Genomic DNA, 115,343 nt, shown 5'->3' with positions numbered 1-115,343 from the left:
TTTTAGCACCTAATGACTTGGCCATAGTGAGGTCCGCGCAAGCACGGCTGGTCTGCTTCAAATGTATTCGCAGCAGAGCCCTTGAAAGATAGGCATCCGCATACTCTTTATCTACACTTATAGCAGCATTGTAAGCTGCCAGGGCTTCGTTAAGTTTTCCCAGTTTTTGATATGCTTTACCCTTGAGGGTATGGGCTACGGGATTGTTCTCATTTAACTTCAACGTCTTATCAGCATAGAAGACAGTGTTCTCATAGTCCTGCTGCCTGTAGTAATAGTCGCTGGTTATGCTTAGGTAAGCATTTACATTGAGGGGGTCTTCCTTTATTATTTTATGAAAATCAGCCAGAGCCTTATCATGCTGCCCTAATTCTTCGTAGGCACGGCCTCTGTTATAAAGAGATTTGATATGGGTAGGTTCCAGAGTTAAGTATTCCGTATAAGCTGCTACGGCCTCTTTATATTGGCCGTTCCTGAAATACTGGTCTCCTAAATCCGAGCTCTCATCTTTGCATGCACCGGCTACCAATAAAAATAAAAACATCACTATGAATGTATTTCGCATAGTTCTAATGTGGGTTTTAAATAAAAAAATAGTGGCCAACCCGATATGATTGCCACTCAAGAGTGCAAAGTTAACAATATTCTATCAAATAGAGGTTAAAAAATCATTTACGGCCTTCCAGTAACTGTCAGCATCCGCGTATTTGCTCCATAAGGCCTTTGACCCGTGGTTTCCAACACTTTGCGGCAGAAAGTATGTCTTTTTACCGGAAGGAATGGCGACATAAATACCCCACCAGTTATTTTTCTCATCGCGAGCCGAGGATATAAATGCAGGCTGAGTAACATTAATTGCACTTGATGTAATATAATCCCGGGCCTTACCCTGAGAGGTAAAATATTCTCCCGGGGAGAAGGCCAGAACAGCGTCTATTTTGTCCTTATGGTCACCACACAGCTTAAGTGCCAGTGATGCAGAATATGAGCTTCCCCATATGATGAGTTTACCCTGAGCATAGTTCTTTCGAGCATAATCCACCGCCGCCAGCATATCGGGAATAGCATCGACATACTGGGTTTCTTTCATAGCTTTCAGGGCATTTTGCTTTGTAATGTTGGAGACATCATTAACACTGTTCCCTGACCGAAGGTCTACAGCCATACAATTATAGCCCATACTATTTAACTTAGGAGCTATCTCGGAGTACTCACCCCTGCTCCAGTTGGCCTGATGAAAAAGTACAATAAAAGGAGCAGATTTCGGATGATTAAAGTAAAGGTCAGCTGCCATCTCCAAACCATCCACTGATTTAAAACGGATAGTCTCACTTTGCGCCAGTGATGCGCCATATGTAAAGCCAAACAGACATAAGACAACGATCAGTAGATAACGCTTCATAGGTTTTAGGTCGGTAAGAAGGCAATCTACAACATTATTATTTTCCTAGGAAATATTATTGGATTATACTCACTTCGTTTCTTAGATTTTTATAACCGGAAAGCTCTACACCGGTACTGCCAATAAACATTTTAGCCTCCACTTTTAGAGGTATTTTGTTTTTATCATCCGATATCCAGGCAAATATGGAATCTTCACCGTCAAACAGCTTGTTTTCAGGCATAATAGGAGCCAGTTTAATGGCATTGAACTTACCGGCTTTAGTCTTAATTACCTCTTTACCTTTGTACCTCACATCCAGTTCGTAGAATGTATCTTCAAAAAAGCCTTTAACTGTAAATAAATCCCCCTCATTCATTTCAGCAAAGTCAATGGTTCGCAAATAAAGGTATCCGGCCAGCATATCCCTGATATTCTCAGGTGCAGAGTAGTAGTTGGGCTCTTTATATTCGCCGGTTTTCTTGTCTTTAACCTTAGCTTCAATGAGGTTAGTACGATGGTCAAAACGTACAATTTCATTTTTGCGATAGTTACCCTCCTTGATATTTCGATAAGAGATATGGGGAACTAAGGCGGCCGTATCCACATAAGCGCCCCAATGGTCGTCAACCTTGGCTACCCAGTCTACCATACCCGTGGTTTTGCCATAAATATCCACCTTATAGCAATCCCGATGATTGATTCGGTAATAGTTATCGCGGATGAGCATTTTAGCACTGCCAATGCTGAATATTCCAAAAGAAACTTTGTAGTCGAGTACCTCTCCTTTTTGGAAGCTCTCATGAGGTACTGCCTCATAAACTTCCTCATCTCCTGTGGAGAAAGAGCTTAGAATGATAGTGATAAGAAAAAGAGTAACAAAGTTTTTCATGTCTGTAGCAGTTTTATTAACGGCACCCTATCGGTGCCATTTTAGTTACTTTATACCTGTTACCCCTACAAAGTAAATGCCAGATCAGACGGCTACGTCATTTTCCCGGAGAGCCTGATTAAGGGAAGTTTTCTTATCAGTACTCTCTTTACGCTTGCCAATGATCAGGGCGCAGGGCACCTGGTATTCACCTGCAGGGAACTTTTTCGTATATGAACCCGGAATAACCACAGATCGTTCCGGCACGTATCCCTTTGTTTCCACCGGTTCATCACCGGTTACATCTATGATCTTTGAGCTGCCCGTTAACACAACGTTAGCACCAAGCACTGCCTCCTTACCCACTCTTACGCCTTCTACGATGATACAACGGGAACCTATAAAAGCATTGTCTTCAATAATAACAGGTGCGGCCTGAACGGGTTCTAACACGCCCCCTATACCTACACCACCACTCAGGTGAACATTTTTCCCTATCTGGGCGCAGCTTCCCACTGTGGCCCAGGTATCTACCATGGTACCTTCATCTACATATGCTCCGATATTCACATAGGAAGGCATCATCACCACTCCTTTGTTTACAAAAGACCCATAGCGTGCAATTGCATGGGGCACCACTCTTACTCCAAGCTTTTCGTAGTTATTTTTGAGTTTAATCTTATCATGAAACTCGAAAGGTCCGACTTCAATGGTTTGCATTTTCATTAAAGGAAAATAGAGGATTACGGCCTTCTTGATCCACTCGTTGACTAACCAATCTTTGCCATTTGGTTCGGCCACTCTCCTTACCCCCTGATCCAGATCGCCAACTATTGTTTTAACGGCAATTTGTACATCTTTTTCTTTTAGTAAGGAGCGATCCTCCCATGCATTTTCTACAATTTCTCTTAAATCCATCAGCTATTATTGATTAATCTTTTATTATTACTGTTAATGAAAAAACACAAACTTGTCATAGCATCGGTACTTAAACCGGTTGACGATACCAGGATGTATGAAAAACTTGGGCTTTCGTTGGGCCAAACAAATAAATATGAAATTAATATCATAGGGTTTTATGTAAAAAAACTTCCTGAAGCTGAGAACATAAAATTTCATCCTCTTTTCAAATTCAAAAGACTTAACATCTCCCGCCTGGCAGCACCCTTAAAATGCTTCAAAAAATACCTTCAATTAAAGCCGGAACTCATCATTATCAATACTCATGAATTACTGATAGTTACGATCCTATACAAAATTTTATTTGGTTCCAGGATCATCTACGACATCCGTGAAAACTACTTTAGGAACATACGTTACACCAACAGTTTTCCGTATATACTGCGCCCACTGATCGCCGGTTATGTCAGGAGTAAAGAGTACATTAGCCGACTATTTTTTGACCATTACTTTCTCGCCGAAAGACAGTACGAAAAAGAGTTCAGTTTTTCACGTGGAAGGAGCACAATAATTGAGAATAAATACCGGCCCGTTTATCTTAAAACCGGTGAGAGGAAAGAGGTTAAAGATACCGCAAAAATCAACCTGGTATTTACCGGTACAATAGCTGACAGCACCGGTGTTTTTCAGTGTATAAATTTTGCAAAAAAACTCCATGAAAAAGACCCTGCTGTCAGGCTAAAAATTGTAGGGTACTGTTCCATTCCCACCACACTTAACCGGTTAAAAAAGGTCATTGAAAATACCGACTTCATAAGGCTGGAGGGCGGAGATAAACTAGTCTCTCACAGCAAAGTACTGAAGGCAATTCGAGAGGCTGATTTCGGTGTTATTTATTACCCCTGGAACAGGAGCACCATGAATACCATGCCCACCAAACTTTTTGAATATTTAGGCAATCAACTTCCAATACTATTACAAAACCACCAGCCCTGGACGGCGCTATGCAGCCACTATAATGCATCGGTCACCCTCACTGCCGACGGCTTCGAAGCAGAAGATACTCTTAGAAAAATGAAGACAACGAAGTTTTACACTAGCACGCCAAAAGAGGAGATTTTGTGGATTTCAGAAGAGAAAAAACTATTAGAAATCATTTCTAAATACACAAGTTAATTATTTAAAAATCAAATACTTAAATAACATTAACTGAAGTAAACTCTTAACATAAATTTTCTGGATCATCTTACGGAAAAAGCCCCTAGCAAGGCCTTTAGCGGCTTACTTCATTTAAAATTCACCTTTTAGTCTTGTCTAAAAATTAGGTTTTAGATTACAATTTCAAGGCCTAAACTCAAACAGGCAGGTTTTGGTAATATTTTTAAACAAAATTTAAAAAATTTTTTAGATACAACTAAATTAGTATATTTGCTGATAATGAAAGAAATAACACTAAGTTTTGCAGAGGAGAATTATCTCAAAGCCATCTACCATCTATCAGGTGATGACGGGCAGGCTGTTTCAACAAATGCAATTGCCGACACCTTAAACACCAAGGCCGCTTCGGTCACGGACATGATCAAGAAACTATCAAACAAAGGTGTGATCTCATATCAGAAATACCGGGGTGTGAAGGTTTCAGAGCTGGGTCAAAAGGCGGCACTCCAGGTGGTAAGAAAGCACCGGCTTTGGGAGACATTTCTCGTTGAAAAATTGAAGTTCAATTGGGACGAAGTACATGAGGTTGCGGAGCAGTTGGAGCACATCAAATCCCCCCTACTCATCAAGCAGCTCGACGAGTTTTTGGGCTACCCGAAATACGACCCTCATGGCGACCCGATTCCGGACGAATTCGGGGAGTTTAAGTCGAAACCTCAGGTAGCTCTCGGCGACTGCAAAATCGGGCACGAAGGAGTGGTCGTTGCAGTTAAAGATGCCAGTGCTCCTTTCCTCCAATATGTCGACAAAATCGGGGCCTATATCGGAGCAAAAATCAGGGTGATCGACAAGGTAGAATTTGACAGTTCACTGGAGATTTTGATCGACAATAAAAAGACAGTTTTCATATCAAAAGAAGTATCAGAAAATATATGGATTACAGAATAATGAAGTGGCTGATTTTCGGCCTGATTGCAATAGCGGGATGTGGCAAAGTTGCCAAAGAAAATTCTGAAAACAAACGACTGAACATTGTGACCACCACTGGCATGATCGGCGATGCCGTTGCCCATATTGCGGGTGACTCGGCTGATGTAACTTCCCTTATGGGGCCAGGCGTAGACCCTCATCTTTACAAGGCTACCCAGGGCGACCTGCAGAAGTTAACCGGCGCTGACATTATCTTTTATAATGGCCTTCACCTTGAAGGAAAAATGGGCGAGGTACTTGAAAAGCTGAGCAAGCTAAAACCTGTTGTGGCTGTTGCCCAAAATATAGAGGAAAGCAAACTCAGAAAGGTACCTGAGTTTAACAACAATTATGATCCGCATATCTGGTTTGACGTATCGCTGTGGGTCGAGGCTGTAAGGCAAATTGACCACACACTACAGGAGCTGGACAAAGCCAATGCTGCTTACTATCATAACAATGCCCTCAAATATATCAGGCAACTCGAAGAGCTGGATGTTTGGGTCAGGGAACAAATAGCTACCATACCTGAAGGGCAAAGGACACTGATCACTGCCCACGATGCATTCGGCTACTTTGGTGACGCCTACGGCATCGAGGTTAAGGGTCTGCAAGGCATATCCACGCTTTCCGAATATGGGCTAAGGGATGTCTCCGAACTTGCGAGGTTCATTGTAGACCATAAAATAAAAGCTGTATTTGTTGAGACTTCTGTTTCTCAAAAATCAATCAACGCAGTAGTGCAGGGAGCGCAAGAGCGGGGCTTTGAAGTAACCATCGGAGGAAACCTCTTCTCTGATGCCATGGGGGAAGCGGGTACGCCTGAAGGGACTTATGTGGGAATGGTAAGAGCTAATGTGAATACTATTGTTGAGGCACTTAAGTGAGGGGGATCGGTGGATTTGTGGATTGGTTAGGCAGGAAGACGGGGGACCGGAGTCGGAAGATTGGGTGACTGGTGTCCGGTGATCGGTGGATTTGTGGGTCGGTTAAGGTTAGATGACGGGAGACCAGAGTTGGTTGATTGGGTAATCAGTAATAAGGTAAGCTGAGTTTGTTAAAGAATCGGAGTTTAAGTATTTCTACGGCGCTTACAATCCCCTTGAAGGGGTTATAGCCGATAATCGGAAAACTGTAAACTATGAACGGTAAAAAGTAAAAAATGATTAAACATGTAGATAATCCGGTTTTGGAAGTGCATGACCTCACGGTGTCGTATGACCGGAAGCCGGTGCTTTGGGATATTGACCTTACGCTTCCCGCGGGGAAGCTGATTGGTATTGTAGGGCCGAATGGGGCGGGTAAATCGACGCTGATCAAATCGGTGATGGGGCTTACACCGAATAGTAGTGGTTATGTAAAGCTTTTTGACAAGGATCTGAAAGTGGTAAGGGACAGGATCAGCTATGTACCACAGCGGGAGTCGGTGGACTGGGACTTCCCGGCGTCGGCTTTAGATGTGGTACTTATGGGTAGATATGGCAAACTGGGGCTATTCAACCGGCCCAGGAAGGCCGATCGTGACATTGCCATAGATAGCCTTAGAAAAGTAGGCATGGAGGCTTACGCGGGGCGCCAGATATCCCAACTCTCTGGCGGGCAGCAGCAGCGGGTATTCCTGGCTCGTGCCCTGGCCCAGCAAGCTGACCTGTACTTTATGGATGAACCGTTTGCCGGCGTGGATGCTGCAACTGAGAAAGCCATCATCGAAATACTCAGGGAAATGTCTGCCAAGGGTAATACGGTCATTGTGGTCCATCATGACCTGCAGTCCGTGACCCAATATTTCGATTGGGTGATCCTGCTTAATATGAGGCTGGTAGCCTCCGGCCCTACTCAGGAGGTTTTTACTACAGAGCTCTTACAGGAAACCTACGGTGGCAAGTTGACGCTGCTAAGTGATGTAGGCGACCTGATCAGAAGAGAGAGATTCCCTAACCGGGAGCAGTTCGAAAAGACACCAAAAGCTAAATGACATGGATACTTTCTTTGAGTTCTTTTCATTTGCTGATCCCAATATCCGGTATGTGGTCATAGGCTCTCTCCTGCTTACAGGCAGTTCAGCTATTGTAGGTTCATTTACCTTCCTCAAAAAGAAAGCCCTGGTCGGCGATGCGGTTGCACACTCAGTGCTGCCGGGTGTGTGTCTTTCATTTATCCTTTATGGGGAGAAGAATCCTATTATTCTTATTCTCGGAGCGTTTGCTACCGGATGGTTGTCATTGATTCTGATCGATATCATTTCCTCAAGCTCCAAGATCAAGGAGGATACCGCAATCGGGCTCATTCTGTCGGTTTTTTTTGGGATAGGCATATTTATGCTCACCATCATTCAAAAATCAGGCAATGCTGCACAAACAGGTCTTGACCAGATCCTCTTTGGCAAGGCGGCGTCCCTTGTAGGCAACGATCTTATTGCATTTGCAGTAATCGCTGCCATATTGATCGTGAGTGTATGGTTTTTCTTTAAGGAGTTTACTCTGCTGGCATTCGATGAGGATTTTGCCTCCACTATCGGCCTGCCCGTAAGAGGCATTGAGCTTTTGCTCACCACACTTACAGTACTTGCGGTGGTCATAGGTATACAGGCTGTAGGTGTTGTGCTGATGGCTGCCATGCTCATTACTCCTGCCGCCGCCGCTCGCTTCTGGACAGAAAAAATCACCACAATGGTATGGCTTGCAGCAATTTTCGGAGCTTTTAGCGGCTTAGCGGGGGCATATATTTCATATGTTGCCCCTTCCATGCCTACGGGCCCGTGGATAGTTGTGGTAATTTCTACCATAGCCTTTGTTTCTTTCTTTATGGCACCTAAAAGAGGGATACTGTACCGGCTAAACAATCAACGAAGGATCAAAAAGCAGATCAATGACGAAAATATCCTGAAGGCGCTTTACCAACTTGGAGAGGAGGAAAAAAACTTCTTCGAAAAGAGGACTATGGCAGAGATATTGACTAAAAGGAAATTTGTTCCTGCCGCATTAAAAACCGGGTTAAGAAGGCTTAAACGAGAGGGATATCTAAAAAATCAAAATGGCTACTGGTCATTCACCAAGGCAGGTAAGCATAAAGGTCAGCGAACGGTTAAGCTGCATAGATTATGGGAGCTTTACCTGACCCAATACCTGCACATAGCCCCTGATCATGTGCATGATGATGCTGATACTATTGAGCATATTCTGACACCGGAGCTTGAAGCAAGACTGGAAAAATTACTTAACTATCCTACACTTGACCCGCATCAGTCTGAGATTCCTTACAGGTAGTTCTGATGGCTGATTTTTATTTGTCAATGAGGTTTTTGATAAGAGAAATTTTGAGAATTATGAGTTATAGGAATTTGAGAATATGTTATCGATGTGATTCAAAAAATCATCCCGGCACCCCGGAAACTAACTGCACCAGTAACCAAAAACCAGCAAGAAAATGGAAGCATTACAGATAATATTAGCGGGATCATTAGTGGCCATAGCGTGTGGGCTGTTGGGTTGCTTTTTGGTGCTGAGGAAGATGGCAATGGTCGGAGATGCAATTTCCCATGCAGTGTTGCCGGGTATAGTACTGGCCTTTCTGTTTACAGGATCAAGAGACTCTGTCACTATGCTTATAGGTGCTGGTGCCATAGGTATACTGACCACTTTTCTCATTGAATTTTTTCATAAAAAAGGCAAACTACAGACCGATGCCTCTATCGGAGTAACTTTCACCTGGCTATTTGCAGTGGGTGTAATCCTGGTTTCAGCCTTTGCCGGTAAGGTGGATCTTGATCAGGACTGTGTACTTTACGGTGAAATTGCTTACGTGCCACTAGATCTGTGGATCACCGACTCGGGTCTTGTTATGGGGCCAAGGGTACTTTACATTACAGGAACAGTATTGATCATTTTGATCGCATTTATTGTCTTGGGCTACAAGGAGTTGTTTCTCACCACTTTTGACCCGGGTTATGCTTCCGCTATTGGTATATCAACAGCTGTATGGCATTATCTGCTTATGGGTGCGGTATCTTTAACTACCGTGGCTTCCTTCGAATCGGTAGGTGCCATACTGGTAGTGGCCCTGCTTATCGCGCCTCCGGCTACGGCTTATATGCTTACAGAGAATTTAAAGAAAATGCTTATTCTAACTTCGGTTCTCGGGGTATTTATCTCTGCCGGTGGATATTATCTGGCCGCCTGGCTTGATGGCTCAATTGCCGGAGCTATGGCTTCAGTGGCAGGATTGCTATTTATGCTGGCCTTTCTATTCAGCCCGGGCAATGGCGTGATTTATAAATCTATAAGCAGAAGAAGCAAACCTGCAACCGACCCTTCATAAGTCTGAGGCAAAACAGGTTATTTGCCATTCAAAGCAGGCCTGTTTAAGATTCACCTCAAATAAACTTACCTTTTGGTTAACCAATTGACGTGCTATATGTTATGTGGTTATTGGCATTAAAGATTAATCAAATGGAAAATGATTAGATTTCTATATTTCTCATTTGTTGTCCTGGCTTTATTTTTTTGGAGGTGTTCGGAAGACGATGGTAATATTATACCTGGAGAGCCTGATGGCAAATGTGCGGAAGCAGGCCCTCCTGCTTTTTTAAAACAGCCATTGGGAGTATATGATGGAAACCGTTTTAAAATTCGCTTACAGACCGATATCCCCTCAGTGCTTTATTACTTTATATCAGATTTTGAAATAACAGAAAAAGATGCTGAAAATATTAAAGCCCGGGCGCTTTCAGGAAATGGCCTGGTAACTGCCAATACCTCGCAGATAACTTGTGAGGAAGCAGGTAAAGATTTTGATATAGCAATTGGTCAGCTTCCGAAAAACACAAAGCTTTTCGCCTATGTGACAGCCGAAAGCTTTGTGTCCGACACCTTGTTGCAGGAGGAAGTGGGCACTTTCACTTTTAGTATTAATGAAGATTCTGATTCTGTAGTCACCTGCGAATTGCACGGCCCCCCTGCCTTTACTTTTGAGCCTAAAGGTTTGTACGGTACTACAAGTTTTGATTTTCAGGTAAAAACAGATATCCCTTCGTCTCTTTATTATATTGTTTCTAAAAATGAACTCTCCGACAAAAGCCCTGCTAATATCAAGCAAAAGGTTCTGGAGGGTGCCGGTTTTCTGATGGCGGATTCTGCCCGCATATCCTGCGACAGCCTTTCAAAAACCTTAACTATAACTGTAAATGACCTACCAAAAGAAACACAGCTATATGCTTATTTAGTTGCGGAAAGCTATGCTTCTGACACTCTATTGCAGGACAAGGCTGTAGAATTTGTATTTACAACACATACAAGCCAGACCACGGAAACTTTCTTTTCCAACATTAAAGGCAGAGATGCTTTATATGTCCGGTATTTACCGGATGAGGCTGCGTTTAAGTACCCTGAAAACAAAATACACCCACTCATTATTTTTCTGGGTGGCAATGGCGAGGTGGCACCTCCCGGCGAAATCAAAGTAATTCAAAACGGCTCAATACCCAAGTATATCGATTCAGGGCATGATGTGCCGTTTATAGTGATAGCACCAGAGCATAACGAAGAGGACTGGGATGTAGCGTTTATTCATGAAGTTGTAGAGTTTGCTATGGAAAATTACTCCACTGATCCGTCAAGGGTGATCATCACCGGGATGAGTGGTGGTGGCATTGGCACATTCAATTACGCCATAAGCCACCCGGAAATACCGGCCGCCATAGTACCAATATCAGGTGAAGGTGATGTAGACGCTGTCTGCGTACTTTCTGACATGGCAGTTTGGGCTTTCCATAATACCAACGACCCTAAAGTGCCTACTTCGGGATCTATTGATATGATCACTGCACTACAGGGTTGTAGCCCTGTACCTGACAAAGAGGTAAACCTCACCATTTTCGCCGATGAAGGGCACAATTGCTGGATCAGGGTGTATAACCCTGAGAGTGTTACCTGGGAATATGATCCTTCTGTTGAACCAATCAATATATATGAATGGATGTATCAGCAGTCAAAGTAAATCATCAAGGTGATTTACCGTGGGTTCCTTTCATTACCACACGGACATCTGCCCGCCTCTGTTGATCAGGAGTAGTATCTTCGTCAATTGCACCATACCCTCTGGCCACAATACGCTCTTCTCTTATACCCTTGCCTACAAGGTAATTAAGCACTATTAGCGCCCGCTTGTGAGACAACTCCAGGTTGTAACGTGGATTACCGTCAGAGCTGGCAAATCCAGCTATATCAATATTAAGCACATCATGCTTCTTTACCAGCCGTATTATGCTATCCAGTTCGGCCTGATGCTCATCTTTTATTGCCGACTGGTCTGTATTAAAAAATATCTTATGGGTATGATCCATCAGCTTCAATTCATGCTCCTCAAATTTATTAGACTGTGCCAGCTGCTCTGCTTCAAGGGTCTTGAAAAGTTGTTCCTGTTCTTTGGTAAGAAATACGGCAGGCGTATGATCCTTATCGCCATGATACTTGATCATAAAGATATCGGTAAAGCCAATACCCCCCTCTCTCACGGAAGCAAAATACCCCCTTCTGCCATCCGCTGTCATTTGAAAGAATATTTCATCATCCGGTGTATTTATAGGATAACCCAGATTTTCAGGAGCAGACCACTCACCCGATGCACTGTCATATACTGACCGGAAAATATCATAGCCACCATAGCCTTTGTGACCGGAACTGCTGAAGTAGAGTGTTTTACCATCATGTGCTAAAAAAGGACTGTCCTCATCATACTTTGTATTGATGACAGCCCCCAGGCTCTTGGACTTATACCAGTTTCCCTTTTCATCTTTTATACAATAGTAGATATCAATCCCCCCTTCGCCACCCGGCCTGTTGCTGGTATAAAGTATGACGTCAGACGAGGACGTTTCGGATACAGCATTCTCGGAGTAAATGGAGGAGTTAATTTTATCGGTCAGAAATTTCGGCTCAGACCATTGTCCGTTTTCATAGTCAGAGTAATAGATGTCTCCCATTTGCTCATCTTTATACAAGTACAGTCTGTTGCCATCTGCCGACAAGGCTATATTGGCATCGTGGTATTCGGTATTGATAGGTGGGCCAATATTCTTTGCTGCTCCCCATGAATCACCTGACTTCCGGGATATAAACACATCCTCAAAATAGAAATTATCTTTATCTACATTGGCCGTGGTGTTATCTTCCTGCCTCCTTGAAGTAAAGATCATTACTGTCTCATCCTTATTGATCACGGGTGCATAATCCGGCCAGATAGAATTGATATTTTCACCCAGTGGGATGACTGAATATTGAGCGGGTTTACCAATAATATCTTTGGCATTAGAGCATTCCAGAATACTTCTGTTGACCTTCTCCAACGGCACACGGTCTTTGCCTCTGTAATTTCTATTGCCCAGTAATTTACGTTTATAACGTTCATAGTATTCCAATGCTTTGTCAAAATCGAGTCCGTAATGATACGCGCGACCAATAAAATAAGGCAAGTCAAAGCGGTATGACGGCTTAAGTGCTTCAATACGTAGCAGGTATTTCACTGCCTCATCTTTGTTGATGGTTTCAAGGTACAGGCTGCCGGCCATCCAATTAGCTTCCAGATTAGCAGGGTCAAGGTTGGCAGCCTGTACATACAGCTCCTTAGCTATTTCTATTGCCTCCTTTTGCTGGCTATAGATCTGGTTGGCCTGCTGAAGATAAAGCTGTGCCTGCTGAACTGAATCTTCCTGGGAGAATAGCGGGACGCTTATGGAATAAAAAAGTAGAATTGTAAAAAACCTCATAGCCTGTATATAGATCTTAAATCTTAATATATAGAAAATATGGCTTTTCTGCTATACCAAAGTTCATGCTTTTCTAAAAATATTACAGCAGTGGTATACCCATTATGCTCTCCAAAAAGTACTGTCAGCTAGTGAAAAATGACTACGCCCCTTAAAGGAGTTTCCGAATTTCCCTGTAATAAAACTGTATATATACCTGGTGGCAAAGCTCCTCTGTCAATGATGATATCATCCTGCACACCGTCCATCTTCCTCACCACTCTACCTCTATTATCAATCATGGTGAGCTGGTAATGGTCTGCCGACTGATTAAATTTCAAGCTCACGCGGTCGGTTCCCGGGTTGGGGTAAAACAAAATATCGTTTTTGTCATCATTATGTTTCCTGTAAACCACTGCTAAATTGGAATTTATATATCGCTGATCATCAGAAACTCCAGCGAATTCATCTGCCTGTATATGACAGCTGACCGGGCTTATAATTGATACTCTGTAATAGAGCGTATCCTCATCCAGACCGGCATCGATATAATTAACTGTATTGACAGGCACTTCGGCCAGCAGCTCCATTTCAGATATAGTCGTGCCCCGTAGTATACGGTATCCGCTGTAACCTATTCCCTCATATGGCTCCCATGAAAGATGCACCCGATCTATTGGTTTGGAAACTGTTTTCAAATATATGGTTTTATGTACGTCACTTAGCGACTCAACGCCGCATTTATTCATCGCCCCAACTTTATAGGAATATCCATGTTTATCAGTATTTACCTGATTATCCACAAATGTATTTTCCAAAGCCGATGTTGTCCATATTTGCTCAAAATTATCAGAACCTCGCGGTGCCCTGTATATAGCATATGAATTCGAAGATTCTTTTGCCGGATCACTCCAAAATATCTGGTTGCCACTGCCTTTAGCATCAGCCGTTACAGAGCAGACCTCAGGGCGAGAGACTGCACCCTGTACGAGGTTATTAATAATAAAAATACAGTTATTGGCATCTTTTACCTCTACGAACTGATTTATTTCCGGATCAATCTGTATTTCTCTCTGCATAGATGGCCCATACTTCACTAATGAGAGGCCGGAATTGTATTCAGAATGCACCAGGTGATTATCAGAGGTGGCAGCTAAAGGACTAAAAACTTCACCATAGGTATATTCTCCCAGGGTTTTTCTTTGCAACATTGTACCATCCGTATCAAATTTCAGCAGATAACTGCCAGTGTAAAACTCATACCCGCTCCCATTACTAATCTTACTCCAGGCCATTTCCCCTGTTACATGCAACTCTCCGTTAAAACCTGCTTCAATATCATAAGCTTTATCAAAAGTCGGGTATCCTTCAATTAGCACATATGGCTTCGCCCAATTTATGGATCCGTCCGAGCTATTAATACTGGCCAATACCAAAACCGGCTGCTCAAAAGAAGCATTACCAAAACTGGATGAGCTACTCAAAAAATGTGCAACTACATACACTTTACCCCCAGGACTAATAGTAATGTTTCTCCCAAAATCATCATGATTGGCACCCCCTCCTCGGATGGCCCATACTGCCTGCCCCTTTGAATTATATTTGACTACATATATATCCATATGATGTGTACTTTGCAACCTCAGATCATCAAAGTGAATATCGGTCTCATACCCCCCGGTAAGGTAAACTTCTCCAGTATTACTTATATGCATTCCGTGATTAATCTCCCCATTCCTTCCCCATATATTTCTGGCCCACACCAATTGCCCTTGTGGAGAATACTTGGCCAGGTAGAGGTCTGATGGCCCTTTGATGTTGTTGAAAACATTGCCATTGAAAAAGGGTGTTGTCCTTTTTCCTACCGCATAAATATTGTTCATACCGTCGACACCTACGTTTGAAATATCCCTTGGCATGACCTTAATCCAGTCCAGATAACCTTTCTTATTAAACCGGACCAGATAGCCATTTTTCTTTAGAGTTACTTTCTGATTATGCGTTATCATGGTTCCTTCTCCATACAAAATGTTAAATGCAAGCACTGTGTTTCCATCTTTATCTACAACCATCTCTGCTATCTTTCCTCCTATGAAAGTTACTCCCCATGCAAAATCACCTTTTGCACTAAACCCTGCCAGATAGATACCTTCAGCACCATCAACACCTACACTATGGTTTCCGAAATATATAGCTCCACTATAATTACCTGCTATATATACATTATCTTCACCATCAACGTCCGTCTCCTCCAGCCCTTTATACCATACATTCTCTCTGCCGGTAACCCGCCAGACTTCCTTATCGGAGGTACCGACAGGCTGAAACGAACTATTATCTATACTATAGGTGTAGGGTGCCTTACCTCCTGTAATGCTAAGACTGCGTGTATCGTTTGTGCAATCCTCCTGCTGCAGACTAGCTTCGAGAGTATTAGGTTGTTCGACAATGGTATTTGCAAAGGCCTTCTTTCCTTCACTATCTGTTACCTCCAGGTGGTAAAAGCCGGCTGATAATCCTGAAATATCTTCGGAGGAGGCTCCGTTGCTCCACTGAAAAGTATAGGGAGGGACTCCTCCGGACATGGTTAGATCGATACTACCATCAGAGCTTCCACTACAGCTTATATTAACCACCTCAAGCACAGGACCTGGTGCAACTGTATAGCTGACAGTATCAGAATAGTAAACAGTACCATTAGTATCGGTCATCATCGCATAGAGCAAATTCTCCCCTGGCACCAGAGTCATATTAATGGGAGAATACGGCATTGAAGCCCTCTCTAGAAGATTGTTTTCGTTGATTACATTTATATGCACTTCTTCTATTAATATACCTGCCGACTTAAATATCAATCTGGCTTGCCCTTCTACATTTTCTTTAATAGCATTGTCATATTTTTTGTTTCCAAACCATTGCAGAGAGGCCTCGTTGCCAACAATAAGCACTTCTCTGAGTGCGAAATCACCACCAAAAGTATTCGGAAATGAAATGAACTGAACGTTTTGCTGCTCCATAAAGGCATTCAATGGAATTTTTACTTTAAACCAACCGTCACCAAGACTATCAACGTTATTCAAGTAGTTTCCTATTACGGCACCTCCTTTATCGTTTAGGCGAAATTCTATATGGTTCCAATCTGCAACGGAAAAATTCTTCAGAGTTAAATGAAGGTACTGGTATCCTGAGCCGGACAGCAGGAGCGGGTTGGCCGTGTATACTGCGTACTCATCATAACCAAGTTTGACAGCACCATATTTATCACCACCGCTGACCAGCATGTAATCCAGCTCCGGCACTCCTGAAATGTCCAGAATACCCCTAAGTTTGCGTGTTGCAATCTTTTGTTTATCATCCAACCTCAGTTTTATGGAGGGAGGCCCTTCTATTAACTTACTGTATGGAGACTCTTCCGTAGCGCTGTAAACTTTTACTCTGTATTGATAGCTTACTCCATTCTCAATATTATTGTCTGTATAACTATATATTTCTGCCGCAAGGTCTGCTATAACCTGGAAATCACTATGCTGTGCCTGCCTGCGCTCAACAATAAAGCCTTGATGTCCACCTGCCGGATATTCCCATGAAAATGAGATAATTGCCGGAGATATTTGAACAGGTTTAACGTTTGCCGGAGGAATTAAATTCTGTGCCTTGACGGGTGTATTACACAACCACGTCAATAGTATTAATAAGGGTACCAGCGCTTTCATATCTTTTGTATTTATTGGTTCATAGAAAAGGGTTAAAAATTTACTTTGAGAAAGCAGTGTGCAACTACAGGCAAGTATTTTTACGCTTCGCTTATTTCTACATATCAAGCACTTACAGAACTTAGAAAATTTTCTATCTCTGGCAAAATCACCTCAGTTTGCCGCAGAAAATCCACATCACGTTTTTTCTACCTGATACTATTTTAATGTAGGTTTTGGACTATATATTAAATTTAAGAAGAAAAATATCGAGAACGCGACTCGCGTTGTATTTATCACTTTTTCTCTGTGGTTGAATTGCAAATTATATGCCCTTGCTGTATGTTTTAACAGATATTAAAGTTGTGCCAAACTTTATAAAAAAAGAGAGTTTCAAAAACGAAACTCTCTTTAGCAGCAGGTTTTAAAAATAAAATATTGTACCGCTACATTTTAACGACAATCTTCCCGGTAGTATGCCCTGTTTCTATTTGTTTAAAGGCATCATTGATATTGTCCAAGTTATACTCTTTAGTAATATTAACTTTTAATGTACCGGCTTCAACCATTTCTCTGATATGATCCAACTGGCGTGCATTGGGTTCTGTAAATACAAAATGGAATCTGATATGATCAGGAAGTCCGTCCCCCTGATTAGTGATGGATATGAGTCGGCCGCCTTCTTTTAAGCTTCGGGCACCTTGCAGTGTGGCACCTCCACCTACCGCATCAAATACCAGATCAACTCCATCCGGCACTATGTCCCATATTACCTCTTCTATTTTCTGGGATTTATAATCCAGGCAATGGTCAGCACCAAGTTCTCTGAGGTAATCATGATTTTCCTTGCTTGCAACAGCCACCACCTGGGCTCCTTCATACTTGGCCATCTGCACAGCAAACGAACCTACGCCTCCTGATGCTCCCAAAATCATTACCGTATCATCAAGCTTGACCTTTCCTACTTCAAAAAGACACTGGTAAGCAGTGAGACCAGCCAAAGGTATGGCCCCAGCCTCCTCAAAGCTAATATTTATCGGTTTTTTGGCCAGATAGCTTTCGGGAACAGATATATAATCTGCAAATGTACCATGATTATTTAGCTCCGGCCTGCGGGCATATGCAAATACTTCATCTCCAACACTGAACCTCCTGGCTCCATGGCCTCTTTTTTCTACTATGCCGGCCATATCCCACCCTAGAATCATGGGAAATTCATGAGGTAGCCTATCTTTCATATACCCCTGAGCCAGTTTGGCATCTACGGGATTTACTCCGGAGGCCTTAATTTTCACGAGCACCTCCCCTTCTTTCGGTTCAGGCGTAGGTTGCTCTTTTACAGACAATTTGCTTCCAAACTCTTCTAATATTGCAGCTTCCATAGAATAATTGTTTAATGGTTAGTTGTAACAAGAAGGCGCGAACAGATATCTCGCACCTGAATACTAACAGGCTCATGTTTGGTATGGTTATGATTAATCTGTAATTATTCGGTTTAAACTCACAGTTTACTGTTCGTAGTACACTTTTTACAGCTCACTCTCTACATTTTTACTGATCACCGAAATGCCACTCTTCCATGTAATCGTTTTCCAGAACTCTTACTCAGCACCACATTATAGATACCCGCCGGCAAGTTCCCGCGTTCTATAACGGCTCTGTCAAATATTCCGTCTATTTGCTTTACTACGCGGCCACTGAGATCGATCACTTGCATCTGGTACTGGTCTCCATCGGGGCTGAACGTGACGCTGATGCGGTCATGTGCGGGATTGGGGTAAAACGTTAGGTTACCGGCTTCTTTAAAGCTGGCTGCTACATTTGAAGTAACTTCCATGGCAGTACCTTCCTCAGCGTGCCGACCTGCCATATTTAATGACTGACCTGCGGAGCAACTGCCGTCATTTTCGACCCTTATCTGATAATACAGTGTAAATGGAGAAGGATCCAGATCTGTAAAGGTATGGAGATAGTCGGGTACGCTGGTCAGTAACTCCATGTTGGCAGGTGACGAACCGCGATAAATCTTAAAGCTGTTGTAATCAAAACCCTCATAACCATCCCAAATTAGATTGATTTGCCCCAGGTTGCCTTCATTTACCGTAAGGTGCATGGTGCGGTGGGGATTACCGAAAGCTGATTCGTTTCCACAGCCGTCGATACCGGTTACTACATATTGGTAGCCCCTTTCGAGGGTAATGGCCGTAGAGTCTAAAAACTCAAATACATCCTCTCCTGTCGAACCGACCAGTTCGTATTCACCAGTTGCGAATGTTTCCTTGTAGATATTGTAGGCAACTACAGGCTCATTTTGCTCACCCGACGTAAAGTACAAGTTGTTGCCGTTGTGTCCAGATGTGATATAGCAGATGGAAGGTGGAGCGGGTGGTAAATCTTCAAAGGTAAGGTCATAGAGGGTAAAGGAACAGACATTGTCATCCTTGACTGTAATGTACTGGTTTTCGGGAGCAATGGGTATAGATTGTTTCATGGGAGCTCCATATTTTATAATAGATGCTCCTCCCAAAGCGTTTTTCATAAGCAGATGGTTATCCCGTGTAGTCGCAATGGGCGTATTATTGTTATTCTCATAATCATACTCATCCAGCTCCCTTAACGAATGCAGGTCTCCTGAATAATCGAATTCGAATAAAACGTTATCATAATAGCGAAAACGGTCAAAATCCTCTCCTTCTCTCAGGATTAAAGTAAAGCCTTGCGCTGACAAATAAATCCTGTCCCACAGCGTAACCAGGCCATAGGCGTTATCCACATCCAGGAATCCCGCTTCAAAATATGGCCTTGCCCAAAGAAAGGTGCCATCCTTACTGTCGAGCATCAATAGTACCTGCTCAGCCTGGGATGAAATGTATTCTCCAAATTTACCGTGGTTGCCATTAAAAGTAATTGTGGCAAACACGTGCCCCTTACCATCTTCTGTAATAGTATATCCGGTATCATCATTATTCGAGTCACCTCCCGATTGGGCCCATAATACTTGCCCATCATTATTAAGCTTAGCTATGTAGGCATCGTCAAGGCCTGATGCCTGCAATTTCAGACCTCCAAAATCTATGTCACCTGAAAAACCTCCTACGATAAAAATGTTTCCTCCCAGGTCAATAAAAATATCGTTGTTCCTTTCCCCTAACTTTCCTGAAATGTCTTTCTTCCATTGCAATTCTCCGGCCCGGTTAAGCTTTGCCATATACAGATCAGAAACACCATTTCCTGTAGTGGTAGAATAAAACTGTCGCCCGACAGCATATATATTACCCGATGCATCGGTTATTATATGGCTAAGGCCAACGCCAAACTCCTTTATCCATTGCAAGTTACCTTTCTGATCATGATGGACTAAATATGAACCTTTGGCTAATCTTATGCCGGATGGGATCAGGGAAATATAATTACTATTTACTTCAATAATAAAGGTACTATTGCCTTCCTGGTCTACAGTAATATCCGGGGATAAACTGCGGCGATATTCATTGGGTTCATTATCTTCCGAATAAACTGCCCATGCAAACCCTCCAACAGAGTCTATTTTAATTAAATAATTACCTTTTTTGTCTATTCCTCCTACCGAGTGACTACCGAATTTAAGCAGCCCATTGTATTCTCCTGCAAAATACACGTTGTTGTGTCCATCCTCCGCTATGCCTGTTGTGCGCCAGATATAGCCTTCCCTACTGCTAATATTGCTGTTTTGAAAGTTCCAAACCTCCTCTTTGTCAACAGTTCCCAATTTTTCGAAAGCAGCTCCGTCTACACTATAGTGGTAAGAGCCGCTGCCTCCATAGACATTTAGAAAAGCCTGATCATCGTAACAATGATCCCTGGAGAGTCCTGCACTCATGCTATTTGGCTGCTGCACCTCAATGGTTGCTTCAATAGTTTTATGAAGTGAATCAGTCACTTGTATGCTATATAGGTCTGCCGCCAAACCTGTTACATCCTCAGTAGTTGCGCCATTGCTCCATGCATAGGTAAATGGAGGTGTACCTCCTTCTACAGTGATATCGATGCTTCCATCAACGCCTCCATAACAGCTAACAGGCTGAACGGCATACGTCAGCCCATTGGGCAAATCAAAATTTACAGTGTCAGAGTAATACGTATTGCCGGATTTGTCAGTAACTACACCCAACATTTTGTTTTCGCCCTGCAATAAAGCAGGATTAAAGTAATGATAAAGCATTGAGCTTTGTATCAGGTCATTTCCCTGGGTCAACATTTTAAGCCTTATTTCATCGACAAATACTCCATCGTTGGCAAATATCAGTTCACTTTGAGCTGGCTGGTTATCTTTTCGGGCATTGTCAAATTTTTCGCTGCCAAACCATTGCAGAGGCTCTTTATCTCCTGTAAAGGTGATATCCCTTATGCCTATGTTGGCGTTGAAAGCATGTGGAAGTACCATGTGGCTGATAGGCGCCACAGGTTGCAAGTCTTTAAGAGGTATATTAATCCGGAACCAGCCGTCTCCCAGGTCTTCCGCACCTGCAATGTAGTTGCCAATAATAACCTTACGGTTGGGGTACTCTTCATTCAGGCTGAGCATCATTTGGTTCCAATTGGTTGACCCGAGATCCTTCAAAGTCATTTTCAAAAACTGAAAGCCTCCTGCTTTCAAGTCTGCAACTTCTTTAAAAACAGCATTTTCATCATAGCCGAGTTTAGTAGCAGCATACTTACCTGCACTGTTGATTTTTAAATAATCAATTTGAGCTTTCCCTTCAACCTCAAACTGAACCCGCACATTTGTGGGCCGAATTTTGCCCCCATCGTCAATACTTAAACTTACTGCCACAGGATCCTGGGCATAAACTGACAGGCACGCGCAAACACTGCACACACCGCATGCGATAATTAAAGCCAATTTTTTCATTTTGTTGGTTTTTTAGTTAGATATCATTCTCGGAAAGGTTAGATAATAATATGATTTTAAATAAAATTAAAAAAATATAATCATATTATACAATTTTTAAACAAATAAATAATAAATTTATATATCCGAAATTAGCTCAAGAAATATTTATTGTGATATTTAAACGATAGAATATCAATACTTTAACTACTTCGTAACGCAGTCCGACTTCTTCAGTTTTTACTGTAACTTTGTTCTGAAAATTTAAAAAAAGAAAGACTTGAGCACACCACATATCGGATCGACAGAGGATACTATTGTAGCATTGGCAACAGCCCCTGGTGTAGGCGCCATTGCAGTGATCAGGCTATCAGGAAACGACGCTATAAAGATCTGCAACAAAGTTTTCAAAGGTAAAGACCTCGAAAAACAGGAATCTCACACCTTACATTACGGTACTATCCGGGATAATGATAAAATCATAGATGAAGTGGTGGTATCCTTGTTTGTAGCCCCAAAATCATTCACTAAAGAAAATGTGGTAGAAATCTCGTGCCATGGCTCTCCATTCATTGTAAAGCAGGTGATTAAGGTACTGCTTGCCAACGGAGCGCGTCTGGCACTGCCCGGTGAGTTTACCAAAAGAGCATTCCTCAACGGACAGTTTGACCTGGCCCAGGCCGAAGCTGTCGCTGACTTGATCAATTCAGATTCTGCCGCCTCCCACGAAGCAGCACTAAACCAAATGCGTGGTGGTTTTTCTGAGCAGATCCGCCAATTGCGTGAAGAGCTGATCCACTTCGCTTCTATGATAGAACTTGAACTGGACTTTGGCGAGGAAGACGTAGAATTTGCTGACCGCGATGATCTCAAGCAACTGATTAATAACCTTCTGAAAGTGATCAATGTACTGATCGATAGCTTCGACCTAGGCAATGTGATCAAAAACGGCGTACCTACGGTTATTGCTGGCAAGCCCAATGCGGGCAAGTCCACCCTGCTCAATGCCCTGCTTAATGAGGAGAAGGCTATTGTCTCAGACATTGCCGGCACTACCCGTGATTTTATTGAAGATGAGATTAACCTTGGAGGTATTGCTTTCCGCTTTATAGATACAGCGGGTCTTCGCGAAACTACAGATACTATTGAAAAAATTGGCGTCGAACGTACTCAGCAACAGATGAAAAAAGCTTCACTGATCATTTATATGATTGATATGGCCAATGACAACCTGGTGGATGTAAACCGTGACATCAATAAGCTCGAAAACCTCGGCATACCTTTTATAGTAGTGGGCAACAAAGAAGACAGAGCTCAGCCTGACTTAAAAGCCGCCATTAAGAAAATCAACGGCTCCGTACTGATATCCGCAGCAACCAAAGAAAACCTGGATGCACTCAAAGACCGTATCCTGGAAGTGGTAAACCTCGACAACTTCAAAACCGGTGATACTATTGTGACCAATATCCGCCATTACGACAACCTGCTCAAAACCCGTAATGCGCTCATGGATGTATTAAACGGTCTGGACAGTAATATTACAGGAGACTTTCTGGCAATGGATATCCGCCAGTCATTACACTATCTTGGTGAGATTACCGGTGAGATTACCACTGACGATCTTCTGGCAAATATATTTTCGAAGTTTTGTATCGGAAAGTAATTACTTTTCAGATAGTACGCTAAACCCTTCTTTTACTTGCTTTTATAGGGTTTTTACTTCTTTTTCTTGTTGCTAATTTGCCCTTATTTTCGTATCTTTCGTTACTAATTTGTTGCTAATAGCTCTGATTTTGTTGTTAGCAACAAATATTTGAAGGACTGGGGAGATTATGTTACATACAGATACATCCTGATACAAAGGGATACACTCTGATACATAATCAAGCCTCCAACGGAAACATCATGAGCAGCAACATTCGAGTTCCTAAAATCTGTCAGCACTGCGGTAACGAGTTTATCGCTAAGACTACTGTTACTAAATTCTGCAGTGACACCTGTGCTAAGCGTGCCTACAAAAAACGCAAGAGAGATGAGAAAGTACAGGAAGTAGCCCCTACCGTAATTCAGAAAAAGGAATACAATCAGGAACAAGTCAAAGACAAAGAGTTTCTCAGCATTGCAGAAACCTGCAAACTACTTGGAGCCAGCCGAATGACCCTTTACCGTCAGATCAAAGACGGCAAAATCAATGCAGCTAAAATTGGTAGCCGTACCATCATCAAGAGAGAAGAAATCGAAAAACTGTTTCAGGCATGAAAGTAACACTCAGAAAACGCAATCAGGGAGGCAAAACAAGTTTATACCTTGATTACTACCACAAAGGGAAACGTAAAACCGAATACCTCAAGCTCTACCTTGATCCCAAAGCCAAGACCAGGGAAGAAAAGGAAGTCAATAAAAAGACGCTACAACTGGCAGAGACTATCCGAGCACAGCGACAAATCGAAATCCAAAACGGAGTGTATGGATTCCGTGACAATGAGAAAATGAAAGGCAGCTTTCTGGCTTACATTGAAATGCTGGCAAACCAAAGACAAGACAGCCCAGGCAATTACGGCAATTGGACAAGCATGCTCAAACACCTAAAGGCGTTTTGCACCTATGAGGTTACTTTCTCTGATGTAGACAGGCAGTTTATTCAGGATTTCAAATACTTCCTTGACAAGAAAGCCATAGCACACGGCAATCAGAAACTATCTCAAAACTCCAAGTACTCCTACTTCAATAAACTGCGGGCAGCATTGAAGCAAGCAGTAAAAGACGGAATACTACCTACCAATCCGAGTGAAGGAGTTGACGCTTTTAAGCAAGGCGAACCAGAAAGAGAGTTTTTGACAATGGAAGAGCTGCAAGCTGCAGCCAATACAGAATGTGAAATTCCACAACTCAAAACCGCATTCATATTCTCATGCCTTACTGGCCTTCGTTGGTCAGATATAAACAAGCTCGTTTGGTCAGAAGTACAGCACTCTAAGGAAAACGGCTATTATATCCGATTCAGGCAGAAAAAAACCAAGGGAGCAGAAACCCTCCCTATCTCAGAACAAGCCTTCGGACTTTTAGGAGATAGAACCGAACCAGAGGACAGGGTATTTGTAGGGTTGAAGTATTCAGCCTGGCACAACCTGAAACTACAACAATGGATGATGAAAGCCGGAATCTCCAAGACGATCACTTTCCATTGTGCCAGACACACCTACGCTACCTTGCAGCTTTCAGCAGGTACGGATATTTATACAGTTTCCAAACTCTTAGGACACAAAGAACTGAAAACAACACAGGTCTATGCAAAAATCATAGATGAGAAAAAGAAAGAAGCAGCCAATAAAATCCAACTCGACTTATGAGCAACCAAACCAAAATACTTGATGACATTCTCTACCAGAAGCTACGCCCCTGGTTAGATCAAAACAGCTTGGATCAAAAGTTTGCCTCTAAGATTTCCACCGTCAGGTCCGTGAGTACGGACTATCCTTTCAAATATGAAATAGACTTTCTCCGACCTACCGACAACAAAACCAAGTATTACAACAAACTCATCCTGAACAATACCAAAGAGGAATGCACCAAAATCGTTAATCTGATTCAGGAGGATGATAACGAGAAATTGATCAAGTATTGGTTGGAAGACACACTCAACAAACGCATTAAGACCCGATTAAAAGACATTGGAAAGCTCATTAAAGAAAAGGACTATGCCCTTTCCTACATAGATCCGAAGAAAGCCAGTTTCGAATTGGATCAAACTCACAAGGCAAACACATTCATTATCCAACTATTGAAGCTCGCATACATGCAGCTATACTTGGAGATTCAAGCAGCCTTCGGTAGCTATATTGAAGACAAACTCATTGTTCAGGATTTCTACACACAATTACTATTTGAACCCGTACCGGATGAAACCTTCATCAAAGAGATTCAGGTAATTGAAATAGAAGCCAAACCAGAACCCAAGACAAAACGACTACAGTCCAAAACTCCAAGTTCTTTTTATTCCTTTACTTATAAACAATTCAATACCAACCCCGACAAACTCGCTGATCTTTGGGACAGTTTGAAACTCAACAACCTAATCAGTAAGCACACCACACTGGTAAATTTCAAAAAAGTATTCTCAGGCAGTGAGGTTAAAACCCCTGTGCAATGGACAGGTAATATCAGTGAGCTATTCTATTTCATCAAATTGATCTACTCAGACCATAAGCTGGTGGAAGACCTCAGACAAAAGCAATGGGAAGTGACTTGCCAATGCTTTGTTGATGCGGACGGCAACCCGTTCGAAAGGTCAAAGTTTAGGTCACTAAAGCGACCTAACCTAACAGGTGACACGATTGAAAAGGTAGTAGCCCACCTTATTTGATTCACTCTGCACTATACTCCTGTTATCTTTTTTCTGTTTTTCTTTAGTCCTCTTTTTCCCAAAAAGTGGACTTTCTCTTTTTGTCTCCCACTCTGCACTCTGCACTCTACACTACACCACGCTTTAAAGCCTCCAAACGCTCTTTTTGAGCTTCTACTTTAGCATCGTATTCGACAATCGGATATGACTTTTGGCCAAGAGTCCATTCATTAATTCTTAACAGAATAAATCATGGACGAAATATTAGAACGTCTTGATAATCTCCAACGCATGATTGAAAGCCAGGGGATTTACACGAAAGAAGTTTTGAACTTCAATGAGGCTTGCCAGTATCTGGAGCTTTCACAATCTCACTTGTACAAATTGACAAGTGCAGGGAATATTCCACACTACAAGCCCAACGGGAAAAAGCTCTATTTCAAGAGAACAGAGTTAGAAAGCTGGTTGCTTCGCAACCGCAATTCCACTCAGGAAGAAATAGACCGAAGAGCAGCAGACTACCTAATCAAGAAAGGGAGGGTAAAGCTATGATTGAGGTATTAGATATGCTCCTGAAACTATCTCAGGACGTAAAGACGATCAAGGCTTACCTCCTCAATTCTCATCGCTCCAGATTGGAGCAATTCAATGATGAGTGGATTGATGGACAGGATGTAATGCAAACGCTGCATATCAGCAAACGCACATTGCAATCCCTTCGGGATAGCGGCACACTCCCTTATAGCCGAATCAATGGAAAGTTCTATTACAAGGTTTCCGATATGGAAGCTCTGTTGGATTCTAACTACTCACCTTCAAAATCAAAGCATTATGGAGATCAGTAGAGAGGCCATATTGAGTAAGACACACTACGGGCTGAACATATGTGCCTATGTGCTACGCCAGTACTATCAAGGTGAAACAGTCCTTTCCCTTTCGGGAAGGGTCTGTAATCCTACCAAGAACCCATTCAATGAGGACAAGCCTACATTGATGGTCCAGGTAGTTGACAATGTGGCAAGCCACACAGACGAAGAAGATGCAATCCATGATGGCAATGTCTTCGATTTTGCTTCATTGCATTTCAAACTCGAAGGGCAAGCCCTTCTCGATAAGATCAATGAAGAGCTTTATTTGAGAATTGGTAAAGAGAGAGGTTTTTATAATCAGGTAGAGTCACAACCTACGGTTGTTGTTCAGGAGATCAAGAAGCCCACACCACCAGTATTCAGCTATTTTCAAAAGCCTGTTACCAATATCAAACCCACTCGCCAAGTCTCCTTAATTGAGGTGTACCGCCTCATTAAAGGCAATGACTTTGCTACGTGTACAAGTACACTTCGCAACATGAGTGAAATCAAGGAAGCAAGGAAATACAAGGCTTTCAATTTCGATTACGTGACCTTTTCAGGCACTTTCTCTAAGAGGAATGACGCAAACCTCCAGAAGCATTCTGGTTTGCTCACAATCGATTTTGACCACATTCAGGACATTGCTACACTCAAGGCATCATTGCTCAATGACCATTACTTTGAAACGGAGCTGTTGTTTATCTCTCCTTCAGGTGATGGGTTGAAATGGGTGATACCAATTGACTTGACTCAGGCAAAACACCAGGACTATTTCAAGGCAGTGGCAAACTACGTTTCCCACACCTACCAAATCGAAATAGACCAATCGGGCAAGGACATTTCCAGAGCATGTTTCCTACCCCACGACAAAGACATATTCATCAACCCAAAATACATATAGGTTATGGAGCGAAAAACATTCAATCCGCTGGAATGGCTGGATAAGCCAGAGCAGCAAACAAAAGTTATAGAGCAAACACATATCGAGAATACTACTTCAATGGAGGAAGTAGAAAGAATCATTCAATACATAGAATCCAATAGCACAGATATTACCTCCGCTTATAGCGATTGGGTAAACATCGGCTTTGCCTTTGCAGATGAGTTTGGTGAGTCAGGCAGAAACCTATTCCACCGAATCAGTCAGTTCTATCCTGATTATTCCTCACAGGAATGCGATAAGCAGTTTGACAACTGCCTAAAAGCAAATGGTCAGGGCGTTTCATTGAAAACCTTCTTTTATCATGCCAAGCAAGCTGGCATTCCTTTGGCTTCTCCAAAAGCAGAGCCACAGATCAGGAAGCACACCAATAGCTCTGTAGGTCGAGAACCATCCATCGACCAAATAACAGAGGTTAAAAACGAACCTGAGCAAATGCCCACCTTTCCTAAATCCCTATTTCCTGAACTTCCTGAGTTTCTGCAAAAGGTGGTACAGGTTGCCAGTTCTGATGAGGAAAGAGATATACTACTGCTTGGATCACTTGCAGCGATCAGTGCATGTTTACCCAAAGTATCAGGCATCTATGATGGCAAAAGAGTTTACGCCAATCTCTTTCTATTCATTACCGCCCAGGCATCCGCAGGGAAAGGTCGTTTGGTACATTGTAGGCAATTGGTCAATCCTGTTCACAAAGAGTTTCGGGAACAAGCCAAAGCACACAAACAACATTATGAATTAGAGTTAGCAGAGTACAATGCCAATAAAGGTAAAATTGAAGGAATTGAGAAACCAGCCAAGCCACCTGAAAAAATGCTCTTTATCCCTGCAAACAATAGTTCTACTGGAGCTTATCAATTATTGGGTGATAGTGATGGCAAAGGACTCATCTTTGAAACTGAGGGCGACACATTAGCCCATGCCTTCAAGAGTGATTATGGCAATTACAGTGACGGCTTTAGAAAAGCCTTTCACCACGAAACCATCTCCTACTACCGTAGGACTGATCGTGAATATGTAGACATAGAAAGCCCTTGCCTTTCTACGGTTTTGTCTGGTACGCCCAAGCAGGTATCAGCACTCATCCCGAATGCTGAAAACGGGCTATTCAGCCGTTTCATCTTCTATTACATGAATGTTCGCCCTGTGTGGAAGAACGTGTTTGCTTCGCAAACTACGAACGGATTGGATGACTATTTTGATGCTCTGGGAAATGACTTCTTTACCCTTTACAGTTCATTGAAGATGAGCCAAGACATTCAGTTCTTTCTTTCAGCCGATCAACAGGATCAATTCAATACGTTCTTTGGTGAGGTACAGGAAAAATACATGAGCATTCAGGGCATTGACTACATGGCGACCATCCGAAGATTGGGACTAATTGCCTATCGTTTCTGTATGATATTCTCCGCTTTGCGGATCATGGAGACGGGCGAAACATCATCTAAGATGATTTGTGAAGAAAGAGACTTTCAAACTGCACTGGCCATGATTCGGGTATTGATCAAACATTCCAGCAAAGTGTTTAGTGAACTCCCGGAGGACACACCCAAACCAAAACGGCTAAACAGGAAAGAGAAGTTTCTATCTCAGCTACCCAAACGCTTCAATAGGCAAAAGTATTTAGAGACAGCTACCAAGCTCAATATTCCTCACAAAACTGCCGAAGGGTACATTACCGATTTCTGCAAGTCTGGTCTCGTACATCGTGAATCTCAGGACAACTATATCAACACCTCCATTGAGGATGTTGAGGATATTCAGGATGCTAAGGACTGATGGTCCTTGGTATCCTCAGTTTCCTGAGAATCCTTATTTGTATTTAATGGTTTTATTTTCTTTTTCTAACCTTTTGATTTCTTATATTTGACAAAAAGTGACAAGTCAATAAAAAGATAATGAACTATCTCGGTACTAGACTTAGAGAGCTACGAGAATCACAAGGCTTATTACTCAGACAAGTAGCAGCCCAGATTGATGTAGATACAGCTCTCATGAGCAAATTGGAACGTGGGGAGAGAAGAGCACAACGAGAGCATATTATAAAGATTGCCACTGCTCTTCATGCCAATGAAAAGGATCTCACAATTCTTTGGTTGGCAGACAGAATTAAAGATGTGATACAAGACGAGCCTCAGGCAAATGAGGCTTTAGAAATAATAAGAAAAGAGATTAAAAAAAATGAGCATTAACATCCTCAAATACGAATCAGATGTTTGGCGTACAGCCGACTTACTCATAGGTGCAGGAATCAAGCAGAGTGATTTCCCTAAATACATGATGCCCTATTTCGCTTTGCTCATGGTAGAGAGCCGATTGATCAGGGAAGCCCAGAGACTTGAAGAAGAAATTGGAAAGGATAACATTGATGATTTTGTAGAAGAGTTTCAGCTTGCTGGACTTGGCTATAATGATTACATCATTCGCCAGGGCAAATCCCTCAAAGACATTTGCAAGAATGACAAAGCCTTTGATTCTGATTTTCACCTATACCTGAAATCATTCGATCCGGAAACCAAATACTTATTGGGTGTGGATAAAGGAACGGAAGAAGAAAAGTTCCTGGACATATCGGGCATTAGCGGACAGCTTAAAAAGAAACGAATCTTATTCGAGACGGTACAGGCATGGAGTGAAGTTGATTTGACGCCTTTCAACAACTCAGAAATCACTACGCTTGAAGAACACATCAAACGTAGATGGGCAGATATATCAGCAGAAACCGCAGGGGAGCAATATACCCCTGATGATATTATCTCTTTGATTTCTGAATTGATCGCCTCCAAGATTGAAGACAATGGCAAGTTCCTTACCATTTATGACCCGACTTGTGGGGGTGGAAACCTCCTTTTTGGTGTAGAGGATAAAATACAGGAAATGTTCAATCGCCCTACAGCTACCTACGGGCAAGAATGGAGTGATGCACTTTTTGCACTGGCAAAGATTGAAAGCCGTTTTAGGAAGGACACACTAATTGAGTACGGAAACACCCTCACAGAAATAGGTAAGTTCTTTGACAAGCAATTTCACATTGCAGTAGCCAATCCTCCGTATGGAGTGGACTGGAAAGGATATGCCAAAGACATCAAGAATGATACGACAGATCGTTTCGTTTCACTTCCCTCTATCTCTGACGGACAATTCCTATTTACCCAACACATTCTTTGGAAACTGAATAGCGAAGGAATGGCCGTAGTTGTTCATAATGGCTCTACGCTATTTAGTGGTGATGCAGGTAGCGGTGAAAGCAATATACGTAAGCACTTCTTTGACAATGATTGGGTAGAAGGTATCATTCAAATGCCAACGGATGAGTTCTTCAACACAGGCATTTATACCTATCTATGGATTTTCAATAAGAACAAACCTGCCGACAGAAAGGACAAAGTAATACTCGTCAATGCAAGTGAGCTGTATGAACCTCTAAAGAAAAGTAAGGGTAAGAAGCGAAAGCAAATGAATCCTGACAACAGAGCAGAGATCATCAAGGCTTTCACGGAGTTTAAGGATAACCATTTTACCAGGGTATTTGACAAGTGGCATTTCTACTACAACCGCCAGAGTATCATGCTCACTAATGTGGATGAAAATGGAAAGCACATTGAAATGCCGGTGAAAGAAAACAAAGAAGGTGGAAAAGTTGAAGCCAAATCAATCAAGCTATCTCCTACTCAGATTACTGTTGAGAGTGAGGAGAACATTACGATCACTGAGTTTACGATCACTGATTTTGACAAAGCCACATACAAAAACCTACAGCAGCGTTTTGACGAGGAAGTAAAACCAATGATTGCATCATTGGATTACAAGGAACAAACCTTGAAAGTGCAGACTGAAAAATCCACTTATTGGTATGATAGCGACAAGGATACACTCATAGAAGAAACGGACGGCAAGCAAACAGAAATAGGTTGTGGTAAAATAGTTATCAAATCCAGTTACAAGAAAGCCACCAAGACCAAAGAAGCCAGTATTGTCATAACAGCAGAACTCACCAAAGACCTGCAAAAAGACTATGAGATTATTCCTTACTCTCCTGATGAAGCAGAGAACCTTCAATGGATTGCTGACTTTATGGCTAAATACATCACCAAGCCTTTCGAGTACCTGGACAATGTGATCGGTGTGGAAGTAAACTTTAATAAGGTTTTCTATCAGCCTGAAATACTGAGAGAAGTTCCTCAGATAAGTTCAGACCTGGAAACCTTAGAAGGTGAGTTGGCAAATCTTGAAAATGACTTGGCTTTATGAAAAATTCAATCCAACAAAAGTTCATTGATCAAGAATATAGATGGTTAGGTTCACTGCCATCTCATTGGAAACCGAAGAGAATTAAGGATGTGTTTGGAGACTTTGGCAGTGGAACTACTCCTAAATCATCAAATCCAAATTACTACGATAATGGAAAAATACCTTGGTTAAATACTTCAGATTTAAATAATGACATTGTACTTGATACCAAGGTTAAAATAACAGATCAGGCATTAGCAGAATCTGGCTTAAAAATATATCCAGAAGGTAGTTTAGCAATCGCAATGTATGGTCAGGGTAAAACCAGAGGAACTGTTGGGCTGATTGATATTCCTTTTACTACCAACCAAGCATCATGTGTAATGCTTAAACCAAAAGGTATTTATCCGAAATATCTGCTGTATTGGTTCAATTACAAATATGACAGCATACGTGCTATCAACGTAGGTGCATCTCAGCCTAATATGAATCAAGACTTTATCAAGTTCTTGCAGATTCATTTTCCTCCATTGAGGGAACAAACAGCGATAGCAAATTACCTTGATACCAAAACCCGAGCCATTGATAAGAAAGTAGAACTTTTAGAAAAGAAGATCACCTACTATCAGGAACTGAGCAATAGCTTAATCAATGACACGGTAACGAAGGGTTTAAAAAAATCTGTTGTACTGGAGGAAAACGAACTGGGGTTTAAGACCCCTGCTTCTTGGCATAATTACAGATTAAAGGACTTGGGTAAGCTATACAGTGGACTATCAGGAAAGAGTGGTGATGACTTCAACCAGGACAATAACCCTGACAATAAAGGCTTCATTCCATTTACCAACATTGCCAGCAATACCTACCTGAAAAAAGATCATTTAGGCACTGTTGTAATTGGCGAAAACGAAAAACAGAATAAAGTCAGAAAAGGAGACCTTTTCTTTTTAATGAGTTCTGAGGGATATGAAGACATAGGTAAAACAGCAGCATTAGCAGAGGACATAGAAGAAACTTACCTAAATAGTTTTTGTAAGGGTTACAGATTGAATCATCGCAAGTGCAATCCTTTCTTTTTGAATTATTTACTGCTCTCAGATTATTACCGTCAACTCCTAATCATAGAAGGTAAAGGATTCACGAGAATTAATTTGAAAATGGAGAAGGTCAATGACTTTACAGTCATTATCCCAGACACCAAAGAAGAGCAAGAAGAAATAGTCGAGTTTCTGGATTCTAAACTCGATACAATCACCAAGATTATAAAAAATATACAGACCCAAATCATCACACTTAAAGAGCTGAGAAAAACGCTTATCAATGATGTGGTGACAGGCAAAATAAAAGTAACACAGGACTGAGATGAATGAATTAGACCTACAAGATAAATACCTCGTCAACTTCCTTTGCGAAAGACCTGACGGCCTTCGCTACAAGGAAGCAAAGGCAAATACCGTTTCGCCTTTGTTCTTCATCACAGAAGACCTAAAGCATTTCATTTCGGAAACAGACCTGAATAAAAGCAATTACCGCAAGCTCCTAAAGAAGTTCCCAAGTGAAAAAGACCTGCTAAACGCCTTTTGCCAATTCTTGGATGAAAAAATAAAGTCATCCATGAACATGGCTATTTTCATCAATACCAATAAATCCGTCACATTTGAAGGAATCAAGCTGCATCTCTTTTACCCGAGCGGTAGTGAGTTTGAAGAAGACAAGTTATTTGACCAAAACATATTCTCGGTAGTCCAGGAGTTGCCCTATATCTTTCGCTATGAGGGCAAGCAGCATTTTTCATTTCGCCCTGATTTGTCCTTTTTCCTGAACGGTATCTTTTTAGGATACAGTGAGTTAAAAAGCAACTGGACAAACCAAACGGCTCAGAAAAACGGCAGAAAGAAAGTAAGCAAAGACTACTTGAATGCAGTACAGGAATACCTGACCATTGCGGATAAAAATGACTTCTCACAAACCATCCGAAAGGACTTCCTGAAAGTATTTGAGAAAGCCATACACATTACCTCTACAGATATTTCAGAGACTTATGTCATCCGAAATATTTCCAATCACTTTGATGAAATCAAAAACACGGTTGCCAGTGGTAGCTATGATTTTGAAAACTATGAAAAGAAGGTTTTAAAGGACTTCAAGCCCTACCCACTTCGTAACAGAGAAGCCACAAAAACCGAGCGATTTGAGGAGGTGTTCAAGGCACTCTACGATAAGAAGATGATAGAGAAAGAAATTCTCTACTACAATTTCATAGAACGTGAACTCATCAAAAAGGAAGGCAGCAAAACCAAAGAATACAAGCACAATGATGGTAGACTTATAGCACCACGCCCAAAGCAAAAGTTTGGAACAGACAAAGTACTTTCTAAGATCAATGAGTTTCTGGAGCATGAAGATGAACCAGACTACTTCATCAATAAATTAGAGGCTGAGTTAAAAGCAAAGGGCATTGGTGAGAACCAAACCAAAGAACTCATTGCCAAACGCCAGAAGTACCAAAACAATAAAACAGTTTATTCCCTCCTGCTACAATATGCAGCAGGGTTTGGTAAGAGTAATATTATCGGCTGGACAGCCTTGCAACTCAAAGACCTTCGAAGAGAGGGGCTCTATGTGTATGACAAAGTGATGTTAGTGGTTGACCGTTTGCAGCTTAGAGATCAATTAGATTCTAAACTGCACAACATGAACATCCAAAAAGGAATGTTCATAGAAGCAACCGATAAGAAATCATTTATATCTGCTCTGAGTAGCGATAAACGATTGGTAGTTGTTAACCTACAAAAGTTCACCTCTGTAGATAATATCCTGGATGAATCAGTAGTAAAGAAGCTCTCCAAGCTACGTATTGCATTCCTGATTGATGAGATCCACAGAAGCAATAGTGGTGTTCAGCATGAAGAGATGATTAGTGTCTTTGATGAGCTGCAAAGCAGCTTTGATCAAAGTGAAGCGTACAAAAAACAGCACACTAAAAAGAACCTCATTGTCGGTTTCACCGCCACACCAAGCGATCATACATTAGCCCGATTTGGTGAGTTCAACAAATATGCAGAATCAGAAAAAATCTGGATACCCTTCGATAGCTATACCATGCGTGAAGCAATTGAAGATGGTTACATCTTAAACCCCATTAAAGGGATTGTTCCAGTTTCAGCTAAGATGTATTTTGAAATTCCAGATAATGAATTGGAAGGCTTTGAACGTGACCTTGGATATGGCTTTGACGAAATACCGGACAATACGGATACTGGCATAGATGAGTTTGGAAAGAAATATGCCATAAGAAAGAAGAAAATATACCTCAATACTCAAAGGATTGAAGCCATTTCGAAATTCGTTGTTGAAAGACTCCTTTCATCCGTCTATCACAACATCAGAGGTTCAGCCAAAGGTATGTTGGCGGTTTCTTCTATCCCTGCTGCCAAAAAGTATGCAGGTTTTATCAAGAAATACTATGCTGAACTCACCCAGCAAAAGAAGTATGAGCGTTTTGCTGATGCTCCGATATACATTGTATTCTCGGACAGCCAGGAACACGGAAGCTCCAATAGTCTAAATGGTGGGCTAAGTGAGGAAAAGGTATTACAGAACTTTGCGATCAAGAAGAATGGGTTAATCATAGTCGTAGATAAACTACAGACAGGTTTTGATGAACCCAAGTTGCATACTTTATTCTTAGACAAGGAGATCAGAGGCATCAACGCCATTCAGACCATCTCAAGGGTAAACAGGACTACCAAATACAAAAACGATTGTAAGATTGTTGATTTCTCCTACAAGAATGTCAATGTTAAGAATATCAAGGCAGCTTTTGAGCATTTCAGTAATGTAGTAGTATCGGATTTTGACCCATTGGGTGATGAAGATAAGCTGGCAGAGTTATATGCAGAGCTAAACACTCATTCCATTTTCACAAAGCATTTCCCTCAATTCAAAGAGTACCAGACTGACAACCCCGACATTACATTGATTCGGGCAATTGAAGATGGATTAGACAACTATATAAGAAATTCCAAAGAGGAAGCAAAAAAGCTAAAAGAGAAGGTTCTGAAGTACTTCAAAATCCTAAATCTGATAGAGTTCGTTATTGACTTAGACCCGAAATACAGTGAGTATTTACGACTAAAGTTTTGGCAGAAATACAATATGCTTTACAATCAGATCAATAAGCAAGATGAGATTATTGATGATGTAGAGATATACTTTGACAACAGGATTGGAATAGTAGCCCCAGCAGAACCAAAAGACAAACCAAATAAACCCAAGAACCCAAACCCAACAAGTTCAGACCAACCGAATAAGTACAAATACAACATTCTAAAGGTCATTGAAAAACGGAATCAGGAAGAAGAGGCTATTGCCGAATTGATTGCAGATTTCGAAAGTAAAATCAGTGGGTTATTTGAGTTCATCAAAGCAGATGAAACGGGTCAGCGTTTGATCGCTAAAATCAATGATGATGGTTCAGCCTTTTCACAAGAAGAGATTTACTCAGATTTTTCCAGACTTTACAGGAAATACACCATCAGGAACAAAGACTTAGGCGACTTCTTTCTACGAGAAACCAAGGACAACCTAAATCAATTATGTGATGACTTTGAAAGAACATTAAACATAAAAATCAATATGGAAGCAAACACAATTATTGCGAGCATTTCAGCCACTATGCAAGCGATTGACCTTTGGTTCAAATTTAAGGACAGAGCAAGGGCAAAAGAGGCATTTAACCAAGTGGAGGCACTTAAATCATCTCCTGCAATTCAGGAAGAGGCTTCACGTTTACAAACACTTATTCCAGTAGATATACTCGACACGTTTGAGTCAAGGGTTGATAAGTGTTTAAATAGGTACAGAGAAGTCATTAATTCAGATGGCGAATACTTGCCAGATGAGATAGATGAGGCTACAGAAGCAGTAAAAAAGTGTATCTGTCGTGAATTAAGAAGAGTACATAGCTTAAACGGTAGTATACCTGATGGAACACTAAATGATTACTGGAATCAATATCAATGCGAAAATTAAAATGGCAACAACAATTCACAATATTGAGATTCTAAGAGCCTATATATCAGGAGTTCTTGACAGAGCAAATCACCATGCTCACAATGTAAATGAAATAGCATTGGCTATTGCTGGAGGTATAATCTGGAGAACAACAGACAACATTCGTGTGATGTCACGAGAAGGAGAAATGAAGAATGTATTGTGGCTGCAGGTTGATAACAGGACATTGTGTTTTGCCTATAATCATGATACTGGAAATATAGAGGTACGAGAGGGTTCCATTCAAGGCAATGTGATCACCACGTTCAATAATGCTACTCCTCTGTCAGATGTAAAGACATTTTTCGAAAACCTTTAGAGACTATGGGAATATACGCCAACAAGAACGGAACAATCACACAGATCAAAGAGAAGCCTTTCAAACTCGAAAAGGAAATACAACAACTCTTTGAATCCAACCTCAATACCATCATGGGATTGGAGTTGGTAAAGTCTGAGTTCTCTATCAAAAACAAAAGGATTGATTCTTTGGCGTATGATGCTCAAAACAATGCTTTCATCATCATTGAATACAAAAGAGATAAGAACATAAGCGTAGTGGATCAGGGCTTTACTTACCTGAGTTTAATGTTGGAGAACAAAGCAGATTTCATCGTAGAATACAATGAATCGCTAAAGAAGCAACTAAAAAGAGATGAAGTAGACTGGTCTCAGACCAGAGTAGTTTTTGTATCTACCAGCTTCACGGAAAACCAAAAGTTGGCGACCAATTTCAAAGATATTGCCATTGAGCTATGGGAGGTTAAGCGATTTGAAAATGATACGGTTTCTATTACCCCAATAAAGAAGTCCAAATCAGCAGAAAGCATCAAACCACTAACACAGCAAAACAAAGAACTAAAGGCAGTACAGGACGAAATAAAGGTCTATACAGAAGAAGACCACCTCATTAAGCCTACAGAGGAAATTAAAGAACTCTACGAGTTAGTAAGAAATAGAATCATCACCCTTGCGGATGACATAGAGGTGATACCTCAGAAAATGTATATCGCATTCAGAAAGGACAAAAAGAACTTCTGCTACCTGCACTTACAAAAGAAGAATATCAAGATTTGGCTCAATGCCAAATGGGGTGAAATCAATGAACCCAAAGGCATTGCCTATGATGTATCAAACAAAGGTCACTACGGATATGGAGACTATGAAATTGATATGAAAGACGACAGCCAGTTGGAATACATTCTTAGTTTAATGAAAGAAACGTTATCAAATAATGGCTAAACTCTTATTCAACATACTCACCTTCAATCACCCACAAGAAGAACAAGTCTTCTTCTTTACGGATCAGGAACAAGAGAACCTCACAAGGATTCACAAAACCTTAGTTCCTACTGAGGTGATTGAAAAGTATGGAGAGCAGGAACATTATTACACTTCATTTACAGAGGAAAGACCTGATTTTTTAGCAGTACTCAAACCCACATCACCAGAATATCAAACCATAGTTACTGAAGATGGAGAAGAAAAAAGCGTACCAGTAGACAACTCTACTTTTTCATCATCAGTACTAAAACGCTATTACAACTCTCTAATTCACAATCATTTCAAATCAAAAGGGTTTCTGGTAAAACCCAACTTCATAAGTGATACAGAAATTTGGCTGGCAAGTGACAAACAAGACACAACCGGAGTTTACAAAATCTTTGATCGCTTCTCTCTCAAAGTACAGTTTAAGACGGCCACAAGAAGTTTAGAACTATTAGTAACATTTGAAGGAAAATCTAAAATCTTTAAGACTCCTATATCAGGTCTGTTAGAAGATGTCCCCATTGAGGCATTCAATTGGGTAGTTCACAATAAAGGGCTATATCGATATGAAGAGTTACCAGATGATGGAAGAAGAGAATACGACAAGGTTTATCCTGTTTGGAATTTTGACATAAGAGATGCCCTACTCCAGGAAACAGAAGCACCCGACAAGTCAAACCGATACAAGAAGTTCAAAACAGCCATTGACAAGTTTTACAGGAACTACCTGAATACGAATGAGTTCAAAAGCATTATTCCAATTGATGCTAAGGGGTTCATTTATGTAGATTCCAAGAGAGTTGGAGAAGTCTATAAGAGCAGCAATCAACTCGTATTTGGCAAAAAGCAGACAGGTAAAATCCCAATGTATGGCATTCGGGACAATGGGCCATTTGATTTAAGTCCAATTGTCAAAATCAACTTCTTCTTCATTTTGCATGAAGATGATCAGAATGTTGGTGCCATTATGCATAAATATTTTAATGGTACTCAACCCGGGTTTAAAGGACTCACTCAGTTTGTCCACGTACCATACCAACCCAATAAAGAACACGCAGTAGTATTTAAAGACCGTGAGAATCCTTGGCCAGAAATATACCAGGCCATCACTGATAAAGACTTTGATTCAGATATTCAATATTTGGCCATTTATATTACGCCAGTATCCAAACACATATCGGATAGATCAAGAAGACAGGTCTACTACAAGCTGAAAGAGTTATTGTTACAGAAAGGTGTCTCCTCTCAGGTGATTGACCCTGAAAAGGTACTCTCCAATGAAAAATACCATTTTAGTTTACCCAATATCGCTATTGCCATTCTGGCAAAGCTCAAAGGCACACCTTGGAGGTTAGGCACAAAGCTGAAGAATGAATTGATAGTAGGTGTTGGTGCATTTAAGCATACGGATGTAGATGTACAGTACATAGGAAGTGCATTTAGTTTCTCAAATACTGGCAAATTCAATCGGTTTGAGTGTTTCCAAAAAGATCAGACAGATGAATTAGCAGGTTCGATCCTTCGGGCAGTTAAAGATTATGTCAATATCAATTCCAATATCAGACGGCTGGTAATTCACTTCTTTAAGAGCATGAGCAGAGAAGAAATTGAGCCTATAGAAAACGGATTGAAGGAGCTTGATTTAGACATTCCGGTATTCATAGTTACAATTAACAAAACGGAATCATCTGATATAGTGGCATTTGATTTGGGATGGAAAGAACTCATGCCAATTAGTGGCACATTCATTAAGTTAGGTAAGAATCGATTTTTACTGTTCAACAATACCAGATACTCAGCAACAGAGTTCAATTTCAATGATGGTTTCTCATTCCCGATCAAGCTAAAAATTGAATGCACCGTACCTGAATTAGTGAATGACTACAGAACCGTCAAAGACTTGATTGATCAGGTCTATCAGTTCAGTAGAATGTACTGGAAATCAGTAAGACAACAGAACCTACCTGTTACCATCAAATACCCTGAAATGGTGGCAGAAATGCTACCCTATTTTGAAGGGAATGAAATCCCCGATTATGGAAAAGACAATCTTTGGTTTTTATAGGTAGTCCAAGAAAGCCCACGCACATTTGCCCTCCCTGACCTATGTGCTTACAGTCGGTTCTTTTCATTCGTTCGTACCTCTCTCTTTTCATTCACCCACTTACAGCACCCCACAGCAAGAGTATTCCCTCATTCCTTTTCGTTGCACTTCAATCCATTCAGTCACACACTTGCTTTTTCCCACCCTATCCCCAACGCAGGTAAAGCGGTGTTCGTCAGTCTTTCCGTTTTGTTCCGCAAAAACATATCTGCAAGGGTAAAATACACTCCCTACGGTCGCCCTTGCATATAGCGTTCACTTACCAGGTGGTTTGTGCTCCGGTAGGTGCTCACCACCTGCCGTTCACTTGTTTTGCTACACACACTTCTCTCCATCCTCACTTGCAGCTACTTCATCCCCCCAACCCCAATAAGGTGTTCGCTGTACTCACTTCAATGTTAAATTGGGGGTCTGTCGCTGCATGTGTTTTTGCTCGCCTGCGGGTCGCTGCGGGCTGATCGGGCTGTCATGCTTTTTGCATTTGATCCAGTGCCTACAGTAGCTTCATTTCAGTCTATCGTTCCTCTTTCCCTGCATTCAGCCACTTTCAGCACCCCACACAAGAGTAGCTCATTCATTACACTCCACATTTCATCACTACAATTCGATTGCTATTGATGCTCAAACTGAAAACCCACATTTGGTTGAAATTGGAAAATACCAAATGCTGCACCTCCACTTCAATATCATTATCCTTTAAAATACCGTTCTTCAATATTCCGTTTCATTCAATCGCTACACTTGCCTTTCCCGACCCCAAAGCAAAAAATCACGCCAGCCCTGTGTAGTTCCTACATAGCTGTAGTCGCCTTATCAGGCTTTACCTACAGCACCCTTGCTCCACTCGCAGACGGCTCGCATTGCAGTAGCTACGCCTTTGGTTTACCTGCGTTTCGCTCAACATCCCAACACACAGATCCCGACCAATTAATGATTGATAGACAGTTAATGAAATAAGTACCAATAAATCCAGACCAATAAAAAAAACGAGACAAGCAAAGTTAGGTGGGGCCGCTCAAGCCCAACCCTCAATCGGCTTATCAAGGTCAAGCCCTACGGGTTTTGAAAAAAATCTCCACCCTTTGGGTAGTATTTTCCTCAAAAACCTTGACAACCCGGCCATCCCCACCATATCAAGAGCTTTCTCTTTTCTTTTTTTCCCTTTTTTCTTTTCTCTTTTGAAAATGTCTGTGCGGAGCAGAGCGAGCATAATTCAAATGGCTTGCTATATGAAAACCTTTCGCTTGAAAACCCACAGACCAGAAACCCAATACGAAGAACCTCACTTCTTTATCCTGAATAAAGGATTGAACAGTGGAAAACCACTGAATGACCCTTGTCCAAATTGTTTTGTTTGCCTTACACTCAATGATGAGGATAGGGAATTTATGTACTGGCTATGCTTTGGATTGTGGAGGTCAAAATCATTCCATTGCTATCTGAAAGGTTCTGTTATACCATTTGTCACCATTGATGAAACTCGCAAGCTGATCCGACAAAGTGAGTCAGAAGCCAGCACCAAACAACAAGCATATGAAAAGGCGATTGAAGCACTCAGGCTATTGGAAATACAAGAGGAAAAAATCAAGGTCTCTATTAAGATGATCGATACCGCAAGGCAAGCAATCTTTCACAAGTTGATGAAAAGAACTGACTCAGGATAGAGCAGTAACCTGACAAAAGAACAGGGCAACAAAAGCAAAATAAAGCACAGTCAAGCAACAACACCGTTGCATGAATCTTCGCTCATTTCTTGTAGTATTTTAGATGGTATAGGGCAAGTCCATGGAAAGTCCGTGTCAAGTCCAAGTATTTGTTTAACCCCGTAAAATTTAAAAAGCAATGGGAAAAATTTCACAAGGTGTATTAGGCGGCTTCTCCGGCAAGGTCGGAAATGTCGTAGGTGGTACATGGAAAGGCATTGACTACATGAGAATCAAGCCTGCCAATGTTTCCAACCCAAGAACAGAAGGTCAGGTAGACCAACGTTCCAAATTCTCAACAGTTCTAAGGTTCTTGCAACCAATGACTGACTTCCTGAGAGTAGGCTTCAAATTGTATGCAAACAAGATGACACAGTTCAACGCTGCTATGTCATATAACCTGAATAATGCAATTACAGGAGCTTATCCAAGTTTCACGATTGACTATGCCAACGCATTGGTAACTCGTGGAAACCTCACGGTAGCAGCAGGTGGTGCAGCTTCATCCCCAGGTGCAGGAGATGTGCAAGTAACCTGGACAGACAATTCAGGCAGTGGATCAGCACTTGCCACTGACAAAGCCCTGGTTGTTCTGATCAACACTTCGAGAGATGAGGCAGTATTTACTACTGCAGGTGCAGATAGGTCAGCCGGTACAGAAACGATTTCAGTGCCTTCTGAGTACTCTGGAGAAGATGTTGAAGCCTTCCTTGGTTTTATCTCAGAAGATGGCTCTAAGGTTGCCAACAGCGTTTATTTAGGCTCTGTAACAGTTGCGTAAAGCGATTGATGTTTTCGATAAAAACCGCTTCCTTTGTGAGGCGGTTTTTTTATGCCCATACCCTTCATTTTTCCTTTACTTATCCCTTATTTAGCTGATAGTCAATGATATTTGTTGCTAATTCGTTTCTAACACTCAAGCAACAAACTGATTAACAGTGAGTTATATTTATCTCAAATATTTTGTATCGGGAAGTAATATATGCAGGCTGTCTGTCAGAAGTCAAACCTGGGTAGGACTAATCCATAAATACTGTAGCATAATTTTTTCATTTCAAAGGATGTTTTGAGGTTTTATTAAGAACTTAGTTATATGAACATAACGATTGAAAATATTATTCTTATAGGCTCAATACTGTTATTAATTAGTATAATAGCAGGGAAAACCAGTTACCGTTTTGGCATACCTACATTGTTACTATTCCTTTCGATAGGCATGCTTGCCGGGTCGGATGGAATCGGAGGCATCTATTTTGATAATCCTCAAATAGCTCAGTTTATAGGTGTAGTGTCTCTAAACTTCATTTTGTTTTCCGGCGGTTTAGACACCAGTTGGCAATCAGTTAAACCGGTTTTGAAAGAAGGAATAGCATTATCTACCGCAGGCGTATTGCTTACGGCAGTAGGATTAGGTTATTTTGTTTATCTCATCACAGACTTCAGCCTTTATGAAAGCTTACTTTTAGGCGCAATCGTCTCTTCCACAGATGCAGCAGCGGTATTTTCTATCCTAAGAGGTAAGAACCTGGCTCTTAAGAAAAATCTCAGACCTACATTAGAACTTGAAAGCGGAAGTAATGACCCTATGGCTTATGTATTAACTATTGCTTTCCTGTCATTAGTACAGCAACCTGAGAAGAGTGTTTTTTCTATTATTCCATTATTTTTACTGCAAATGGTTATAGGGGGAATAGCAGGCTTTCTTTTTGGCCGGCTAAGTAAAACTGTAATCAACAAAATCAAACTTGATTTTGAAGGGCTATATCCGGTGCTGACAATAGCCCTAATGTTTATAACGTTTTCTGCGACCGATGCCCTGGGAGGTAATGGTTTTCTTGCTATTTATATCAGCTCAGTTTATTTAGGGAATCAGAATCTGATACACAAAAAGACTATTATGAAAATGTTTGATGGTCTGGCCTGGTTGATGCAGATTGTTTTATTTCTTACTCTGGGTTTATTGGTTTTCCCTTCGCAGATTGTACCGTTTATCGGGGTAGGACTGTTAATCTCCATATTTCTTATCCTAATAGCACGACCGCTGGCGGTGTTTATTTCACTGGTGCCATTCAAAATGAAATTAAGACGAAGGTTCTACATTTCATGGGTAGGTCTAAGAGGTGCTGTACCGATTGTTTTTGCTACTTATCCTCTTTTAGCTGGAATAGAGAAAGCCAACATTATATTTAATATTGTCTTTTTTGTGTCATTGACCTCAGTACTTATCCAAGGCTCTACATTATCATTGGTGGCCAGATGGCTGAATGTGGGTTTACCTGAAAAGATAAAGCCTATGTCTCCTACAGACGAGTTGTTGGAGGAACATCCAAAAACTATAATGAAGGAAGTAGTGGTAAAAGAGAACTCAGCAGTAGCAGGAATGAAAATAGTTGATTTGAATTTTCCGAAAAATGCAATTATTGCTATGATTGAACGAGAAGGAAATTATCTGACGCCTAACGGATCTACTGAACTTCAAACCAATGATAAGTTGGTAGTCCTCACCGATAAAGCCACAGTATTAAATGAGGTATATACCTCTCTTAAAATAGATTAGTGGATATTTTTTTAATTAAAATGCTAAGACAGCATCAATACAATAATCTCCAGACAGAATATTTTATTAAAGTTGCTATCCCTACTAACGCAAAACACACATGAGAAAAATAATCCTTAACCTGGCCGTGACACTGGACGGATACATTGAAGGACCCAATGGAGAAATCGACTGGCTTGAAACAGGCGGTGGCTCTCCGGAAGACACAGCAGTGGAATCTCATTTTGACAAGTTTCTCGCAACCATTGACACCATATTTTATGGCCGTGTAAGCTATGAAAAATGGGGAGAGTTCCAACCTCCCGAAGGCGCATCAGCAGCCGAAACAAAGTTGTGGAATGGGATACATAGCAAGAAGAAATATGTGTTTTCAAACAGCCTCCAAAGATTAATAAAAAAGCAGAAGTAATAAATACTGACATATTTACTCAGGTACAGGACATAAAAAATCAACCCGGTAAAGATATTTGGTTATATGGTGGGGCAAGCCTCATTACTACATTCATGAACCTGGGACTGGTGGATAAATACCTGCTGGCTGTATTTCCGGTAATTTTAGGCGAGGGAAAGCCTTTGTTTTCAGAGATCAGAAATAGAGTCGACCTTATGCTAAAGAGCACTACTCCCAGTTCAGGAGTGATTCTCCTTGAGTATGATACCAAAAGATAATTTATAATGAAAGAGAAGTAAGACATGCGTGTTTGTTCATGTCTTATTTCAAAAGATCTAACGGCTACTTCAAATCCAAACTCCCTTGCTTCTCCTGTGGCATTGAAGGTATCTTAATATTTGTACCAATGGCCTCATTGAGCTTTTTAATGAAGGTAGCTGCCAGTAACGGTGACTCTTTCTCTACGTTTTGGTGAATAAAGAAGTAAAGGTTTTGCAGCCCTTGTTCTTTCCACATTTTGATCCGCTCTATCCACTGGTCAAGGCGGCTGTAGTCGCTCTCGTGGTTGGCGCCTACATAGCGGACAAACGCAGTAGGTGTGGTAAGGCGCATGTGCATGATGTCCCTCCTACCCGCTGAGTCAACCAGTATGTTACTGATATTATTTTTAACCAATAAATCATGTAATTCATCTGCAACTTCCTGATTCCCAAACCAGTCTGTATGCCTTAGCTCAATCGCCAGTGGCAGGTCATGAGGAAACTTATCAATAAAATTCTTCAAACGGTTGAAGTTCTCTTCTTTAGGCCCGAAATTATCGTGTAGTTGTAAAAACAGCATTCCTAACTGGTCTCCAAAGGCCTGAACACCTACCAGATAGTCATCCAGGTAATCTTCATACCCCTCGCCAAGTCTTTTCAAGTGGCTTACATAGCGAGGCAGTTTCGGGAAAAACTTAAAATCTGCGGGAGTCCGCTCCTTCCATTTAAGGATCTGGTCTTCCTTATACAGGTTGTAAAAAGTGGCATTCAGCTCGATCGAGTTGAACTCATTGGCGTAATACTCCAATTCGTCCTTTGTACCTCGGGGGTAAAACCCTTTCAGGTCTGACTTGTTCCATTTGGCACAACCCACGCTCACAGTTTGCAGTGGTTTGTCATTGGCTTCCAGGGTTTTCTTTGTATCGGGATGATCTGCCGGAAGCGTAAAATCTATTTTTTCAGGGTTATCTACTTTTCCGAATTTCATAGTTTTTAGTGTTGGTTAGTATTGCGTATTGAAACCTAAGTATTCGTATACTTTTGGTTTCCTGGTGGTTGTTTCTTTTAGGTTTAAAAGATAACGTACTCTAAAATACACTTTATCAGGGACATCTTTAAACGGGCTATGTATTAATTTCGGCCATTTATGTAAATGGCATTCTTCCGGTATTAACTTTATAGAACGATACAAATTATAAGTAGTTTAGCACTCTTTGATAATCATCAAACACAATTCACCGGACACTAACCAACAAGTAAAACATATGATCCAACGCCAGGTATATCGCACTGAAAAGGCAGGCTCGATTAAAAGCCTAAAACTCCGAACTGAAGAACTTCCTGAGCCAAAAGCCGATGAGGTATGTGTAAATGTGAAAGCTGTAGGCCTAAACTTTGCCGATATTTTTGCCATTCAGGGGCTTTATAGCGCCACCCCGGAAGGTTCTTTTATCCCCGGACTGGAATACTCTGGGGAAATAATTGCTATTGGCAAAGACGTCACAGGGTGGAATATTGGTGACCGGGTAATGGGTGCGACCAAATTTGGCGGCTACGTATCCCATATCAACTCGCATCACCGGTACGTGATCCCGCTTCCGGACGACTGGAGCTTTGAAGAGGGCGCGGGCTTTTTAGTTCAAGGCCTTACCGCTTATTACGGCCTTACCAAGCTCGGTGATCTGCGAAAAGATATGACGGTATTGATCCATAGTGCAGCAGGAGGTGTTGGCATTTTGGCCAACCGTATTTGCAAAAAGTATGGTGCCTATACCATCGGTACTGTGGGCAATGGTAAAAAGGTGGACTTCCTAAAAAGCCAGGAAGCCTATGACGAAGTGATTGTCAGGGACAAGTATTTTGCTGATAAACTGCAGGCAGCACTTAACAGCAGGCAGCTGAACCTGGTGATGGAATGTATAGGAGGCAGAATACTTAAACAAAGTTGGGAAGCGATGGCTCCAATGGGTCGAATGGTGGCTTACGGTTCAGCCAGCTTTACAAGCCATGGCTCAAGGCCCAACTACCCAAGGCTGATCTGGAAGTTTCTCAAAAGACCTAAGATCGATCCCCTGCGGTTGCCCTCTCAGAACAAATCCCTCATGGGCTTTAACCTGATCTATCTGTATGAACAGACTGATATGATGCTTGAAATACTTAGTGAATTGCAGGCCTTGCAATTAAGACCTCAGCATGTCGGCCATACGTTTGATTTTAATCAAATGCATGAGGCAATCCATCTTTTCCAGCAGGGTAAGTCGGTTGGAAAGGTTGCGGTCAAGATTAACTGATAATTGATATTCCCCATAATTTACCTACTTATATAATGATTTTTAGTGAGAAAGAAACATACCGAACCTATTCAGCCGGATACCTATTATCATGTGTACAACAGGGGAATTAATGGAGAATCTATTTTTAAAGAAGCTCGCAATTACAACTATTTTCTGGAAAAGTATGCACAACATATCAATCCTGTGGCAGATACTTATGCCTACTGCCTTCTGAACAACCATTTCCACTTTCTGATCAGAACCTGTTCTGCTGAAGTTATCTCTGACAGGGTTCAGAACCCTGTCAGAGATAAAGGTAATAACTTCAGTGCCGAGGTAGACTTCAGCAAAACCATTGGCAAACAGTTCGCCAAACTATTTAACAGCTACTCTCAGTCCATCAACAAGGCTTATGGCCGTACAGGAAGCCTGTTCGACAGGCCATTCAGAAGAATTCCTGTACAAAATGATTATTACTTTTCCCGCCTGGTAAGCTACATTCACAAGAACCCAGAAAAACATGGGTTCACTGACGATTTCAAGGACTACCCCTACTCCTCTTACTGGAGCCACCTTGATACCAGAAAAACCCGCCTAAAAAGGGAAGAAGTAATCAACTGGTTTGGTGACCAAAGCAGTTATCAGGAATTTCATATTTTAAGCAGTGAGGATGGCCTGAATGACTTCATTATTGAGGTTTAAATTATATGTTTTTTTTAACTCTGACAGGGTTTTGAACCCTGTCAGAGTTAAAAAAAACCATATCATGGAAAACTGATCACCACACTCCCCTCCGAAGTCACCGGCTCCATGCCATGCAGGTAAGCCGGTATCCATTCGGGGCCTGCTTTAAGTAGTCGCTCTGCTTCTTCTTCGCAGCCATAGCCCAGGTGGTTCATAAAGCGCACATCACTGATGGAGCCATCGGTATGGACTGTAAAAACCACCTCCAGGTCTCCCGATACATTGTTCAGGCGAGCTTGGAGTGGGTAGATTTTATGAGAGGCAATATATTGCTGAAAGGCATCAGCACCACCTACGGGATGTGGTATGAAGGTGCTGATGTCATAATCGAACCGCTCCCCTTCCAGGGAGACAGACCTTCCATAGACCAGTCGCCCTTCATTGTAAAACTCCTTATAATAAGGCCTACCATTTTCATGGTACCCATAAGCTTCACCTTCTATCCTGCCCTCAGTATATTTGGCGTAGGAAGCAATGACACCATTCGGGTTTTTATGAATGTCTTCTCCATTGCCTTGTACTACCATAGGGTTGCCTACTGAGTCCCACGTGTTGATAGTATAGGCCCTGTCTTGGTAACGAACTTCCGATGACATGACTCCCGATTCATAAAAATACTGCCACTTGCCAACCTTGTATTCCTCCTCATACCTTCCTGCTGCCGAGTATGTATTATTCTCATTGTAATACAAGAAAACACCATCCTTCAGGTCTTTGCTGTATTTGCCCTTCATTTGTATTTTACCACTTTTAAAATAGTCCCTGACCAAACCATCCCACCTACCTATACTATCCTGGTAGCCTCTTCGGTAATAATGATGTTCCCAGATCGGGCACTCCTTCCATAAGCTGTCATAATAAACCTCTACAATTTCCCGGGCGGGAGGCTTTTGCGCCTCTGTAGTATCAGGCGCAGACGGTGAAGGGCGGTTGTAATTGAGTACATATTGCAAAGGAGGCATGGTATCCATTTTATACCGTACAATTTCAAGGCTATCCAGGTAAATATACGACTCCTCTTTTATGGAGGTCACAATATACCCAATCTCCTCTGATCTCCACTTTACATAATTTTCAAGGATCTGTCTGTCACCCTCCAATGCGGGCGGAAGTTCAGGCAAACTATCTATTTCCTGCCTTACTGTATCCCATTCAAGCAGCAGTTCGGAGAAATCCGTAGCCATAGCAGAATCCGAGGAATAACTTTTATTCATTCTGTTTACAGACATTTCATCTGATTGCAGGAATACCTGGAACATATCAAAATACTGCACCTTATGGCGAGGTATATTGAGGTAAGTAAAGAACACCAAGCCCAGCGAAACCGCCAATATCAACGGATAAATGCGGTGCGTTCTTTGACTGTTAAAAGCAACATCACCCATACCAATAACCAGCCCCGCCCCAAGGCCTCCGAAATGGGCCGCATTGTCAAAATTGGCCTGGGTACCAATGATGGTCATAACAGCTATATAAATAGCAAATCCGACAAACGACTTAATCACTACGTTTTTATCCTGCCACTCGTGAGCAATTACCTGTACGATATGGAATCCGTAGATACCGAAGATCGCACCGCTGGCACCTGCACTGATTACGTACAAATTATAGTAGCCACTAACCAGTCCGGCTGACAAGCCGGAGACCAGGTAAGTAATGATAAAAGCCCTATGCCCGAAAACAGACTCGATATCAGACCCTAGGCTAAACAGGGCAAACATATTTACCAAAAGATGGATAAAGCCGATATGAAGGAACATACTGGTAATCAGCCTCCACCACTCATCTTTAAAAGTATAAGGATAGAAATTGGCGCCCCAATCCAACAGGTCGAAAACATTTTGAGAACTATAGCCCGAAAGCTCCATGGCTCCAAAAACCACTATATTGACGGCTAGAAGCAAATAAGTTGCCCAAGGGTATCTCTTTAGAAAAGCTATATATTCATGCATTTGTAAGTCGCTATCGGGTACAAAGCTAGAAAATATGTTTATTCTTTATCTGTCCATGCAAAACCACCTCATAAAAAAGCCCCACACCGGGGCGAAATAACTCACATCAGTGTGGGGACTCCATCAGAATGATAAAGTACCATTCCTGATCCATATCTATTCATTTCATAAATTCCCGTGGGTCTACAGGTTTGCTATTTTCGTGGATTTCATAATGCAGGTGTGCACCTCTCGACTGTCCCGTATTCCCTACATAACCTATTATCTCACCTCTTTTCACTTTATCCCCGGCCTTCACATCCCTTTTGCTCATGTGGGCATATTGGGTCTGGTAAACTTCCGAATGCTTGATTCGAATGAAATGGCCTCTCACGTCCCCTTCTGCTGACTCTGTGACCTCTCCATCAGCCGTGGCATAAACAGGTGTACCTTCCTTTGCCACCAGGTCGATACCCTGGTGCATCTTTTCTACTTTCAATATAGGGTGCATAGCCGGGCCATATTCTGATGATACTTTGACCAATTCATTTGCTGCCAGAGGAAACCCGGAGGGCTTATTATCATTCTCTACTACATCGAGAATAGTTGCAATGGATTTCTCCAAAGGCTGCTTCACCTCATTGCGGGTGTTCATAGCCACCAGGCCGGCGGCCAAAGGAATAGCGCCTATTAAGGCCACCCTCATCCAATTTTGAGTTTTTCGCTTTTTCATCATAGTTATTCTGTTTTTAAGTGGTGTAGCAAAATGTGTTGTTATTGGAGACTTGATGCTACTTTCAAGTGCGTTTGAAATAAGTAATGATTGATATTTGAGCGGGTTACCACATTGAAAAAGTACAGCCCTGTCTGCCAGATACTCTAGGTTGAGCCGGACTGACTTTTTATAAAAATAAATAACCGGGTTGAACCAAAACAATATGGCAACAAGCTCAATAAGTACAACATCTATAAAATGTCGCTTTTTAACATGTTCAAGCTCATGGCATAGGATTTCGCCGGGCACATCATCCCACTTCCCTGGAATAAACACACGACCAAATAGAGAAAAAGGCTGGGTGATCCGATGGTTTCTATAGACTTTTGCCCCTGTTGATGACATCGCCTCAGAACCCTTTACCAGTCGGTTTATGCTGATTAAAGACCAGATGAACCTGAGCAGAAAGAAGGCGCAAATAATAAAATAAAGTGTCGAAAGCCATGATATATGGGTTGCAGCCTTCTGAACAATCACAACTCTGTCCTGGATAGCCTCTACCGTACTCAGCATTTCAGAAGCATAAGTTAATGCGACACTGTTACTTTCAGGCTCAATGCCCCGACTGACATCAACAAAATGATGGGTAAACGGCACAAGCAGGCAAAAAATAAGTGCCCCAAACAGATACCATCTGTTCAGGTTGAAAAAAGTGGTTCTTCGGAGTACTACAAAGTAGTAAAGCCAAAAACCCAACATGCCTGTACTCGCCAATATCAGATAAAATACCATAACTTATGGGTTTTGCTTTTTGATCTCTTTATCAATTTCCGCCTTTATGGCCTCCAGTTCTTCCACGGACATATCAGTATTGGAAAAGAAAGTAGCAAAACCCTGCCAGGAGTTTTCAAAGAAGCTGGTCAGCATTCCTTTGAGCTTTGCTTTGAAGTAATCTTCTTTTTTGATTAGCGGATAATATTCATGAACCTTTCCATAGGTGTTGTAACCAATGAATTTCTTCTTCACCATCACCCGAAGTACGGTTGATACTGTAGGATACGCCGGTTTAGGTTCCGGCAATGCATCAACAATGTCCTTTAAATAACCTTTCCCCAGGCTCCAAAGTACCTGCATAATAGGCTCTTCCGCTTTAGTTAATTCGTTCATACCTCAAATTTATAACTATATTTATAATTATCAAATTATATTTATAGTTATAAACAGTATCTAAGCCAGAGATTACCCCTTCAACAAATTCATATTATAAAATTAACCAGTATAATAATTTTTACCAGTTAATAAATTTACTTAAATTTAACCATCAAAATAATTTTAACAGGTTAATTATGCTCAACCCCGGAGATTATAAAGGAAATTATAAATTGATTGGAGGCCTGATATGCTTCGATTTTACCAACACCGTAAGCTGGCGAGAAACAGAGCATCCTCACGAATGGCTTGATTCTTTCGAAAATTTCACCAAATGGGCAGAGATCACTGATATTTTAGAAAAAGAACAAGCGAAAGAGCTACTTAAAACATTGCAAGGGTCGAGGGAAGATGGAGAAAGGCATTTGAACAAAATGATAGAAACACGGGAGTTTTTATTTAATCTCTTCAACCATCTGGTTCAGGAAGGCTCTGTACGGCCAGATGACCTTCAAAGGCTGGGCGTGTCGGGCCAATCCATTTACAACTATCAGATACTTGCACCTTCAGGTTCCTCCTATCAATGGGCATGGCGAAACGATATTTCACCTCTGGATAAAATACACCATACCGTGATTGGGTCTGCTTTGGAGGTTATTACCCGGCATGACCTGAGCAGAATAAAAAAGTGCCCATCCTGCCAATGGCTCTATATGGATATGAGCAAAAACAAAAGCAGAAGATGGTGTACCATGGAAGATTGTGGCAACAGGCATAAAGTAAATGCCTTTAACCGAAGCAAAAAGAGACAATCAAAAAAAAGCTAAATGAAAGTACTCAAATCAATTGCATTCAGATCAAGAGGTATTACAGGGGCAAACTTAAGTGACCGCATTCCTCCTCAGCTATATTTTGTAGCTTCTGCAATTTTCCATTACCTGGGCCCCTCCTTTGCGGTTTTGCTCTTTTCCAGAGTATCAGTCGATGGAGTGGCCTGGCTAAGGATTGCCTCTGCGGCGCTTGTCTTTGCTATCTGGAGAAGACCATGGAGGGTATTCAGAAAGAATAGCAGGCATGTAAATCACTTAATTATTACGCTAGGCATCACCTTTGCCTTAATGAACTATTCCTTCTATTATGCTATTCACAGCCTGCCATTAGGCACTGTAGCTGCCATTGAATTCTTAGGCCCGGTGATCCTTGCTTTAATTGGCACAAAGACTTTGAGAAATTTTATTGCACTTATTTTTACTGTTACCGGAGTTTGGTTTCTAACAGATGTTCGCATACATGGTGAACCTGAAGGTTTTTTATGGGCCTTTGCAAGTGCCATGTTTTTTACCGTTTACATAATTATTGCCCATCGGCTGGCCGTGGCCGATTCTGAAACCAAACCCGTTGACCGTTTAGGAGCTGCAATGCTCGTTGCCGCCGTCATAATTACTCCACTGGGAATCAGAGGAGCTATACCCGCATTTACCGATACTGTTGCCTTATTGGCAGGTATCGGAGTTGGGTTATCTTCTTCCGTTATTCCATATGTGCTGGACCAACTGGCTATGACGAAGCTATCGAGAGCTACTTACGCTCTATTTGTAGCTCTACTTCCGGCAACTGCTGTTATTATTGGTATTGTGGTTCTGGGACAGATTCCCACCTGGATTGAGGCCGTTGCAGTAGTGGTGATTATCGGCGGAGTGCTTATTGTTCAGGACAAAAAAGCAGTCAAGTAAATTAATCTCCGGCAAACAAATTGGTCCGGGCCGGAGAAATAAGCATTAAATGGACTAAACCAGATACCGCTCCAATGACTCATGCAATACTTCCCGGGCACCCACCGTCAGGTTCTGGTAACCATAAACACCATACAGTGCATCGAACTGAATATTTTCGAAACGCTTTTTGATCCTCTTCATTTCTGTACGAGGCAGTGGTATTTGGTTAGGATAGCTATACATAACTGATAAGTGCCTCATACTCGGTGAAAGATGTATGGTATCACCACTGAATATAGTACCCAATGCAGACAAATTCGGCACATGGAGGATACTGCTTCCTGGAAAATGCCCTCCAATATTGATGATCCTGATGCCTTCCCATAGATGTTCTTCTTCCCCACTCCATAGCCGGATATTCGGTCCATGGTTCACTATCCATTGCTGATCGCTTCTATGGATATAAACGGGGCAATCAAAAGCGGCTGCCCAGTCATTCATGTTGCTGTAGTAATGCGGATGAGAAAAAGCAATTGCTTTTAATCCTCCCTTTGAGCGGATGAACTCAATCGCAGGTTCGTTGAGCAATGGAACACAGTCCCAGAGTATATTGCCCTCAGCCGAAAGCACCAGCAATGCACGTTGGCTTATGGCAAATTTAGGTATCACCACCAACTCGTATATGTTCTCACCTACCTTTGATATCCTGACACCATGATGTTTGTCAAGTTCAGCAGGTGTTGTCCATTTTTGTCCGCCTTCAGGCAGATACTGCCGGTCGTCTTTACAGATTGTACAGATGCCATCGGCCGGTATCTCTGTATAGTGCGTACCGCAGGTGGAGCATATTTTGTTGTGTTGCATATGTTTAAATTTCTTTTTTTTAATTCTGAACTCTGACAGGGCTTTGAGCCCTGTCAGAGTTCAGAATTAAAAAGTAATCAATGATTAAGTACCGCTACCTTCAAAGCATTTTCCCTGATCATGGTTAAAGCTCCGTCAATTTCCCGGAGGTGTGTCCTGAAGCTTACTACCGCACAGCGCAACCATAATTTTCCACCTATTGTTGTCGAGGAAAAGAACACTCTGCCATCTCTATGCAGTTCTTTAAGAAGCTGCTCATTCAATGTATTGCTGCTGTCTTCAGGAATCCTGAAAATAGCCACAGTTAGCTCCGGAAACGCCCCGGTTTCAAAACCCATAGTGCCTATTTCTTCATAAAAATACCTGCAAAGTAAAAGCTTCTCCTCCAGGGCTGCTTTAAATGGAGCCAATCCATGTAAGTGCAATGGCAACCACATTCTTAATCCCCGGAAATGCCTGCTTAGCTCCGGGCCGGCATCGGCAGGATCAATGTCATCCAGGCCATAAGCATCTTTCATATAAGCTGCCGTATGAGCGTTTGAAGCCAAAAGTGCCTCACGATCCCTTAACAGTACTACACCTGAACCATAGGGAACAAATAAAGTTTTATGCGGATCCATCACTACAGAATGAGAGCGCTCAATGCCCTTTAACGTGGTTTTCATATCATCTAACAGAATGAAGAAGCCTCCGTAGGCCGCATCAACGTGAAACCACATGTTGTTTGCTTCAGCAATGTTCGCCACCTCGTCCAGCGGGTCAACAGCTCCGGTATCGGTTGTACCTGCGGTAGCTACCACCAAAAAGGGTTTCAGACCGTGCTCTATATCATGTTGTACCTGCTCTCTTAATGCACAGACATCCATTTGATAATTTTCATTTAATGGAACAGCCCTGAGTACTGCTTCATGAAGTCCGGTAGTATTGAGGGCTTTGTGAATGCAATGGTGCACCTGTTCGGTAAAATAGATGACCGACTTTTTCACATTGTCCGAATTAACCTGATGGAAATCCCTGGCAGCCTTGATAGCTACAAGATTGGCAATAGAGCCTCCGGAAGTCAGGTTGCCATGGGCAGCCTCCGGGTACCCGATAATAGAAGCCATCCACCGGATCATTTGATTTTCTATTTCCACCGCTCCCGGGCTGGAATAGGCAATGCCAGCGTACCGGTTAGTGGAAGCCACAAGCATATCTGCCACGGCACTAGTCCAGAGTCCACCTCCGGGTATATAGCCCATATGGTTTCCCGAAGCCGAATTGATACCCACTTTATCCACTTCGTTTTTTAAAATACCAATCAGCTCAGCAAAAGGCCTTCCTTTTTCCCCAATCTCCATAGATTTCAATCCGTTCAGCTCTCCTGTCTGATAACCGGGCATTTGCGGCAGGTTTTCAAGGAACTGATGCATATACGCATCAGCTTCTTTGGATATGGACTGCCGTTGTTCTGAATCCGGCTCCAGATACCGCGCCATTTTTTCCAGCTCTTTTATTCTGGTCATGATACTTGGGATTAGATATTATTATTCAGCCACCATATGCATGGAGATGGCGAGTCTGTTCCAACTGTTCGTCACCGTTGCTGCGAATATCAGTTGTGCCACACCCGTTTCACCAAAATGGCCTAGTGCTGTCTGGAAAGTTTCATCAGATACTCCCCCATCTGATATTTGTGTAACCTCCTCAGCCAGTTTAAGTGCCGCCCGCTCTGCCTCGCTAAAGAAAGGCGTTTCCCACCAAGCGCTTACTGCAAATAATCGCTGCTCTGTTTCCCCTTTCTTTCTGGTATCCATTGCATGGAGGTTAACACAATAACCGCAGCCATTGATCTGGGAAACCCTTAGCTTGACCAGGTGGACCAGTTTCGTGTCCAAACCGAAGGCTGAAAGCTGCTTTTCGGCTTCGTTCATAGCTTTGTAAATGCGGGGTTCAGCTTTGTCAAGATCCATTCTCTCTTTCATAATTTGCTTAGTTTATTGATTTTATAGATTTATAATGCATGTATTCGTCGATACTCCATGGGTATGCGGCACAACTGGCCAGTAAAAATGCTGCCGCTGAATCCACAAAAACGCTGTAGTCCAGCGGATCCTTTATGCCAAAAGAGTATGCCATTGCCAGCGCGAACATCAGGGTAAGTATGCCGGCAGCAGATGCGGCAACCCTGGTTTTATAGCCAACAAGAAGCAATAGGGCAATGGATATCTCCATACAGGTAGCTGTAATGGCCAATACGGGAACCAAACCTTCCGGGGCAAAGGAATTAACCTGGGCGGTATATTTTAAAAACCCCTGCCAGCCGGAAGATGCCGCTCCCCATAGCCCCAGTCGTGATGCAACCGCGGACAGAAAAGTGGCCACCAGGGCCAGCCGTAGTAGTATTGATGCTATGGATAATTGATTCTTCATGGTATTAATTTTTATCAAAATTATATCTTTACTGGATGAGTCAAATAATCCAGATTTAACAAATAAACTAATCCAGAAATGAAACTTATCCAGGAGCTGATCCAAATAGACCCGCATTCTGATTTGCCGGTTTATATTCAGATTACCAATGGTTTTATCCGTGGCATCAGAAACGGCCAGCTTAGAAAAGGGCTGAAACTACCCGGTTCGCGTGAGGTAGCAGGCCTGCTTCATGTCAACCGAATGACGATGGTGGCTGCCTACGATGAACTACAGGCTCAGGGCTGGATAGAAATGGTCTCCAGGAAGGGAAGTTTTGTCAAAAATATCCTACCGGTGATGTCGCCAGGAAAAATAATCAAGGAGCAGGAAGTGTTCACCCTTCCCGATGATAGTGCTTTCCCTTTTAGCAGGGAAAAGATCGTACCCTATCCTCTTTCTGATTTTCCTGACACAGGTAAGTTGGTTTTTAATGATGGCTTTCCCGATCCACGCCTGGTACCTGCGGAAGCCCTGATAAAGGCTATGAGGAGCCTCAGCAGACTTGGATCTTATAAAAAATACCTCATGTATGGAGGCACCCAGGGCACACCCGCCTTAAGGAAAATACTGGCTGATTACCTTCGTGACTCCCGTGGCTTACCTATTACCCCTGACAACATTCTCATTACCCGAGGCGCCCAAATGGGCATTTACCTTGCCTCAAATGTGCTCATTGAGCCTGGAGATCAGGTTATTGTAGGTGAGCCCAATTATTTCGGGGCCAATCTTACCTTTCAGCAACTGGGAGCGGATATTAACCGGGTACCGGTAGATGAAGAAGGGCTGGATATTGACGCCATTGAACAGTTATGCAAAATAAAAAAGATCAGGCTGGTCTATGTAATCCCTCACCATCACAACCCGACCACGGTAACCCTTACACCTGAGAGAAGGGTGCGTCTGCTTGAGCTTTCTTTCAAATATCGGTTTGCCATTATAGAAGATGACTACGACTATGACTTTCACTACGCCAGCAAACCCATGATGCCAATGGCTAGTCTGGACAGGCACGGCAACGTTATTTATATTGGCACACTCACTAAAACTCTGGCTCCAGCCATCCGGTTTGGATTCGTTGTTGCCCCAAAGCACTTTATACAGACCACCACACGCCTCAGAAAAACCGTAGATACGCAGGGTGATGCACTTATGGAAAATGCACTGGCCGAGCTATATAAGGATGGTACCATTTCCCGGCACATCAAGAAATCTGTAAAGCTGTATAAAGAGCGGCGCGACCACTTCTGCAAATTACTGGAGTCAGAAATTGGAAAGCACATTTCATTTAAAATCCCCGATGGCGGCATGTCAGTCTGGGTCAGGTTCCTGCATGCGGACGTTAAGCAAATTGCCCAAAAGGCATTTAAAAAGGGAGTCGTGATGAATAATGGAAGTGACTACGACACCCCGGAAAGATCATTTAACAGCGCCAGGCTTGGTTTTGCCTCGCTCAACTTTGAAGAACAAAAGCAGGCTGTCTCTATTCTGAAGCAATGCCTTGAATCATAAACCCGCTGTCGGTTTTATTCTATTTATGAACAATACAACCTGATAGCTTTGGTACATGAATCAGCATCTAGCAAAAATCAGTGTCGCGCTTTTCTTTATGATAACGATTGCCGGCAGCTCATTGGCCCAATCTCCTGAACCGGCAACCGCAAAAGACCAGGTACTTCGGGTATTAAAAGCCAAGTGCAACTTCTGCCACCGCGTACAAAACCCGGACAAGGTTTTCAATGCGCACAATATGGAAGAATACCAGGCAAAAATATACCAGCAGGTGTTTATATTCAGACGAATGCCAAAAGGTAAGACCGAGCTAACTGAAACCGAGCGACAGGCCTTACTAAGTTGGGTCAAGCTTAAATAATTTAATCTCTTTCAAAAATCAAATCTCATGGCATATGTTTAAAATATTGATCATCACTTCCGTACTATTGCTGGGTTTAATTGCAGGGCTTTTTTATTCTTATTCCTGCTCAGTAAACCCCGGGCTTGGGCGATTATCCGATTCAGAGTACTTGAGGGCTATGCAGTCTATCAATAAAGCGATTTTAAATCCCTGGTTCTTTGTGATCTTCATGGGTACCTTGCTGCTCTTACCTCTGTGTACATGGCTGGCTTATGAAAAATATGACACCGATCAGACATTCTATCTGCTGTTAGCTGCTACGGGCATTTATGCTTTTGGCGTATTCGGTGTAACAGGTTTAGGAAATGTACCGCTTAATGAAGCTCTGGCTAAGTTTAGCATTGAAGGCTCAACGCTCGAGGATATCCGGCTTCAAAGAAATGCTTTTGAAGTTCCATGGAACAGACTGAACCTTATTCGTACATGCGCCAACCTGTTTTCACTGTTATTGGCCCTTATAGCTGTGGTCAAAAATTAGCAAATGATCAAACTGCCGGATTCAACCCTGACAACAGCCGTTATTACACCCCAGGTGCTAGCCAAAAGATTACCAACTTTGTATTGTAACAAAACCACACAACTATGAAACGAATATTAACAACACTCATCCTGCTGATAGCCATGACGACGGCTTCTATTTCACAAACCTCCCCGAAGCCTGCCAAAAAAGGGTATGCTCCGGTTAACGGTTTAAAAATGTACTACGAAATATATGGAAAAGGAGAGCCTATACTATTGCTGCACGGTGCGTATATGAACATCAATTTGAACTGGGCTCCGATGATCCCTGAGCTTGCCAAATCAAGGCAGGTGATAGCCGTTGAAATGCAGGGCCATGGTCATACCGCAGATATTGACCGACCATTTGACTACAAGTCATTCGCCAGCGATGTGGCAGGCCTGCTAAAGCACCTTGACATTAAACGTACCGATGTAATAGGCTATAGCTTCGGAGGCACCATAGCACTCCAGTTTGGCATTGATTACCCTGAACTTGTCAATAAAATGGTCATCATCTCGACCGCCTACAAGAGCAGTGGCTGGGCTGAGGAAGCCCAAAAGGCTTTCGCTTCTATGCAGCCCGACTTTCTGGACAATACTCCCCTGAAAACCACCTACGACACTATTGCCCCTGATCCGGGTCATTGGAGGGAATTTGTAACCAAATTCATAGATTTTGACCAGAAAAGCTATGATCTGGGCAGTGAAAACATCAAAAACATCAGTGCTCCTATCCTGTTCATCATGGGAGATAATGATGGTGTAGAGCTCAGCCACGTAACTGAAATGTATAAACTCTGTGGCGGAGGTGTATTTGCTGATTTTGTAGGCGTACCTCAATCACAACTAGCCATAATCCCCGGAAAAGGTCACGTATCACTAATGATGGATACTTCAAATATACTATCATATGTCAACCCGTTTCTCAAGGGTAACGGCTCGACTCAATACTGAATTGAAATTATTTATTTCTCCTAAACATTTAGTACCATGAATAACAAAGAAGTAGTTAAAAAAGTAGTCGAGGCTTTTCTTTCCGCAGATATTGAAACAGCCCTCACTTATATGACAGACGACGTAAAAATGGGCTGGCCGGGATTCTTCGACCTTAAGCCAGGAAAAGAAGAGGTAAGAAACTTCTTCAAAACCGTGCCTGAAATGACCTCAAGCGGCATCGGAGACATCATAGAAGATGGCAACAAAGTAGCTGCTACCGGTTCTGTAACCACTAAAGAGAAAGATGGCTCACTCAAAAACAGCTTTTTCTGCGACATATACTCCTTCGAAAACGGAAAGATCAATGGCATAAAAAGCTATATGGTGTTTGAGCAAAACGAAGTGCCCAGCACTTAAGCCGTATTTATTAAGATAAAAGACAAGTATAATCTACGGCCGGTGTCCTCACCGGCCATTTTATTTACACCTCAGCGTGACAAATAACCTTTTTATTAAGATTTAATAATTGATCCCTTTATATTGCGAGCTTAATTCTTTTTTCAGATCAGCTCTACTATCCCCATTAAGTTAGTGCAGATATTTTGCAGTATGCTTATTGTTTTTTTATGGATAGCCATCAATCTCAACAACAACAGTCAAATACAACCACCTCTGGCAGCAAGCCAGATAATTTGCAGAGAGACAATTTATCACCAAGTTCGAAAACCCCTAATCTGACAGGCAGGGCTGGGTTTGTGCCGCGGTCTTTATCAGGCGCTGCGTCCGAGGGGGCAGAAACACTCTCTGCAAGTGAAATTCTGCAAATGATAAAGATTGATTATTCTTCTTCGAAAGAAGCTCAAGAAAGAACAGCTTTTGATAATGAAGCGGAAGTATCCATGGAAACCACGAAGGATGAAAAAGAAGCTAATGAGGTAAGAACAGACCCTGAAATAAAAGCTCTGATCCGATCCATTAAGGAAAGCATCTTTAAGTTGAGGTACAATGGGGATTATGCCAACCGACATTTAAATTTTGAACAAAACTGGAAGGAAGATGCTAAAGAACTACAAAAAGAATTAGATAAAATCGAAAATACTTCCGTGACTTCTTGTGATGCTCTATCAAATTTGAAAGAAAGGGCTGAGTATTCTGCTTCAGAATCCACAAAGAATATCAAAGCAATGATATTGGCTAAGGAATTATTGATTGACTTAAAAAGTATAAAAGCTGAATTGTTTAGCATAAATGCCTGGCAGATGGCTAACAAGGAGTTAAGCAAGAGGTTGAAGGGAAAAGACTTATTAGGATTTGATAAAAAAATGGTAGAGGCAAGGAGCAATCTTCAAATTTTACTTAACAAAATTGATCATAACGAGCAATTAAAGACTGGTCTAAGTAAATTTAAACTTGGGGATTACCTTTCAGGAATAAAAAAACATGCTAATGCTATCATTATGTGGACATCCAATGGTTCGGCTTTAAATATTGAAGCGGAAAAAATCATAAAATTACTTAAAGCGTATAGATTCTAATGAAAGGAGTGGTCATAAGTGTAGTATGTCTGTTAGTGCTCATCTCATGTAATGCTCAAAACGAGGGAGCGGTTATATCGAATAAATGCCTTGAAATTAGGGTTCCTCAAGATTGGCAAGTCGATGTTTTTGATAAAAATTCAGAAGAATTTGATCTCGTGATCTCAGAAAAAGGGATGGAAGTTGATAGGATCTCAAGTATGGAAATTTATAGGATTAAATTGAATAAAGGAGAAGATCTTAAATTTGCTTTTAATCGCTTCGTGTCCCTGGATTTTGCAATAGATACCCTTCTGGAAAAGTCCAGTATTGTTACAGGTAATTTAGGAAGCGGATTTTACTATACCGGAGAAGTTTTTTACCAGGCAAATCGAATACAAAAAGTGTTCTATTTTTTACACAATAATTATATCGTAATTATTCACTGCGAGTATGTTCGGGAAGGTTCATCTGAACAAGAAGATGTTTTTGAAGAAATAATAAGCAGTTTGGTGATCAAATGCTAACAATACCTTAAATGTATTGAGAATTTACCCTCAGTCAGTGTCGTTGAACAATTAAGCTTTACCAGACTTTCGGAAGTTTAGTAAAGCCGCTGTTTAGTTCTGTAGACAGTACTTCTTCCCATAGTTTATCTCTCCCTGCTTTGTCCCCATGGTATTATTAATTTAAGGTTTTGCCTTGATGTTGGTTCAACCCAAGGCAAGCAATGTTATAATGGTCGATGTTTAGTAAAACAATCATTCAATTTAAGTTACTTAAAATCAATACATTGAATCATACACCTCATAAGCAAGCACAAAGGACCTAACTAGTTTGAAGCAAACGGGAAGTACAAAGCAATTAACCTCACATCCTGTTTAAAATAATTCCCTAAAACCACTCATTGATCAATAACTTTACTGATCTTAGACTGTTAGCTTTTAGCATTAAAACCTTCTCTCTCATTTGTGAATAAAGCCAAAAACAAAAAGTACACCGAAGGGAAAATCCTCAACTCTCTTACCACACTTGCTCTACCTATAATTCTGGCTAACATTCTCCACACAGCATACCAGCTTATTGATACCTTTTGGCTTGGCCGTTTGGGAGCCAATGCTGTAGCGGCAGTCAGTCTCAGTTTTCCAATCCTCTTCCTGGTACTGTCATTGGGCGCGGGACTAACCCTTGCCGGTACCGTGATCGTTTCGCATCATAAGGGCGCAGAAGACCAGCGGCAGGTCAATTATAGCTCATCCCAAACCGTGCTGGTGATCTTTTTTATTTCTATTTTACTGGCTATTCTCGGATATTTCTCTGCTCCACCCCTTATGAAGCTTGTAGGCGCCGGCCCGGAGATTCTCGCTGATTCTATCTCTTACTTCCAGGTTTCCTCTCTTGGCTTTGTCTTTCTTTTCATGTTTTTCGTATTTCAGTCGCTCATGCGGGGAATCGGTAATGTTGTGCTTCCCATGTACGTGATCCTTGTCACGGTGTTTCTAAACCTCATACTAGACCCATTGTTCATTTTTGGGTACGGCCCTATCCCCGCCTATGGTGTTGCAGGCGCAGCGGTAGCCAGTATTATCACCCAGGGACTGTCTGCCGCCACGGGCATTTTCATTCTTTGGCGTGGTAAGAAGGGCATCAAAATCAACTGGCCGGATATGAAATTTGATCTATCCTGGACTAAAAAGCTTTTCGCCATGGGCATCCCCGCCAGCCTGGAGCAGTCTTCCCGGGCAGCGGGTATGACGGTGATGGTTATGCTGGTGACCAGCTTTGGCAGCGATGTGGTGGCAGCATACGGTATCGGTGCAAGAATATTGAGCCTGGTGATCGTCCCCGCCCTTGGACTGGCCATAGCCACCACCACCCTTGTAGGGCAAAATATAGGCGCTTCAAAAATAAAAAGAGCAGAAAAAATCAGCGACCTCAGCAGCAAGGTGGCATTCTTCGGGCTTACCGGTATCGGGATGTTGTTGTTTGTATTTGCCGAGAATCTTACCGCATTTTTTGTACCTAATGATCCGAAAGTTATAAAAGACGGCGCACTATTTATTAAAGTAATGGCACCAAGCTTTGGCCTTTTAGGTGTACAGCAGGTGCTGAACGGCACCTTCAATGGCGTAGGTTTTACGCAAGCCTCCATGCTCATCTCTATATTCAGCCTGTGGATCATACGCTTTCCCCTGGCTTTTATACTCTCCTATAAAACAGGTCTTGAATTTGAAGGAATATGGTGGTCTTTTCCAGTATCCAACCTGATTGCAGCAGCAGTGGCGTTTATTTACTATAAAATGGGTTACTGGAAAGTGAGAACAATCAGGAACCGGCACCAAAAGACCATTGGTTAATTACCAGTTTATCAATTCAGTTGTGACATATTTTATGACAGCCTTTCCGTCAAATGTACCTCCACGCTATCCCCGGCCTCCTTACCGATCAGCTTTCTTAACCCTGACTTTACGGGCAGCTTGTGCGTACCATCACCCAAAGCCATAAATGAACTTTCAAACGGATGCCCATCCATTGTCCCCCTTACTTTCACCAGACCTTTTGTGCCAAAAAACGCGGCGGAACCGGGCATTTTCACATACGTCCAGGCACCTTTATTTTCTCCTTTCTGTAATATGGCAGCAAATTGTTTATCAAGCAGAGCCATGATATTCAATATTTAATGTTGAACCTTGGTACTATTGTGATCAATTGATCATAATATAAAGGTACAACGCTATAATCAGCCATATCAAGTGCTTTTCCGGCAATCTGGAGGGCGGATTGCGACAAAGCTGTTAATGAAGGAGGGGCTAAAGCACTAAAGAAAGGTAAATTTTTAGCTGTAACGTTCGTCAAGGCTAAAGTTTGCGGGGTACTTTCCATGTTTATCACGGTAAAAATCCATGATTATGCCCATATCTTTTTCTATATCTCCGGAGGGCATGAAGCAAGCACCTACTCCTGTGACCCTGCTTTTGTAATCCATAAAAGCCAGGCAAATTGGCACTTTGGCTTCCAGGGCGGCATAATAAAAGCCTGTCTTCCACAATGGCGCCCTTGAGCGGGTACCTTCTACGGTCACTAGTAATGAAAGCGGCTCTTTTGACGCTTTGAACAACTCCGCCATTACCTGCGTCATACTCTTTTTAACCGTTTTGTCGGTCTTTGGGGCACGATCGATCCACAGCGCTCCCAGTTTTTCTATCATTCCTCCAAAAGGGAATTTATTAAACTCTTTTTTAATAGTGAACCGGGGATTAACCCCCAACTGATCAAGGGCACTGATGGCATATACAAAGTCCCAGTTGCTGGTGTGTGGGGCCGCCACCATGATACAGTTATAGGCCTCCGGAGGAATGGGTCTGTACAATTTCCATCCGCGGAGCCTGAACAATATTTTAAATACCGACTTAAGCATTGCACTAAACTAAATCAAAGTTTTCCAGCTTCGTATATTTTCATAACATTTTTATACCACCCTTCCATAAGTTTGTTCAACACGCGGTGCAGGTGCAGCTTTGTCTGGTTCATTTCAATCATATCGATTATCTTGCACGAAATTTAGCATGCCAATATTCAATTTTATGGAGAAGAAGTCTGCAAATACCGCTGAGCAGTTAATGCAGCAGCTTTACCGGATTGCCCCGGAGGTATTTCATGAGGGGAAAATAGATTGGAAAAAACTTAGAGCTTCCCTGGGAGAAAAAATAACCTATGACAATGAGCGCTACACGCTCAGCTGGGCTGGTAAAGGAGCGGCCATATCCCAGATCCATGAAATAACAACCAAGGCTTTGGTTCCCTCACAGGCTGATTCTATCAATTTTGAGTCATGCCACAACATGTTCATCGAAGGGGAAAACCTGGAAGTGTTGAAACTACTTCATAAAAGCCATTCAGGGAAAGTGAAGATGATCTACATTGACCCTCCTTACAATACCGGTAAAGATTCCTTTATTTATAAAGACAAGTTCTACGAGTCCAAGAAAGAGTACTTGCTGCGAACCGCCCCGGGAAATAATGAAAACGGATCCGCACGGCACCAACATATTAACGGCAGCGAAAACGGTCATTATCACTCCAACTGGCTGAACATGATCTATCCGAGGCTTTACCTGGGCAGGCAATTGCTAAAAGATGATGGTGTCATACTCATTCACATCGATGAAAATGAGATCAATAACCTCGAGCTGGTTTGTAATGAAGTATTTGGTGAAGAAAATAAGCTGGGTACTATCATATGGGATAAAGGTAACCCAAAGGGAGATGCCAAAAGCATTGCCTGTCAGCATGAGTATATAGTGGTTTATGCGAAGAATAAAGCTGATTTTGTAGGCAAAAACAAGCTTAAAAGGCCCAAGAAAAATGCTCAAAAGATGCTTAACAAAGCAGCCTTATTATATGGCAAGCTTGGCAAGGCCGGTGTACCTGCCGACCTCAAAACTGTAGTAAAAAAATATGACATGCCTGAAAAGCTGCTGCATGACTACAAGCGAAAGGTTACCCTGGAGGACATAAACAAAGATTTTTACCAGTGGATACAATCTCAAAAGACTTTCAGTGGTGGTGAAAAGGCCTATAATAAGATTGACAGGCAGGGAAATGTATACCGAACCGTGTCCATGGCATGGCCCAACAAGAAGAAGGCTCCTGACGAATACTTTACTCCGCTGATACACCCTGTCACGAAAAAGGAGTGCCCTATCCCTGCAAGGGGCTGGCGCTACCCCGAAAAAACAATGAAAAGGCTGCTGGATGATAACCTGGTGATCTTTGGACCTGACCACAAAAAACAGCCTGAAAGAAAGTACCTGCTCACTGAAAATATGTACGAAAATGTACCTTCCATCCTATTCTTCGGAGGCAGTGATGATAAATACCTTCGCGAACTCGATATTCCTTTTGAAAATCCAAAGCCTTACGAACTGGCTAAAGAGCTCATCTCTTATTTCACCTCTACTGATGAAATCGTCCTTGATTTCTTTGCCGGCTCGGGCACCACGGCCCATGCAGTGCTTGACCTGAACGCCTCCTCTCCTGCCCGACAGTTCATCTGTGTGCAGTTACCGGAAGTAATCAAAAAGAAAACATCAGGATTTGACCATATCGCCAGCCTCTCCCTTGCCCGGATCAAAAAATCCTATCAAAGGATTGCGAAAAGCCTGCCTGATGAGCTGAAAGCAGGATTCGAAGCTACGCAGGGAGTGAAGGTGTTTAGACTGACTGATGTTGGTGATCGGTAACCGGCATTGGTGAGAGGATCTGGTGGAACAATTAGGTTGGACAGAAGACCTAGGTCTGAAGTAATCGGCGATTGTTACTCAGTGAAATGCGAATCGTAAAACAATGAAGGAGAACTGTGAACCATAAACTAGCAAGGAATTAATGCACCAATATTACAGTGGTAATGCCCTCTACGACTATATTGAAGCCAACAACGTTACTCGCTACACTTTTGTGACGGGCAATTTATGGCAACTGGTTTATGGCGACCGCAACGGAATCCCAAAATTGCTTGTGGCAGTCTCAGGAGTAGATGAAAAAGAGTGGGGAAGCTTTTCAAGCAAAGAAATTGATGCATTCAGGCAACTGAGCCAGTTATCTCTAAAGCATCAACTGCCCTGTTTCCTGCTTCAGTTCAAAGCTTTTGGCGGCACATTCGACGAAATAAACCTCTGCACCTCTTTCTACCGGCTTACTTTCTCCAGGCACTCTCCTGACATGCTCAAAGACCTGTTTAGCAAAAATGGGCTCTCTGTAAATAGCAAGCAGGCCACCAAATACATCAACGACAAAACCAGCAGCGCTTATCATAAATGGCAGCGCAATACCTTTGGCTCAGATATTACTGTTACGGATATTGACCTATGGGTCAACAAGGACGATAAGCTCTTTGCCGTATGTGAGTTGAAACGCTCTAAAGTAGCCCTGGAAAAATGGGAGCCTTATGAAGATGATTTTAATAATTTCCACCTCATCCATAACCTCATCTACCCTGAATACAAATTCTTCATCATTTACAACCTGAGGACTCCCTTCCCTTTTAAAGATGATATTTCCAGACTAAAGGTCTTTGAAGTAGACTTTTCTCAAACCCCGCCTGTCCGATATGTTAATACTTACCAGGTGGCGCAGCTGATCAATTAGGCGAGCGGTGGGGATTTGTTAAATGGGCTAAACTGCCTGGATCACCACTTTTTTTCCCACTTTAAGTTTTCTTCCTCCAGGGATTCCATATCCTCACCATAATCACTACAGCTAATAAACCTGTGACCCGAACAGGCAGAAGCAAACCAGGCCAACCGGCCTGAAGACTTGTTGAAATGGAATTAAGGAATTATAAGGCCGCTTATGTAACATTGGTTACATTTCAAGGCGTACAATATTGTAATTTTGCATAATGATCAATAAAAACCTTATGATAAAAACGATATCCCTGATCATGATCACCACCAGCCTTTCTCTGGCAGGCTGCGGGCAAAATTCAGAAGAGGCCAAAGAAGAGGTAATATCCATGCAGCAGGCCGGCAAAATGGAACGGGTGAATAGTGAAAAATTTGAAACTTTGCTACTCAAATATCCTGATGCCCAACTTGTTGACGTAAGAACGGCCAGGGAATATAACAGTGGTCATTTGAAAGGTGCTGTTAACATGGATTATAATTCACCTTCATTCAACACCAAGGTTGGTGAACTAAAAAAAGATAAACCCGTGTTTGTTTACTGCGCAGCAGGTGGCAGAAGCTCGGCGGCATCTTATATTCTCAAAGACAAGGGCTTCACCCACGTTATTGATCTGGAAGGTGGTATTGCGAACTGGGAAAAAAGTGGAAAAAGCATAAAGCAGGACTAATAAGAACATGAACTATTTACAACTCATTGCTGACTCTTACACGGGATATGCCAACTACCTCTGGCAGGAGATCACCTCGCCTTCATGGCATAACTATTTTTACTGGCTTATTGGGGTTTCCTTGTTCTTTTTTGGTGTTGAGTGGTTCAGGCCGTGGCGCAAAGACCAGCCACCATTCCGCAAGGATTTCTGGCTGGATGTGTTCTATATGTTCTTTAATTTCTTTCTGTTCTCACTGATCATTTACAATGCTGCCTCCAATGTGGTAGTACAGTTTTTTAATGACATGCTGGCCTCCATTGGTATCACCAACCTGCTGGCATTTGAAGTGATGAGCTGGCCGGTGTGGACGCATCTGCTCATAGGGTTTGTGGTTCGGGATTTTGTTCAGTGGTGGGTCCACAGGCTGCTTCATAAAGTACCGGCATTGTGGGAGTTCCATAAAGTACACCATTCTGTGGAGCAGATGGGTTTTGCTGCCCACCTGCGTTTTCACTGGATGGAAAACATCGTTTATCGCACCATAGAGTATATTCCTCTGGCATTGATCGGTATCGGGCTGCGGGATTTTTTCATTATCCATATTTTCACCCTTGCCATAGGCCATTTCAATCATTCCAACTTTAAGCTGAACCTTGGACCATTGAAGTATATTTTCAACAACCCTCAAATGCATATCTGGCACCATGCTTACGATCTGCCCAAAGATAAAGCCATGGGGGTAAATTTCGGCCTCACACTCAGCATATGGGACTACCTTTTCAAAACGGATTATATCCCCTATGATGGAAAAGACATCAGGCTTGGATTTCCGGGAATAGAACAATTTCCGAAAGGCTTTGTCAGGCAGAACCTGCATGGGTTTGGCAAACGTAAACTGCCAACAGGTAATGCGGTACTAACCGCGGCAACCGCTCCTAAAAAGGATAAGCTCCACATAAAAAATACGCAGGCTTAAACAATGACCGCTGCTATTGCGTAGGAATAGGTTAAAGTATTCATTCTTATGTCTCCAAAGAAGCTTGTCACATACTGGGTTCAGCTTTTTAATCAAGGTGATGCCATAAAACTCGCCGGGCTATACCACACCGATGCTGTGAATCATCAGGTTACTGAAGAGCCTGTATGTGGCAAAAAGGCTATACAAGCCATGTTTGAAAGCGAATTTGCCCGGGCTGATATGCACTGCATTGTAGAAAATTTATTCGAAGATGGTGAATGGGCCATTCTGGAATGGAAAGACCCGCTGGGCTTAAGAGGTTGCGGCTTTTTCCATGTTATTGCGGGCAAAATCAAATTTCAGAGAGGTTATTGGGACAAGCTGTCCTTTTTGCGGCAACAAGGCTTACCACTTCCTTCAAAATAAACAGGGGCTGCACCACAAAAGTGATACAGCTCCGTTATTATAGCATACGGCAAGCGTTAATACCCTGAGGTTACGAATTCAATACCTTTATCCAGCACCTCATTCCAGGCTTCGCGTGTCTCCCGGTCAAACTTCTTATCGTGGTGAATAATTGCACTTAAAAGTGCTCCCTTCCACAAAATATAAAACCGTGGTTCAATATTCAATTTCACCCGGCTATGGCTTTCCTTAATTCTCTTCAAACCTGCCAGCCCGGCAATGTTACCCGCAGCATACATGATCATCAAATTAATACCATGCCGGAGTAATTTATGTTGCTGTTCAAAATCCGTCTTTCTGAACCTTTCCGCGACTTCTACATTGCTGGATAAGAATTTTTGATAAAAAGTATCAAGCATATCACCGTTATTCAGGCACCTTCCATAACTGTTTTGCACAAGAGTAATTTTATCAGTTGTTGCTGAGTTTTCCATCATTTCTAATTGGTTAATAATATTTAGTTGATTCAGTTCATTTTCCTGAGAAGCGCAATGATATTATACCGCAACCCAATACATCATGACAAGGAGCAGTACAAAAGCTGACCAAAATCAGGTATTCTTTTCATGATTTTATATAGCACATCGTAACATGCTCGCAGATAAACAGTTCCCGCAGGAAGTGTTAACAAATCCGCATCTGCCTCCCTAAACTGAAAACGATACACTCCAGCATTCTCAATAATAAGTCAGGTATGTATTCTGAGAATATTTTCGTATTTTATTCCTCCAATGTTATCCACCTTAAACTCCATTATCATGGCACAATTTGTTTCATATGACCCAAACGTCAAGGTAAACGGCCAAACCATCATGTCTGTAGTGAATGCAATGGAATTTGGCCAGGAAACAAGGCTCAACATCCTTAAAAAACACGGGTTGGCCAATATAGACCCGGAGGAGTGGTATGATCAGCAAAAATGGCTGGATGCTTTTAAAGAGATTTACAATAGCATTGGTGAAAACACGCTTTATATTATTGGGAAAGCCATCCCGGCTAATGCCAAATTCCCTCCGGAGATAGATTCTCTGGAAAAGGCCCTAAGAGCAATAGACGTGGCCTATCATATGAATCATACCGAAGGAGAAATTGGCAGTTATAAAGTAACAGAATTTGACGCGGAGAGAAGACGGGCGGTAATTCTTTGTGACAACCCCTATCCCAGCGATTTCGATCGTGGTATTATCACCACCATGCTGGTCCGCTTTAAACCCAGAGACTCAACAAAGTATAGCGTATCACTGGACAATTCAACAGAAACCCGTCTCAAAGGTGCTGATAGTTGTACTTACATCATTAACTGGTAGATCCGGAGCTGTCAAAAGTCACTTATTTGCCATATGTACAAATCGTTTTTAAAGTTTACGGGTTGACCTGTCATTACTTTTACATTTTTTAAAATGAAGTAATGGATGATAAAACCAACGCAAGAGAATTGCTGCCTTACTATTTACACCTGGCATATAATGCGGAAAGGAAACTCGGTGAAACCTTATCTAAGCTGATAGATGACATTACAGCCTCTAACCTGAAAAAGCTGTTAACCCTGCAAGTTAAAGAGAAAAACAAACAGCAAATGAGGTTTGAAATGCTTTTGGTACGCTTAATAGAGGAGCCTTCGGGTGGCAATAATACCTGGTTTCTGCCCACCAGAGTATACTTAAAAAGTATAACAACCAGGAAGCTACGGATCAAATGATTGTCACTATAAACTATGCCTTGATCATTTTATATTATTAATCTTCTTGAAAAGGCAGTAAAATGCTCGAAATCCCTGAACTATCATCTGATGACGCTTAAAAGATCTCTTCAGGAGGAACGTGAACTGGCCTCTAAGCTCAGGTTATTTGAGTTTCCCTTGCCAAAACTTGTACTATCCGGACAAATGACGTAATGAGCAGAGAAGCATCCCTGGAAATACCATCCCCGTAAGTTCCCCGGCAATTTTCAAGATAAACGGCCATCATGATCATCCGCAGGAAATGCCTGTTCAGTCTCCTGGTTCAGTACCCGGCCTTCTTCATTGAATTGAAGCATATGGATATAGCCATCTTTAGCTACTTCTATTGTATAAACTACCTTGTGTTTCTCCTTTCTTACTTCCTTTACATCAAACAGAAAGTCTTCTTTAAAGTGTTTGTTGATATAAGCAGAGATTTTATAGGGAAGCTTATCATATTTCTTATTTATACCTTTCATTATGATTGTGAATTAATATTATCGACCAATTAATCGCAGTAAACAATATGCAAACCGGCCTCACAATTGTTTATTCTCTTTGCCCTGTTAGTGCTAAGACATAACCGGCAACCGGATAAAGTATTTTACGCCCATAAAACCAGTCCCTTAAAAGAGATTGCCTTTCTCCCTCAACCCGTAAAAGCCTGTAAATGTTTAGTGATTTTCGGCGAATTGTATCTAACTAAAAAAAATTAACCCTTTGATCGGAAAGCAGAGATTTTGAGCCAGAGGTTTTGGATATAAGCATTGATACATTGGTATTTCGGTTGTCAAAGAAGTTACGAAAACGGGATCAAAGCGGAATTTCCGGGCTGTTTGACCTGACAGCTGTGAATAGCTATCAATAAAAGTAGTTTGGCAAACGAGGATAAAACAGGCTCGGTTATTAATTCCGGTGAAAAGCTTCATTCTGATCCGTTCACCTGCAGGTACCGAACTTTGGCGCGCACAATAAAGAAGGCGGAACCTAAATCCGCCTTCCGGATAACATAGTTTAGTGCCTTTTGGAGCAGTTATTCTATGTTACCTGCATAACCAAAACCTTCGATCAAGCGATTGCTTTAACTCCAATCATCGGACGGAATAGTTTCATGCCTGTTGCAGCACTTATGTCTACTATCCTGTTTACCTCGATCCGCAAGACTTTGACTATGTTTATAGCTTAAAATTATTACAAAACCATGCCTTTTTCCGTGACGGCAATCATGAACAGGCAAGACATTTATCATGCATAACCAACTGGTATTCAGAATAAAGTAACATGATAAAAATCACTCTTTATCCATTTGCCCAACGCGGAGCGAGGGTTGTAGTTGCTGATTGGATGGAGGACAAAGAAACAATAGAGGCTATCAAAATGGCAGGCGGAACGTCCATATTTGTAAAGTGCGATGTATCTGATACAGGAGATGTTGCCGCAATGATTCATAAAACTATTGAGCGATTTGGTAGTCTGGATTTTGCCGTGAACAATGCCGGCATAGAAGGTGATACGGCCCTTATTCATGAATGCAGCGAAAAAAACTGGGATAAAGTATTAGGTATCAATCTTCGGGGTGCATGGGTCTGTATGAAATATCAAATACCTATTATGCTTAACCAGGGTAAAGGTTCTATAGTTAATGTGGCTTCTATTGCCGGTTTAGTAGGTTTTCCCGGTCTGCCTGCCTATGTCGCCAGCAAGCATGCCGTAATTGGTCTTACTAAAACAGCAGCTCTTGAAAATGCAAAACAGAACATCCGCATCAACGCCGTATGCCCGGGAGTAATTAAAACTCCGATGGTAGACCGTGTAACAGGAAAAGATAATACAGTGGCCAGCAGTGCCGCATATAACGGATCCATATCCTTAAAAAAATCGGTAATTGCCTCCACAATACTTGGATTAAATCAGAATCCTTCTTTCTTCTTAATGAAAAAAGCCGGCAAAGTGTTTAACTTTCGCAATTCATAATTTATAGTTTAACAGTTCTCTGTTAATTGTTCAGGCTTATGGTTTTGCAATTTATGCTTATTGCATAACCAATGACCAGTGGCCAGAAAATGCGTAACCGGTAACCAGAAAACCAGAAGATGAAAAACTTTACCATAACAGGCACTTATACTGATCTTTATCAGCTCACTATGGCGCAGGTTTATTACCTGACGGGGAAGAGCCGCCAGGAGGCGGTGTTTGACTACTTCTACAGAAAAAATCCATATGAAGGAGGTTATACCATCTTCTCCGGGCTGGGTACGCTTTTGGATGTACTACAGGACATCAGATTTACCCCGGAAGACATTGAGTACCTGAAGCAAATCGGCCTAAATGCTGACTTTGCCGACAGTCTTGTCGATTTTAAGTTTACAGGCACGTTGCACGCTGTCAAAGAAGGTGAGGTCATTTTTCCCAATGAGCCTGTACTGCGGCTGGAAGGCTCAATAGTAGAAGCTCAGATCGTAGAAACACTCTTGCTCAACATCCTTAATTTCCAGTCACTCATAGCCACCAAGGCTGCCCGGATAAGGTCTGTATCAGGCGACAGGGTGCTGAGTGATTTTGGACTTCGAAGGGCTCAGGGAACCGGTGGCTACCACGCAACAAGGGCAGCATATATCGGAGGCTTCAATTCTACCAGTAATGTAAAAGCCGCCCATGATTTCGGTATCCCCGTAGTAGGTACCATGGCACATTCCTTTATCCAAAGCTATGATGATGAGCTCACCGCCTTTCGTGATTTCGCCCTTAACAGACCAGACAATTGCATTTTATTGGTCGATACGTATGATACGCTGAAATCAGGAGTGCCCAATGCCATAGAAGTAGCCAAAGAAATGAAAGCACGCGGACAAAGTTTGCTGGCCGTGCGACTGGACAGTGGTGACCTGGCTTACTTATCCAAAAAAGTAAGGACAATGCTCGATGAAGCAGGGTTTCATGAGGTAAAGATCACTGCCTCCAATCAGCTCGATGAATGGGTGATCAAAAGTCTTGATGATCAGGGTGCGCCTATTGATATCTTTGGCATAGGCACCAGCCTGGTAACCGGCGCACCTGATGCTGCTCTGGATGGGGTGTACAAACTCTCCTACTCCAACGGCAAACCCCGCATAAAGCTATCTGAAAACCTTAAAAAGCTTACGTTGCCTGATAAGAAACAGGTGCACAGGGTAATCAATGGCGATGGTCGGTTTTTCGGGGCAGATATAGTGCTTAAGGCAGATGAAAAATCTCCTGACACAATGTATCATCCATCTGAACCTGATAAATCCCTGAGCCTTCAAGGCATGAAGCAGGAGCCTCTGCTTCATAAAGTAATGGAAAACGGGCAACCTGTTGCGCCATACCCTTCCCTGCAAAGCATAGCTTCGTATTGCCAGGAAAGGCTCGCCCTGCTTCCTGAAGAGCACAAGCGTTTTTACTATCCGCATGTTTACAAAGTAGGGATCAGTGAAGCACTTTTGAAGGAAAGAAATGAGTTGAGAAACCAGTATAAAAAGTAGGTCACATGGATGCATTAATGATTGTAGATATTCAAAATGATTTTACACCCGGAGGTAGCCTGGCAGTACCACAAGGAAATGAGATCATTCCGGTGGTTAACGAGCTTCAAAAATCATTTGAGCTTGTGATAGCCACACAAGACTGGCACCCTCGGGAACACAAAAGCTTTGCCAGCAATCATCCCGGGAAAAAGACCTTCGAAACCACAACTCTTCAAGGGCTGGAGCAGATCCTGTGGCCCGACCACTGCGTACAGGGCAGTAAAGGCGCCGAATTTCATGCCGGCCTGAACCTGAAAAAAGTAGAAGCCATATTCAGGAAAGGCATGGACACTGAAATAGACAGCTACAGCGGCTTTTATGACAATGGCCATATGAAATCCACAGGTTTGGCAGGCTACCTGAGAGAAAGAAAGGTCAAAAATGTATACATCTGCGGCTTGGCCGCCGACTTTTGTGTTTTTTACACAGCTAAAGATGCCCTCAAAGAAGGCTTTGGTACTTATGTAATAGAGGATGCCACCAGAGCCATTGACCCTGAAGGGTTTTCAAAAGCAAAGGAAGAGATCAAAGCCCTGGGTGGAAAGGTTATTATGAGCAGTGATGTCTGAGCAGTCAATTAGTAAAAGCAGTAAATAAAGGGTTTTACCAAGGCCCGGCTCAGTAAAACTCCTTTTAACCACAATTAATTTCAGCTATCCGCTTATTCCTTGTTTGCAGTCTGATGATGTAACATCCAGTTGATACCATATTTATCTTTGAAGGATGCAAAATAAGCTCCCCAGAACATATCTGCTAACGGCATGGACACTTCGCCTCCCTCAGACAGCTTTTCAAAAAGCCGTTCTGTCTCTTCCCTTGATCCTGGTTCAATATTGATATGCATGTTGTTGCCATGCTCCATTTTAAAGCCCATGCTCTCGGGCGAATCAGTTGCCATCAATACATGCCCACCCATAATGGTCAACTCTGCATGAATAATCAGCTTTTTGTTCTCATCGCTCATAGGTGGCATGTCAGAAGGCATTTCTAAATCGCCAAACCTACGTAGTCCGTTACCGGTAAACTTGCCGTTAAATACCTCTTTATAAAACATGAATGCTTCCTCAGTGTTGCCGGGAAAGTTCAGATAAGTAGTCACACGGGGTTTATTGCTGGTTTTATTTTCTTTACGCAGTCTGAACTGTGTGCTTAAGTAGTGGTCAAGGTTATCAAGGCCTGCGATAAACCCTTCTTTAAAGCCCATGGAAATGATCGCTTCGAGGTCTTCAAGCTTTTCAAAAGATATCTCAACTTTAACAGTTGTAACTTCACCATTATCCATAAAGTTGTTCTCCCACAGCATGCTCGGATGTTGCTGATCAATTACCCCGTTTTCGTCGCAAAAGGCATCCTTTGCTGAGAAAAAACTTTCAGGCCTGATAGTTTGATAATCTGCCCGCGCCCAATGCCTTTCACCTTCCGGCCCCACCATAGCATAGAGCCAGTGGCCACCTTCTTTAAAATCCATTGATTTGGTTTCAGCTTTCCATGGCTTAGGTGCCCACCACTGATCCAACAGCTCACTTTCTGTCCATGCAGACCATACCATGTCCCGGGGAGCTTCAAACTCCCGTTCTACATTGATTTTGTTATTCTTTTTGTCGACAACAAAGTCCATTAAAAGTGTACTCTTCATTTTCTCTCAGATTTTAATTTTTTTAATACTTCATCCAAATTGTTAAAGCGGCTTTCCCAAATGCCCCGAAACTGATCAAGCCACTGATCTACCTCTTTCATTTTCTGCGCATTGAAGTGATAAAAGATCTCCCTTCCCTGCTGTTGCTGCTCTAAAAGTTCACACTCAACCAGCACCTTGATATGCTTCGATACTGCCTGTCTGCTACTGTCAAAGTTTTCAGCTATGGCATTGGGCGTCATAGCCTGTAAAGCTATTAAGCTCAAAATGGCCCGGCGTGTCGGGTCGGCTATTGCCTGAAAAACGTCCCTTCTCATTATTACGTAATATTACTTGCAACCATTTGGTGGCAAATATAAATGCAACCAAACAGTTGCACAACAGAATTCTTATTTATTTTATGGAATTTGATCAAACCCCAACCACAATTTATGCCTGAAGGCCAGTAGCATGCTTACTTAAGGATATTTTTACTTTTTAATATTGTATTAAGATGCCGGAGCAAGTCTTTGGTGCTATTAAAGTTATCCGGCGTGTAGATCCCCGCCAGCCCATCCAACTCTTCCATCTCCAGGTTGTAAGATTCTACTTTATCTGCAAAATTCAGCTCTTCACGCTTGATCTGTCCACATTTTAAAGCTGAATTAATACGCTTGCTGCACCTGCATGTGTTGGCTGTATTGTAAACCCCACAATGCGCATTTAGGAATGTCCCCAATAACTTTCTGGACAGCTCCACCCTTTTTCTGAAATTTTCGGCTGTCACTCCTGTTATTTTTGCCGCTATACTGCTTTTAATTTTCAAAACACTGCCAAGAATAAAGGCCATGCGCAAATCCCGGTCCAGGCATTGCAGCATGGCCAGGGTGCAGCCGGTCTTTAGCTCCTGCTCCAGCAAGCTTTTGTCGGGAAGCTCATACTCAACCGGGCCTTTAAAAGTCTGAAGATCTGTAGCGAATATATCAAATGAGGTAAGTTTCTTTTCCAGGGACGTAGTTTTCAGATTTATCAGGTAATTAGTCGCAATACGGTAAACCCATGTATCAAATTTGCTATTACCTTTAAACTTTCTGAGGTTAGTAATCACCTTGATCAGTATTTCCTGCGTAGCATCTTCCGCATCAGCTCGCTCCCATAAAAAGCGGAGGGATAAATTAAAAACAAGCCCCTGCACCGACTTCACCAGCGTGGTAAGACTTTGCTTGCTCCCTTCCAGGCAAGATTTTATAAGTTCCCTTTCATCCATGCCAAAAACGAAGAGATAAGTTAACAAAAACCTATCTCTTCATATCAGGTAATTAATAATTTATCAAAAACTGGCCGTGAGGATTGTCTTGTATCATTAACCAGGTTCCGTCAGTCTGCTTTCTCAGTACAGCTATAGATAACCCGCTCTGCTCTATTTTATTTCCATCGGGCAAATAACCCACCATAGTCCAAGGAGCGAGGTGTGTGGCAATATTTCCTGCAATGTAAATTTCATGCCCATTGAAAGTGTACCGGGGTTTTATTGCCGCAAACTCCGTAAAAGCCTTTCGCAGCATATCCCTGCCCGAAACCGGAGTTTGTGGCTCAAACATGACTATGGCGTCAGGTTCGTAAGTAGACAGCACACTTTCAATGTCCTGATTCTGAAAGGCTGTTACCATTTTCTCAATTGTACTAAATACCTTTTTTTGCTCCTGATTAAAGTTTGCTTCCATGTGTTTGTACTTTACTGATGTTGCTGACTGATGTGGTTGCTGTGCCTGGCTTCCAAAAACAATTCCGTAAACCAATACAAGCATTGAAATACTCGTCTTATGCATAATTTTATTTATTTATTAAGTCAACCCGTTTTGACTACAATGCATTAGACAGTTAGCAATGGAAACTGTGAATTTTAAATGAGCATTTATTTTAACAAGTCAGCCAGTTCTCAACGCAAGGAGCTTAAAATACAGGGGCACCATAGCCACTGATACTGCAATAAAAGCCCCGACGCGTAAATAGTTTAAAGTCCTCCACATATTAGCTCTCTTCACCAGATCAGTTGCTGAAGCAGATGTTTCGGCTATCCTTTGAAATTCTATTATGTTTGGAGCAAAGTATGACAGAGTCCAGACTCTTACTATGACGTGAACTACAAAAAGCGCCAACAGCCAATTCCTGACAACCCCTAATCTCCAGCTAAAAATAATAGCTACAATAAAGACAACCTCATGAAGTGAATGAAAAATGATCCAAAACACCTTGAGGCTCATACCATTTTTATCTGCCAGCAGGCCGAAGCTATCGGGAGGATTGGCTATCCACTTGGGAACCAGCACCACGGTTTCAAAAATCTGCGCTCCGTTCATTAAAAAGTATAAGAGTAATGTTCCCAATAACCAGATTTCGGCTCTTGAAAGATAGTTTTCAGTAATTGTGTTCATTTTTCTTTTTTTCTTAAATTGTTGGTTACGCTATGCATGATCTGTGTGGCGGCTATGAAATACCTTTCAATTACCTCTCTTTCCTGGTGGGAAAAGGTGGAAATCAAATCTTTTGTCTTTTCCTGAAGATCAGAAAATACAGGCCCTAATAAACTCATCGTTTTTTCTAGCTGAGGAATGATCACCACCTTACGCCTGTCTTGTTTGTCGGGCGCCCTGTGTACCAAACCTTTCTTTTCAAGCCGGTCTATCAGGCCGGTAACCGCTCCGGTTGTTAACCCTGTGATGTGAGCAATATCGCCCGCTGTAGCTTCTCCTTTTTTAATGATCAGGCCCAGGTATTTATGATCAGCTCCGGTAAGGCCGGCCCTGCCCGCTATCACCTCATGCATGATTACAGAAGCATCAGAATAATCCCTGCTGATTTGCCTGAACTTTTCAAACCAATGGTCATGTGTGTTATTCATAATTATCTTAGTTATTAAATATCTTAGTTACTAACTAAATAATTTTAACTAAACATCAATACATTGTCTCTATTTTCAGATCTTCCTTATTTGCTTATTTAAATGTATTTAAATGCGGAGTCCTGAGAAGCATAATGCCGAGGTTAAATAAGTTATCATCTATCCGCTCAAATCATATGCATGACCAAACATTGGGAAGTTCGGCAAGCCCCTGATTAATATTGAGAGGATAGATGCTTTCTCTTAAGGTATCCTGCTCAGCAACCAGGCAATCTGGCCACGATGGTTGGACTCATGTTCACATACATGGAACCACTTCCAGTATGTATTTAGCGGCCGCTCTTCAGACCATACCGGATCAACAGCAAGCAGCCAGTCGTCATCCTTCTTTTTAAGCTCTTCAAGCGTCTTTTCCCGTACCTGGCGAATCACATCGATGTAGTATTCAGCTTTATGCCCTTTAATCTGCTCCCGGCCTTCATCGCCAAGGTTCATGGCAGTGCCCCACTCCTGCTCTTCCTCTTTGCTGAACTCCTGTCTCCCTTCGAAGGTATTGATCTGATAATATTTTTCTACAGCACCCAAATGCATCACCAAAGCTCCTATGGTGTTTGCCTTTTCATCGTGCAGGTAATCAAGTTGCTCCACACTCAGACCTTTGATGCTATTGATGATGGTCTGGCGGTTATAGTTCAGCATGGATACCAAAGTCCCTACCTGAGGTGTGTAGCCATCCATAGGGCCAATTACATAAAGTTCATTGGCAGACGAATGCGTGCCGGCCTGCAGTGTTTGTCCGAAGCCACTCAGGCCAAGTATTCCCGTAGTAACTGCAGCAGTGGTGGTTTTGATAAAATTTCTTCTACCTGTAGATATAGTTTTCATTGGTTTTAGTTGGTTAGATGATCAATATTTTAGACGGATGTTTGCTCTGCAATGTTGAGTTAAATCGGGAATAAATGTAACAAACCACACCCGCAACAATAAATTCAAAAAGGAATCATTGGCTTCTGCTTTATGTTTACGAATTTCGTAGCCAAATAGTCGCTCTGTGAATACACCTGTTTTATTAATCACTCCTCCCTTCACACAAATTAACACGCCTTATCCGGCGACTGCGTATATTAAGGGTTTTCTAAAAACACAGGGAGTTGCCTCATATCAGTCAGACCTGGGGATTGAGGTTGTACTGAAAGTCTTTTCAAAAGAAGGTTTAAAAACAGTATTTGCCAGTATCCCTGAAAATGCAGATTTTTCTGATAATGTGTGTAGGATGGTCAGCCTGCAAAATGAATACATCAGTACCATAGACGCGGTAATGAGGTTTTTACAACATAAAAATCCTACACTAGCCTACAATATCTGCGAGGGCGACTTTTTGCCCGAAGCCAGCAGGTTTCAGCAGTTAGACGATATGGAATGGGCATTTGGTACGTTGGGCATTCAGGACAAGGCCAGGCACCTGGCTACGCTCTACCTTGAAGACCTCGCCGATCTTATAAAAGAAGCTGTAGACCCCCACTTTGGTTTTAGCCGCTATGCAGAACGCCTGGGAAGGTCTGCAACTACTTTTGATACTTTAGAAGAAGTTTTGACCGCCCCTCCAAGCTTTATCGACAATGTATCTACAGACTTGTTAAAACAGAAAATTGAGGAGCTTCAGCCAGGAGTGGTATGTTTATCAATCCCCTTTCCAGGCAATCTTTACGGAGGGTTTCGCTGCGGTAAGTTCATCAAGGATAACTATCCTCACATAAAAGTAATTATGGGTGGTGGTTTCCCCAATACAGAACTACGCTCACTGGCAGATATCCGGGTATTCAAATATGTTGATTACATCACCCTGGATGACGGCGAAAGGCCATTACTCAACCTGCTCGAACATTTTGCCGGTAAAAGGGACACATCCACCCTTAAAAGAACTTTTTTAGTTCTTGATGGGACCGTTCACTACCTCAATGGTGGCAGGGAAGGTGACTTTCCTTTTAACAAGACGGGCACTCCTGACTATTCTGACCTTCTGCTGGACCGGTACCTTTCTGTAATAGAAATCGTCAATCCGATGCACCGACTATGGAGCGACGGACGATGGAACAAGCTTACCATGGCGCATGGATGCTATTGGAAAAAGTGCTCATTTTGTGATATATCGCTGGATTACATAAATAACTATGTGCCGGTTAATGCAGCGCTGCTATGCGATAGAATGGAGGAACTTATTGAGGCCACGGGTGAGACCGGTTTTCATTTTGTAGATGAGGCTGCACCTCCTGCTCTTATGAAAGAAATGGCACTGGAAATACTAAAAAGGAACCTGAAACTAACATGGTGGGCAAATATCAGGTTCGAAAAAAGTTTTACGGCTGATCTCTGCCGGCTATTGAAAGCTTCGGGCTGCATAGCGGTGTCGGGCGGGCTTGAGGTGGCTTCTGACCGACTGCTCATGCTGATGAAGAAAGGTGTTACGGTAGCGCAGGTGGCACAGGTCACTGACAATTTTACTGCCGCCGGGATTATGGTGCATGCTTACCTGATGTATGGCTTTCCCACTCAAACGGCACAGGAGACTGTAGACTCTCTGGAGATGGTCAGGCAGCTCTTTTTCAACGGGGTAGTACAGTCAGGGTTCTGGCATTTGTTCGCTATGACAGCCCACAGCCCTGTGGGACTAGACCCTGCAGCCTATGGTGTAGTGAGGGTTGGCCCTGAGCCAGGCCCATTTGCCAACAATGACCTTATACATGAAGATCCTTCAGGCTGCGATCATGAGCAGTTTGGCCCAGGCCTTACAAAAGCACTGTACAATTACATGCACGGTGTAGGATTTGAAATGCCTTTGCAGGACTGGTTCGACTTCCGCATTCCCAGAACTACTATACCCTATAATTTTATAGAACGAGCAATCGATAGTCAGCATGCGAAATCATCAAAAGAAAATGCACGGCTGGTATGGTTAGGTAACCTGCCTACCCTGGAAATCTACAAGAAAAAGAAAAAGGGAAGTACGTTTAAAATGGCTAAGCTTCATTTTCAAAATAAAAGCCGGTCTATTACCGTTCACACTTCGATACAGGCAGCAAAATGGCTGGAGAAAGCCTTACCGGCTTGGGTTCCATCCTCTTCCCAAAGCCTTAGACTCGCTGAGGTTAAGGCTTTATACCAGGAGGAATCAGGAGCTGATTTTGATAAAATAATGCAAAGCCAGGCCTGGAAGGAATTGAGGAAAGAAGGGCTTTTGCTGGTATAGAAATCGGGCAGGAAAAATATATCAGTTTACCATGGTTTAGCTTAGTGTAAGGGCTCCCGGTTTCATACGCTGATCAATCACCCACATTTCTGCCTGCTCCGTCCTCTCTGAAAACCGCTGAATATCGGACAGAAGTAACTCCACAGGTTCATTTTGGCGGATGGCATGAAAGATTTTATTGTTCAGCGATTTGCCTCTAACCCTGCCGTTTGAAACCCTGATAATATACGGGAAACCGTTACAATCCTTAAGCTCATAGAGTATTTTGAAGAAGAGCTTTCTGTTATGCTTTGTTTTCAATACTGACCCATTTGTAAATATTATCTCCACGGAATTTGGAAGTTTTGGCAGCAACTCGTGCTCGATAAAATGGCTATAATTATGATTGTAGCAAAAAAAACTTTTGCCTTCAAGTTGCCTTAAAAATCTGGTATACCTCCATCCTAAGAGCAAATTTTTACACCAAATCAAAGGTTGAACAAAAACCATCACTGGCAAAGAAATAATAACAAAAACCACTGGAATGGCCAGATAAGCCATCAACTTTAATATATTAAGTACTCTTCTCATTTGGCACTGGCAATAGGCACATTAACCGCTAATGCTTAATAGCATAGCAAATTGTTTAAAAACTGTGACCTACCTTCATAATTCATGAAGATGGTTGTTGGGATCAAGGTTTAGGTTATGGAATAGATTAACCCCAACAAACTGCACCAGAACATGGAAATTAAGTTAAACGGGCCAGGAAACTTACATTTCCCCCCGGCAAAAAATAGCAGTTTGTTGGGCACAGGTTGACATTTTAGTATAAAATTAGGATGCCAGCCGTTCGTTCTTCATTTTTGTAAAATGAAAAAATATGACAACCCCTCTTTTGGGTTGTTTTATAGTTTTATGGAAATTTGCTGATCAAGATAAAAGATGATGGTTCAGAACATCAATTCTGACGCCCCATATATATCACCAGAAGTTGACGACTGAACCATTCATCAGTTCTCACAGGCTTCCCGATCACGGGATTGAGAAACTTGCGAGTAATTTCCCTCTGGAATCCCCCGATTCACAGAGAGGCTCATTACTAACCTTATTTTTAATTTTGACTATAGTCTCAAACATCTTTATCCATTAGAGCAATTCAGATTGCTGTTTCCTTTAAACACCAACCCTGACATTAAACACTATGTTTCTCATGCTCCAAATCCTTCATGTCAGGATATTTGTTTGTGTTTGACTTGTGCAAAGGTAGCGACCAAAAAAGCACTGAAACAAGGACATAAGGCAATTGTCTACCTATTTGTCAACCCATTATTTAGCATAAAGGCTTCTGAGGCCTAAAAAAATTATCCAAAAAATAAGGGGGTTGAAAAATTCGACTATTATGACCAAAAAGAAAGGGAAGAATGTCGGTAATAATCAGACTATAAATAAAAAAATATCCTTAAAATTTGGAAGATTAAATTTTAAGGATACTTCATTTGGTAATACCGGCCACTAAAAAATCGCCGATTTTTATTCCCCGCAATTCGGGAGCATTATTTTTTAACCAGGAGATGACAATGACGACGGTTGTTGATGATGGTACTCACTTAATTCCGTTGATTTTTAATTAATGGTAGATGTAGATAAAGAGTAACTGAATGCAAATATTTATACCATCATAAATAACCATCACACTTTATTCTAACTGTAATCTATAATTTTATACGTCCATCGTCTTATTAATTCGCCTCTTCTTTAGAAATTCCATTATAAAATCTGTAATAATAGAGTGATCAAATCATTATGAGGCCTCATCATTGGCCTCAGGTTTCCAGGTCTGGTTATCGGATATTAAAGGGTTGAACTGATTATTATTCAATACATCCTTTTTAAGATGTTTTTAAGATTACAGCCCGAAGTCTGTCCTCATGTTCATCTCCCCACTCACCAAATGCTTTAATAATGGGAATCAATGTTTTGCCAAAGTCTGTAAGACTATATTCCACCTTTGGTGGCACCTGAGGATATATAAGTTTATCAACAAGTTCATGTTCCACCAATTCTTTTAATTGTGCGGTTAACACGCGTTTACTTGCCTCCGGTATCTTTCTTTGTAATTCACTTGGTCTTTGATACCCTTCGTTAATAAAATAAAGCAGGCGCATTTTCCATTTGCCAAACAGCACCTCACCGGTAAGATCTAACCCACAATTAATGTTTAACGGGATTTTCCTCTTTTTCATAGCACAAAGATACAAATAGCTATTATAGATATAGGTGATGATTTTTTTATCACTATATGAATCGATAATCGGTACTTGTATATGGCGCCAATATGACAAAATTTTGCCTTAAGAAAACAAATTCAAATCCTATGGAAAACGAATTCAATTTTAACCATGAGTTAGCTGGTAAAATAGCGCTTGTAACCGGAGGCTCAAAGGGTGCAGGCAGGGCTATAGCAGAACGCTTATATACAGCAGGTGCTACTGTGATAATTACTGCACGAAATAAGCCTGAAGATACTCCCTTTCATTTTATTCCTGCTGACCTGAGTATGGCCAAAGGTACGGCCAAAGTCGTAGAAGAAGTGATTTCTAAATATGGCAGACTGGATATTCTGGTTAACAGCTTAGGAGGCTCAGAGACGCCGGGTGGTGGATTTGCCGCACTCCATGACCAGGATTGGGAAGAAACTATTCAAACCAACTTACTCGCACCGGTTAGGCTGGACAGAGGTTTTTTACCACAGATGATTGAGCGCAAAAGTGGGGTAATTATCCATATTGCTTCCATTCAGGGCAAGTTACCTCTATATGACTCTACCCTACCCTATGCAGCCGCAAAAGCAGGCCTGATCAACTACAGTAAAAATCTTTCTAACGAAGTTGCTTCAAAAGGTATCCGGGTTTTAACCGTCTCTCCGGGGTGGATTATGACCAAATCTGCGGAAAGAATGATGGAAAGAATTGCTAATAGCTCAAAAACTACCGTGCAGGAAGCAACACAAAATGTAATGAATGCTCTGGGAGGGATACCGTTTGGCAGACCTGCCAAACCGGAGGAAGTGGCAGAATTGGTTGGTTTCCTGGTATCACCACGAGCAGGATATTTAACAGGAACTGAATTTGTCATTGATGGCGGCACCATTCCAACTATTTAAATTGAAAAAACATGAAAATACCAAAAATTATAGAAACACTGATTAATGCGCAGAATAGCGGTGATAGTCAAATTTATGCTAATTGTTTTTCTGATGTAGCAATTGTTTCAGACGAAGGCAATACTTACAGCGGAAGGATTGAAATCCAACAATGGATAGATAAAGCTCATAAAAAATATAACATGTTGACGGAGCCGGTTAAATTGGAAGAAACTGCAGTCTCAAGTGTCCTGTCTGTAAAAGTAACGGGCACATTTCCCGGGAGTCCGGCTATTTTAAAATACCATATGAAAATTAAGAATGAACTTATTGATTCTTTAAAAATAACAGGTTAAAAAATCCTTAAATAAGGATATATTATTTTAATAAAGGCCTCCACGCTGACGGGAAGGAAAACACTCAATTTAATAATTGTACTTTCGCTGATGCCAGGCAGACGTACTCTGGCAAGATTAGTCCTGTCTCATGTGGACTAATCTTGCCAAAGTAAATAATATACACGTAAGAGTTTTAAAGGGTGCTTTCCCTCTATACACTGCATATGGAAGGTGACAACCGAATAAAAGGTTTTAGTCCACCGGATTGGTAACACTCAATGAAACCTCAGATGTTACTTCTCCTGTACCGGGGAGTGTATAACTGATGATAAAGGCATAATCTCCCTTGGTTATGGCAGGGAAAGACGATGATAGCAATTGATTCATCCAGTCACTTCTTTCTGCGCTGCTAATATTATTTATTTGAGCCTTTAAGTCTTGATAATCTCTTTCATATATATCCACGAGGTTATAAATCATAGCGCCAAGATCAGTGATATATGGTCTGTAACCATTTATATAATCTGTATAACTAGCTTCTTTATCACCAGGGTATTGTCTTAAATAAACAGCATTTTCAGGAATCAACCCATATTCAGAGTCATCTCTCCAGCTAAGATCAAGCTCACCCCTTTCAATTCCATCATATATTAACGGATAGATTTCATTACTGAAATAATCGTTACTTTCAAGATTTGCCCTCATTGAAATTAGTGTCTCAAATTCAGCATAATCAAACATTTCTCCTTCCAGGTATGTCTTAAGCAATTCATGTACCCCTGGCCTTAAGGGCCTGCGTGCCCCGGAAACAAAAGTCATTGCATCAATCCTGTCCTGAAGTGTATTATACGCACTAGTACCAAAATAAACTTTACTGAGTACTATTGGCTTTGCACCATCATGTCCCCATAGCTCCAACTGTAACATTTCATCATTTGGCAAATCATTTGGGACGCTAAATTCAAACTGCTTTTTTTCATTATCATACATCAATGGTACTTCAATATTGTAAGCATTTGTTTTATCTCTAAAAGCTGCATAAAGATCTATAGCCGGTGTATTTATGATAAGATCTTCAATGTCATTATCAACTGCTTTTAATTTGATATACCCCTGGTCAGACTCTGCCTTAAGAAAATTAATCTGAAATGGCATCGGGTAGCTGTAGTCAAATTCGGAAATGCTTAGCAATTCTGAATTTTCCTTTGAATTGGTATAGAATACTGACTCATGTTGATTTTGGTATTCAGCTCCCAGTGATTGCCACTCCTCATTGACCAACCTCTCCCAATAAACATTTACTAAAAAAGTCATTGTCTCATTTTCCGGAAGCCTGTCAATCATGTTAAATTCAACTGAACTGTTATCTTCAGACCAAACTATATCGGCATTGGGTTGCTGAGCATTGCTATCCTCCAGCCTTATTACTGTATAGTTTGGTCTTATACCTGAGTTTAAATCCAAAGGCTCGCCCATGGAATAATTGAATTTTAACGATGGGTTAAAATAAACACTTACCTTACCTTCATTCTCTTTAGGTAAGAACTCGATCTCAATTTCATCCAGTTTTGCACTAAAGTTTACCTCTATTTTTTCTCCGGTAATTTTCACCCACTCTCCGTCTACCTGCTTTCTCCAGCTTGCCTCAATAATGAGTGTTAAGTCTTCATTTAATTCTGAAACTGGTAAAAGTGATTCAGGGACTATCTCAATCATACGGGTATTCGCAGCAACCTCAAAGGAGGTGGAAAGAGTGTCATTTTTATAAAGAATTAAAACATCATCAATAAAAGGCTTAAAGCCGTCTATAGCCTTATCAAGGTCCAGTTGAGTACTAAAATGAATATTTTCAAAAATATTAAGGTAATCATCTTCAGCGATTGAAACAGTACCCAGTATCTCGGGAACTACACCAGTTGTCAGCGTAGAATTTAATATATCAGTACCTCTCCTTTCCCACTCACCATCTACTAATCTTTCCCAGGATGTGGTAATACTAAAGCTCATTTCCTGATCGATACGCCAGCTTTTTTCTGGTTCGATGCTCAGTTGAGTGGAATCGGCATTCCATTCAAAAAATGCATTAGATAAATCAAAAGCGACGACATCAAATTCACCGAATTTTGGTCTATAAGTAATCCTTTTATCAGATAGTGTTACTTCACTGCCAATAGGATAGTGAAACGTTACTATTATGCGGGAAAAAGCAGGAATTTCTTCGTTTTCAAAGGTTATAGACTCTACAATATTAAATTCATCAAAATTTGGATCCTCCAAAACGGGATCAACAGAGTCGGAGTCATCCTCTTTACAAGCATTAAACAAAAGTATAACGAATCCAAGCAGTAGCATTTTAGCTCTCATCCTAAATTATTTTCTTAAAATTTCACAAAAACAAAAAACAACAAATATCAAAAATTATAATTGAAATGTCAAAAAACCATTTTCCCTGTTTAGAATGTACGTTTATAATATAAAAGAAGCTCCTTTAAGCTGTATGATGCCTGCCGATGGGAAAGCTGCATTACGGGTTTAATCGCCAGACTAAATTATCATTGCCAAGCACTGCTAATAAGAATGGGAAAACAGGAATCTGATAAATTACGAATCTATTACTATTTATAGTGTAAATTTATTAGTCTGCTAATCAGCCTACCAACCTCCAACTGCAAGCCAACATACCTCCTCCTGTTAGACCACTTTTCCATATCACAAACAAGCTGGCTGCGGGTGTAGCTGGCAGGTATAAAAATGTTATTGGTTTTGGCCTGACGGCTTTTTAGTTGCTCAAGGCATAGCTTGCCCAATGAGGTAATAACGCTGAGCTTGCGCAGGCATTTTTTGATATGCTTTTGCTCATGATCCAACGACAAAAAGGCTTGTGTCATGCTTTCAATGAGTTGATCATATTCCTGCTCTTGATGCCTGATATCGTGGGTATTGGTAAAAAGGGTTTGCTGCCCGTTTTGAAGATCTTTATAGACATCGTACATATCATTGGTCAACTGTATGAGGTGACCGAACAGAAGAATGGCTTCCTGCTCATTGGCTTTTAAGGAACCGGTAAGCATAAGCCTGAACAAAACTGTCCAGATACTTCCTTTTTCGTAAGTGATTTTGCTTAGTTGCTCATCGGATAGCCGTGGGGCTTCCAATTGAAGCAGACTTTCATCCTGGGCAATAAGCGCCTGCCTGAATGTTTGGTAAAATAAATCCTTATTGCAGTTATCCCTGATCTGGTCGTACAGGTACTTTGGCAGTAGCATTTCAGGCGCATGGCCACCTTTATAATTATTGAGCTGCTCTAATATTTCACTGGAAGATAGCTTCAAAATATCAGTGAGATCATCAAGCAGAGGAGTGAGTATGCTTAGGTGTAACGTATTCCTTATTTCGGTTTTGCCAAGCTTCCTGCCTCTTAGGGCGGCAAAGCAGGAGTTGACATACAAACCAAGCACAGTATATACGGCTATTCTCTTCTTCTGGCTTTCTGAAAGTTGCTGACCGGCACCAACCAGTAAGCTGTTTAGTTCTCGCATCATCCTGCCGACATGCCGCTTCCTCTTAAAATGCAGCTCGTTTAGCAGTTGAATATGTACAGATAATATTTGGATGTGGTTTGTCATGCAATTGCCAACAGGCTCCGGGGCTTTCCGCCGGTGAATTTAGGATAAGATGGTGAGTTTGCAAAGTCTGAAGTGATTGCGTTGGTGGTGAAGTTTAAGTCTGAAGTCGGGAGACCGGAGACCGAAGTGATTTGTGTTTGTGGTGAAATGGTAAACGGTTATAAGTAATAGGTAAATCAGTATTTGGGGAGTGGTTAAGGCTCGGAGTTGGGAGACCGGAGATCGAAGTGATTTGTGTTTGTGGTAAATCGTAAACGGTGATCAGTATTTGGGGAGTGGTTAAGGTTCGAAGTCGGGAGACCGGAGACCGAAGTGATTTGTGTTTGTGGTGAAATGGTAAACGGTTATAAGTAATAGGTAAATCAGTATTTGGGGAGTGGTTAAGGCTCGGAGTTGGGAGACCGGAGACCGAAGTGATTTGTGTTTGTGGTAAATCGTAAACGGTGATCAGTATTTGGGGAGTGGTTAAGGTTCGAAGTCGGGAGAACCGGAGACCGAAGTGATTTGTGTTTGTGGTGAAATGGTAAACGGAGATCTGTAACGGGTGATCAGTATTTGGGGAGTGGTTAAGGTTCGAAGTCGGGAGACCGGAGACCGAAGTGATTTGTGTTGTGGTGAAATGGTAAACGGAGATCTGTAACGGGTGATCAGTATTTGGGGAGTGGTTAAGGTTCGAAGTCGGGAGACCGGAGACCGAAGTGATTTGTGTTTGTGGTGAAATGGTAAACGGTGATCTGTAACAGGTGATCAGTATTTGGGGAGTGGTTATGGCTCGGAGTCGGGAGACCGGAGACCGAAGTGATTTGTGTTTGTGGTGAAATGGTAAACTATACCCTGTAAACTTAGAATGGTAAATTATAAAAATAAACCGCGAAAAAAGTCAGATTATTTTAACTTATTTCTTCAGCTTTGCGTTATCAAAAACAAGAAGCATGCAGCTTACCCTGATGCCTGAATTTGTATTTACATTGTGCAATTGTTCAGGCTATTTTTTTGTTGCATCCCGAACATGAGAATAACTTTTTAAACATTATTTTTCGGCCTGTTTTTAGTATGTTCACAGACATTCTTTTTACAATTTTATTCAGCATTTCACCATTAGGTGAGGCACGTGTAGGTATTCCTTACGGCATTTTAAATGGCGTACCTCCAATATTGGCATTTTTGTCAGGGCTTGCTGCCAACCTTCTGGTGTTTCCAATCATGCACACCATTGTAAAAGCTTTTGACCAAAAAATGTGGAAGTATTCTTTATATAAAAAGCAAAGTATACGCCTCTCCCGCCGGGCTAAGAATATTGTGGGCAACAGCATAGAAAAATACGGCTTTTGGGGGTTGATGATTTTTGTGATGATCCCCTTGCCGGTTACCGGTGCTTATATGGGGTCTATTGCAGCTATTCTGTTCAAAATACCGGCAAAAAGAGCTTTCACGGCTATCAGCCTCGGTGTAATTATCTCTTGCCTTATCGTGACTTTGGGAGCTTACTTCGGCAATAAGGGTATTCAGCTGATATAACCTTATTTCGATAAATGGTAATCAGATTGACAGTGACCAATACTCTGTGGTTGGTGATGACGAACTGTCTGAAAACACAGAGCAAAGCTGAAGCGATGAATGGTACACTGCAAAATGTGAGCAGTCAAACTATCTACATATTAGCACTTTAGCCTCTATTATATGTTTATGTCTGAGATCCAAAAGGACTTGGCCGGCTTTTCGGAATAATTGGTTTCCTCTTGCGGTTTAATAGGAATTTTGGCAATCTTGAGCAGCGCATCCTGATCGTCCCGGCTCCTTTCTGATGGCATTAACTACCAGTCGGCCTACGGGTTTGAGTTGCAGCATTAATCCTGTAAGTTTATTCCAACACATGACCTCTTAGATACGAGAGAGTCCGGCACTCAATTTCATCAGACTCCATATGACAGATACCGCAACATAAAATCCTGGCCAGTATTTTCTACTCTTTTAGTACAGGTATGGGCAACTCCGCCATAGTTAATGGTTCGGTAACTTCCTAAAGGTCTGATACCTCTCCAAGCAACCATGCTCTCATTGCTGATACAACCATACCTCTACCGTTACGACACTTCCGCCTTATTCTTTTTAGGCTTTATCAGGTCGTTTTGAGCAGACCTGAACTTGGCCGTAATGGCGTGCATAAGCTCATCAAATTTCTTGTCGATCTTTTTATTAATATCCTTTGCAAAGTCTTCACCTTTGCCCAAAAGGACTTTTCTGGTATCTGAGCCTTTTTCCGGGGCAAGTAATACCCCAATTATGGCACCCGCGGCAATCCCTGCCATTACTCCTAATATTGCTTTTCCTGTATTCATAGGTGTAGTTGTTTTATTGTACCAGCTAATTTAAGGGCTGTTTTAGATATAGTCGATGACGTGTGTCATCAGTAGGAAATATTTTTATCTTGTTAATCCGGCACGTTGCTCGTTATTGCCTCATATAACCTTTCATAAGGTTGATATATTTTTCCACCTTCCTGATATGGCCCCGGACTTCCCTTTCTTTATGACTCTGACCAATACTTAATGCCTGCACCTTAGCCCGGACATTTGCTCTCAGGCATTTGAAGTACCTGAATATTGCCTCATCTTCATTGACTTCAAAACATGGAAAATTGTTGCTGTAGCTTTTTAGAAATACCTCTGCCAGTTGTGGATGATGAAATGCTTCCAGGTCCATGCACATAAAGGCCACCTCATATAATACATCGATTTGCCTGTATTGATCATTAAACTCTATACAGTCAAATATCACTGGCTTTTTATAAATGAATACATTACCACTATGAAGGTCACCATGTACGTCTCTCACCAAACCTGTGTCGATCCGATCCTGAAATCGCCCGGCATGGTGATTCAGAAAGTTATCGCTCCATTTTATGGATTGCTCTATTGTTTCCGCACCGGCTGGGCCTATCTCCTTTTCTACAAGGTTTATGCAATTACCAATATCGTTAAACAGGGCACGGGCAGTTGACAACTCAAAAGGCCGGTAAATCTTATCGGCATTTTTATGAAAAGCGGCTACCTGATGGGCAAGGATGCTGACGTCTCCGGTTCTCACCTTGTTTTGTCTGAGCATGTTGTCCATCCTTCTGGCTGTTGCCAGCCTTTTCATCTGCACTGCATAGTCCACTATCTTTCCGTTGCCCTCTGCCAGATACCATAAATCATCATAGTGATAAACAGGAACTACAGCCTCATAAATATCGGTAAAGCGGCTGTTCAGCATAACTTCTCTCTCGCAATATTTATTGCGAAGATTCAGGGTAGAAAAGTCCAGAAATGAAAGTTTTACAGGCTTTTTCAGTTTGAATACATGCTCTTTTGTGAGTATTACCCAGGAAATGTGCGTCTCTTCAAGCTCACCGTTTAAAGGTTCTCCTCTGTATATTCCATTTTTGGTAAGTGATGCTATTTCATCTTCATTCATGCCGTTTGCTTTCCAGGTAGTTAGATGCTCTGTTTAGCATAATTTCTATATTATTATCAGTCGACTCCAGCTGAAGGTGGGGAAACGTAAACTCTTCAAACTCTGTTTTTATCTGATTATATACCTCAAAATCTGCTTCACTATCCTTTCTTGGTAGGTTTAATCGCTGTTTGATCAGATGCTCGTCAGCATGTACAACTATCAGGTGAATAACACTCGCATGCTGTCGGGCCAGGCTTATAAACATGTTGCGCATAGATTGCAGGTAAAAAGTAGCGTCTACAATTACGACCCTACCGTGCATTAAAGAGCTTTCGGCAAGTGAAACCATCTTGCGGTAAACCTCCAGTTTATCTTTAAAGGCATATTTACCCCAAGCTCCCAGTGCTTTCCTGACACGATCGCTATTTACATAATCAGTTCCCATTTTTGATGCCAGTTGGACAGCAAAATAGCTTTTACCACTTCCCGGCAGACCTGCTACTAGTACAATCATGAGTATAATCTTAAATTTGTTTTCTTAACAAGTGTTTTGGTTTTGAGAATGCTTTTACTTGTTCCATACGATTTCATATCAATTTCCATAGTTACTCTTATAACAATAGCGCAACCTGCTTGTTGTTTTATACCTATTCCCAAACACTCTCTTCTGCTCTTAGTACTCACCGGCATTCACCACCTTACTGCAGTCCAGTAAAGGTGGTGTTATTCTAAAAAAAAGTTAATGACGCTCATAGACACTCCCCCATGATAGATATCACCTTTTACAGGATTATGTCGATAATTATAGCTTAGACACAGGCTTCTGTTCGTTTATCCGACATGATGAAGGTTTTGAAAATCCGTAATAAATGTTATTCCTCTGGGGGCAGGACTTCATTACATTGGCTTTTATGATAGCGCAGATAGAAAAAAGAGAGATTAGGGAGCAAATCATGAACTCCTGTATCAGGCAGCAGCAATTGTTAATGGATGATTTCTCCCAGCGGATCAAATCGTTGTTGGCTAGCCAAAAACAACAAACTAAATCAGGTTTGAATGGCTCCAAATCATTAATGAACCTTGACGAGATAGATCTGCTCAATGATGCCATGATCTTTGCCCAGTTGGAAATGAACAGGTTGCGGTACCTGCGGTCTGTCAATTACATGGACCACCGGGAGGTGGAGCTGGGGGCAATAGTTATTACCGATGTTAATACCATATTTGTATCTTCCAGTGTGGAACCGTTCTGGTTTAATGGAGAAAACATTATTTGTATATCTACCGAAAGTGCTCTGTTTAATCAAATGAAAGGAAAAAGAACAGGTGAATTGTTTTTTCACAACCAAAATACCTATATAATCAGGGAGATTTTATAGGTATTACCGTAACTGGCTATTGATCACCAATGGTTATCACGGGCACGATGCTTTTTCGGTTGTTCTTTTTAAAAGTACTCTGACTTCCTCATCGTTGACACCAGGAAAGCTTGAATAATAGCGATCCAAGCCTTCCAGCTCGTTCCTCATTCGCAAAAAAATGAAATCATCAGTTTCCTCGCTTATTGTCCTTGCGGCTTCAACATTTACAACAGGCACGGCAACGACGATTTTCAGCGGGTTTTGCTTTCTGATCTCACGCAGGCAGGCAATCATAGTATCCCTGGCTTTCAAAATATCATCTACAAGAATTACTGTCTTATACTGCAGTGAGATGGGTTCTGTATCGCCGTAATATATCTTTTGCTGATAGTTAATGGCATGCCTCAGTAAGGCCATTTGATGATAAATATAGTCCTGGGGCACATCGAAGGGGCAATCGTGAATACAGGCTTCCGAATAGCTTACGGAGCCTATATTTTTGTTTTTATCGGTAGGATGTTTGATTTTGCGACAAGGCATCACCTCAAGAGGAAGTTTCAAATTTTCTGCAATAACCCATGCTACACATACACCGCCATGTGGTATGCCTACCACTACTGTGTTGGGATCTTCTTTACAAGCCCTGAGTTTCATGCTGAGTAATTCTCCTGCATGCTCTCTGTCTCTAAGCAATATTTCGGTAAGCCCATCCATGATTTTAGCGTTTTCTGAAATTAACCAAATCAAACCTTGGTCATCAATGACGTCTATCACACGTGTCTGATGATTGTTATCTTTCATTCCAAAAGAAATGGTCTAAATCTCACCTTCCGGGCATACTTTCTCAAAGTCAAGTTTAAACTCAGTACCCTTACCCTCTTCGCTTATCACTTCCACTGAGCCATTAAGCATATCCACATAATGCTTCATGATGTGCAACCCAAGGCCTGTACCTTGTATTGTACCTGCATTAGATGCCCTGTAAAAACGCTCGAACAAATACTTCCTGTCTACTTCGGGGATACCAATGCCCTTATCTTTAACATTGAGATGAATATGGTCATTCAGAGTAGACGTAACCTGAATTTCTGTATTTTCAGGTGAATACTTAATGGCATTAGTTACAAGATTGTTTAAAATATTGGCTAGTAGCACAGGGTCTGAATAGGCTTCATCTTTGCCAAAGTGGTGATAAATGATATTTTGTCCGGGTTTGGTAAAGTTTCGAAAATTGAGGCAGATGTTTTGAAGATACTCTTTAAGGTTTAGCTTCTCCATTTTAGGTTGGATCTTACCTTCTTCAATTTTAGTAATAGACAAAAACTCGTCTAGAATAGAAGTAAGTATATTCACGGAGGATTTCACTCGCGCAATATGCTTCATTACAGCAGGTTGCTGCTCGTCCTTTAGATACTTTTCTAGTAGAAAAGCCGAAGACAAAATGGTGGTGAGCGGTGTTCTGAATTCGTGTGAAGCCATAGATACAAAGTTAGATTTCATTTTACTCAGCTCTTTTTCGGCAGCCAGTGCACTTCTTATTTTTTCTTCAGCTTTTCTATGTGCCGTTATATCGGCTACCGCCGACATTAGGCAATCCTTATCTTTAATCTGAATCAACTGCATGGATATGGCTACCCAAACAGGGTCCCTATCTTTTGGCTTCAGGTATGTTTCTATATCCTGGATCTTCCCCTGCTCTCTGGCAGCCCTCGTTAGTTCTTCCCTTTGAATAGCAGACTCCAGGATATTTAGTTCTACCCCTGTTTTACCCACCATTTCCTCTTTACTATAATTTATCAGGTCTTCAAATGACTTATTGCAATCGGTAATTACGCCACTTTCACTTTGGGCGATTACAATTCCAACCGGGCTTTCGTTAAAGAGTTTGCTAAACAGGTCATTGGCGTTTTGGAGCTTGTGTTCCACGCGTATTCGCTTATTAAAATTGTAACGTATAGTAAAAAATGTCGCAAACAACAACAGTATCATTCCTATAAGTAACATGAGAAACAGTCTGTCAAAGGTCTCAATGCTGGCCGTATTTGCCTCCTCCCTGGCATGCATCAGACAACTTTCTTCGCTCTTAAAGGTATCAATAAGCATCGTAAAGCGGTTACGAAGGCCCTTTGCCTGATCAATACGGTGTATTAATTTATTTTCGGGGTTTTGCCTGGAGACCAAGGCTGAATCACCAAAAGTCAACAACTCTTGTATGATCCCTTCAACAGACTGTACTTTGGCGAGTTGGCCCGGCCTGTTTCCTGAAAGGGCCTTCAGTTCTTCAAGTTTTCCCAGTATTGATGTCCGCGCCTCATGGTAGGGCCTGGCATAACCTGAATCGCTACTTACGAAAATGCCATTGCTCTCCAGTTGAATATCCTTGGAAAGTGATGAAATGTCCTCTGCCAGATGAATTACAGTTCTTGTGTCCTTAACCAGTTGTGAGGTATCCTCCACCACGAGGGAAGTGCGGTATGAAACGAGTCCTAAAACAGCCATTGCAGCAACCAATGCACCAAACAGTACACCAAGTATTATTTTAAACGAAGTCATTTCTTCTACCTAACAATATCCATTTCACAAAAGTAAAGATCACAATAACCCCTATTCAATGATGTTGATCATCCTAAAATCAGATAAAACCCCAAAATAGCGCAATACCCATTTTATTTACTATGACATTTGTCAGGTTTCCGGTTTTTCAGCCGCTGACTATCGGAGAGGAGATTAGTGCAGAATTTTTTCCAATTTTGCTTTATTGATAATTTTCAGGCCTTCGCCCGATATCTCTATTAGTTTTTCATCTCGAAAATCTGCCAGGGTGCGGTTTAATGATTCGGTGGCCGTACCTACGATATTGGAAATATCCCTCCTGGCTATGGTTATTATAGCATCTTGCCCGGTGTGCAAAAATTGATCATGAATCTTCAACAATGCACTGGCCACTCGCTGACGTACCGATTGATAAGCAATATCCAGCAAGCGGTTTTCCATCTCTTCCAGGTTGTTGGAAAGCAATTTGATAAACTTCCGGGCTACATCTTTGCTTGAATAGATAATCGCAAGGAAATCAGCTTTGGGGATTACGGCAATACTTACTTCTTCAAGAGCTTCCGCATTTTCGTTGTAGGGCCGCTCTTCCAGTAGGGGTACATATCCAAGAAAGTCGCCCACACTATGAATACCAGTGATCAATTCTTTGCCATCATAGTTGATCTTATAAGTTTTTACCCTGCCCTTTTCAATGTGGTAGAGGTCATTGGGATTTTGTCCTTCCATAAAGATCAGGTCTTTCCTTTTATAGTGGCGTACCGGACGGTTTTTCGACAGCTTTTGAAACTCCCTGAGTTCTCTGGCCTTGCTGAAAAAAGTGCTCACATCATCAGGCTTATTTCCGTATTTCAATTTTAGCAGTTCGCTCTTTTTTAAACGGGTCTCAACCACCTTCAGCAAATCAAGTCCGTCAAATGGTTTTGTGATATAATCATCCGCACCGAGATTCATACCTGTCCGAAAATCGCTTCTATCAGCTTTTGCCGTAAGGAATATGAAAGGAATATCAGCAGTTTCCGGGCTATTGCTGAGTATATGTACCACACCATATCCATCGAGTTCGGGCATCATAATATCACATAAAATCAAATCTGGCGGATCTTTTTGAGCCATGCTCACTCCAATTTTCCCATTGGGAGCATATTTTACGTTATAGTGAGCCAGCTCAAGGATGCCGGTGATATTTTCAGCCATGTCCTGATTATCTTCAATTAGCAGTATGGTGTAGCTCATACAATATGGGGTTTAACAGGATTTAACTACGTTTTTGCAAAACACCGGGAGACATTATGCCTGTTTCTATTAATTACAAATTACCTCCTTCTGCCTCAGCAAACAAGCAATGCTAATTACCTGTACTGAACTTTTTAAAAAACAAGAAGCAGTCTATACATCTCCCATCATTTTTTGAAGCTAAATTATGTGAAACCTGTCTTTTGACGTATGATACCAGTCACTACTGACTATGATTTAGGTTAGGATTTTTTTGAAAGCATTCAATCAGTCATACTTTTCAACAAAAGCAAAAATTTCTCTTTTGAAATTCCTAATTTTCAAACGTACTTCCCGTATGTGTATCAGGAGCTTGCGGTGTGTGGCTCTATAACTAATTCGGGGCAGCTCCTTCTCCAGGGCTTCCTGCCTGCCGGAAAATGCGGAGATGGTTCTTTCTTTGTTAATAATTTATAAAAAAAACATCTTATCTCTCCAAAAATCCACATCACTGATCCAGGCGGCACTTTCTGCACGGAGTGAATCCAGGCTTGCACTAAGCAGGTAATCTGTATCAGAGTGTGATCGTTGCATAGCTGAAATAGTTTAACGGTTAATCACTCTCCTTAATGGTATAAGTCCATACCGGTACGTCAGCATGGTTAACAAGATCTTCCGCAAGGCTGCCATTAAGCAAGTGGGCCAGCCCTTTACGACCATGAGTACCTAATGCGATCATATCCGCATTGATCATATGAGTGAAATTGATAATACCCGCCTCTTCATTGATGTCGTTATAGATGTTAATGGTAAAATCCTTAAACATATACCATTTACTAAAGCGTTTAAGCTCTTCCCTTGTCACAGCGTCCTTTTTAAAATTTGTAGGCGTGTTGATCCAAACTATATGTAGCGTGGCTCCGAGGTGATGCTGTAAAGCTTTTATTTTCACAATAAGGTCTTCATCAGCATCTGACATCAGTGTATTTGGGAAAACAATATTTTTTATTCTGTCCGGTTTTACAAAACTTTTCACAGCTATTACAGGGATTTGCGATGCTCTGGTTATTTTCTCCGTATTGGAGCCTATCAGTATTTCGCGCATTCCGGAAACTCCCCTGGTACCCATTATGATCAGGTCCATGTTGCCACTATGGGCAAACTTCAATATAGTTTGCGAAATGTGGCCAAACGCCACCTGCACTTCTATTCTGATATCTTTCAATGAAAACATGCCAAGCACTTCGTCGTTAAATCTGGAAATGACCTTACTTTCGACCTGCTCTTTCAGATCTGTCAGCACCTCTTCCTCAATATTCAGAAAAGGCCTGGACATTAGCTCCACAACATGCAGAACATGTACGGTTCGTTTTTGGGTTTCATCAAACTGCAAGGCAAACCTGAGGGCATTGGCTGCCTGATCTGAAAAATCATATGGCACCAGTATATTAGTCATTTTGAGTATTTATTATAAAATTAACAAATAGACCAATTTGTAAGTATGATCAACGTCATACACCACATGTGATTTTTAACAGGTGCGTGTGCTGGTTTCGGATTGATTTTATATTACAATATCAGCTGGCAAACACTGATCATATTTTAATAGTACTGTTGTAAATAGTTTAAAGGCGTTTACTGAAGGTGTGATTGAAAATCCTGGACTTAATGATCGGTAAGCGACTGATCAGAAAGGGCCGTCTCAAAAGTTTACTTAAACTTGAATTATAATGGTGTAGAGTGAGATTTTCTGTTTTTGGAATCCTTCCAGCGTTCTATCTGATGTTTAACACCCTCTATGGCTTTAACTACCGCTTCCTCAAATGATGTACTTTCTGCTGAAGCGAAGAGATCATTGCCCGGAATGAGTACTTTAATTTCACAAACCTTGTTTTCGCCATTATCTGAATTATTGAGTTTTAAATAAACCCTGCTTTCAATTATTCTGTCACTATACAAGTCCAGTTTGTCAGTTTTTTCCTGCACAAAATCCAACAGTTCTTGTCTTGCCTTAAAATTGGGTGTTTCAATGATGGTCTTCATCTCTATCTTCTTTAAAATTAAATATATTGTATATTACTCGTTTTTTATCGGGTAAGCAACTATTTATGCTTTTCGCACCTTTGAAAATTCACCTATCCAAATGCCTGCATAATCTTCCTTAATATCGGGGCTTTACCTTTCTGGATACAGACACCGTTAGCATGTAATAATGAAAACCCTGACAAATCGAGATGCAATAGCCTGTATTAAGATTATACACCCCAGAACTTCATCTATTTCTACCATCTATTTTTTTGACGAGTCAGACAGGGTTGAAAAGGAACAGAAAATTATTTTTACCTGAAGGCTCTATATTATTTTTCAATGATCAGCATTGACATAGTTGAAATTCGGCAATTTAATAGTGAAAACTGTTCCTTCTCCTGGTATGCTTTTAAAATTAATAGTTCCTTTCATTAACTCCACATATCTCTTCACGATTGTTAGCCCCAGTCCGGTGCCTTGCACATTTCCGGTATTGGTAGCCCTGAAGAATTTATTAAATAAGTGTACCTGCTCTTCTTCCGGAATGCCAATGCCCTGGTCCCTGATAATAATTTGTAAAGTACCCTGAGTATTTTGCACTTGCAGATCTATAACAGTCCCGTCAGGGGAATATTTAACAGCATTCGATATAAGATTCTCTAAAATGTGCCTGAGTTTTTTAGCATCCAGGGCCAATGCGTCCTCCCCTTCATACTGTACATTGATTTGCTGTCCGTCCTTCCTTAAAAACTGCATATCGGCTAGCACATCTTGCACAAACTGTGATATACTCAAAACATTAAACTCAAGGGTCATCTTGCCCTGCTCCAGCTTATCTATCGAGAGAAAGTCATTGAGTATTTCGGTTAGGTTGTTTATCGAGGCGCGAATTCTTTGCAGGTGCTTATTGAGGCGCTCGTTCTGCTCAGTACCGGCATATTGCTCTATTAAAGAAACACTGGAAAGTATAATACTCAAAGGCGTACGAAACTCATGAGAAGCCATAGACACAAACCGTGACTTCATCTCACTCACTGCCTTTTCGCGTTCAAGTGTATCATTGAGTTCCCGGGTTCTCTGAATAACTTTCAGTTCCAGTTCTTCCTGCGCCATACGCTGGTCATGTACGTCGGTGCAAGAACCCATATAGCCCGTAAACTCTCCATCCGGCGCATAAGTGGGCTTGCCGGTTTCCTGTATCCACCGGTACCTGCCATCCTTTCTTTTCAGTCTATACTCGGTGGTATAGCACTCCCTGTTATCAAAAGCCGCATCAAAGGCCGCCAAAGCTGCTTTCCTGTCATCCGGACATACGTTATCCAGCCAGCCTATACCTCTTTCACTGTTGATATTGCAGCCGGTAAATTGAAGCCAGGTCTGATTAAAGTAGGTACATGACTTTCCTTCATCCGCCACCCATATCATCGTGGGCGAGTTTTCTGCAATACTCCGAAACCATGCTTCTCTTTCGGCCACCATCTTTTTGGCTCTGATCTGGGCGGTTATATCTGTAATAAACGCTACGGCAAGTTTTTCCTCCTCGATCTCATAATGTCCCAGGCTTATCTCAACAGGGATAACAGCCCCATTCTTTTTTTGAGCAAATAATACCAGATCGCTACCCATTGGCCGCGATTTCGGGCTTGAAAAATAGTCATGCCTGTGATATGTATGGTTTGTTCGCAGATTTTTGGGGACAAGAATCTCTATGGACTTCCCTGTTAGCTCCCCATGAGAATACCCGAATAGTTTTTCTGCACAAGGGTTAGACAACTCGATGCAGCATTTCTCATTGACAACCAGTATGCTGATGGTTGCACAATCAAACAGTACCTTAAAGCCCGCTTCACCCTCAAGGAATCTCTGCCCAATCATATGATGTCCTTTTTCTTCAATTTAACAAAATATTCAATACAAATTTTGAGGATGTATGCTTTTTATAACCGCAGTCATATTATGATCTGCCGATGCGTATATCATGCTTTCGCATATCGGTGGAATCTGGCATTCCAATGAGTCTGCATGGATAGTTAATCATGTCGAAAAGGCTATTGAACGTAACCTATGGCTTGTTAACTTCACTAATCCTATAGATTAGTAAGCATTGGTACGGTCTCCTGAACACTTGTTTACAGCCGCAGTAAGCAGCTGCTTTATGACTACCTTCCTGGCTATAACTGTTTCCTGGTTTACGATGTTTAGTTTACAGGTTATTACGTGAGAAGTGATCGGTTATGATCAGTCGGCAAATTAACTCATTTTAACAATCACAAGTCTGCGACAGGTATGCGACGCGCTTTATATCATGTTTTATAGATTTTCACCTTGCGTATCATTTTTCATGCCCAGTATCATTGACATTGTTTCCCATTTGGGGTTTTGGTCCGCGATGAGTTTGATAATACCGACAAACGGCACAAACAGGATCATGCCTGCCATGCCCCAAAGCAACCCTCCTGTAAATATGGCGATCAGCATCACTAAAGTATTGACATGCAGTCTGTTACTAACGGCCAGCGGAAATATAACATTGGCCTCCAGATACTGTACAAAGGCAAAGATGGCTATGATACCCACAGGATACCAGGCGGAGTCATAGGTGACCCATGACATGGCAATGGGCAGCAATGAACCGACAATTATGCCCACATAAGGGATGAATGTTAAAACAGAGGCAATAAAGCCAAATAATATAGCATATGGTACCCCGAGTATCAGTAGCCCGATACTGTTTAAAGTACCCACCACGAGATATACAATAGCCATTCCTTTAATGAAATTGTAGTAGGTCTGTATGGTGAGGGAGATGATCTTCAACATCCTGACATTTCGCTCAGAAGGGAACATCCGGTATAGTATCTTCATCCAGTAGCTCCGGTAGTAAAGTATCAGCACTACATAAACCGGTATGAGTACCATAAGTACGATGGAAAGTGCAGATGCCGAAATTGCATTGCGCAGGACACCAAACAGGTTAATCCCTGATTCATCGGACATGCGGTTCAGTAAACTCTCCTGCTGATCTTTTGAGATATTAAAGACCTCAATCAGCATTTGACTCAGGTTCTGAAGCGACTCGCTGAGCTTATGCTGCAATGCCGGCCATTCGTCGAGAAAGGCTATGAACTGACTTATCAAAAGGGCTACCAAAAGTAATCCCAAAAGCACAAGAATGCTTAATGAAATAATTATAGCTGCCATTCGTCCCACTTTTCTTCTTTCAAGCCAGGCACATATGGGGTATAAAATGAAGCTGATCAATACAGCAAAACTTATGGGCACAAATATGTCTCTTCCAAAATATAGGATAGCAGATCCGAAAAAGATGAATTGCAACCATTTTAAAAAGTGTGAGTTGCTGTTAAGAATGGATTTCTGGGTTGGCATATATATTTATAATAGCTCCTGCTGAACATTAACAAACATATACACGCTACGGATAATCTTCGATGACCAAGGTCAAATTAAAGGGTGATTTAAGTCATTCAAAGACACAGTAGTGCATGGTATCTTAGCTATATAAATTTTAAATTCCATCACCATGATATCCGTTACCTCAGTTACCGATAAGTACATTGTTCAGCCCGGCCTGCTGGATAAACACAGAAAAACGCTGGAGTGGTTGTCTGCCGCTTTGCTATGGAAACATGAACTGGCATTCTTTCAAAAACTACTGGACAAGAATGCTCCAAAGTTCACTGACGTGGAAGACAAAAAGCGAATAGGTCATTTTCAGAACCTGCTCATTTATTACAAAGGTGAATTGATAGATACGCTAAGGAGTAAGCTTCGTGATCATGAAAAAAGTCTGGCAGGGATGCTTGAAACCAGGGATGAATCCAGGACAGAATACTTTAAGGAGCACGACGAACTGATGAATGAACTGGAAGCATTTAATAAAACTTTTATAGCATTCAAAGAGGACTTCTTCTATTTCATAGAAAGAGTAATCTAGGAAATTGACATTCAATGCGTAAACAGGCCCTAAGTATCAGCTATGTTCGGCATGGATCTTACCCGATGACATCTTGAAGTAATTGATCACACCACCTGCTACGATAACGTTTATCTGTCGTATACTCAGGTTATGCTTAAGCTCATAGGTTTCGCCACGGGTCTTGTTTGTGGCATAATGTGTTTGGCCTTTCAGGAAATTGTCTACTACATTTTCAAGTTTAATAATATCATTTTCTTCAACAGCATCATAGTCTTCCGGGTTAGCAAACTCAAATGGTATTATGCCAAAGTTTATCAGATTTTGCCATCCTAGCCGGGCATAGCTTCTGGCCAATACTGCTATCTGACCTAGGTATCTGGGTGCTATGGCGGCATGCTCCCTGCTGGACCCCTGGGCGTAGTTCTCCCCGGCTACAACAATATGGCCACCATGCTCATCATAAACTTTTCGGGCTTTCTTATAGAATTTTTCATCAATTACTGCGTAGGCCCATTTGCTGATAGCCGGAATGTTGCTTCTTAAGGACAACACTTTTACTCCTGCTTTCAGGATTTCATCTGTCGATATATTATCGCCCATTTTCAGGATCACGGGGGCTTCATAAGTGTTTTCCAAAGGAGGAAATTCAGGAAATGATTTAATATTCTTTCCCTTCTGCAATGACATCTCCCGGCCATCATCAGGCGGTGCCAATAACATATCGGTATTTATAATAAGATCTTTAGGGTACTCGTATCGCGGATATTTAAGATCATACAGCTTCCCCAGATCCCTGGGATCTGTAATTTTTCCGGTCATTGCAGAAGCTGCAGCAGTTTCAGGACTGCATAAATACACCTGATCATCCAGTGTTCCTGACCTGCCGGGAAAGTTTCTCGGCACGGTCCGTAAGCTGATTTTGCCTGATGCAGGTGCCTGCCCCATGCCAATACACCCCATACACCCAGCCTGATGAAACCGTGCTCCGGACCTGAAAAGACTCGGAAATGAAGAGGTAGCTATTAAATTCTGTACAACTTGCCGTGAGGTTGGATTTATATCCAATGAAACATCAGGATGAACGTTTCTGTCCCTTAATATCTCCCCTACAACCCAAAAATCACGAATACCCGGATTTGCGGATGATCCTACTACAGCCTGAGCTATAGGCTTACCCTCAACTTCCTTCACTCTAACAACATTGCCGGGACTGCTTGGGCAGGCAATCATAGGCTCAAGTGCAGAAAGATCTATCTCATCTTCAAGATCATATGTGGCATCATCGTCCAGGCTTATTTCGGTCCAGTCCTCCTCTCGGTGCTGGGCCCGTAAAAACCTGCGCACTTCGTCATCAGACGGAAAAACAGTGGAAGTTGCCCCCAATTCAGTACCCATGTTGGCTATCACGTGTCTGTCCATGGTACTCAGGTTGCCCAGGCCGGGACCAAAATATTCTACAATCATGCCTCTGCATCCTTTTACATCATACCTCCGAAGCATTTCCAGCACTACGTCCTTAGCACTTACCCAGTCAGGAAGCTCACCTTTTAGCCTGACTCCAAGTATTTTTGGCATTTTGATGTATAGCGGTTCTCCTGCCATGGCAAAAGCTACATCCAGGCCTCCTGCCCCAATGGCCAGCATGCCTAATGCGCCGGCGGCCGGCGTGTGGCTATCAGAGCCTACCAACGTTTTTCCGGGTATACCGAATCGCTCCATATGTACAGGGTGGCTTACACCGTTGCCTGGCCTGCTGTACCATATGCCAAACTTCTGGGCCGCTGATTTAAGGAACAGATGATCATCAGCGTTTCGATAATCAGCTTGTATAAGATTATGATCCACATATTGTACTGAAACTTCAGTTTTTACCCTATCCAGGCCCATAGCCTCCAGTTCCAGCATAACCATAGTACCTGTAGCATCCTGCGTTAGCGTCTGATCAATTTTAAGGCCTATCTCCGCATCTGGACTCATCTCTCCATCAATCAAATGGGCGGAGATCAATTTTTGGGTAACATTGAAATTATTTTTCATAGTTAAACCATTTAGCTTCTACTTCTAGAACAACACCAAAAGCTGATAGTTACCCTATGATTAAGAAAACTCATTTGAACATGAAAATCCCAGTTTCTCCTGCCTTAAAAACAGTAATGAATTCAGGTATTTTTTCTCCTTGTAGCTCAAATGCTCTGCAAGAGATATAATTGAAATAAAAGAGGAACAGCTGTGTTTGGCATTGAACCGACAATATTAAAACCGCACGGGGATAAAGGGTAGCCGTTTAGCAGGTGGCTGAAATGATGTATACACTATAAAGATTGAAAAGAATAGCTATAAAACGGGTGTCGTTCGAATTAAGCCACAAAGACTGGAGAAAAAATAACGCGACTCTTCTTTTAAAAGGCTACTTCAATGCCAATTTATTACAGGCATTGAAGCAGCATTTTATCATTCGGCAGAAGGACACTGCACCTCTTCCACACTTTTTATCACCACTGTATTACCTTTCATACACACTGTGACAAATCCTTCCAGGTATTCATACTCGATCCGGAGTCGCTCTCCGTTAACATACTCAAAATTTTCCATAGGGTTTTCTTCATGTTGCGGCGGTGTTCCACAAAAGTACGGCCATACGGGGTTAAGGTATTCGCCATTTTCCAGCCTTAGTAAAAAACCGCAACCGTCCAGGCCTGAATGATCCTCAACTATTGCGTTATAGCGGCAGTTATCTGGTTTTATACCGGACTCCGAGTGGCAGGCAGCAAGTATAAGTACTGACAGCATAAGGGCAAGGGACTTATAAATTTTCATGATAATTTTGGTTTGGATTACTTAAAAGACACCGGTTATAAGCAGGAGGTTGTAAGGACTATGGCTACATTAAATAAGGCAAACTGCGGCGTATGTCATTTATTTGTGTCAAATTTGCCCTATAACAGAAAAACGATGAACCAGAAAATACAAGAAATAAAAAGTGGCGAAGGACTGGGGCAACTCAAGTTCGGTATGTCTACTAACCAGGTAAAACAGGTTATCGGTGAGCCTGATGAGGTAGAAACCTATTCATACGAAACTGAAGAAGGGGAGCTCAGCGAAACGTGGCATTATGACTCCCTGGAATTATCCATATCATTTGATGAGGAAGAAGACTGGAAGCTGGTTTCCATAGCCATCAGTGCTGCGGATATAACCTTCAAAGGTCATAAGCTGATTGGGCTAAAGCGAGATGAACTGATCAAAATACTGGAAGGCCTTGATATCGGCCACCTGGAGTATGAAGACTGGTCGTCTGCAGAAAGCCCAAACCATAAGCTCATTTCGGCAGAAGACGTAGAGATTAATTTCTGGCTTGATGATGATGAACTGACGGAGATCCAACTTGGACCGCTATTTGACGATAATGACGATATCAAATGGCCTAAAATCGCCTAAGGATCAGCTAATACTTCTGGTATTCACCCCTCTCAAAGGCTGAATTAAAGGTTTCTTACTCAGTAAGTTTACTTTTGAAAGTACCTAGTACGCTCAACTTACTGAGACCTCACGCACCTTTAATTCAGCTTCACATTTTTTTAAGATTTTTTATTTTTATTTTTTCGTACATTTATTTCACAATCTTCTTTTTAGTACCAATTATAAGCTTTAAATTATGGATTTAACTTAGTGGCTTTAATGCATTAAATATGAAATTCAGTGAAATCCTAAATCTATTCAGGCAAGGGAAGAGTACCGCCAAGAGTCATATGAAAAATCTGATTGAAATGGCTGCTGCAGATGGCAACTTTGACGAAGTCGAATATCAGCTCCTCCAGCGTATTGCCAAAAGAAACGGTATCTCCAATGGACAATTAAAATCGATCAGGAACAATCCTGACACGGTGGCTTTTGAAGTACCGGAAGACAAACTTGAAAGGTTCTCACAGCTTTATGACCTGGTACATATGATGATCATTGACAATGAGGTTCATAATGAAGAGAAAAAATTATGCAACCTGTTTGCCATAAAATTTGGCTATCCCCGGGAGCGTATAGAAGAGATCATCAGCACCATTCAGAGCAACATAGGCAATGGTAACGACCACGAAAATACGTTGCAAAGAGTGGAATGGATGTTGATTTCGTAGTCTGCTCAACCTAACCACTGTTACTCCACTACCCGTATCACCTGCATGGGAATTTTAATGCCGGATATCCTGAACAGCAGAACACCCGACATTAAATCTATCTTTTTCTACAAAATATAATCCGTACTCACAAAATTAGAAGCCTTACTCTGTAGTAATGCATTGAGTATCTCATTGTTGTAAGCATTATCTTTTGAGGCTACAAATGTTCTGATTGAAAATGATCGCAAAGCATCATGCACACTAAGTGTAGCTACTGCGGAGTCTTTCCTTCCGGTAAAAGGATAAACATCCGGCCCTCTCTGGCACGAGCTGTTGAGATTAACGCGGCAAACCAGGTTGACCAGCGTATCGATCAAAGGCGCTATGGTTTGAATATCCTTGCCAAAAAGGCTCACCTGCTGTCCGTAATTCGACTCCGCCATATCATCCAAAGGTTCATCAATTTCCTTAAAGGAAAGAACAGGTACCACTGGTCCAAACTGCTCTTCGTGATAAACTCTCATTTTTTTACTGACCGGATACAGAACTGCAGGGAATATATAATTTTCGGTAGTTTCGCCTCCTTTCTTATTAATTATTCCAGCCCCGTGTGCCACCGCATCATCAATCAGTTCCCGGATATACGCCGCCTTATCGGGTTCAGGTAATGGCGTAAGCTTTACCCCGTCATCCCACGGGTTACCGAATTTCAGTTCGTCAACACGGTGGGCAAAGCGGGCATTAAACTCCTCTACAATATCTTCATGAACGTAAAGGACTTTTAGGGCCGTACAACGCTGGCCATTAAACGAAAGTGTTCCCGCTATACATTCATCGATGGTAAGATCAAGGTCTGCGTCCGGCAAGACAATAGCCGGGTTTTTAGCTTCAAGCCCCAGTACAAGCCGCAATCTGTTTTTATGAGGGTGCTGGTCCTGAAGAGCAATGGCCGACTTACTGTTGCCAATCAGTGCCAATACATCAATTTTTCCCGTTTTCATGATGGGTGAAGCCACCTCTCTTCCCCGTCCGTAAATTATGTTTACAACACCCGGAGGAAAGCTACTCCTGAAGGCCTCCAATAATGGCGAGATCAAAAGCACACCATGCTTGGCAGGCTTAAAAATGGCCGTATTACCCATGATGAGCGCAGGAATAAGCAATGCAAAGGTTTCATTAAGCGGGTAGTTATATGGACCAAGACATAAAACCACACCTAGTGGCCCGCGGCGTATATGAGCGTATACGCCATCGTGTTTTTCAAACTTAGCACTGTCGCGATCCAGTTGCTTGTAGTCTTCTATAGTATCGTAAATATAATCTACCGTGCGGTCAAATTCCTTTTTCAGAATCTGCCAGATTCTTACCGATCTCCCACATCAGAAGCTTAACCACCTCTCCCCGTTTCAGCTTCATCTGTTTCACAAACTTCTCCATGCATGCCACCCGGTCACTCACTTTCATAGTGGGCCACACTCCCTGTCCCTTGCTGTAAGCATTACAAGCAGAATCCAACGCCTCCAGTGCTACTTCTTCAGTCATATAGGGAATACTTCCCAGCAAAGTCGGAGCATACTCACCCTTAGCATTAACGCTATGGATAGATGAATAGACTTCGGTCATTTTACCGTGCCAGGTCTTTAATTCTCCGTTAACAAGATAGGTACTCTGATCCGTAAGGTTTTCTACTTGAAACTGCGCAGGGATTTCATTTTGCTTTGTCTCCATTGCTAATATTTTTTCGTTGAGATTATTGATTGCGCATCCAATAGTACATCCAAATTCGGAATATTTTATAATATATCCGCACCTTCACACCTGTTTATTAGCAGACCTCCTGCTTTTATCCCCATGCCAACCCCTGCCATTAACGGATTTAACCAAAGCTGCATCACGGCACTGTTACTCGTTAATTAAGTTTGTGTTACCTCCCTCAGACAAAATAAAAAAACCATAATATGGCTTATTAATCAGGCCTTTTAAGAATAAATAATTTTACCTCTTGAGAAACACACTAACCAATTACACTAAAAATGAAAAAAAATCTACTCGTACTAGCACTGGCTGGAAGCCTGTTTTATGCATGCGGAGATGATGATGTAACAACACCCGCCAATCCGGTAGTGCTACAGAACCACTCCAAGACACCGCATATGCTGGAACTGAAATCAGCATTCTCCGATGTTGAGATCTTTACACTGATCAGTTCTGAAGACCAACTTAGCGAATCTCCTGACTTCGTTTACGGAAGTATGGCTGACGGAGCTGGTTTGCTTAAAAATGACGATGGCACTTTTACATTAATTAATAACATAGAGGCTGATTATTCAATTGCCAGAATAACGCTTGACGAAACCTTTAAACCTATAAAGGGTGAGTATATTGTTAACTCTGATGCTACTGCAAATACCGCTCAATGTTCTGGGTCACTGATTACACCTGCCGAACATGGTTTCGGCCCTCTTTACCTAAGTGGAGGAGAATGGGGAGGATCTGCTACTAACGTATTTGTAACCGATCCATTTAAAAGCGCATCTACTGCCAGTTCAGCAAAAACATTGGTAAACTTCGGTCAATGGACAACAGAAAATGCAGTGGTTCTAGGAAAAGATGCTTTCCCTGGTAAAACTGTTGCTCTTATCGGTGACGACAGCCATGGAGAAGCCGGAGGTCAGCTTGCCATGTATGTTTCTAATACCGCAGGAGACCTTGACAACGGTAAACTTTACGGGTTAAAAGTTGGTGATGGTACCATCGTTGACAATGATCTGGTAGTAGACCAGGAATATGATATCACTTTTGTAGAATTGACCGAAAGGACCTTCGATGCGCTAAATGATGAGTCAATAGCTAAAAATGTGATGGCCTTCAACAGGGTCGAGGATATAGACTACCGAAGAGGTTCTGGTGAAGCTAATCGCGAAATATACTTTAACGCAACAGGCCGCAGCCAGTTTAATGATACCAGGACACTTTATGGTCGTGTTTATAAAATAGTACTCGACGAGAATGACCCTACCAAAGGTAAGCTTACCCTGGTACTTGACGGTGATGACCTGAATGGGAAAGCGAAAAATTTCCATAGCCCTGACAATATTCTGGTAACAGAAAACTATGCCTATATACAGGAGGATCCTAACGGATATGATGACGATGCTACCAAGCAACATGATGCGTACTTGTATCAGTACAACCTTAAAACGGGTGAATTGAAGATTGTATTAGAGGTTGATCGCGATGCCTACATTGCAGGTGGATATGGCTCTGCAGATGATGGTTTTGGTACCTGGGAGCTTACAGGTATGATCGACATTTCTGATGAAACAGGTATTGAAGGAACTTTCCTGCTGATCATACAAGCACACTCATGGTATGATGATGCATTCCTTAATCCTGACGGAGCGGGTACAGATGAAAATAGTTCTAATGAAGGCAGCTATGCTGTGGTGCTCAAAGGTCTGGAGAGATAATATGAAAATCCATTTTCCTATATTGTATAAAGGGGCTTGCCTGCTAAGCCTCTTTATACTCCTTTCTGCATGTTCGGCAAAAAAAAGAACGGCAGAAAATCCTATTCCTTTACAAATGCAGGATCAATATCTCCGGGATCTTGAAGAAACATTGCTTGCCGTTGAACGCATGAAACTAACGGACAATGCTGATAGCCTTCGGCTGATTTTTCTTGAGGCCCGGTTAAAATTTAAGCAGACTGAGCCTATTATGGCTTTTTTCAAGGCCTCCGCTTACAAAGCGCTTAACCAACCCAACCTGATGATCGTTCATGAGGGCGGAAATGGCATAGAGAATGAGCCTCCGCAAGGATTTCAGGTTGTTGAGGAGCTATTGGCTGAAGATAGCCTGGACATGAAGGTAATTCACGCTGAAATCGCTAATATCTACACAACACTGCAACTTGAAAAAGACAATGTCAATGTGGCGGTTTCAAGTGACTATCACTTTCTCTGGCTGGTTCGCGATTCCTTTGTGCGCATAATGGCTCTGGGAATCTCCGGCTTCGACTCTCCTGTACTCCACCATTCACTTCCGGAAAACAGACAAGTGTTGCTCAGTATTAAAGGTTACCTACAGCTTAACAAAACCAGATTTCAAGATTCAAAACTTTATGAGCAATGGATAGATGAGCTTGAGCGAGGTGCTCAAAGTCTGAATCATCAGGATTTTGATACTTTTGATCGTTATAGCTTCATCAAAAACCACATACATCCCCTATTAAACTTGTGGAAAAGAACCGCGTCGGACTGGAATGTCAGCTTTCCATTTGACACTAAAATCAATTATGAAGCTGAGACTTTTTTTGACAGTGCAACATTCAATATTGCCAAATTTGCACCTTCATATTCGCCAAAATCATCTCCTGAGATAGTATCACTAGGCGAACAATTATTTTTTGACAAAAGTCTGTCCGGTAGCAAAACTATGAGTTGTGCAACCTGCCATCAACCTGAGAAATACTTTACTGATGGCCTATCTAAATCCAGGGCAAATGACGGAAATACACTGCCTCGTAACTCACCGACATTACTTTATGCAGCTTTGCAGAACAATCAGTTTTATGACGCCCGGGTGGCTAATTTGGAGAATCAGATCATGGATGTGGTCAATAGTGAAAAAGAATTTCACTCTGACCTTACCCGTCTGCAGGAAACTGTTGAAAGCTCCGACGCTTATAAAGCTGAATTTAAAACACTTTATAAAGACAGCGTAACGTCTCGTAACATACGAAATGCCATCGCCCAATATATCAGAACGCTGATGCCTTTTAACTCAAAGTTTGACAGGAATATATCCAATAAAGAAAATTCTCTCACTGTAAGTGAAATTAACGGCTTCAACTTATTTATGGGTAAAGCCGGTTGTGGTACATGTCACTTTGCTCCTGTATTTAACGGTACTGTACCACCTTCTTTTTCTCACACTGAGCTGGAGGTACTTGGAGTACCGCAGTCGGCAGTTTTTACAAATGCTACCATTGATCAGGATTCAGGCAGGTACACGCTGTTCCAGGCTGACCTTAAAAAGTTTGCATTTAAAACTCCAACCGTGCGAAATGTATCGCGGACTGCGCCTTATATGCACAACGGTGTATACACTACCCTGGAAGAAGTTGTAAAGTTTTACAACGTGGGTGGAGGAAGTGGGATAGGTATTGCTTTGCACAACCAGACACTGCCTCCCGACTCTCTGGGGCTTAGTGACCAGGAGATATCTGACATTATCAGGTTTATGCAAAGCCTTGAGGACAACTTGGAGGTGTCACCGTCATTAATTTCTTATGGGTCTGATTAATACCAATTAGTGGAATTTAGTACCCATTAAATACCGCATAATAACAGCAAAAAACACCCAAAAGGCCTTTTAATTTACCAATGGCCTTTTGGCAAGCCTTTCGCATTATATATGGTGTTTATCAATATAATGCAGAAAATGAAAAGATTAACACTACTAATAATATGCCTTTGGGCAACTTCACCATACTTACATAGCCAGGAAAGTCAGTTGATTGCAGGCCTCCATGAGCCTAAGGAGCCTTATGTTTCAAATGAAGATCCAAATTCTGCAAAGGCAAAAGGAATTTTAAACCATTTTGTAAAAAACTATCTTTCTTACAATTCCGATAAATATATTTATGTAGGTTGTAACGAGCAGAACGAATACTATGAAAATGACACGGTAAGGATGCGCAGGATCTCTCATGACTACTATCCGGTGTGGCAGTGCTGTAAATTTGTAGAATGGAACCTTGTAGCTGATTCCCGTTTTTTATGGTCAGATCTTGAGGCGTGTAAAAAGGGAGTTCAACGGTCATACTATTTATCTACGACAAATATTAAGGCCACACTCCAAGACAAAGAAATATACCTGGATGTATCCCGAAACGGATCAGTTATCGAGAGGTTTAAGGTTATCAGAGTTGATGAAGCTGACTCCAAGCATAATGAACTACCTGATCCGGTACTGGTCTTGCTCAGGGTGTCCCATTCGGGATGATCGTGAATATTAGGTTAAGAGTTTTATTAGTATTACCTTTGTCGCTCATCAAAGTAGAGGCAATCTCTTACAGGAAATTTCTCAAAAGATTCTTTTCTCTAATATCCTTCGACTTTGACCAAAGTCGGTTCTTTTAAACAATAGTCAAGACCGAATACGTTTAACCTGATTTAACTACTGTAGCATTATTTTTTTACAGTTAACTTCAGTTAAGGTTAAAAATGATTTCCCAGCCTATGAATTAGGCACTATTGAGATCTAAATGCTATCCATCTCTCTATTGAGAGTGTGGAAGCATAATTTTTCATTTAAGCAAACAGCATGTA

Annotated in this window: 108 protein-coding genes (2 of these 108 running past the window's edge); 61 read left to right on the top strand and 47 right to left on the bottom strand. The window is 41.8% G+C overall.

Annotated features, from left to right (window positions below):
* From LVD17_RS20845 to LVD17_RS20830, 4 genes are all read right to left on the bottom strand, one after another.
* A protein-coding gene (locus LVD17_RS20845; RefSeq protein WP_233760943.1) for a tetratricopeptide repeat protein crosses the window boundary here: on the bottom strand, nt 1–565 show its 5' portion. 35 nt of this gene lie to the left of the window's left edge; 565 of the gene's 600 nt are visible here — the first part of the coding sequence; the start codon lies at nt 563–565; the stop codon falls past the left edge of the window.
* Nucleotides 566–649: 84 nt separating this feature from the next.
* Nucleotides 650–1,402: an alpha/beta hydrolase gene (locus LVD17_RS20840; protein WP_233760942.1), complete on the bottom strand. Its 753-nt coding sequence runs from the start codon at nt 1,400–1,402 to the stop codon at nt 650–652.
* Nucleotides 1,403–1,457: 55 nt separating this feature from the next.
* On the bottom strand, nt 1,458–2,273 hold the full coding sequence (locus LVD17_RS20835; protein ID WP_233760941.1) for a DUF3108 domain-containing protein: 816 nt from the start codon (nt 2,271–2,273) through the stop codon (nt 1,458–1,460).
* An 84-nt stretch (nt 2,274–2,357) separates the two neighbouring features.
* Nucleotides 2,358–3,170 (bottom strand): 2,3,4,5-tetrahydropyridine-2,6-dicarboxylate N-succinyltransferase, encoded by an 813-nt coding sequence (locus tag LVD17_RS20830; protein WP_233760940.1) that lies wholly within the window; start codon nt 3,168–3,170, stop codon nt 2,358–2,360.
* A 36-nt stretch (nt 3,171–3,206) separates the two neighbouring features.
* Here LVD17_RS20830 and LVD17_RS20825 point away from each other — a divergent pair, with 36 nt between their 5' ends.
* The 7 genes from LVD17_RS20825 (at nt 3,207) to LVD17_RS20795 (ending at nt 11,273) form a co-directional block, all read left to right on the top strand.
* Entirely contained in the window at nt 3,207–4,328 is a 1,122-nt protein-coding gene (locus LVD17_RS20825; protein WP_233760939.1) for a glycosyltransferase family protein, read from the top strand.
* Nucleotides 4,329–4,589: 261 nt separating this feature from the next.
* A complete protein-coding gene (locus LVD17_RS20820; RefSeq protein WP_233760938.1) occupies nt 4,590–5,258 on the top strand; it encodes a metal-dependent transcriptional regulator in 669 nt (222 codons plus the stop codon).
* Nucleotides 5,243–6,166, top strand: a complete 924-nt coding sequence (locus LVD17_RS20815; protein ID WP_233760937.1) for a metal ABC transporter solute-binding protein, Zn/Mn family — start codon at nt 5,243–5,245, stop codon at nt 6,164–6,166. The genes LVD17_RS20820 and LVD17_RS20815 overlap by 16 nt, the downstream gene beginning before the upstream one ends.
* A 275-nt stretch (nt 6,167–6,441) precedes the next feature.
* On the top strand, nt 6,442–7,254 hold the full coding sequence (locus tag LVD17_RS20810) for a metal ABC transporter ATP-binding protein (protein WP_233760936.1): 813 nt from the start codon (nt 6,442–6,444) through the stop codon (nt 7,252–7,254).
* A 1-nt stretch (nt 7,255) separates the two neighbouring features.
* The gene (locus tag LVD17_RS20805; RefSeq protein ID WP_233760935.1) at nt 7,256–8,545 is read left to right on the top strand and encodes a metal ABC transporter permease; all 1,290 of its coding nucleotides are present in this window, start codon (nt 7,256–7,258) and stop codon (nt 8,543–8,545) included.
* A gap of 160 nt (nt 8,546–8,705) precedes the next feature.
* Nucleotides 8,706–9,596 carry a metal ABC transporter permease gene (locus LVD17_RS20800; protein WP_233760934.1) on the top strand — a complete coding sequence of 297 codons (891 nt, stop codon included), beginning with the start codon at nt 8,706–8,708 and terminating at the stop codon, nt 9,594–9,596.
* A 138-nt stretch (nt 9,597–9,734) separates the two neighbouring features.
* Nucleotides 9,735–11,273, top strand: a complete 1,539-nt coding sequence (locus LVD17_RS20795) for a carboxylesterase family protein (RefSeq protein WP_233760933.1) — start codon at nt 9,735–9,737, stop codon at nt 11,271–11,273.
* A gap of 4 nt (nt 11,274–11,277) precedes the next feature.
* Here the strand turns inward: LVD17_RS20795 and LVD17_RS20790 are convergent, their stop codons facing one another.
* From LVD17_RS20790 to LVD17_RS20775, 4 genes are all read right to left on the bottom strand, one after another.
* On the bottom strand, nt 11,278–13,041 hold the full coding sequence (locus LVD17_RS20790; RefSeq protein WP_233760932.1) for an OmpA family protein: 1,764 nt from the start codon (nt 13,039–13,041) through the stop codon (nt 11,278–11,280).
* Nucleotides 13,042–13,169: 128 nt separating this feature from the next.
* On the bottom strand, nt 13,170–16,733 hold the full coding sequence (locus LVD17_RS20785; protein WP_233760931.1) for a T9SS type A sorting domain-containing protein: 3,564 nt from the start codon (nt 16,731–16,733) through the stop codon (nt 13,170–13,172).
* Nucleotides 16,734–17,158: 425 nt separating this feature from the next.
* Complete coding sequence (locus LVD17_RS20780) at nt 17,159–18,094, bottom strand: NADP-dependent oxidoreductase (RefSeq protein WP_233760930.1); 936 nt, start codon at nt 18,092–18,094, stop codon at nt 17,159–17,161.
* Nucleotides 18,095–18,270: 176 nt separating this feature from the next.
* Complete coding sequence (locus tag LVD17_RS20775; RefSeq protein ID WP_233760929.1) at nt 18,271–21,603, bottom strand: T9SS type A sorting domain-containing protein; 3,333 nt, start codon at nt 21,601–21,603, stop codon at nt 18,271–18,273.
* 259 nt (nt 21,604–21,862) lie between these two features.
* On the opposite strand from LVD17_RS20775, the gene mnmE reads away from it, so the two are divergent.
* The 15 genes from mnmE (at nt 21,863) to LVD17_RS20700 (ending at nt 40,334) form a co-directional block, all read left to right on the top strand.
* A complete protein-coding gene (mnmE, locus tag LVD17_RS20770) occupies nt 21,863–23,245 on the top strand; it encodes a tRNA uridine-5-carboxymethylaminomethyl(34) synthesis GTPase MnmE (protein WP_233760928.1) in 1,383 nt (460 codons plus the stop codon).
* Nucleotides 23,246–23,487: 242 nt separating this feature from the next.
* Nucleotides 23,488–23,841, top strand: a complete 354-nt coding sequence (locus tag LVD17_RS20765; protein WP_233760927.1) for a helix-turn-helix domain-containing protein — start codon at nt 23,488–23,490, stop codon at nt 23,839–23,841.
* Nucleotides 23,838–24,932: a site-specific integrase gene (locus LVD17_RS20760; RefSeq protein ID WP_233760926.1), complete on the top strand. Its 1,095-nt coding sequence runs from the start codon at nt 23,838–23,840 to the stop codon at nt 24,930–24,932. Before LVD17_RS20765 ends, LVD17_RS20760 begins: the two co-directional genes overlap by 4 nt.
* Nucleotides 24,929–25,945, top strand: coding sequence for a hypothetical protein (locus LVD17_RS20755; RefSeq protein ID WP_233760925.1), 1,017 nt, complete (start codon nt 24,929–24,931; stop codon nt 25,943–25,945). Before LVD17_RS20760 ends, LVD17_RS20755 begins: the two co-directional genes overlap by 4 nt.
* Nucleotides 25,946–26,176: 231 nt before the next feature.
* Nucleotides 26,177–26,476, top strand: coding sequence for a helix-turn-helix domain-containing protein (locus tag LVD17_RS20750; protein ID WP_143400860.1), 300 nt, complete (start codon nt 26,177–26,179; stop codon nt 26,474–26,476).
* A complete protein-coding gene (locus tag LVD17_RS20745; protein WP_143400861.1) occupies nt 26,473–26,769 on the top strand; it encodes a helix-turn-helix domain-containing protein in 297 nt (98 codons plus the stop codon). The genes LVD17_RS20750 and LVD17_RS20745 overlap by 4 nt, the downstream gene beginning before the upstream one ends.
* Nucleotides 26,756–27,676, top strand: coding sequence for a BT4734/BF3469 family protein (locus LVD17_RS20740; protein ID WP_233760924.1), 921 nt, complete (start codon nt 26,756–26,758; stop codon nt 27,674–27,676). The genes LVD17_RS20745 and LVD17_RS20740 overlap by 14 nt, the downstream gene beginning before the upstream one ends.
* Nucleotides 27,677–27,679: 3 nt before the next feature.
* A complete protein-coding gene (locus LVD17_RS20735) occupies nt 27,680–29,494 on the top strand; it encodes a DUF3987 domain-containing protein (RefSeq protein ID WP_233760923.1) in 1,815 nt (604 codons plus the stop codon).
* A 119-nt stretch (nt 29,495–29,613) separates the two neighbouring features.
* Nucleotides 29,614–29,907 (top strand): helix-turn-helix domain-containing protein, encoded by a 294-nt coding sequence (locus LVD17_RS20730; RefSeq protein WP_233760922.1) that lies wholly within the window; start codon nt 29,614–29,616, stop codon nt 29,905–29,907.
* Nucleotides 29,897–31,966, top strand: coding sequence for an HsdM family class I SAM-dependent methyltransferase (locus LVD17_RS20725; protein WP_233760921.1), 2,070 nt, complete (start codon nt 29,897–29,899; stop codon nt 31,964–31,966). Before LVD17_RS20730 ends, LVD17_RS20725 begins: the two co-directional genes overlap by 11 nt.
* A complete protein-coding gene (locus LVD17_RS20720; RefSeq protein ID WP_233760920.1) occupies nt 31,963–33,306 on the top strand; it encodes a restriction endonuclease subunit S in 1,344 nt (447 codons plus the stop codon). Before LVD17_RS20725 ends, LVD17_RS20720 begins: the two co-directional genes overlap by 4 nt.
* Nucleotide 33,307: 1 nt before the next feature.
* Nucleotides 33,308–36,979, top strand: a complete 3,672-nt coding sequence (locus tag LVD17_RS20715; protein WP_233760919.1) for a DEAD/DEAH box helicase family protein — start codon at nt 33,308–33,310, stop codon at nt 36,977–36,979.
* A 1-nt stretch (nt 36,980) separates the two neighbouring features.
* A complete protein-coding gene (locus LVD17_RS20710) occupies nt 36,981–37,319 on the top strand; it encodes a Vch_cass14 family protein (protein WP_233760918.1) in 339 nt (112 codons plus the stop codon).
* 5 nt (nt 37,320–37,324) lie between these two features.
* Nucleotides 37,325–38,242 carry a DUF5655 domain-containing protein gene (locus tag LVD17_RS20705; RefSeq protein ID WP_233760917.1) on the top strand — a complete coding sequence of 306 codons (918 nt, stop codon included), beginning with the start codon at nt 37,325–37,327 and terminating at the stop codon, nt 38,240–38,242.
* Complete coding sequence (locus LVD17_RS20700; protein ID WP_233760916.1) at nt 38,235–40,334, top strand: Piwi domain-containing protein; 2,100 nt, start codon at nt 38,235–38,237, stop codon at nt 40,332–40,334. Before LVD17_RS20705 ends, LVD17_RS20700 begins: the two co-directional genes overlap by 8 nt.
* 1,054 nt (nt 40,335–41,388) lie before the next feature.
* On the opposite strand, the gene LVD17_RS20695 is transcribed toward LVD17_RS20700, so the two are convergent.
* Complete coding sequence (locus LVD17_RS20695) at nt 41,389–41,583, bottom strand: hypothetical protein (RefSeq protein WP_233760915.1); 195 nt, start codon at nt 41,581–41,583, stop codon at nt 41,389–41,391.
* Nucleotides 41,584–41,602: 19 nt separating this feature from the next.
* Between LVD17_RS20695 and LVD17_RS20690 the strand changes: the two genes are divergently transcribed.
* The 5 genes from LVD17_RS20690 (at nt 41,603) to LVD17_RS28610 (ending at nt 45,302) form a co-directional block, all read left to right on the top strand.
* Nucleotides 41,603–42,037 (top strand): DUF6943 family protein, encoded by a 435-nt coding sequence (locus LVD17_RS20690; RefSeq protein ID WP_233760914.1) that lies wholly within the window; start codon nt 41,603–41,605, stop codon nt 42,035–42,037.
* Nucleotides 42,038–42,215: 178 nt separating this feature from the next.
* Entirely contained in the window at nt 42,216–42,857 is a 642-nt protein-coding gene (locus LVD17_RS20685; RefSeq protein ID WP_233760913.1) for a DUF6266 family protein, read from the top strand.
* A 312-nt stretch (nt 42,858–43,169) separates the two neighbouring features.
* Nucleotides 43,170–44,633: a potassium/proton antiporter gene (locus LVD17_RS20680; RefSeq protein ID WP_233760912.1), complete on the top strand. Its 1,464-nt coding sequence runs from the start codon at nt 43,170–43,172 to the stop codon at nt 44,631–44,633.
* 100 nt (nt 44,634–44,733) lie between these two features.
* Nucleotides 44,734–45,042: a dihydrofolate reductase family protein gene (locus LVD17_RS28615; RefSeq protein WP_306415955.1), complete on the top strand. Its 309-nt coding sequence runs from the start codon at nt 44,734–44,736 to the stop codon at nt 45,040–45,042.
* Nucleotides 44,994–45,302, top strand: a complete 309-nt coding sequence (locus LVD17_RS28610; RefSeq protein ID WP_306416010.1) for a dihydrofolate reductase family protein — start codon at nt 44,994–44,996, stop codon at nt 45,300–45,302. Before LVD17_RS28615 ends, LVD17_RS28610 begins: the two co-directional genes overlap by 49 nt.
* Nucleotides 45,303–45,366: 64 nt before the next feature.
* Here the strand turns inward: LVD17_RS28610 and LVD17_RS20670 are convergent, their stop codons facing one another.
* Nucleotides 45,367–46,272, bottom strand: coding sequence for a DUF72 domain-containing protein (locus LVD17_RS20670; protein WP_233760911.1), 906 nt, complete (start codon nt 46,270–46,272; stop codon nt 45,367–45,369).
* Between the two features lie 277 nt (nt 46,273–46,549).
* On the opposite strand from LVD17_RS20670, the gene LVD17_RS20665 reads away from it, so the two are divergent.
* Nucleotides 46,550–47,575: an alcohol dehydrogenase catalytic domain-containing protein gene (locus tag LVD17_RS20665; RefSeq protein WP_233760910.1), complete on the top strand. Its 1,026-nt coding sequence runs from the start codon at nt 46,550–46,552 to the stop codon at nt 47,573–47,575.
* Between the two features lie 45 nt (nt 47,576–47,620).
* A complete protein-coding gene (locus LVD17_RS20660; RefSeq protein ID WP_233760909.1) occupies nt 47,621–48,259 on the top strand; it encodes a hypothetical protein in 639 nt (212 codons plus the stop codon).
* A 62-nt stretch (nt 48,260–48,321) separates the two neighbouring features.
* On the opposite strand, the gene LVD17_RS20655 is transcribed toward LVD17_RS20660, so the two are convergent.
* The 3 genes from LVD17_RS20655 to LVD17_RS20645 form a co-directional block, all read right to left on the bottom strand.
* A complete protein-coding gene (locus tag LVD17_RS20655; protein WP_233760908.1) occupies nt 48,322–50,253 on the bottom strand; it encodes a rhomboid family intramembrane serine protease in 1,932 nt (643 codons plus the stop codon).
* A gap of 160 nt (nt 50,254–50,413) precedes the next feature.
* Nucleotides 50,414–51,739 (bottom strand): M23/M56 family metallopeptidase, encoded by a 1,326-nt coding sequence (locus LVD17_RS20650; RefSeq protein WP_233760907.1) that lies wholly within the window; start codon nt 51,737–51,739, stop codon nt 50,414–50,416.
* Between the two features lie 3 nt (nt 51,740–51,742).
* Nucleotides 51,743–52,114 carry a BlaI/MecI/CopY family transcriptional regulator gene (locus tag LVD17_RS20645; RefSeq protein ID WP_233760906.1) on the bottom strand — a complete coding sequence of 124 codons (372 nt, stop codon included), beginning with the start codon at nt 52,112–52,114 and terminating at the stop codon, nt 51,743–51,745.
* Between the two features lie 179 nt (nt 52,115–52,293).
* Between LVD17_RS20645 and LVD17_RS20640 the strand changes: the two genes are divergently transcribed.
* Together LVD17_RS20640 and LVD17_RS20635 are read left to right on the top strand one after the other, a co-directional pair.
* Complete coding sequence (locus tag LVD17_RS20640; RefSeq protein ID WP_233760905.1) at nt 52,294–52,923, top strand: CGNR zinc finger domain-containing protein; 630 nt, start codon at nt 52,294–52,296, stop codon at nt 52,921–52,923.
* On the top strand, nt 52,924–53,829 hold the full coding sequence (locus tag LVD17_RS20635; protein ID WP_233760904.1) for an EamA family transporter: 906 nt from the start codon (nt 52,924–52,926) through the stop codon (nt 53,827–53,829).
* Nucleotides 53,830–53,883: 54 nt separating this feature from the next.
* Here the strand turns inward: LVD17_RS20635 and LVD17_RS20630 are convergent, their stop codons facing one another.
* The 4 genes from LVD17_RS20630 to LVD17_RS20615 form a co-directional block, all read right to left on the bottom strand.
* On the bottom strand, nt 53,884–54,675 hold the full coding sequence (locus tag LVD17_RS20630) for an MBL fold metallo-hydrolase (protein ID WP_233760903.1): 792 nt from the start codon (nt 54,673–54,675) through the stop codon (nt 53,884–53,886).
* A 77-nt stretch (nt 54,676–54,752) separates the two neighbouring features.
* Nucleotides 54,753–56,180, bottom strand: coding sequence for a pyridoxal phosphate-dependent decarboxylase family protein (locus tag LVD17_RS20625; protein ID WP_233760902.1), 1,428 nt, complete (start codon nt 56,178–56,180; stop codon nt 54,753–54,755).
* A 21-nt stretch (nt 56,181–56,201) separates the two neighbouring features.
* Nucleotides 56,202–56,639, bottom strand: a complete 438-nt coding sequence (locus LVD17_RS20620; RefSeq protein WP_233760901.1) for a carboxymuconolactone decarboxylase family protein — start codon at nt 56,637–56,639, stop codon at nt 56,202–56,204.
* 7 nt (nt 56,640–56,646) lie between these two features.
* Nucleotides 56,647–57,087 (bottom strand): DoxX family membrane protein, encoded by a 441-nt coding sequence (locus LVD17_RS20615; RefSeq protein ID WP_233760900.1) that lies wholly within the window; start codon nt 57,085–57,087, stop codon nt 56,647–56,649.
* A gap of 78 nt (nt 57,088–57,165) precedes the next feature.
* Between LVD17_RS20615 and pdxR the strand changes: the two genes are divergently transcribed.
* The 8 genes from pdxR (at nt 57,166) to LVD17_RS20575 (ending at nt 64,349) form a co-directional block, all read left to right on the top strand.
* Entirely contained in the window at nt 57,166–58,638 is a 1,473-nt protein-coding gene (gene pdxR, locus LVD17_RS20610; protein WP_233760899.1) for a MocR-like pyridoxine biosynthesis transcription factor PdxR, read from the top strand.
* A gap of 55 nt (nt 58,639–58,693) precedes the next feature.
* Nucleotides 58,694–58,999 carry a hypothetical protein gene (locus LVD17_RS20605; RefSeq protein ID WP_233760898.1) on the top strand — a complete coding sequence of 102 codons (306 nt, stop codon included), beginning with the start codon at nt 58,694–58,696 and terminating at the stop codon, nt 58,997–58,999.
* A 34-nt stretch (nt 59,000–59,033) separates the two neighbouring features.
* Nucleotides 59,034–59,519 carry an anthrone oxygenase family protein gene (locus tag LVD17_RS20600; protein ID WP_233760897.1) on the top strand — a complete coding sequence of 162 codons (486 nt, stop codon included), beginning with the start codon at nt 59,034–59,036 and terminating at the stop codon, nt 59,517–59,519.
* Between the two features lie 104 nt (nt 59,520–59,623).
* Entirely contained in the window at nt 59,624–60,496 is an 873-nt protein-coding gene (locus tag LVD17_RS20595) for an alpha/beta fold hydrolase (protein ID WP_233760896.1), read from the top strand.
* 36 nt (nt 60,497–60,532) lie between these two features.
* Complete coding sequence (locus LVD17_RS20590; protein ID WP_233760895.1) at nt 60,533–60,895, top strand: nuclear transport factor 2 family protein; 363 nt, start codon at nt 60,533–60,535, stop codon at nt 60,893–60,895.
* Between the two features lie 209 nt (nt 60,896–61,104).
* The gene (locus tag LVD17_RS20585) at nt 61,105–62,013 is read left to right on the top strand and encodes a hypothetical protein (protein ID WP_233760894.1); all 909 of its coding nucleotides are present in this window, start codon (nt 61,105–61,107) and stop codon (nt 62,011–62,013) included.
* A complete protein-coding gene (locus LVD17_RS20580) occupies nt 62,013–62,519 on the top strand; it encodes a hypothetical protein (protein ID WP_233760893.1) in 507 nt (168 codons plus the stop codon). The genes LVD17_RS20585 and LVD17_RS20580 overlap by 1 nt, the downstream gene beginning before the upstream one ends.
* Before the next feature lie 444 nt (nt 62,520–62,963).
* Nucleotides 62,964–64,349, top strand: a complete 1,386-nt coding sequence (locus LVD17_RS20575; RefSeq protein ID WP_233760892.1) for an MATE family efflux transporter — start codon at nt 62,964–62,966, stop codon at nt 64,347–64,349.
* A 32-nt stretch (nt 64,350–64,381) separates the two neighbouring features.
* Here LVD17_RS20575 and LVD17_RS20570 read toward each other — a convergent pair whose 3' ends face one another.
* Both LVD17_RS20570 and LVD17_RS20565 read right to left on the bottom strand, forming a co-directional pair.
* Nucleotides 64,382–64,657: a DUF1905 domain-containing protein gene (locus tag LVD17_RS20570; protein ID WP_233760891.1), complete on the bottom strand. Its 276-nt coding sequence runs from the start codon at nt 64,655–64,657 to the stop codon at nt 64,382–64,384.
* 171 nt (nt 64,658–64,828) lie between these two features.
* A complete protein-coding gene (locus LVD17_RS20565; protein ID WP_233760890.1) occupies nt 64,829–65,410 on the bottom strand; it encodes a 1-acyl-sn-glycerol-3-phosphate acyltransferase in 582 nt (193 codons plus the stop codon).
* A gap of 166 nt (nt 65,411–65,576) precedes the next feature.
* Here LVD17_RS20565 and LVD17_RS20560 point away from each other — a divergent pair, with 166 nt between their 5' ends.
* The 5 genes from LVD17_RS20560 to LVD17_RS20540 all read left to right on the top strand — a co-directional run bounded on the left by LVD17_RS20560 (nt 65,577) and on the right by LVD17_RS20540 (nt 70,211).
* Entirely contained in the window at nt 65,577–67,235 is a 1,659-nt protein-coding gene (locus LVD17_RS20560; RefSeq protein ID WP_233760889.1) for a site-specific DNA-methyltransferase, read from the top strand.
* Between the two features lie 142 nt (nt 67,236–67,377).
* Entirely contained in the window at nt 67,378–68,139 is a 762-nt protein-coding gene (locus LVD17_RS20555) for a hypothetical protein (protein ID WP_233760888.1), read from the top strand.
* A gap of 271 nt (nt 68,140–68,410) precedes the next feature.
* Nucleotides 68,411–68,845, top strand: coding sequence for a rhodanese-like domain-containing protein (locus LVD17_RS20550; RefSeq protein WP_233760887.1), 435 nt, complete (start codon nt 68,411–68,413; stop codon nt 68,843–68,845).
* A 7-nt stretch (nt 68,846–68,852) separates the two neighbouring features.
* Nucleotides 68,853–69,803, top strand: coding sequence for a sterol desaturase family protein (locus LVD17_RS20545; protein WP_233760886.1), 951 nt, complete (start codon nt 68,853–68,855; stop codon nt 69,801–69,803).
* A gap of 48 nt (nt 69,804–69,851) precedes the next feature.
* Nucleotides 69,852–70,211: a nuclear transport factor 2 family protein gene (locus LVD17_RS20540; RefSeq protein ID WP_233760885.1), complete on the top strand. Its 360-nt coding sequence runs from the start codon at nt 69,852–69,854 to the stop codon at nt 70,209–70,211.
* A 56-nt stretch (nt 70,212–70,267) separates the two neighbouring features.
* On the opposite strand, the gene LVD17_RS20535 is transcribed toward LVD17_RS20540, so the two are convergent.
* Complete coding sequence (locus LVD17_RS20535; protein WP_233760884.1) at nt 70,268–70,687, bottom strand: globin family protein; 420 nt, start codon at nt 70,685–70,687, stop codon at nt 70,268–70,270.
* A gap of 321 nt (nt 70,688–71,008) precedes the next feature.
* Here LVD17_RS20535 and LVD17_RS20530 point away from each other — a divergent pair, with 321 nt between their 5' ends.
* Nucleotides 71,009–71,557 carry a hypothetical protein gene (locus LVD17_RS20530; RefSeq protein ID WP_233760883.1) on the top strand — a complete coding sequence of 183 codons (549 nt, stop codon included), beginning with the start codon at nt 71,009–71,011 and terminating at the stop codon, nt 71,555–71,557.
* A gap of 101 nt (nt 71,558–71,658) precedes the next feature.
* A complete protein-coding gene (locus LVD17_RS20525; protein ID WP_233760882.1) occupies nt 71,659–71,949 on the top strand; it encodes a DUF892 family protein in 291 nt (96 codons plus the stop codon).
* A gap of 248 nt (nt 71,950–72,197) precedes the next feature.
* On the opposite strand, the gene LVD17_RS20520 is transcribed toward LVD17_RS20525, so the two are convergent.
* Nucleotides 72,198–72,449, bottom strand: coding sequence for a hypothetical protein (locus tag LVD17_RS20520; RefSeq protein ID WP_233760881.1), 252 nt, complete (start codon nt 72,447–72,449; stop codon nt 72,198–72,200).
* An 802-nt stretch (nt 72,450–73,251) separates the two neighbouring features.
* On the opposite strand from LVD17_RS20520, the gene LVD17_RS20515 reads away from it, so the two are divergent.
* The 3 genes from LVD17_RS20515 to pncA all read left to right on the top strand — a co-directional run bounded on the left by LVD17_RS20515 (nt 73,252) and on the right by pncA (nt 76,084).
* Entirely contained in the window at nt 73,252–73,944 is a 693-nt protein-coding gene (locus tag LVD17_RS20515; RefSeq protein WP_233760880.1) for an SDR family oxidoreductase, read from the top strand.
* A 119-nt stretch (nt 73,945–74,063) separates the two neighbouring features.
* Nucleotides 74,064–75,473: a nicotinate phosphoribosyltransferase gene (locus tag LVD17_RS20510; protein ID WP_233760879.1), complete on the top strand. Its 1,410-nt coding sequence runs from the start codon at nt 74,064–74,066 to the stop codon at nt 75,471–75,473.
* Between the two features lie 5 nt (nt 75,474–75,478).
* On the top strand, nt 75,479–76,084 hold the full coding sequence (gene pncA / locus LVD17_RS20505) for a bifunctional nicotinamidase/pyrazinamidase (RefSeq protein WP_233760878.1): 606 nt from the start codon (nt 75,479–75,481) through the stop codon (nt 76,082–76,084).
* Nucleotides 76,085–76,176: 92 nt separating this feature from the next.
* On the opposite strand, the gene LVD17_RS20500 is transcribed toward pncA, so the two are convergent.
* The 7 genes from LVD17_RS20500 to LVD17_RS20470 all read right to left on the bottom strand — a co-directional run bounded on the left by LVD17_RS20500 (nt 76,177) and on the right by LVD17_RS20470 (nt 80,917).
* On the bottom strand, nt 76,177–77,151 hold the full coding sequence (locus tag LVD17_RS20500; RefSeq protein ID WP_233760877.1) for an SRPBCC domain-containing protein: 975 nt from the start codon (nt 77,149–77,151) through the stop codon (nt 76,177–76,179).
* Nucleotides 77,148–77,468, bottom strand: a complete 321-nt coding sequence (locus LVD17_RS20495) for an ArsR/SmtB family transcription factor (RefSeq protein WP_233760876.1) — start codon at nt 77,466–77,468, stop codon at nt 77,148–77,150. The genes LVD17_RS20500 and LVD17_RS20495 overlap by 4 nt, the downstream gene beginning before the upstream one ends.
* A gap of 137 nt (nt 77,469–77,605) precedes the next feature.
* Nucleotides 77,606–78,397, bottom strand: a complete 792-nt coding sequence (locus LVD17_RS20490) for an RNA polymerase sigma factor (RefSeq protein ID WP_233760875.1) — start codon at nt 78,395–78,397, stop codon at nt 77,606–77,608.
* Nucleotides 78,398–78,449: 52 nt separating this feature from the next.
* Nucleotides 78,450–78,959 (bottom strand): YybH family protein, encoded by a 510-nt coding sequence (locus tag LVD17_RS20485; protein ID WP_233760874.1) that lies wholly within the window; start codon nt 78,957–78,959, stop codon nt 78,450–78,452.
* Between the two features lie 99 nt (nt 78,960–79,058).
* Complete coding sequence (locus LVD17_RS20480; protein ID WP_233760873.1) at nt 79,059–79,565, bottom strand: transposase; 507 nt, start codon at nt 79,563–79,565, stop codon at nt 79,059–79,061.
* Complete coding sequence (locus LVD17_RS20475) at nt 79,562–80,032, bottom strand: MarR family winged helix-turn-helix transcriptional regulator (protein ID WP_233760872.1); 471 nt, start codon at nt 80,030–80,032, stop codon at nt 79,562–79,564. Before LVD17_RS20475 ends, LVD17_RS20480 begins: the two co-directional genes overlap by 4 nt.
* 243 nt (nt 80,033–80,275) lie before the next feature.
* Nucleotides 80,276–80,917 (bottom strand): DinB family protein, encoded by a 642-nt coding sequence (locus LVD17_RS20470; protein ID WP_233760871.1) that lies wholly within the window; start codon nt 80,915–80,917, stop codon nt 80,276–80,278.
* Nucleotides 80,918–81,083: 166 nt separating this feature from the next.
* Here LVD17_RS20470 and LVD17_RS20465 point away from each other — a divergent pair, with 166 nt between their 5' ends.
* The gene (locus LVD17_RS20465; protein WP_233760870.1) at nt 81,084–83,279 is read left to right on the top strand and encodes a B12-binding domain-containing radical SAM protein; all 2,196 of its coding nucleotides are present in this window, start codon (nt 81,084–81,086) and stop codon (nt 83,277–83,279) included.
* Between the two features lie 36 nt (nt 83,280–83,315).
* Here LVD17_RS20465 and LVD17_RS20460 read toward each other — a convergent pair whose 3' ends face one another.
* The gene (locus LVD17_RS20460) at nt 83,316–83,609 is read right to left on the bottom strand and encodes a hypothetical protein (RefSeq protein ID WP_233760869.1); all 294 of its coding nucleotides are present in this window, start codon (nt 83,607–83,609) and stop codon (nt 83,316–83,318) included.
* A gap of 1,541 nt (nt 83,610–85,150) precedes the next feature.
* The gene (locus LVD17_RS20455) at nt 85,151–85,504 is read right to left on the bottom strand and encodes a winged helix-turn-helix transcriptional regulator (protein WP_233760868.1); all 354 of its coding nucleotides are present in this window, start codon (nt 85,502–85,504) and stop codon (nt 85,151–85,153) included.
* A 131-nt stretch (nt 85,505–85,635) separates the two neighbouring features.
* On the opposite strand from LVD17_RS20455, the gene LVD17_RS20450 reads away from it, so the two are divergent.
* Both LVD17_RS20450 and LVD17_RS20445 read left to right on the top strand, forming a co-directional pair.
* Nucleotides 85,636–86,424 (top strand): SDR family oxidoreductase, encoded by a 789-nt coding sequence (locus LVD17_RS20450; protein WP_233760867.1) that lies wholly within the window; start codon nt 85,636–85,638, stop codon nt 86,422–86,424.
* Nucleotides 86,425–86,435: 11 nt separating this feature from the next.
* Entirely contained in the window at nt 86,436–86,759 is a 324-nt protein-coding gene (locus LVD17_RS20445) for a nuclear transport factor 2 family protein (protein ID WP_233760866.1), read from the top strand.
* Nucleotides 86,760–86,993: 234 nt separating this feature from the next.
* Here LVD17_RS20445 and LVD17_RS20440 read toward each other — a convergent pair whose 3' ends face one another.
* Both LVD17_RS20440 and LVD17_RS20435 read right to left on the bottom strand, forming a co-directional pair.
* A complete protein-coding gene (locus LVD17_RS20440; protein ID WP_233760865.1) occupies nt 86,994–89,105 on the bottom strand; it encodes a hypothetical protein in 2,112 nt (703 codons plus the stop codon).
* A gap of 251 nt (nt 89,106–89,356) precedes the next feature.
* A complete protein-coding gene (locus tag LVD17_RS20435) occupies nt 89,357–90,367 on the bottom strand; it encodes a hypothetical protein (protein ID WP_233760864.1) in 1,011 nt (336 codons plus the stop codon).
* A 1,053-nt stretch (nt 90,368–91,420) separates the two neighbouring features.
* Between LVD17_RS20435 and LVD17_RS20430 the strand changes: the two genes are divergently transcribed.
* Complete coding sequence (locus LVD17_RS20430) at nt 91,421–91,885, top strand: COG2426 family protein (protein ID WP_233760863.1); 465 nt, start codon at nt 91,421–91,423, stop codon at nt 91,883–91,885.
* 566 nt (nt 91,886–92,451) lie between these two features.
* Here the strand turns inward: LVD17_RS20430 and LVD17_RS20425 are convergent.
* From LVD17_RS20425 to LVD17_RS20415, 3 genes are all read right to left on the bottom strand, one after another.
* On the bottom strand, nt 92,452–92,706 hold the full coding sequence (locus tag LVD17_RS20425) for a YtxH domain-containing protein (RefSeq protein WP_233760862.1): 255 nt from the start codon (nt 92,704–92,706) through the stop codon (nt 92,452–92,454).
* 112 nt (nt 92,707–92,818) lie between these two features.
* On the bottom strand, nt 92,819–93,823 hold the full coding sequence (locus tag LVD17_RS20420) for a hypothetical protein (protein WP_233760861.1): 1,005 nt from the start codon (nt 93,821–93,823) through the stop codon (nt 92,819–92,821).
* Nucleotides 93,816–94,319, bottom strand: coding sequence for a P-loop nucleotide/nucleoside kinase family protein (locus tag LVD17_RS20415; RefSeq protein ID WP_233760860.1), 504 nt, complete (start codon nt 94,317–94,319; stop codon nt 93,816–93,818). Before LVD17_RS20415 ends, LVD17_RS20420 begins: the two co-directional genes overlap by 8 nt.
* 355 nt (nt 94,320–94,674) lie before the next feature.
* Here LVD17_RS20415 and LVD17_RS20410 point away from each other — a divergent pair, with 355 nt between their 5' ends.
* A complete protein-coding gene (locus LVD17_RS20410; protein ID WP_233760859.1) occupies nt 94,675–95,184 on the top strand; it encodes a hypothetical protein in 510 nt (169 codons plus the stop codon).
* Between the two features lie 36 nt (nt 95,185–95,220).
* Here the strand turns inward: LVD17_RS20410 and LVD17_RS20405 are convergent, their stop codons facing one another.
* From LVD17_RS20405 to LVD17_RS20375, 8 genes are all read right to left on the bottom strand, one after another.
* A complete protein-coding gene (locus LVD17_RS20405; RefSeq protein ID WP_233760858.1) occupies nt 95,221–95,967 on the bottom strand; it encodes a phosphoribosyltransferase family protein in 747 nt (248 codons plus the stop codon).
* A gap of 15 nt (nt 95,968–95,982) precedes the next feature.
* Nucleotides 95,983–97,719 carry an ATP-binding protein gene (locus LVD17_RS20400; protein ID WP_233760857.1) on the bottom strand — a complete coding sequence of 579 codons (1,737 nt, stop codon included), beginning with the start codon at nt 97,717–97,719 and terminating at the stop codon, nt 95,983–95,985.
* Between the two features lie 174 nt (nt 97,720–97,893).
* Complete coding sequence (locus LVD17_RS20395) at nt 97,894–98,952, bottom strand: response regulator (RefSeq protein WP_233760856.1); 1,059 nt, start codon at nt 98,950–98,952, stop codon at nt 97,894–97,896.
* A 450-nt stretch (nt 98,953–99,402) separates the two neighbouring features.
* Nucleotides 99,403–99,525: a hypothetical protein gene (locus LVD17_RS28525; protein ID WP_255702497.1), complete on the bottom strand. Its 123-nt coding sequence runs from the start codon at nt 99,523–99,525 to the stop codon at nt 99,403–99,405.
* 19 nt (nt 99,526–99,544) lie between these two features.
* A complete protein-coding gene (locus LVD17_RS20390; RefSeq protein WP_233760855.1) occupies nt 99,545–100,387 on the bottom strand; it encodes a universal stress protein in 843 nt (280 codons plus the stop codon).
* Nucleotides 100,388–100,656: 269 nt separating this feature from the next.
* Nucleotides 100,657–100,974 (bottom strand): HPF/RaiA family ribosome-associated protein, encoded by a 318-nt coding sequence (locus LVD17_RS20385; RefSeq protein ID WP_233760854.1) that lies wholly within the window; start codon nt 100,972–100,974, stop codon nt 100,657–100,659.
* Between the two features lie 321 nt (nt 100,975–101,295).
* Nucleotides 101,296–102,834, bottom strand: a complete 1,539-nt coding sequence (locus LVD17_RS20380) for a sensor histidine kinase (RefSeq protein ID WP_233760853.1) — start codon at nt 102,832–102,834, stop codon at nt 101,296–101,298.
* 435 nt (nt 102,835–103,269) lie between these two features.
* On the bottom strand, nt 103,270–104,346 hold the full coding sequence (locus LVD17_RS20375; protein WP_233760852.1) for an AI-2E family transporter: 1,077 nt from the start codon (nt 104,344–104,346) through the stop codon (nt 103,270–103,272).
* Between the two features lie 154 nt (nt 104,347–104,500).
* On the opposite strand from LVD17_RS20375, the gene LVD17_RS20370 reads away from it, so the two are divergent.
* Complete coding sequence (locus LVD17_RS20370; RefSeq protein WP_233760851.1) at nt 104,501–104,914, top strand: hypothetical protein; 414 nt, start codon at nt 104,501–104,503, stop codon at nt 104,912–104,914.
* Between the two features lie 36 nt (nt 104,915–104,950).
* Here the strand turns inward: LVD17_RS20370 and LVD17_RS20365 are convergent, their stop codons facing one another.
* Nucleotides 104,951–106,933 carry an aconitate hydratase gene (locus tag LVD17_RS20365; RefSeq protein ID WP_233760850.1) on the bottom strand — a complete coding sequence of 661 codons (1,983 nt, stop codon included), beginning with the start codon at nt 106,931–106,933 and terminating at the stop codon, nt 104,951–104,953.
* 414 nt (nt 106,934–107,347) lie between these two features.
* Nucleotides 107,348–107,713 carry a hypothetical protein gene (locus LVD17_RS20360; protein WP_233760849.1) on the bottom strand — a complete coding sequence of 122 codons (366 nt, stop codon included), beginning with the start codon at nt 107,711–107,713 and terminating at the stop codon, nt 107,348–107,350.
* A gap of 135 nt (nt 107,714–107,848) precedes the next feature.
* On the opposite strand from LVD17_RS20360, the gene LVD17_RS20355 reads away from it, so the two are divergent.
* On the top strand, nt 107,849–108,334 hold the full coding sequence (locus tag LVD17_RS20355; protein ID WP_233760848.1) for an outer membrane protein assembly factor BamE: 486 nt from the start codon (nt 107,849–107,851) through the stop codon (nt 108,332–108,334).
* A gap of 251 nt (nt 108,335–108,585) precedes the next feature.
* Nucleotides 108,586–109,026 (top strand): TerB family tellurite resistance protein, encoded by a 441-nt coding sequence (locus tag LVD17_RS20350; RefSeq protein WP_233760847.1) that lies wholly within the window; start codon nt 108,586–108,588, stop codon nt 109,024–109,026.
* Between the two features lie 107 nt (nt 109,027–109,133).
* On the opposite strand, the gene LVD17_RS20345 is transcribed toward LVD17_RS20350, so the two are convergent.
* Together LVD17_RS20345 and LVD17_RS28605 are read right to left on the bottom strand one after the other, a co-directional pair.
* Complete coding sequence (locus tag LVD17_RS20345; RefSeq protein ID WP_306416009.1) at nt 109,134–110,294, bottom strand: aldehyde dehydrogenase family protein; 1,161 nt, start codon at nt 110,292–110,294, stop codon at nt 109,134–109,136.
* 46 nt (nt 110,295–110,340) lie between these two features.
* Entirely contained in the window at nt 110,341–110,736 is a 396-nt protein-coding gene (locus LVD17_RS28605; RefSeq protein ID WP_306415954.1) for an aldehyde dehydrogenase family protein, read from the bottom strand.
* Between the two features lie 305 nt (nt 110,737–111,041).
* Between LVD17_RS28605 and LVD17_RS20340 the strand changes: the two genes are divergently transcribed.
* The 4 genes from LVD17_RS20340 to LVD17_RS20325 all read left to right on the top strand — a co-directional run.
* Nucleotides 111,042–112,478, top strand: a complete 1,437-nt coding sequence (locus LVD17_RS20340; RefSeq protein ID WP_233760846.1) for a PhoX family protein — start codon at nt 111,042–111,044, stop codon at nt 112,476–112,478.
* Nucleotides 112,420–114,315 (top strand): cytochrome-c peroxidase, encoded by a 1,896-nt coding sequence (locus LVD17_RS20335; protein WP_233760845.1) that lies wholly within the window; start codon nt 112,420–112,422, stop codon nt 114,313–114,315. The genes LVD17_RS20340 and LVD17_RS20335 overlap by 59 nt, the downstream gene beginning before the upstream one ends.
* Nucleotides 114,316–114,453: 138 nt before the next feature.
* Nucleotides 114,454–115,017, top strand: a complete 564-nt coding sequence (locus LVD17_RS20330) for a hypothetical protein (protein ID WP_233760844.1) — start codon at nt 114,454–114,456, stop codon at nt 115,015–115,017.
* Nucleotides 115,018–115,338: 321 nt separating this feature from the next.
* On the top strand, nt 115,339–115,343 hold the 5' end (the start) of the coding sequence (locus LVD17_RS20325) for a DEAD/DEAH box helicase (RefSeq protein ID WP_233760843.1). The gene runs 1,201 nt beyond the window's last position; 5 of the gene's 1,206 nt are visible here — the first part of the coding sequence; its start codon is at nt 115,339–115,341; its stop codon lies off the right edge, out of view.

Origin of the sequence: Fulvivirga ulvae, from assembly GCF_021389975.1 — a bacterium.
In the GTDB taxonomy this organism is placed as follows: domain Bacteria; phylum Bacteroidota; class Bacteroidia; order Cytophagales; family Cyclobacteriaceae; genus Fulvivirga; species Fulvivirga ulvae.
This window is presented reverse-complemented; position numbering and strand designations above follow the sequence as displayed.

Excerpts from the sequence above, each read along its gene's own strand:
- LVD17_RS20380 (WP_233760853.1), bottom strand. The coding sequence starts at position 102,834 with ATGATTGGGCAGAGATTCCTTGAGGGTGAAGCGGGCTTTAAGGTACTG.
- LVD17_RS20455 (WP_233760868.1), bottom strand. The coding sequence starts at position 85,504 with ATGAAAAAGAGGAAAATCCCGTTAAACATTAATTGTGGGTTAGATCTT.
- LVD17_RS20840 (WP_233760942.1), bottom strand. The coding sequence starts at position 1,402 with ATGAAGCGTTATCTACTGATCGTTGTCTTATGTCTGTTTGGCTTTACA.
- LVD17_RS20370 (WP_233760851.1), top strand. The coding sequence starts at position 104,501 with ATGATATCCGTTACCTCAGTTACCGATAAGTACATTGTTCAGCCCGGC.
- LVD17_RS20635 (WP_233760904.1), top strand. The coding sequence starts at position 52,924 with ATGAAAGTACTCAAATCAATTGCATTCAGATCAAGAGGTATTACAGGG.
- LVD17_RS20755 (WP_233760925.1), top strand. The coding sequence starts at position 24,929 with ATGAGCAACCAAACCAAAATACTTGATGACATTCTCTACCAGAAGCTA.
- LVD17_RS20735 (WP_233760923.1), top strand. The coding sequence starts at position 27,680 with ATGGAGCGAAAAACATTCAATCCGCTGGAATGGCTGGATAAGCCAGAG.
- LVD17_RS20720 (WP_233760920.1), top strand. The coding sequence starts at position 31,963 with ATGAAAAATTCAATCCAACAAAAGTTCATTGATCAAGAATATAGATGG.
- LVD17_RS20695 (WP_233760915.1), bottom strand. The coding sequence starts at position 41,583 with ATGCTCGCTCTGCTCCGCACAGACATTTTCAAAAGAGAAAAGAAAAAA.
- LVD17_RS20810 (WP_233760936.1), top strand. The coding sequence starts at position 6,442 with ATGATTAAACATGTAGATAATCCGGTTTTGGAAGTGCATGACCTCACG.
- LVD17_RS20495 (WP_233760876.1), bottom strand. The coding sequence starts at position 77,468 with ATGAGAAGGGACGTTTTTCAGGCAATAGCCGACCCGACACGCCGGGCC.
- LVD17_RS20560 (WP_233760889.1), top strand. The coding sequence starts at position 65,577 with ATGGAGAAGAAGTCTGCAAATACCGCTGAGCAGTTAATGCAGCAGCTT.
- LVD17_RS20585 (WP_233760894.1), top strand. The coding sequence starts at position 61,105 with ATGGATAGCCATCAATCTCAACAACAACAGTCAAATACAACCACCTCT.
- LVD17_RS20715 (WP_233760919.1), top strand. The coding sequence starts at position 33,308 with ATGAATGAATTAGACCTACAAGATAAATACCTCGTCAACTTCCTTTGC.
- LVD17_RS20580 (WP_233760893.1), top strand. The coding sequence starts at position 62,013 with ATGAAAGGAGTGGTCATAAGTGTAGTATGTCTGTTAGTGCTCATCTCA.
- LVD17_RS20360 (WP_233760849.1), bottom strand. The coding sequence starts at position 107,713 with ATGAAAATTTATAAGTCCCTTGCCCTTATGCTGTCAGTACTTATACTT.
- LVD17_RS20490 (WP_233760875.1), bottom strand. The coding sequence starts at position 78,397 with ATGGATGAAAGGGAACTTATAAAATCTTGCCTGGAAGGGAGCAAGCAA.
- LVD17_RS20480 (WP_233760873.1), bottom strand. The coding sequence starts at position 79,565 with ATGAACACAATTACTGAAAACTATCTTTCAAGAGCCGAAATCTGGTTA.
- LVD17_RS20520 (WP_233760881.1), bottom strand. The coding sequence starts at position 72,449 with ATGAAAGGTATAAATAAGAAATATGATAAGCTTCCCTATAAAATCTCT.
- LVD17_RS20760 (WP_233760926.1), top strand. The coding sequence starts at position 23,838 with ATGAAAGTAACACTCAGAAAACGCAATCAGGGAGGCAAAACAAGTTTA.
- LVD17_RS20685 (WP_233760913.1), top strand. The coding sequence starts at position 42,216 with ATGGGAAAAATTTCACAAGGTGTATTAGGCGGCTTCTCCGGCAAGGTC.
- LVD17_RS20700 (WP_233760916.1), top strand. The coding sequence starts at position 38,235 with ATGGCTAAACTCTTATTCAACATACTCACCTTCAATCACCCACAAGAA.
- LVD17_RS20425 (WP_233760862.1), bottom strand. The coding sequence starts at position 92,706 with ATGAATACAGGAAAAGCAATATTAGGAGTAATGGCAGGGATTGCCGCG.
- LVD17_RS20640 (WP_233760905.1), top strand. The coding sequence starts at position 52,294 with ATGCTCAACCCCGGAGATTATAAAGGAAATTATAAATTGATTGGAGGC.
- LVD17_RS20335 (WP_233760845.1), top strand. The coding sequence starts at position 112,420 with ATGAAAATAGTTCTAATGAAGGCAGCTATGCTGTGGTGCTCAAAGGTC.
- LVD17_RS20445 (WP_233760866.1), top strand. The coding sequence starts at position 86,436 with ATGAAAATACCAAAAATTATAGAAACACTGATTAATGCGCAGAATAGC.
- LVD17_RS20750 (WP_143400860.1), top strand. The coding sequence starts at position 26,177 with ATGGACGAAATATTAGAACGTCTTGATAATCTCCAACGCATGATTGAA.
- LVD17_RS20475 (WP_233760872.1), bottom strand. The coding sequence starts at position 80,032 with ATGAATAACACACATGACCATTGGTTTGAAAAGTTCAGGCAAATCAGC.
- LVD17_RS20790 (WP_233760932.1), bottom strand. The coding sequence starts at position 13,041 with ATGAGGTTTTTTACAATTCTACTTTTTTATTCCATAAGCGTCCCGCTA.
- LVD17_RS20405 (WP_233760858.1), bottom strand. The coding sequence starts at position 95,967 with ATGAAAGATAACAATCATCAGACACGTGTGATAGACGTCATTGATGAC.
- LVD17_RS20450 (WP_233760867.1), top strand. The coding sequence starts at position 85,636 with ATGGAAAACGAATTCAATTTTAACCATGAGTTAGCTGGTAAAATAGCG.
- LVD17_RS20775 (WP_233760929.1), bottom strand. The coding sequence starts at position 21,603 with ATGAAAAAATTGGCTTTAATTATCGCATGCGGTGTGTGCAGTGTTTGC.
- LVD17_RS20415 (WP_233760860.1), bottom strand. The coding sequence starts at position 94,319 with ATGATTGTACTAGTAGCAGGTCTGCCGGGAAGTGGTAAAAGCTATTTT.
- LVD17_RS20780 (WP_233760930.1), bottom strand. The coding sequence starts at position 18,094 with ATGGAAGCTGCAATATTAGAAGAGTTTGGAAGCAAATTGTCTGTAAAA.
- LVD17_RS20710 (WP_233760918.1), top strand. The coding sequence starts at position 36,981 with ATGGCAACAACAATTCACAATATTGAGATTCTAAGAGCCTATATATCA.
- LVD17_RS20555 (WP_233760888.1), top strand. The coding sequence starts at position 67,378 with ATGCACCAATATTACAGTGGTAATGCCCTCTACGACTATATTGAAGCC.
- LVD17_RS20540 (WP_233760885.1), top strand. The coding sequence starts at position 69,852 with ATGTCTCCAAAGAAGCTTGTCACATACTGGGTTCAGCTTTTTAATCAA.
- LVD17_RS20395 (WP_233760856.1), bottom strand. The coding sequence starts at position 98,952 with ATGAGCTACACCATACTGCTAATTGAAGATAATCAGGACATGGCTGAA.
- LVD17_RS20765 (WP_233760927.1), top strand. The coding sequence starts at position 23,488 with ATGAGCAGCAACATTCGAGTTCCTAAAATCTGTCAGCACTGCGGTAAC.
- LVD17_RS20565 (WP_233760890.1), bottom strand. The coding sequence starts at position 65,410 with ATGCTTAAGTCGGTATTTAAAATATTGTTCAGGCTCCGCGGATGGAAA.
- LVD17_RS20665 (WP_233760910.1), top strand. The coding sequence starts at position 46,550 with ATGATCCAACGCCAGGTATATCGCACTGAAAAGGCAGGCTCGATTAAA.
- LVD17_RS20630 (WP_233760903.1), bottom strand. The coding sequence starts at position 54,675 with ATGCAACACAACAAAATATGCTCCACCTGCGGTACGCACTATACAGAG.
- LVD17_RS20825 (WP_233760939.1), top strand. The coding sequence starts at position 3,207 with ATGAAAAAACACAAACTTGTCATAGCATCGGTACTTAAACCGGTTGAC.
- LVD17_RS20570 (WP_233760891.1), bottom strand. The coding sequence starts at position 64,657 with ATGGCTCTGCTTGATAAACAATTTGCTGCCATATTACAGAAAGGAGAA.
- LVD17_RS20530 (WP_233760883.1), top strand. The coding sequence starts at position 71,009 with ATGGCACAATTTGTTTCATATGACCCAAACGTCAAGGTAAACGGCCAA.
- LVD17_RS20680 (WP_233760912.1), top strand. The coding sequence starts at position 43,170 with ATGAACATAACGATTGAAAATATTATTCTTATAGGCTCAATACTGTTA.
- LVD17_RS20545 (WP_233760886.1), top strand. The coding sequence starts at position 68,853 with ATGAACTATTTACAACTCATTGCTGACTCTTACACGGGATATGCCAAC.
- LVD17_RS20730 (WP_233760922.1), top strand. The coding sequence starts at position 29,614 with ATGAACTATCTCGGTACTAGACTTAGAGAGCTACGAGAATCACAAGGC.
- pncA (WP_233760878.1), top strand. The coding sequence starts at position 75,479 with ATGGATGCATTAATGATTGTAGATATTCAAAATGATTTTACACCCGGA.
- LVD17_RS20535 (WP_233760884.1), bottom strand. The coding sequence starts at position 70,687 with ATGATGGAAAACTCAGCAACAACTGATAAAATTACTCTTGTGCAAAAC.
- LVD17_RS20375 (WP_233760852.1), bottom strand. The coding sequence starts at position 104,346 with ATGCCAACCCAGAAATCCATTCTTAACAGCAACTCACACTTTTTAAAA.
- LVD17_RS20705 (WP_233760917.1), top strand. The coding sequence starts at position 37,325 with ATGGGAATATACGCCAACAAGAACGGAACAATCACACAGATCAAAGAG.
- LVD17_RS20470 (WP_233760871.1), bottom strand. The coding sequence starts at position 80,917 with ATGAAAACTATATCTACAGGTAGAAGAAATTTTATCAAAACCACCACT.
- LVD17_RS20435 (WP_233760864.1), bottom strand. The coding sequence starts at position 90,367 with ATGACAAACCACATCCAAATATTATCTGTACATATTCAACTGCTAAAC.
- LVD17_RS28615 (WP_306415955.1), top strand. The coding sequence starts at position 44,734 with ATGAGAAAAATAATCCTTAACCTGGCCGTGACACTGGACGGATACATT.
- LVD17_RS20740 (WP_233760924.1), top strand. The coding sequence starts at position 26,756 with ATGGAGATCAGTAGAGAGGCCATATTGAGTAAGACACACTACGGGCTG.
- LVD17_RS20340 (WP_233760846.1), top strand. The coding sequence starts at position 111,042 with ATGAAAAAAAATCTACTCGTACTAGCACTGGCTGGAAGCCTGTTTTAT.
- LVD17_RS20800 (WP_233760934.1), top strand. The coding sequence starts at position 8,706 with ATGGAAGCATTACAGATAATATTAGCGGGATCATTAGTGGCCATAGCG.
- LVD17_RS20670 (WP_233760911.1), bottom strand. The coding sequence starts at position 46,272 with ATGAAATTCGGAAAAGTAGATAACCCTGAAAAAATAGATTTTACGCTT.
- LVD17_RS20355 (WP_233760848.1), top strand. The coding sequence starts at position 107,849 with ATGAACCAGAAAATACAAGAAATAAAAAGTGGCGAAGGACTGGGGCAA.
- LVD17_RS20795 (WP_233760933.1), top strand. The coding sequence starts at position 9,735 with ATGATTAGATTTCTATATTTCTCATTTGTTGTCCTGGCTTTATTTTTT.
- LVD17_RS20785 (WP_233760931.1), bottom strand. The coding sequence starts at position 16,733 with ATGAAAGCGCTGGTACCCTTATTAATACTATTGACGTGGTTGTGTAAT.
- LVD17_RS20820 (WP_233760938.1), top strand. The coding sequence starts at position 4,590 with ATGAAAGAAATAACACTAAGTTTTGCAGAGGAGAATTATCTCAAAGCC.
- LVD17_RS20550 (WP_233760887.1), top strand. The coding sequence starts at position 68,411 with ATGATAAAAACGATATCCCTGATCATGATCACCACCAGCCTTTCTCTG.
- LVD17_RS20645 (WP_233760906.1), bottom strand. The coding sequence starts at position 52,114 with ATGAACGAATTAACTAAAGCGGAAGAGCCTATTATGCAGGTACTTTGG.
- LVD17_RS20410 (WP_233760859.1), top strand. The coding sequence starts at position 94,675 with ATGTTATTCCTCTGGGGGCAGGACTTCATTACATTGGCTTTTATGATA.
- LVD17_RS20805 (WP_233760935.1), top strand. The coding sequence starts at position 7,256 with ATGGATACTTTCTTTGAGTTCTTTTCATTTGCTGATCCCAATATCCGG.
- LVD17_RS20485 (WP_233760874.1), bottom strand. The coding sequence starts at position 78,959 with ATGCATAAGACGAGTATTTCAATGCTTGTATTGGTTTACGGAATTGTT.
- LVD17_RS20725 (WP_233760921.1), top strand. The coding sequence starts at position 29,897 with ATGAGCATTAACATCCTCAAATACGAATCAGATGTTTGGCGTACAGCC.
- LVD17_RS20525 (WP_233760882.1), top strand. The coding sequence starts at position 71,659 with ATGGATGATAAAACCAACGCAAGAGAATTGCTGCCTTACTATTTACAC.
- LVD17_RS20600 (WP_233760897.1), top strand. The coding sequence starts at position 59,034 with ATGTTTAAAATATTGATCATCACTTCCGTACTATTGCTGGGTTTAATT.
- LVD17_RS20385 (WP_233760854.1), bottom strand. The coding sequence starts at position 100,974 with ATGAAGACCATCATTGAAACACCCAATTTTAAGGCAAGACAAGAACTG.
- LVD17_RS20830 (WP_233760940.1), bottom strand. The coding sequence starts at position 3,170 with ATGGATTTAAGAGAAATTGTAGAAAATGCATGGGAGGATCGCTCCTTA.
- LVD17_RS20500 (WP_233760877.1), bottom strand. The coding sequence starts at position 77,151 with ATGAAGAGTACACTTTTAATGGACTTTGTTGTCGACAAAAAGAATAAC.
- LVD17_RS20835 (WP_233760941.1), bottom strand. The coding sequence starts at position 2,273 with ATGAAAAACTTTGTTACTCTTTTTCTTATCACTATCATTCTAAGCTCT.
- LVD17_RS20615 (WP_233760900.1), bottom strand. The coding sequence starts at position 57,087 with ATGAAGAATCAATTATCCATAGCATCAATACTACTACGGCTGGCCCTG.
- LVD17_RS20400 (WP_233760857.1), bottom strand. The coding sequence starts at position 97,719 with ATGACTTCGTTTAAAATAATACTTGGTGTACTGTTTGGTGCATTGGTT.
- LVD17_RS20350 (WP_233760847.1), top strand. The coding sequence starts at position 108,586 with ATGAAATTCAGTGAAATCCTAAATCTATTCAGGCAAGGGAAGAGTACC.
- pdxR (WP_233760899.1), top strand. The coding sequence starts at position 57,166 with ATGAAACTTATCCAGGAGCTGATCCAAATAGACCCGCATTCTGATTTG.
- LVD17_RS20690 (WP_233760914.1), top strand. The coding sequence starts at position 41,603 with ATGAAAACCTTTCGCTTGAAAACCCACAGACCAGAAACCCAATACGAA.
- LVD17_RS20330 (WP_233760844.1), top strand. The coding sequence starts at position 114,454 with ATGAAAAGATTAACACTACTAATAATATGCCTTTGGGCAACTTCACCA.
- LVD17_RS20390 (WP_233760855.1), bottom strand. The coding sequence starts at position 100,387 with ATGACTAATATACTGGTGCCATATGATTTTTCAGATCAGGCAGCCAAT.
- LVD17_RS20420 (WP_233760861.1), bottom strand. The coding sequence starts at position 93,823 with ATGAATGAAGATGAAATAGCATCACTTACCAAAAATGGAATATACAGA.
- LVD17_RS20650 (WP_233760907.1), bottom strand. The coding sequence starts at position 51,739 with ATGGTATTTTATCTGATATTGGCGAGTACAGGCATGTTGGGTTTTTGG.
- LVD17_RS20605 (WP_233760898.1), top strand. The coding sequence starts at position 58,694 with ATGAATCAGCATCTAGCAAAAATCAGTGTCGCGCTTTTCTTTATGATA.
- LVD17_RS20815 (WP_233760937.1), top strand. The coding sequence starts at position 5,243 with ATGGATTACAGAATAATGAAGTGGCTGATTTTCGGCCTGATTGCAATA.
- LVD17_RS20655 (WP_233760908.1), bottom strand. The coding sequence starts at position 50,253 with ATGCATGAATATATAGCTTTTCTAAAGAGATACCCTTGGGCAACTTAT.
- LVD17_RS20440 (WP_233760865.1), bottom strand. The coding sequence starts at position 89,105 with ATGAGAGCTAAAATGCTACTGCTTGGATTCGTTATACTTTTGTTTAAT.
- LVD17_RS20365 (WP_233760850.1), bottom strand. The coding sequence starts at position 106,933 with ATGAAAAATAATTTCAATGTTACCCAAAAATTGATCTCCGCCCATTTG.
- LVD17_RS20620 (WP_233760901.1), bottom strand. The coding sequence starts at position 56,639 with ATGAAAGAGAGAATGGATCTTGACAAAGCTGAACCCCGCATTTACAAA.
- LVD17_RS20510 (WP_233760879.1), top strand. The coding sequence starts at position 74,064 with ATGAAAAACTTTACCATAACAGGCACTTATACTGATCTTTATCAGCTC.
- LVD17_RS20595 (WP_233760896.1), top strand. The coding sequence starts at position 59,624 with ATGAAACGAATATTAACAACACTCATCCTGCTGATAGCCATGACGACG.
- LVD17_RS20625 (WP_233760902.1), bottom strand. The coding sequence starts at position 56,180 with ATGACCAGAATAAAAGAGCTGGAAAAAATGGCGCGGTATCTGGAGCCG.
- LVD17_RS20430 (WP_233760863.1), top strand. The coding sequence starts at position 91,421 with ATGTTCACAGACATTCTTTTTACAATTTTATTCAGCATTTCACCATTA.
- LVD17_RS28605 (WP_306415954.1), bottom strand. The coding sequence starts at position 110,736 with ATGGAGACAAAGCAAAATGAAATCCCTGCGCAGTTTCAAGTAGAAAAC.
- LVD17_RS28525 (WP_255702497.1), bottom strand. The coding sequence starts at position 99,525 with ATGCAACGATCACACTCTGATACAGATTACCTGCTTAGTGCAAGCCTG.
- LVD17_RS20590 (WP_233760895.1), top strand. The coding sequence starts at position 60,533 with ATGAATAACAAAGAAGTAGTTAAAAAAGTAGTCGAGGCTTTTCTTTCC.
- LVD17_RS20515 (WP_233760880.1), top strand. The coding sequence starts at position 73,252 with ATGATAAAAATCACTCTTTATCCATTTGCCCAACGCGGAGCGAGGGTT.
- LVD17_RS20745 (WP_143400861.1), top strand. The coding sequence starts at position 26,473 with ATGATTGAGGTATTAGATATGCTCCTGAAACTATCTCAGGACGTAAAG.